The following is a 96,062-nucleotide window of genomic DNA, read 5'->3' as shown; positions in this document are numbered from 1 at the left end:
AGGCTAAGAGGCTAAGAGGCTAAGAGGCTAAGAGGCTAAGAGGCTAAGAGGCTAAGAGTGCTTCCTCATGAGGTTTTCTATTTAATTTCTAATTTGGTTTACATGCTACCCGTTCTGTATGTTTTTTTTATTTTTCTGAAGGGGGACAAGGCAAACTATGCAATTAAATGACGGCATATTAAAACAAATAATGACTTATTATATAATAAGCCTATTGTGCTTCTCTGCTAGGTCATGGTTTACTGCATTTGGATAAGATAAAGATTATTAAGTATTCATTGAATTCAGTCGAAAAGTTTATTTCTTTTATCGTTATTATTCTTTTGATTGTGACAAACTTTGTTATATAAATAAGTTGCTTACAATAGCTATGCGTTTGACTCGTGGTCGATGAGTAGCAAAACGTGGACTACCTCCATGGGATTAACTGAGTTAGCGGTTATAATTTTCATATACTCGTTATTCAGTGGGAATAATAAATTTTCATTTTTCCTATTCCTTACTATTTCTTCGAATTTATTGCACGGTACTAGGGTTTTTACGCTGATATGTATTTTTACTATTTTATTTTTTATGGAAAAATGTTTAGTAAGACTAAAATTATAATCTATGGCTTATTAAGCGGCTTTATTGTTTTACTTGCATTTCTTGCTGTCTTTGTACAAAGATCTGATGTTGCTATAAGTATGGATAACCTCAATTTGGATATAATATAAAGTCCGGTAGTTTATGAATCTATATCAATCAGATTTCATTTGTCAAAATGTTAACTTCCTTGAATGCACACATGGTACCTTTTGCACCGCAAAATCTTATTGTCGATACATTTATATTTTCATTGCCATCGTTTGATACGACAAACAAAGCACTACTTATGTCACCTTCAGCCTTTGGGAATTTAGGCCCCCCCTGGAGGACTGTCTGGGTATGCTAGTACTATTATATATTTTTCCTCATTTTATTTTGTCTGGTATTTCTTTTTGGGTGTTGTTTGTTCATACTGTGGAGAACTACAAGCCATAAAAAACTCCCGTTATTGAAGTTAATAACTTATGTTTATTTCATTTGTGATACTCTTTTCAGATTTAACAGGGATCCATGGTTTATTGCTCTAAAAATGTTGTTTAACAATTTAATTTTCGTGCTAGTAGTGTTTTTAATAATGGCAGTGTTATATTGGACTCAAGGGGAGCGGGTACAGCAATGATTGTAAATCTTTCACGCTTAGGAAAGCATGGCACAGGGATGTGGCAATATAGTCTAAAATTTCTGGATGCACTGGCTAGCAGGAAAAAAATATCAGCTATTATTTGCGCAGATTATCACCGGGCAGGGTTAGAGAAATATAATAGTGATTTTATAATTATACCTTCAATTGTCGGGAATACGTCTCGTATCTCCAGGTTGCGTCCTGTCTTTTGGTTGCTTTATAGCTATTGGCTGGGATGGAAAATAAAAAGAAAATACCCGGAAGAAGTTATTGTTTCAACAACTCATCATGCACTTCCACTCGTTCGAAACCAGGTTATCACTGTGCATGATTTGAGGCCTTGCAATTATCCTGATAGCATTATGCAAAAGATTTATTTTAATCATATACTTCCGCGAGAAGTTAAAAAATGCATTGGTATTTTGACCGTTTCTGAAACAGTCAAAAAAAGAATATGTTCAAATTTTGGCTTGCCATTGGAAAATGTATCGGTAATTTATAATGCTATAGATAAAAGTGAGTTCGAATATTCAGAAAAGAAAGATAATTTTCTTTTAGCAGTAGGAGCAAGCTGGTTCCACAAGAATATCCATACTTTGCTTAATGCGCATACTGTATGGAAGGATACATATAAGCTCAAAATTGTTTGTGGCCGGACGCAATATGTTGATTTTTTGAAGTCACTTGTGGCACAGCTAGGGCTTACTGATAACGTTGAATTTCTTCATGAGCTCCCCTTTGCAACACTTAAAAAGCTTTACAGCCAGGCGGCAGCATTGGTTTATCCTTCTTTAGATGAGGGATTTGGTATTCCTCCCGTTGAAGCGATGGCCTCTGGTACATTAGCTATTGTGGCGGATATCCCTGTTTTTAAAGAAATACTAGGGGAGTCTGCTATTTATGTTAATCCTCTGTCGCATCAATCTTGGAGTAAAGCTATTCAGGCCATCAATTATAACGAAAATGTGCAAAATAAAATGAAGGGTATCGCCGTAAAATATAGCGTTACGAATATGGATAAAATGGTTAACCATTGGTTGGAAGGAATCTGTAAATGAGATTTGCAGTTATTGTTCCAACTTACCAGGCTGGAAGTAACTGGTCTGCCTGGTGGGATGCTTTAAACTCCCAAACAGTTTATCCAGATGAGGTAATCATTATTGATTCAAGTTCCACGGATAATACGGTTGATATAGCAGTCGGACAGAAAAACACAAAAGTCCTATTTATTAAAAAAGAAAATTTTAACCATGGTGGAACCCGTAATTTAGCAGTAGCTGCGACTAACTCTGCAGAGATAATTGTTTTTCTGACACAAGATGCGATTCTTCATGAGTCGACCAGCCTGGAGCAACTCATAAAATGCTTCAATGATGAGACTATCGCTGCTGTTTGCGGACGTCAGTTACCGCACCTGGATGCAAATCCACTCGCAATACATGCACGTCAATTTAATTACAGTTCCGTTTCCAGAATTAAGCAACGGGAAGATATTCGTGATCTTGGGATAAAAGTTGCATTCATGTCGAATTCATTTGCGGCTTATCGCCGTGATATTTATGATGCGCTTGGTCGTTTTCCGGAACATACTATCCTGGCAGAGGATATGTTCCTCGCTGCAAAAATGGTTCTTTCTGGTTATAAAGTAGGGTATTGTGCTGAAGCAATAGTCCGACATTCGCATAATTATTCCACTCGAGAAGAATTTCAAAGATACTTCGATACCGGAGTTTTTCACGCTTGTAATAAATGGATACAACAGGATTTTGGCGGTGCGGCTGGTGAGGGAGCTCGTTTTGTGAAATCAGAATTGAATTTCCTTTTGCACAATCATCCACTTTGGCTTCCTCGTTCTATTTTGGCTACTGGTGCAAAGTACGTTGGCTATAAGCTCGGTTTGAACTGGCGAAAATTGCCCCTCACGTTATGTAAAAAACTGAGCATGTATAAAAGTTACTGGAACCGGGTAGGATACAAGAATGAAAACAAATAGTAATAACTTTATTTTACCTGTCATTATGGCGGGTGGGACAGGAAGTCGATTATGGCCTCTTTCGCGTGAACAACACCCTAAGCAGTTTTTGAAATTGCATGGAGATACGACCATGCTTCAAGAAACTATTTCACGCCTTGCAACACTAGATACGCAGGATCCCGTTATTATTTGTAACGACGATCATCGTTTTCTTGTCGCTGAACAATTAAGAGAGATTGGTAAACTTGCCAATAATATTATCCTTGAACCCGCAGCTCGTAATACCGCACCTGCTATTGCGCTTGCAGCATTTACGGCCTTAAAAAAAAATCCTGACAATGATCCGTTGCTGTTAGTGCTTGCGGCAGATCATGTTATTCAGCAAGAGACAAGCTTTGTCAGGGCTGTTAATAGTGCAGTCACTTTAGCTGAAGCAGGGAATCTCGTTACATTTGGTATCGTCCCAACTCATGCAGAGACAGGATATGGATATATCCTTCGAGGCGAAGAAGTTAGTGAAAATGCATTTAAAGTGGCACAGTTTGCCGAAAAACCGGATGCTAAAAACGCACAGCGCTATCTGGACAATGGTAACTATTATTGGAACAGCGGCATGTTTCTATTCCGGGCAACTCGCTTTCTTGCTGAGTTGAAAAAGTATCGCCTTGACATATATACTGCTTGCGAGCATTCAACTTCACGATTGACTGAAGATCTCGACTTTGTTCGAATAAATAAAGATGATTTTATTGAGTGCCCTGCCGAGTCGATAGATTATGCGGTCATGGAACAGACTCAACATGCTGTTGTTATAACAATGGAAGCGGGTTGGTCAGATGTTGGTTCATGGTCCTCGTTATGGGATATATCGGAAAAAGATACCGGTGGGAATGTTCTTAAAGGGGATGTCATTCAGCGTGACTGTGTAAACACCTATATACACTCTGAAGACGTTTTGGTTGCTGCAATCGGATTAAAAAATACAGTTATTGTTCAAACACCTGATGCTTTACTCATTGCAGACAAAAATTGCGTTCAAAATGTTAAAAATGTGGTTGAGGTTCTTAAGTCACATGAGCGTAAAGAATATAAAATGCATAAGATCACCTATCGCCCATGGGGAAGCATCGATACTTTAGCGCGTGGAAAGGATTATATTGTCAACCGTTTGACAATTCAGCCAAAGAAAACAATTTCCGCTCAAATACATCAGCATCGAACCGAGCACTGGATTGTGGTTTCCGGTACCGCACTGGTAAAACAGGAAGAAAGAGAGTTTCTGATTCATGAAAATGAGTCCACGTTCATTCCTGTCGGCACTGCTCACGCTTTATCTAACCCTGGAGTAATTCCGCTCGAGATCATTGAAATTCAGTCCGGTAATTTGTTATCCGAGGATGACATTCTTCGTGTTAGTGAGTTCAATTCAGGGAAATAGTTATGGAAAGTTTAATTAGCGCAGAGATCATTCGAACCAGCAATGTCGCTTTTGGCACCAGTGGCGCCAGAGGATTAGTCGTGGATTTCCGACCTGAAGTATGCGCGGCTTTTACTATTAATTTTCTCAATATTATTGGTTTTGCGAAAAGCGTAGCTATTGGAATTGATAACCGCCCCTCAAGCTATTCAATGGCACAAGCATGCGCGGCGGCGGCAGAATCCTTGGGCTTTAAGATTCTCTATTTCGGCGTAACGCCGACTCCTGCTTTAGCGTTTTATGCAATGGATCATCAAATTCCAGCCATCATGATCACTGGTAGCCACATCCCCTTTGATCGCAATGGGCTAAAATTTTATCGTCCGGATGGTGAAATTTCCAAGCAAGATGAGATGGCGATTCTGCAAGGAGAGTTGCCTGTGGCGCTGCCTGACGTTTTACCTTCGCTTGCCGCTTCTGATTATGCGAATACATTTTATGTCCAGCGTTACCTCTCAATTATCGAGCATAATGCTCTTGAAGGTATGCGCATTGGTATTTATGAGCATTCCAGTGCCGGACGGGATATTTATCCGCAAATTTTTGGTGGTCTGGGTGCCGAAGTTATCAGAATTGGTCGTAGCGACGAATTTGTGCCTATCGACACGGAAGCGGTAAGTGAAAATGATAAAAAACGTGCGCAAGAATGGGTCGCAGAATATAAACTAGATGCTTTATTTTCTACTGATGGTGATGGTGACCGTCCATTGCTCAGCGATGAGAACGGTATTTGGCTGAGAGGAGATATTCTGGGATTACTCTGCTCACAGCATTTACGCATTGATGCAGTTGCTGTACCCGTGAGCTGCAATAGCTCTATTGCCGAAGGTGGTTTTTTTGAGCATGTTGAGCTTACTAAAATAGGCTCGCCATATATTATTGAAACCTTTGAGAAATTGCGCAAAAAGTATAATAAAGTTGCGGGGTTTGAAGCGAATGGCGGCTATCTCCTGGGTAGCGATATTAACTATGGCTCTGCCAGTATAAAAGCCTTACCGACACGTGATGCTGTACTCCCGGCATTGGTACTGTTAATTTCCCGTAAACGTACCCCTATTTTTAAACAAGTTCAGGCACTTCCTGCTCGCTTTACAGCTTCAAATCGGTTGCAAAATTTCCCGACTGAGAAGAGCCGCTTACTCCTTGAAATGTTATCAACTCAGCCACAAACAGCATTAAACTCCCTCGGGATGGAGCAATCTGTCGTCGTCAGTACGAATATGCTCGATGGCGCGCGGATACTTTTGAATACAAAAGATATCATCCACTTACGCCCTTCAGGGAACGCACCAGAGCTTCGGTGTTATGCTGAGTCTGATTCAATGGTTAAAGCTGAGCAACTTGTTGATTTAGTTTTAAAAAGCATTCATGAAAAAATGTAATGTCGGTTTGGTATTTATTTTATCAGTGGGCAATGTGAGGGGATGATGGAACGCATTGATATAACAAACAAATATAAACCCCGGGTTTGCAAAATTGCTCTTGCGGCTTCGGACTTTTTATCGTTCAACGCTTCTTTATGGCTTTCATTGGGAGTTGTTTATTTTTTATTTAATGACTTATATCGTTTTATACCGGCTGAACAGTTTGAATATCGAGTCATTTCGCATGTCATTTTGTCCATAACCTGTGTAGGCTGGTTTCTCATTCGCTTACGTCATTACACTTATCGCAAACCTTTTTGGTATGAATTAAAGGAAATTCTCCGTACCATTGTCATTTTCGCTGTTTTCGATCTTGCCTTGGTGGCTTTTACAAAATGGCAGTTCTCGCGTTATTTGTGGGTATTTTGCTGGGCGTTTGCCATGATTCTGGTGCCAACACTTCGTTTCTTAGTTAAGAGCATGCTAAACAAGGCGGGAGTGTGGAAAAAGAAAACGTTTATTTTAGGCAGTGGAGTCAATGCGCGCGAGGCATACCATGCGATTCAAAGTGAGGAGATGCTTGGGTTTGAGGTTGCTCTTTTCTATGATGATGAAAATATAACTGATGAAACAGAAATATTAGGTTTGCCCCTTATCAACAATCCTGATGATATATGGCGTGTCGCTGATCTAAAAGAAGTGCATTTTATCGTCGCCTTCGATAATGAAAATCTCGATAAATCACTTGCATGGATTCGTGAACTTTCAAAACACCATTGTCGCTCTGTCACAGTTGTGCCCTCGTTGCGCGGGCTACCATTATATAACACAGAAATGTCATTTATATTTAGCCATGAGGTAATGCTATTACGCATTCATACCAATTTGGCTAAGCGTTCTTCTCGTTTTTTGAAACGAAGCTTTGATATTATCTGTTCAATGATAATTCTGATATTAGCCTCACCGCTCTTTATTTATCTTTGGTACAAAGTGACGCGTGATGGGGGACCTGCTATTTATGGACATCAGCGAGTAGGGCGACATGGAAAACTCTTTCCCTGTTATAAGTTTCGCTCAATGGTAATCAATTCGCAAGAGATTCTGGATGCGTTACTTAAAAGCAATCCAGAAGCAAAAGCCGAATGGGATAAAGATTTCAAACTTAAGAATGATCCGCGTATCACAAAGGTTGGTCGTTTTATTCGCAGAACCAGCCTTGATGAATTGCCACAGTTATTTAATGTCTTAAAGGGCGAAATGAGTCTTGTCGGTCCGCGTCCTGTTGTTCCTGATGAATTGACGAGATACCTCGAAAATGTTGATTATTATTTGATGGCAAAACCAGGAATGACGGGCTTGTGGCAAGTTAGTGGTCGCAATGATGTGGACTATGAAACGCGCGTTTATTTTGATTCATGGTACGTCAAGAACTGGTCATTATGGAACGATATTGCGATTTTGTTCAAAACCGTTAACGTCGTGCTACGTCGCGATGGCGCCTATTGATACATTTCTTCTCATTACGTCAATGACAAGGCTTGATGGCATCTTCCGCTATCCAGGCTCAACAAACTTGAGTTAACATCTAAGCCACATTTCAAGCCGTGCATATGTCGCGGTGACCAAACCTGACAGGAGTATGTAATGTCCAAGCAACAAATCGGCGTTGTTGGTATGGCGGTAATGGGGCGCAACCTGGCGCTCAACATTGAAAGCCGTGGCTACACCGTTTCAGTTTTCAACCGCTCGCGCGAAAAAACCGAAGAAGTCATTGCCGAAAACCCGGGCAAAAAGCTGGTTCCTTACTACACCGTACAAGAATTTGTCGAATCACTGGAAACCCCGCGCCGCATCCTGCTGATGGTGAAAGCCGGTGCAGGCACCGACGCCGCTATCGATTCCCTCAAGCCATATCTCGATAAAGGCGACATCATTATTGATGGCGGCAACACATTCTTCCAGGACACCATTCGTCGTAATCGCGAACTTTCGGAAGAAGGTTTCAACTTCATCGGCACAGGCGTTTCCGGTGGTGAAGAAGGCGCGCTGAAAGGTCCATCAATCATGCCTGGCGGTCAAAAAGAAGCCTACGATTTGGTTGCTCCGATCCTGACCAAAATTGCTGCAGTGGCGGAAGATGGCGAACCTTGCGTAACGTATATTGGTCCGGACGGTGCGGGTCACTACGTTAAAATGGTGCATAACGGTATCGAATATGGCGATATGCAGCTGATTGCCGAAGCTTACGCGTTGTTGAAAGGCGGCCTGAATCTCTCTAACGAAGAGCTGGCGAAAACCTTCAGCGAGTGGAACGCAGGTGAGCTGAGCAGCTATCTTATCGACATCACCAAAGATATCTTCACCAAAAAAGATGAAGAGGGTAAATATCTCGTTGATGTGATCCTCGACGAAGCGGCGAATAAAGGCACCGGCAAATGGACCAGCCAGAGCTCTCTGGACCTTGGCGAGCCGCTGTCGCTGATCACCGAATCCGTGTTTGCGCGCTATATCTCTTCTCTGAAAGAGCAGCGTGTTGCCGCGTCTAAAGTACTTTCCGGTCCGCAGGCGAAACCGGCGGGTGATAAAGCTGAATTTATCGAGAAAGTACGCCGTGCGCTGTACCTCGGTAAAATTGTTTCCTATGCACAGGGCTTCTCTCAGCTGCGTGCTGCTTCTGACGAGCACAACTGGAACCTGAATTACGGCGAAATAGCGAAGATCTTCCGCGCAGGGTGTATCATCCGTGCGCAGTTCCTGCAGAAAATCACCGATGCTTATGCCGAGACCCCGGCCATCGCAAACCTGTTGCTGGCACCGTACTTTCAGAAAATTGCCGACGATTACCAACAGGCGCTTCGTGATGTAGTGGCCTATGCCGTGCAGAATGGTATTCCGGTACCGACTTTCTCTGCGGCGGTGGCATACTACGACAGTTACCGTTCTGCGGTACTACCGGCGAACCTGATCCAGGCTCAGCGTGATTATTTCGGTGCGCACACATACAAGCGCACAGATAAAGATGGCGTGTTCCATACCGAATGGCTGGATTAATCTGATAATCACCCATCTGGTTTACCCAGGCTCGGTTGTTAAAACCGGGCCTTTTTTTCGTCTCAACCGCCGTTTTTTCGGGCAGTCATATTCATTTTGTCGATTATTTCCCGCTAAACCATACATAAACGCCGCTGTTGACGGCCGATTGTCGCCTTGACAGTCCCTCAACAGAAGAGGTAAAAACCCCAACAGTTATTGATATTAAGCGGGTGGCGACGGGATCGTCATCTCCGGTTTCATACACTCACAAAAGTTGCTTATCGAATGAAAATAACAATCTCCGGAACAGGTTACGTTGGGCTATCGAACGGGATTCTGATTGCGCAGAATCATGAAGTGGTGGCGCTGGATATCGTTCAGTCCAAAGTAGATATGCTTAATCAGAAGATCTCTCCCATCGTGGATAAGGAGATCCAGGAGTATTTGCAGAATAAGCCGCTGAACTTCCGTGCGACGACGGACAAACTCGACGCCTATCGCGGCGCGGATTTCGTCATCATTGCCACGCCGACGGATTACGATCCGAAAACGAACTACTTCAACACCAGCAGCGTGGAGTCTGTGATTCGTGACGTTCATGAGATCAACCCGCAAGCGGTGATGATCATTAAATCGACTATTCCCGTCGGTTTCACCCAGTCCATCCGTGAAAAATACGGCATTGATAACGTTATCTTCTCACCGGAATTCTTACGTGAAGGTAAGGCGCTGTACGATAACCTGCACCCATCGCGTATCGTTATCGGCGAACGCTCCGAACGTGCCGAGCGTTTTGCTGCGTTGCTACAGGAAGGCGCCATCAAAAAAGATATTCGCGTGCTGTTTACAGACTCAACTGAAGCCGAAGCGATTAAACTCTTCGCCAACACCTATCTGGCGATGCGCGTGGCGTACTTCAACGAACTGGATAGCTATGCAGAAAGCTTGGGGCTGAACAGCCGCCAGATTATCGAAGGCGTATGTCTGGATCCGCGTATCGGCAATCACTACAACAACCCGTCGTTTGGCTACGGCGGTTACTGCCTGCCGAAAGACACCAAACAGCTGCTGGCGAACTACCAGTCAGTACCGAATAATATTATTTCGGCTATCGTTGATGCTAACCGTACACGTAAAGACTTTATTGCGGATTCCATCCTGGCGCGTAAACCCAAGGTGGTGGGTGTTTATCGTCTAATCATGAAGAGTGGTTCCGATAACTTCCGCGCCTCTTCAATTCAGGGCATCATGAAGCGTATTAAAGCAAAGGGCGTGCAGGTCATCATTTATGAACCAGTAATGCAGGAAGATGAATTCTTCCACTCCCGCGTGGTACGCGATCTGGACGCGTTCAAGCAAGAAGCGGATGTCATTATCTCCAACCGCATGGCGCAAGAACTGGCCGATGTACAGGACAAAGTCTATACCCGCGATTTATTCGGTAACGACTAATTGTTATTGCTTAAAGTAAAACGGCCCGTCAGGGCCGTTTTTTTACACGTTATAAAACGCTCTGTACCAGTCAACAAAGCGCTTCACACCATCTTTGACTGAAGTCTGGGGCTTAAAGCCTGTCACCTCATACAGCGGCTGGGTGTCTGCGCTCGTTTCCAGCACATCACCTGGCTGAATCGGCATCATGTTTTTCTGCGCTTCAATACCCAATGCTTCTTCCAGTGCCGTGATGTAATCCATCAGCTCGACCGGAGAGCTATTGCCAATGTTATAAACATGGTAAGGCGCAGAGCTGGTTGCCGGTGACCCGCTTTCAACTGTCCAGTTTGCATCCGGCTGCGGGATAACATCCTGCATACGGATAATCGCTTCCACGATATCATCAATGTAGGTGAAGTCGCGCTTCATCTTGCCATAGTTGTAAACGTCAATGCTCTTGCCTTCCAGCATCGCTTTCGTGAACTTAAAGAGCGCCATGTCCGGGCGCCCCCAGGGGCCATAAACCGTAAAGAAACGCAGGCCGGTCGTTGGCAGACCATACAGATGCGAATAGGTATGCGACATCAGTTCATTGGCTTTTTTCGTTGCCGCGTAGAGTGATACCGGGTGGTCAACTGAATCATCAGTGGAGAACGGCATCTTACGGTTTAACCCGTAAACGGAGCTGGAGGAGGCATACAGCAGATGCTGCACTTTATGATGACGGCAGCCTTCAAGTACGTTCAGATGTCCAATCAGATTAGATTCTGCGTAAACGTGCGGGTTTTCGAGCGAGTAACGGACACCTGCTTGTGCAGCGAGATGAATAACGCGGTCGAATTTTTCACGCGCAAACAGCTGCGCCATCCCTTCGCGGTCAGCGAGATCGATTTTATGAAAGTGGAAATCGGGAGAGGCCAGTAAATCCAGGCGCGCTTGTTTCAGACTGACATCGTAGTAATCATTCAGGTTATCAATACCCACCACCTGGTGGCCCGCTTTCAGCAAACGTTCACTGACGTGATAGCCGATAAACCCGGCAGCGCCGGTGACCAGAAATTTCATAGCTAATCCTTTCTTACATCAAAAACGTACAATCCTTCTATTGTATGATCCCCGACAGGTAATCGCTATCAGTTATAAAAGCGTAAAAGCGGTTAAAAGAGTGTCTGGTAAAACTTATTTACACGTAGTCCTATAGAAAAAAAATAACGAACCGCTAAACTCGCGCTCTATGATTCTCTTTTGCGCTTCTCATTTAGGGTTGCTATGACACACGAAAAAAACAATCTGTCTGCCGGGCAGAGCATTGAGCCGGAACAGATCGATATAATTGTTCTTTTATCTCAAATTTGGCGCGGTAAATGGATCGTGTCGCTGTTCATCATTCTTTTTATTATTATTGCAGGGATTTATTTAAGTGTCGCAAAAGAGAAATGGACCTCCGTTGCGGTAATCAGTTCACCTGATGCCGGACAGATTGCCGGTTATTCCAATGCGATGAGCATATTAAGTAACGATGACAAGTATGACATCGCTGGTATCCAACAGCGCGTGATTGGCCGCTTTAATTCCGCATTCGCGGCATTATCTGAAACCCTTGACAACCAGGAAGAGCCCGAAAAACTGACCATCGATACTGCAGTTCAGGGACAATCACTACCGCTAAAAGTTACCTACCAGGGATCAACCGCTCAGGATGCGCAGAAAAAGCTGGCGCAATATATCGAGCAAATTGATCAACAAATCGCTAAAGAATTGATTGATGATTTACAGACCAGTGTGAAATCGCGTACTCGCGATTTAGTTGAGTTGCTGTCGACGCAGGAAAAAGTTGCACAGGAGCAAAAAGACCTTAGGATCAAACAGATCGCCCAGGCACTTTCTGTTGCAAAAGAGGCGGAAGTGCATTCACCGCAAGTGCGGCAAACGGAAAACGTATCTCAGGATACGCTGTTTCTGCTTGGCAGCGCGGCGCTGGAGTCGATGATCAAGAATGAGTCGTCCCGCCCGCTGGTATTTCCTGATGATTACTACAAAACACGCAAGAATCTTCTTAATATTCAGACGATTGTCGTGAAGCCACAAAATATACATGCTTATCGTTACGTGATGAAACCAACTTTGCCTATCCACCGCGATAGCCCGCGTAAGGTAATTACTCTTGTAGTGGCCATTTTACTCGGGGGCATCCTGGGTTCTGGTTTTGTGCTGATGCGTAACGAATTTCGGGAGCGTCAATCAAAAGCATAAGTACAAAAAAACCGGGCAACGCCCGGTTTTTTTACGCCCGTTATTTATGCCGCTTGCGTAAATTCTCAATCACGGTCGTTAAATCAAGCTGCTGATCCTGTAACAGTACCAGCAGGTGATACATCAGGTCAGAGGCTTCGTTAGTCAGCTCTTCGCGGTCGTTCACGGTTGCCGCCAGTGCCGTTTCTACTCCTTCTTCGCCCACTTTCTGCGCGATACGTTTAGTACCGCTGGCGTAAAGTTTGGCGGTGTAAGAACTTGCCGGGTCGGCCGTCTTACGCGCGGCGAGCAACTCTTCTAACTGGTAGAGGAACAACCACTGGTGACTGGTATCGCCAAAGCAGCTGGATGTTCCCGTGTGGCAGGTTGGGCCGATTGGGTTAACCAGGACCAGCAATGTGTCGTTGTCGCAATCAGGCGCTATCTTCACTACGTTAAGGAAATGACCCGAGGTTTCACCTTTGGTCCATAAACGCCCTTTAGTGCGGGAGAAAAAAGTCACTTTGCCGCTTTCCTGCGTTTTAGCCAGCGCCGCTTTGTTCATGTAACCCAGCATCAGCACTTCGCCGGAAACCGCATGTTGCACCACGGCGGGCAGCAGTCCGTCGGTTTTTTCCCAGTCCAGTTGGGCCAGTTGTTGCTCTGTTAACATACCCTGATCTCCACGCCCTGGTCTGCCAGGTACGTTTTTAATTCACCAATATTGATAATCTGCTTGTGAAACACAGAAGCTGCCAGCGCGCCGTCAACGTTCGCATCGCGGAAGGCTTCCAGAAAATGTTCCATGGTGCCCGCGCCACCAGAAGCAATCAGCGGCACGTGGCACACCGCGCGCACTTTCTTCAGTTGTTCAAGGTCGTAGCCATTGCGCACGCCATCCTGGTTCATCATGTTCAGCACGATCTCCCCGGCGCCGCGCTTTTGCACTTCCTGCACCCAGTCCAGCGTTTCCCATTGCGTGACCCGGGTCCGGCTCTCATCACCGGTGTACTGATTAACGTGATATTTGCCCGTTTCGGCGTCAAACCAGGTGTCGATACCGACCACAATGCACTGTACGCCAAAGCGATCGGCCAGCCGTGTGATTAATTCCGGATCGGCCAGTGCAGGGGAGTTAATCGAAATTTTATCTGCACCGAACGAGAGAATTTTCGCCGCATCGTCAGCAGACTTAATCCCACCTGCCACACAGAAAGGAATATCAATCACTTCCGCCACGCGTGTTACCCAGCTCTTATCCACTACGCGGCCATCGCTTGAGGCGGTGATATCGTAGAACACCAGCTCGTCCGCGCCTTCTTCGGCGTAGCGTTTTGCCAGCGGCACAATGTCGCCAATAATTTCGTGATTACGAAACTGTACGCCTTTCACCACCTGGCCATCACGCACGTCAAGACAAGGGATTATCCGTTTTGCCAGCATTGAATGGCCTCCTTCACCGTGAATTTACCTTCCAGCAGCGCCCGTCCGACAATCACGCCTCGCACGCCAGTACCGCGCAGGGCGGCAATATCATTTAAACCGCCAATACCGCCGGAAGACTGAAACGCTACCTGCGGCCAGCGAGCGCAAATCTCTTCATACAACGCAACGTTCGAGCCCGCGAGCGTGCCGTCTCGCGAGATGTCGGTGCACAATACATGCTTCAGGCCAACAGCAAGATAGGTTTCCACCAGCGCTTCCAGCGTCACACCGGAGTTCTCCTGCCAGCCGCTCACCGCGACCTGCTTAGTGCCCTGTTCATCGATGCGCACATCCAGCGCCAGCACCAGCTTGTCTGCGCCAAAACGTGCAAACCAGCCTTTCACTACCTCAGGCGATTTTACCGCCGTCGAGCCGATGACCACGCGGGCAACACCGGCCGAGAGCAGGGCGGCGACGTCCTCTTCCGTGCGTACACCGCCGCCCACCTGTACCGGAACGTTCACCCCGGCAACCAGCGTTTTCAGCAACGGGATCTGGCGTTTCGCCGGATCTTTCGCACCGGTTAAATCGACGAGGTGCAGCACCTGCGCGCCCTGAGCGGCGTAATCCTGCAAGCGTGGCAGCGGGTCGTTGCCATAATCGCGCTGCTGCGCGTAGTCGCCCTGATGAAGACGTACGACGGTGCCGTCAATTAAATCTAAAGCTGGAATAATCATCACATCTCCAGGAAGTTTTTCAGCAGTTGCGCACCTGCGCGGCCGGAACGTTCCGGGTGAAACTGCACACCGTAAAAATTGTCTTTCTGCACCGCAGCGGTAAACGGCTCGCCGTAATCGCAACGGGCAATGGTGTACGCATTCACCGGCATGGCGTAGCTGTGCACAAAGTAGAAATAAGCGCCATCCTCGATGCCCTGGAACAGACGGTTGCCGGCTTTTGCGTAAACCTGGTTCCAGCCCATATGCGGCAGCGGCAGGCCAGCGTCTTTCATCTTCGGCACATCCTGTTCAATGATGCCCAACAAATCGACGCCGTGGGTCTCTTCGCTAAAGCGCCCAAGCAGTTGCATTCCCAGGCAGATGCCGAGCACCGGCTGCGTACAGGCTTTCACCAGTTCGATCAGGTCTCGCTCGCGCAGCTGATCCATCGCCGCCTGCGCGGTTCCGACACCGGGTAAAAACAGTTTGTCTGCGCGCAGCACCACATCCGGGTCGCGGCTGACTTGCGGCTCGTAACCGTGGCGCGAGACGGCGGATTTCACCGAGTTCAGATTGGCGCAGCCGGTATCGAGGATCACCACATTCATCACAGCACTCCTTTTGATGAGGGGAGCGTATCGCCTTCCACGCGGATCGCCTGGCGCAGCGTGCGGCCAAATGCTTTAAATAAACTTTCCACGCGGTGGTGGTCGTTTTTGCCTTTGGTTTTGAGATGCAGCGTCACCGCCATGGTGTAAGAGAGCGAGCGGAAGAAGTGCTCGACCATTTCGGTGCTCAAATCGCCCACGCGCTGGTAGGCAAATTCCGCTTTATATTCGAGGTGCGGACGGCCGGAGATGTCCAGCGCACAGCGAGCCAGACATTCGTCCATCGGCAACACAAAGCCAAAACGGTTAATACCACGTTTGTCGCCGAGCGCCAGTTTTAGCGCTTCACCCAGCGCCAGTCCGGTATCTTCGACCGTGTGGTGATCGTCAATATAGAGATCGCCTTTCACCACAATTTCCATCCGAAAACCGCCATGTGTCGCAATCTGATCAAGCATATGGTCGAAGAAACCGACGCCGGTGTGGATCTTGCTACCGCCTTCGCGATCCAGCCACACTTTGACATCAATCTGTGTCTCACGGGTGTTGCGTTCAACGTGCGCATAACGGTCGCGGCGCGTCAGTTGCTCACCAATCATCGCCCAGTTCAGCGTTTCAGGGTTGTATCGCAAACCGCCAATCGACATGTTGTTCGCCAGCTCAATGTCAGTAGTGCGATCGCCAATCACATAGCTGTTCATGCGATCGAGCGCGTCTTCCGCCAGCCAGCGTTCCACCAGTTTCACTTTCGGCTTACGGCAGTCGCACTCATCATCTGCAAAATGCGGGCAAATCAGCACCTCTTCAAACGCAATACCCTGCGAAGTAAAGACCTGCATCATCAGGTTATGCGGGCCATCAAAATCCGCCTGCGGGAAACTGCTGGTGCCCAGACCGTCCTGGTTGGTGATCATCACCAGTTTGTAGCCCGCTTTTTGCAGTTTCAGCAGTACCGGGATCACATTTGGCTCAAAGGCCAGCTTGTCGAATTTATCCACCTGATAATCGGTAGGCGGCTCGGTAATCAGGGTTCCGTCACGGTCAATAAACAGGTACTTCTGGCTCATACTGGCTCCGCACGTAAGGCGTCAATGACGCGCTGGCTCTCTGCACGGGTGCCAATGGTGATACGCAGGCAGCCGCTTAAAGAAGGTTGTTTGTTCTGGTCTCTCAGGATAATGCCTTGATCCCACAAAGATTTAAACACTGCGCTGGAAGCGGTCAGGCGCACAAGAATATAGTTGGTCTCTGAGTCAAACACCTGCTCCACACAGGGAATATCCCGTAGTGCGGTAACCAGATACTGGCGTTCAACCAGAATCTGCGCCACCCGCTCGCGCATCGCGACAATCCCCTGCGGGCTGAGCGCTTGCGCGGCAATATCTGCCACCGGCGTGGAGAGCGGGTAGGGGGCAATCACTTTTAACAGCAGCGCGATAACCTCTTCATTAGCAAGGGTAAAACCGCAACGCAGGCCAGCCAGCGCAAACGCTTTAGAAAGCGTACGCAGTACCACCAGATTCGGGTATTCACTGAGCCAGCCCGCCAGCGTGGCCTGCGGGCAAAACTCAATATACGCTTCATCCGCCACAACAATGGCTTTGCCGCGCGTCATTTCGAGCAAGACGCGGAAATCTTGCGGATTGATAATCTGCCCGGTGGGGTTATTCGGGCTGCAAACATAAATAATTTTGACGCCATCCAGTTTGTCGGCGATGCCTTGCAGATCCAGTTGCCAGTCGGCAAGGGCCGGAACGGTACGGTATTCCACGCCCAGCGTTTCGGCGCTGACGCTGTACATGCCGTAGGTCGGCGGGCAGAACAGTACCGCGTCTTTACCCGGTTCACAAAACGCGCGGATTAGCAGTTCAATCCCTTCATCTGCGCCACGGCTGACCAGCACTTGCTCCGGTTTTACGCCCGCATACTGCGCATAACTTTCGATAACCGCTTTCGGCTGGCACTCCGGGTAACGATTTAATGTTTGCTGTGTCAGTTCAAAAGGAACCGCTGTCGGGAACTCATTGGCATTCAGCCAGACGTCACCTTTACCGCCAAGACGGCGAGCCGACTGATAGGGCGTCAGTTCGCGCACGTTTTTACGCGCCAGTTCTTCAATGCTCATGCTTGCTCCTTTAATGCGTTAATGCGCAACGTGACGGCGTTTTTGTGAGCGGTCAGGCGTTCTGCCGCCGCCAGCGTTTCAATGGTACTGGCAAGCTGCGCAAAACCTTCCCGGGAGAGTTCCTGCACCGTCATACGTTTCTGGAAATCGGCCAGACCCAGGCTGGAACAGGTGGCGGTATACCCATAAGTTGGCAGCACGTGGTTGGTGCCGGAGGCGTAATCGCCTGCGGATTCCGGCGACCAGTCACCGAGAAACACCGAGCCCGCGCTGGTGATGCTCTCCACCAGCGAACGGGCGTCGCGAGTCTGAATGATCAGGTGCTCCGGCCCGTATTGGTTGGAAATCGCCACGCACTGCGCTAAGTCGCGCGTCACAATCAGGCGGCTGGCAGAGAGTGCCTGGCGAGCGGTTTCGGCGCGAGGCAGCTCCGCAAGCTGGCGTTCAACCGCCTCGGCTACACGGGTGGCCATTTCGCTGTCCGGCGTCAGCAGGATCACCTGCGAGTCCGGGCCGTGTTCCGCCTGCGAAAGCAGATCGGAGGCGACAAAATCTGGCGTTGCGCCGCTGTCGGCAATCACCAGCACTTCAGAAGGACCGGCGGGCATGTCAATCGCCGCACCGTCCAGACGCTGGCTGACCTGGCGTTTGGCTTCGGTCACAAAGGCATTTCCTGGGCCAAAAATTTTATCGACCTTCGCGATCGATTCGGTGCCAAAGGCCAGCGCGGCAATCGCCTGCGCGCCACCCACTTTAAAGATCGCCTGCACGCCGCACAGCTTAGCGGCATAGAGAATTTCGTCGGCAATCGGCGGCGGTGAGCAGAGCACCACTTTCTGGCAACCGGCAATACGCGCCGGTGTGGCCAGCATTAATACGGTTGAAAACAGCGGCGCGGAGCCACCGGGAATATACAGGCCAACCGAGGCGATAGGGCGGGTAACCTGCTGGCAACGCACGCCTGGCAGGGTTTCAACATCCACCGTTTGCAGCTTCTGCGCGGTGTGGAAGGTATCGATATTTTTCACCGCCACGGCCATCGCTTGCTTGATATCGTCACCCAGGCGCGCGCTGGCATCAGCAATTTCCTGTTCGGTGACTTTCAGCGCGTCGACCTGAGTCTTGTCGAACCTGGCGCTGTATTCACGCAGGGCGTCATCCCCGCGCGCTTTCACGTTATCCAGAATCTCAACCACGGTACGCGTGATGCTATCAGAAGCAGAGATCGCCGGGCGCATCAGCAAGTCGCGTTGCTGCGCTTCACTACAGCTATTCCAGTCGATTACGGTATTGAAGCTCATGGCATTACTCCATCATCTTCTCAATCGGCAGCACCAGAATGGAACTTGCTCCCAGCGCCTTCAGTTTTTCCATGGTTTCCCAGAACAGGGTTTCGCTGCTGACCATGTGCATTGCCACACGCTGTTGATCGCCCGCCAGCGGCAGAATGGTGGGGCGTTCAGCGCCAGGCAGCAGGGCAACGACCTCTTCCAGACGCTCGCTTGGCGCGTGCATCATGATGTATTTCGATTCGCGCGCCTGGATAACACCCTGAATACGGGTCAGCAGTTTGTCGATAAGTTGCTGTTTGGCGTCGGTCATTTCACCGTCGCGCTGGATCAGGCAGGCTTTGGAGCGGTAAATCACTTCCACTTCGCGCAGGCCATTAGCTTCGAGTGTCGCGCCGGTCGAAACCAGATCGCAAATCGCATCCGCCAGACCTGCACGCGGGGCGACTTCAACAGAACCATTTAACAGACAAGATTTAAAAGAGACGCCTTTCTGATCGAGATAGCGTTTTAACAGGTGCGGATAAGAGGTGGCGATACGTTTACCATCCAGCGCTTGCGGCCCGCTCCAGCTTTCATCCACTGGCGTTGCCAGCGACAGGCGGCAGCCGCCGAAATCGAGGCGACGCAGGGTGAAATAGCGCGGATCTTCACCCTGCGCGCGGCGGGTCAGCAACTCTTCTTCCAGCACGTTTTCGCCGATGATGCCCAAATCAACGACACCGTCCATCACAAGGCCCGGAATGTCATCATCGCGTACGCGCAGAATATCAATCGGCATATTTTCCGCCAGGGCGATCAGGCGCTGGGTGTGCAGGTTAATTTTAATCCCGCAGCGGGCCAGTAGTTCGCGTGAATCATCGCTCAGGCGGCCGGATTTCTGAATAGCTATGCGTAAACGCGAGTTGTCTAACATTCTGTTGTCCTCTTTTATCCTGCTGAATTTGGTTCAAAAAAAAGCCCCCGGAAGAAGATCTTCCGGGGGCTTTCTCTGCGTTCATGCACCACTGGAAGATCCAAACGTCTTCCAGCACACATCGCCTGAAAGACTAGTCAGGATGATGGTGATGATGGTGGTGTTTAAATTGAACGCGGGTCATAAAATTCTCGATGAATGTTTATTCATAAGTTGTCAGTTAACGTAAACCACTTTGGTCGCCGAAGGCAAGGGCTTTTTTTTATCATTAAATCATTTCATATTCGTTGTATGAATTGTCAGTTATCACTGGCTGGCGTAGCCTTAAACAGGTGGAAGCGAGAGTGCAGGGGAGAGGCATGAAAAAGGTCGCGATTATCGGATTAGGATGGCTGGGAATGCCGCTGGCACTGTCATTAACAGCGCGAGGTTGGCAAGTTACCGGCAGTAAAACCAGCCAGGATGGCGTCGAGGCGGCGCGTATGTGCGGCATCGAAAGTTATGTGCTCAACCTTGAACCAGAATTAGTCTGCGAATCGGCGGATCTGGATGCGCTGATGCAGGTCGATGCGTTAGTTATCACCCTCCCGGCGCGCCGCAGCGGCCCCGGCGAAGAGTTCTATCTGCAAGCGATGCAGGAGATTGTCGACAGCGCGCTGGCTTATCGCATACCGCGTATTATTTTTACCAGTTCCACCTCTGTTTATGGCGATGCGCCCGGTGTCATCAAAGAAACCACGCCGCGCCAGCCTGTCACCGCAAGCGGACGGGTGCTGAAAGAGCTGGAAGATTGGCTGCATAATTTGCCTGGCACATCGGTGGATATTTTACGCCTGGCAGGGCTGGTGGGACCGGCGCGCCATCCGGGGCGCTTTCTGGCCGGAAAAACCGCGCCTAACGGCCAGCACGGCGTTAATCTGGTGCATCTCGAAGATGTTATCGCTGCAATTACTTTGTTGCTGCAGGCACCGAAAGGCGGACACATCTATAATCTTTGCGCGCCGGGACATCCGTCGCGCGAAAGTTTCTACACGGCAATGGCGCGACAGCTTGGCCTTACGCCGCCCACCTTCACTGCGTCGCGTAGCGATGATGAGAAGGGAAAAATCATAGACGGCAGCCGTATTTGCAATGAACTGGGCTTTGACTATCTTTATCCGGATCCGGCTCAGATGCCGCTGGCGTAATTTTTTTAGCAATTAGTGCTATTAAAATGTTTAATAATTCAGCGATAGCCTAAAATTCAAGCATTTAGATGCATAAACGGTGCAGGGTAGGCCTTACCGTATTGTCATCCTGCTTCAGGATGGTGCAAAATACGCCGCTGCAAAAAAATGAAGAGACTAGCCGACGTTAATCCGTCGGTTATTTTTTTTGCAGGCACAAACGTCATTCAATAAAAGAGGCCGGGCTTCGTACCGGATAGATACACATTTAAAAACCGACAGTCGTTGTCGCTGAGGAAATAACACAAATGGGGCAATTTTTTGCTTTTGCGCCGGCACTCGCCGTACAGGAGAATCGCCATGACGCATAACGTTACTCCAAAAACCTCTCGCGTGGAATTACGTAAAACGCTTACGTTGATTCCGGTTGTAATGATGGGCCTGGCCTATATGCAGCCAATGACGCTGTTCGATACGTTTGGTATCGTCTCTGGCCTGACCGATGGCCATGTGGCAACCGCGTATGCCTTTGCGTTGGTCGCTATCCTCTTTACTGCGCTGAGCTACGGTAAGCTGGTACGCCGCTTCCCGTCTGCTGGCTCTGCGTATACCTACGCTCAGAAATCCATCTCCCCGGCCGTCGGCTTTATGGTGGGCTGGTCGTCGCTGCTGGACTATCTGTTCATGCCGATGATCAACATTCTGCTGGCGAAAATTTACTTTGAAGCGCTGGTGCCTTCGGTGCCGTCGTGGATTTTCGTGGTGGCGCTGGTGGCCTTTATGACGGTCTCCAACCTGCGCAGCATCAAAACCGTGGCGAACTTCAACACCCTGATCGTTATCCTGCAAATGGGGATTGTCGCCGTCATCGTTGGTTTGATCATCTACGGCGTTTCCCACGGCGAAGGTGCTGGCACGCTGGTAAGTTCCCGCCCGTTCTGGTCTGAAGGCGCCCATGTCGTGCCGATGATCACTGGCGCGACTATCCTGTGCTTCTCGTTCCTCGGCTTTGACGGTATCTCTTCTCTTTCCGAAGAGACCAAAGATGCTGAGCGTGTGATCCCGCGCGCCATCTTCCTGACTGCGCTGATCGGCGGCATGGTATTTATCGGGGCCTCTTACTTCCTGCAACTTTACTTCCCGGACATCTCCCGCTTTAAAGAGCCGGATGCTTCTCAGCCGGAAATCATGCTGTACGTTGCGGGTAAAACATTCCAGTGGGGCGTGCTGATTTTCTCCAGCGTGACCGTGCTGGCGTCCGGTATGGCCGCGCATGCGGGCGTTTCCCGTCTGATGTACGTGATGGGACGCGATGGCGTATTCCCGACCCGTTTCTTCGGTTATATCCATCCGAAATGGCGCACTCCGGCGTGGAACGTGCTGTTGGTTGGCGCAATTGCGCTGCTGGCGATCCGTTTTGACCTGGTCACGGCCACGGCGCTGATCAACTTTGGTGCGCTGGTGGCGTTCACCTTCGTTAACTTGTCGGTGATCTCCCAGTTCTGGATCCGCGAAAAACGCAACAAGACGCTGAAAGACCATTTCAACTATCTGCTGCTGCCAGTGTGCGGTGCGCTGACGGTTGGCGCTCTGTGGATCAACCTTGAGCAAAGCTCGATGATCCTGGGGCTTATCTGGGGCGGTATCGGCCTGGTTTACCTGGCGTGCGTGACGCGCAGCTTCCGCAATCCAGTCCCGCAGTACGAAGATATCGCGCAGTAAATTTTCTTCTGCATATCTACTCAGCCGGAGCCTTGTCTCCGGCTTTTTTTATATCTGTTACCTCCCTATTAATAACCCGGCGAACTAAGTTAGATAATTTCGTTATTGGTTCCGTCCAAGCTGCGCGTGGAAAATTCACGATCTGGTTTTTCTGACGTAGCTACCGTTATGTTTTCAATGATATTGAGTGGATTGATTTGCGGCGCACTGCTGGGGTTTGTGATGCAGCGCGGGCGCTTCTGCCTGACCGGCGGATTTCGCGATATGTATATCGCCAAAAATAACCGGATGTTTTATGCCCTGTTGATTGCCATCGCCATTCAAAGCGTGGGTGTCTTTGCCTTAATCCAGAGCGGAGTGCTGCAATACAATGCCGGGACGTTCCCGTGGCTTGGCACTGTTGTTGGCGGGTACATTTTCGGACTGGGGATTGTCTATGCTGGCGGTTGCGCGACAGGCACCTGGTACCGTGCAGGGGAAGGGCTGATCGGGAGCTGGATTGCGCTGTTTACCTATATGGTAATGAGCGCGGTTATGCGTTCCCCACATGCAGACGGCATTAATGGGTTGCTGAAAACCTACAGCACCGAACATAACTCGATTGCCGAAACTTTCGGTGTCTCTGTCTGGCCCTTTATCGCCCTGCTGCTTGCCGTCACGCTGTGGGCAGTTGCCAGAGAGCTGCGTAAGCCGAAGCTGAAGATTGCGTCATTACCGCCGCGTCGCACCGGGCTTGCACATCTGTTGTTTGAAAAGCGCTGGCATCCTTTTGTCACTGCGGTACTTATCGGTCTTATCGCACTGCTGGCCTGGCCGCTTAGTGAAGCGACTGGCCGTATGTTTGGCCTCGGCATTACCTCACCCACCGCCAACATTTTGCAGTTTCTGGTGGCGGGGCAGAGTAAGTTCCTCAACTGGGGCGTCTTCCTGGTGCTGGGGATTTTCCTGGGGTCGTTTATTGCCGCGAAAGCCAGCCGCGAGTTTCGCGTACGCGCGGCGGATGCGCAAACCACGCTGCGTAGCGGGTTTGGTGGCCTGCTGATGGGTGTGGGAGCCAGTATGGCTGGCGGTTGTTCGATTGGTAATGGTCTGGTAATGACCGCGATGATGACCTGGCAGGGCTGGGTCGGGCTGGTATTTATGATCCTTGGCGTATGGACGGCGTCATGGTTTTTATATGTCCGTCCGCAGCGCAAAGCGAAACTGGCGGCGGCTGCGGCTTAACTTACAGGAGCTGTTATGGCTGTAAAAAAACTGGACGTGGTAACGCAGGTTTGCCCGTTTCCTCTGATAGAAGCAAAAGCGGCGCTGGCGGAGATGGCCCGCGGCGATGAATTGATTATTGAGTTCGACTGCACCCAGGCGACGGAAGCTATCCCACAATGGGCGGCGGAAGAGGGCCACACCATTACGGATTACCAACAGGTTGGCGACGCCGCCTGGAGTATTACCGTGCAGAAAGCGTAAAGCGTAAGCCGATGCCCTCCCGTTAGCGGGAGGGCTCTCTCAGACAATCTCTTCGGCGTACTGCCACAGCGCTTTCAACAGCGCCTGCTTTTCACTATCGCCTTCATATTGCTGGAACAGCGCCTGCAGCGTTTCGGCGTATTGCTGCAAAAACTCGGGAGTGAAGACATTGCGGCGATGCGTAAGCCAGCGCTGCTGTTCGTGCTCATCCAGCGTGCCGGGGAAGTTACGCGCCCGGTAGTTAAACAGCAGTTTTTCAATGCGCGCATCGGCAAAGGTGATGTCCAGCGCGGGCAGGTTGCGCGGCTCGGTTTCCAGCAAAATTTTCATCGCGGCGCGGTCGGCATCGCTGAAAAAGCCGTTGTAGATTTGTGCGTCCACGTTCTCAGAAGGGACAAACGGTTCCGCCTCGGCGAAAATCGCCAGCACTTTCTCGCGCACCTGCGGGTTATCGCGCAGAATTTGCAGATTATCCAGGCACTGCTGGCGGTTAATGCCCAGCCGCCCGGCGTCCTGCGGGCGCAGCGTATTGGCCTGCGCCAGGATCGGGCACTTATTCAGATGCACCAGTTTCACGGGCACCGCCGCGCTATCGCCGAGTTCCGCTTTCGGTGTATACAGCCTTTCGCGCAGCGCATCGGTATCCAGTTCCAGCAGCGGTGACATGTCTCCCGCCAGATCCACCATAATTACCGCGTTGCGGTTTTCCGGGTGCCAGGCCAGAGGTGCCACCCAACTGGTGTTACCGCGCCAGGCACCAAACATCCCGGAGACATGCACCAGCGGTTTCATTTGCGGCACATCGATCAGCGTCGCCAGCTTCTGCTTGTGACGATGGCTGAACAGGTAGTCGAACAGCTTCGGCTGCTTCGCTTTCACCAGTTGCGCCATGGCGATAGTGGCGTAAACATCCGCCATTGCATCGTGGGCGTTGGCGTGTTCAATGCCGTTGGCTTTTGTCAGGTGCTCAAGGCGGAAACTGGGCAGACCGTCTTCATTTTCCGGCCAGTTAATCCCGTCCGGGCGCAGGGCGTAGCAGGCGCGCATAACGTCCAGCAAATCCCAGCGTGAATTATGGTTCTGCCAGCTCCAGGCGTAAGGATCGTAGAAGTTGCGGTAGAAAATATTGCGCGTCACTTCGTCGTCAAAACGCACATTGTTGTAACCGAGCACACAAGTGTTCGGCACGGTGAACAGATCGTGAATACGTTTGGCGAAAGCTGCTTCGTTCTCGCCTTTAGCGCGGGCAATTTGCGGGGTGATACCGGTTATCAGCACCGCTTCCGGCTGCGGCAGATAGTCGTCCGCCGGTTTGCAATAGAAGACTTCCGGCTCGCCAATAATGTTGAAATCCGCGTCGGTGCGAATCGCGGCGAACTGCGCCGGGCGATCCAGCGCCGGGCTGGTACCGAAAGTTTCGTAATCGTGAAAGAGAAAAGTGGGCGTTGCGGCGGAATCAGACACCAGATGCTCATCCTGTCAGTAAATATGCGCTCTATGGTAAACCATCCTGTCGCGTGTGCCGAAGGAAAACCGGTCATTCTTCCGCAGACCTTCGCAAAAACAGACGCTTGAAATCGATCCATGTCACACTTTTTTGCAATTTAACCAGGTAACGACACACGAAGTTCCGTACAAAGAACGACGATTTTAGATGCCATTGAGGATATTTCATTGAAACGCCGTTTGTTTGCTGCTTCTTTGCTGGCGGTTTGCGTTAACCACGCTTACGCCGACGACTTACCTTTTGCCCCTCAGCCCCCGGTAATTCAGGCAGGCTCCTGGGTATTGATGGACTACACCACCGGGCAAATCTTAACGGCGGGCAATGAACATCAGCAACGTAACCCGGCGAGCCTGACCAAACTGATGACCGGCTACGTGGTTGACCGCGCCATCGATAGCCACCGCATCAGCGCTGATGATGTCGTCACTGTTGGAAAAGATGCCTGGGCAAAAGGAAACCCGGTGTTCGATGGTTCTTCACTGATGTTCCTCAAACCGGGCGATCGCCTGACGGTGCGTGATTTGAGCCGCGGTTTGATTGTTGATTCCGGTAACGATGCCTGCGTGGCGCTGGCGGATCACGTGGCGGGCGGGCAGCCGCAGTTTGTCGCCATGATGAATGATTACGTCCAGAAGCTAAATCTGCGTGATACCCATTTTGAAACCGTACACGGGCTGGATGCACCGGGTCAGCACAGCTCGGCGTATGACCTGGCGGTGCTCTCGCGCGCCATCATTCATGGCGAGCCGGATTTCTACCATATGTACAGTGAAAAAAGCCTGACGTGGAACGGCATTACCCAGCAAAACCGCAACGGTTTACTCTGGGATAAGACGCTGAATGTTGACGGGCTGAAAACCGGCCATACGTCTGGCGCAGGTTTTAACCTGATAGCCTCAAGCGTGGACGGAGAACGTCGCCTGATTGCGGTGGTAATGGGCGCCGACAGCCCGAAAGGGCGTGAAGAGCAGGCTCGTAAGCTGCTGCACTGGGGCCAGCAGAACTTTAATACCGTGGAAATTTTGCGTAACGGTAAAAAAGTCGGAAGTGAGCGCGTGTGGTACGGCGATAAAGAGCAGGTTGATGTTGGCACCGATCGGGATTACTGGCTGGTGCTGCCGAAAGCGGAACTGCAAAACGTAAAAGCCAAATATGTACTGGACAGCAAGGAGCTGGATGCGCCGCTGGCAGCACATCAGCGCGTGGGGGAAATCCAGCTTTATGACCGCGATAAAGTGATCGCGCACTGGCCGCTGGTCACGCTGGATAGCGTCTGCAAAGGCGGCTTGTTCTCGCGTCTTAGTGATTACTTCCACCACAAAGGCTGACACCGTCAGGCGTCGGCTGGAAGGCATGCGAAGTTGCTCGCATAATTGAGCGGTTGCAGATGGCAGGCGCAGGCCTGCCCGTTATACTGTATGTTCGAACAGTAACGCTAAGGGAGTTAGTATGAGCTACACAGTCAAGCAGTGTGAAAAACGCCGTATCGCCGGGTTTCATCTGGTCGGGCCGTGGGACGAGAAAGTTAAACAGGGATTTGCACAGCTGTCGATGTGGGTTGATAACAAGCAGATCCAGCCGCTGGAGTGGATTTGCGTTTATTACGACAACCCGGATGAAGTACCCGCAGAAAAATTGCGGGCGGATGTGGCAATCACCGTTGACGCTGCGTTTCAGGTGCCAGCCAACAGCGAAGGGGTGATGACCACTGAGGTTCCGGGCGGCCAGTACGCGGTGGCGCAGGCGCGGGTTTACAACGAAGAGTTTGCAGCAAACTGGGATCTCTTTTTCGATGAGTTGCTCGCCGATCAGGCATTACAAATTTCGTCCGGACCCTGTTTCGAAATCTATCGCAACGACGGGCAGCGCGACGGTTACTGGGAGATTGAGATGTATATTCCGGTGGAGTCGAAAGCGCTGTAAGCTGTAAACGCACGCAAAGGGACGTCAGGATCAAACTGGCGTCTCTTTTTTGTTTTAAAAGGTGATCTCTGCCACTGAAAAATCCTACAATTGCGCCTCTTTTTACTACTAGCCCGGAGAACGGCCGTGCGCCGCGACAAATCACTCAGCCCTTTTGAAATTCGTCTTTACCGCCATTATCGCGTCGTTCACGGCGTGCGCATTGCTCTGGCCTTTGTGCTGACTTTCCTGCTGATCCGCCTGCTGGATGTGCCGGAAGGCACCTGGCCATTAATAACGCTGGTGGTGCTGATGGGGCCAATTTCCTTTTGGGGGAATGTAGTACCGCGCGCTTTCGAACGTATCGGCGGCACTATCTTCGGGGCCGCACTGGGGCTGGTAGCGTTAAGGCTGGAGCTGATTTCTTTGTCGCTGATGCTGGTGTGGTGTGCCGTTGCGATGTTTATATGCGGCTGGCTGGCACTCGGTAAAAAACCTTATCAGGCGCTGATTATCGGCGTGACGCTCTCGGTGGTAGTTGGCGCGCCGACCGGGGATATGCATACGGCGCTGTGGCGCAGTGGCGATGTGATCATTGGCTCGCTGCTGGCCATGTTGTTCACCGGCATCTGGCCGCAGCGGGCGTTTTTGCACTGGCGCATTCAGATGGCGAATTATGTCACGGCGTTTAACCGGGTCTATCAGGCGGGTTTGTCCCGCAACCTGGTGGAGCGGCCGCGTCTGGAAAAGCACCTGCAAAAAATTCTTAATGACGTGGTAAAAATGCGCGGCTTAATCACGCCAGCCAGTAAAGAAACCCATATCCAGAAAGCGATTTTTGAAGCTATCCAGACCGTCAGCCGTAATTTGGTGTGCATGCTGGAGTTGCAGATCAACGCCCACTGGAGCTCGCGCGCCAGCCATTTTGTCATGATCAATGCGAATACTTTGCGTGAAACGCAGCAGATGACGCAGCAGACGTTGCTGACCATTGCCCACGCGTTGTATGAAGGCAACCCGCAGCCGATTCTGGCAAACACGGAAAAGCTCAATGAGATTGTCACCGAGTTACGCCAGTTAAGCCGCGCGCATCAGGGGGATGCACTGGCCGAAACCTCGATTCATGGTTATGTCTGGTTAAGCCTGGAGCTGGCGCGCCAGCTGGAATTGTTATCGCATTTGATCTGCCGGGCATTGCGCAAATAAGCGGCAAATAGCCGCTGTACACAGTCTGGTTGTTTCGATTCAGCTGGATTTGTGGTTATGATAGGGAAAAGGAAAAATTATTGTCATATGCAACCGCTTTGGGTAGGTTTGCCTCTAAGCTTGTTGCGTTAACGAATCCGAATCTCACATTATCAGGGGTGTAAAAATGGAAACAACCAAGCCTTCGTTCCAGGACGTTCTGGAGTTTGTGCGTCTGTTCCGCCGCAAAAACAAGTTGCAGCGTGAAATTCAGGACGTTGAGAAGAAGATCCGTGATAACCAGAAGCGCGTACTGCTGCTGGATAACCTCAGCGATTACATCAAACCGGGCATGAGCGTTGAAGCCATTCAGGGCATTATCGCCAGCATGAAAACCGACTACGAAGATCGCGTAGATGATTACATCATCAAAAACGCCGAGCTGTCGAAAGAGCGTCGCGACATCTCCAAAAAGCTGAAAACCATGGGCGAACTGAAGCCGGCTGAAACGAAAACCGAATAATGCCTCGCGGTGAGAGGTTCGCCTCTCACCCTTCTTTCACGCCGCCCGCCACCATCTTCAATAAATAATTTTTCGGCCAGTGCGCCGCCAGTTCTCTCTTCGCTAAAAACCGGCAAACCGCCTCCACATCGTGACGTGCCGAATCCAGAAACAAACCCACCACGCTCCCGCTGTGCGCCACGTTCAGACCGTATAAACCGAACTGCTCCACCAGGTTGAGCAGGGTAGTGAACGCAGGTTTCGGCAATAGCGCCTGGCTGGCTATCGCGCTGAGCGTTGCGGCTTCGCCGAGCAGTGCGGCATCTTTTTGCGCGCACGCGCGCTGTAGCATTTGCCACGCGCTGTCCAGGTTTTTCGCATTGTCCAGCAGCGCCTGCTGGCGCGCCATCCGGTGATAATCTGCGGTCGTCAGCGTCAGCGGGCTTTCCAGTAGCAGGATCTCGGTGGGCGGCAGCGCGCCACAGGGAATGCGCGTTGCCGCCGTGTTGTGGTCAAACAGCGTCAGGCCTGAAAACAGGGTGCTGTCGGTCGGCTCCAGCGCCACGCAAAGTTGCGCCAGCGTCTCTTCATCCAATGATTGATTGAGGTGCCGGGCCGCCGCCACGGCTGTCGCCGCAATATCGGCGGTGCTGCTGGCCATGCCTTTCGCCACCGGAATCGTCGAGTGGCAGTCGATACGCAGGGTCGATGAGAGGGATGCGGGGAGTTGCCAGTGCGCCAGCAGTTGCCTGAGCATCGCGCGGGTGAGCGGGCGTTCATTGGCAAGCGGCGTACCGGTGGTGACTTCGACGTGGCTGTACCACGCCACCGGGCAGGAGACCAGCTTTTCGCCGCCGAGGATCCAGCCCTGGATAATTTCGCCGCAGGATGCGGGACATGCTGCCTGCGCCACGGTGCTTCCCCTTAAAAATAAAACCGGATAGTGTCACTTCATCCGCGCGAATGCCAGCGTTAACCACTGCCGGTATATATCCATCAGGGCACGAAGCATACCCTGTTATTGCACTCGCAGATGGCTTTTACCTTCGGCAGGTAAGGATTTTCGCAGGATCGATAGTGCACAGCCTTTTCCGTCAGCGCTATCACCCGGCTGCGCCGGTATTTTTTTACCGCCTGAGACGGTGTTGAATTACGCATGAAGTTTCCAGCGCTAAAGATCGGTTGGCGAAAGCTGAATAAATCAGGTGTTGATAAAAACGGGCACGCAATACATTGTCATAGCGCAACAAACTCGTGTTTACGCGACGATAAACTGCTTCAGTTTTATTTCCCTGCGGCAATTCAGTGCGCTTTGGGGAAATGTCATGAGAGCGCGAACCCTGTTTTCGCGCCGTGACGCAATAAGCCAACAGGTTTTGCCGCCGCTTTTTGCGCGGCTGGGAAGGGGGTGAAAATCCCCCGCAGCCCCCGCTGCTGTGATGCTGACAACCCCGAAAACACCACTGATCGCCAGATCGGGAAGGACGGGTGAGGATGATGCTAAGCCAGAAGACCGACCTGATGGGCCATTATCAACAACTTCGGTGGGAAGTGGGTTGCTCAGAAGCGAACGGTCGCAAGACCGGGCAAACGCGCGCCTGACTTCAGCTTTCCGCCCGTAATGGGGTGTCAGGAATGTCAAACCGGCGCAGCGCCTTTCTCCTTGCCGGAACCGGCAGCGGCTGTGGAAAAACCACCGTCACGCTGGGGCTGCTCACTGTTTTTAAGCGCCGTGGCTTACGTGTTCAGCCATTCAAAGTTGGTCCGGATTATCTCGATACCGCCTGGCACAGCGCCGTTTCTGGCGTTGCCTCCCACAATCTCGACAGCTTTATGCTGCCGGAACCCACGCTAAACGCGCTCTTTAGCGATCATGCTGCCGCATGCGATGTCGCGGTTATTGAAGGGGTGATGGGATTGTACGACGGCTATGGCACCGACCCGGATTATTGCAGCAGCGCCGCGCTGGCAAAACAGCTCGGTGTTGCGGTGATTTTACTCGTTGATGGCAAAGCGGTGTCGACCTCCATTGCCGCCACGGTGATGGGTTTTCAGCACTTTGATCCGCAACTGCCGATTGCCGGCGTTATCGTGAACCGGGTCAACAGCGACAGCCATTTTCAGCTACTTAAACACGCCATTGAACGCTATTGCGCGCTCCCGGTGCTGGGCTATGTCCCGACCACGCCCGGCGTTGCGTTGCCGGAGCGCCATCTCGGGCTGGTGACCGCCCGTGAATCAGTGGAGGAAGCGCGGCCGTGGCACGATTTTGCCGGGCGTCTGGAGCAAACCCTTGATATCGACCAACTGCTGACGCTCAGCCAGGTCACGACCCTTCCCGCAGGGCAAATGCCGCCGTTGCCGAATGTCGTTGCAGGGCTGACGCTGGCATTAGCCTTTGATGAAGCCTTCAATTTTTACTACCCCGATAACCTCGATTTACTGGAGCGTGCAGGTGTGCGCATTGTGCGCTTTAGCCCGCTGCGGGATCGCCAGTTGCCGGAATGCCAGATGCTGTGGCTGGGCGGCGGTTACCCGGAGCTGCATGCGCGGGCGTTATCAGAAAATACCCCGATGCTGGAGGCTATCCGCGGGGCGCATCGGCGTGGTGTGGCGATCTACGCCGAGTGCGGCGGGCTGATGTATCTTGGCACCGCGCTGCGTGATGCGGACGGCGAGGAGTGGCCAATGGCGAATGTGATCCCCGGTCTTAGCGTGATGGGCAGCAAACTGACCCGCTTTGGCTACTGCGAAGCCCGCGCCACGCAGCAGACCTTACTGGCGGCGGCGGGTGAAACCCTGCGCGGTCATGAATTTCACTACTCGGATTTCACCGCGCAAACGGCGGCGGTGCTTGACTGCCATAAAACCCGCGACGGCGAAGTACTCAAACGCTGGCAGGGCGGCTGGCAGGTTGGCAACACGTTCGCCAGCTACCTGCATCTGCACTTCGCCCAACGCCCGCAAATGCTCAACCACTGGTTTGCCGCCGCATGGAGCGCGCAATGACGCTGCTTGCCTGGGCTGTGGCTTTTTTACTCGATCGGTTGCTGGGCGACCCGCCGCACTGGCCGCATCCGGTACGCTGGATTGGCGCGCTGATCAACCTGCTGCAAAGCATCGTGCGGCGCTGCTGCCATAGCGATAACGCGCTGCGCGTGGGCGGCGGTGTGATGTGGCTGGTGGTGGTCGGCGTGAGCTGGAGTCTGGCCTGGGGCGTGCTGGCGCTGGCGAACGCCATTCACCCGTGGCTCGGCTGGTGCGTTGAGGTGTGGATGATTTTCACCACGCTCGCCACCCGCTGTCTGGCGGACATGGCGCGGGAAGTGGAAAAACCGCTGCGCGAAGGGCTTCTGGCGCAAAGCCGCGAAAAACTCTCATGGATCGTCGGGCGCGATACCCGCCAGTTGCAGCCGCCGCAAATCACCCGCGCGGTGGTGGAAACGGTCGCCGAGAACACCGTCGATGGAGTGATTGCCCCGCTTTTCTTTTTACTGCTCGGCGGCGCGCCGCTGGCGATAGCCTATAAAGCGGTCAATACGCTGGATTCGATGGTCGGCTACAAACATGAAAAGTACCGCGCCATCGGCATGGTCAGCGCCCGGCTGGATGATGTCGCCAATTTTATCCCGGCACGCCTGAGCTGGCTGCTGCTGAGCGTCGCCGCCTGCTGCTGCCGCCAGAATGCCCGCGCCGCGTTGCGTATTGGTTTTCGTGATCGGAACAATCACAGCAGCCCGAACTGCGCCTGGCCAGAAGGCACCGTGGCGGGGGCGCTCGGCGTGCGCCTTGGCGGGCCAAATGACTACTTCGGCCAACGTGTCGACAAACCCTGGATTGGCGATGACACCCGCGCCATCGACGTGGATGACATCGGGCGAGCCATCCGGATGATGTGGCTGGCCTCGACGCTGGCGCTGGTGCTGTTTGCACTGGTGCGTTTTGTGTGGATGGGAGCCTGAGGATGGAAAAGATGGATTATTTACAGCAACCGCAGGCTATTGAAGCCAAAAGTTTTGTCATTATCGACGACATCATCAACGAGACGCGTCCCGATTACCGCTTTGCCAGCCCGCTGCATGAAGCGGTGATCAAACGGGTCATTCACACCACAGCAGATTTCGACTGGCTCGATATCTTATGGTTCTCCTCTGATGCGCTGGAAAGCCTGTGTACCGCGATTAAACAGGGCTGCACGCTCTACACCGATACCACCATGGCGCTTTCCGGCATTAACAAAACGCTGCTGGCGCAGTTCGGCGGCGAAGTGCGGTGCTATATCTCCGATCCGCGCGTGGTGCGCCGCGCCAAAGCCGACGGTATCACCCGTTCGATGGCGGCGGTTGATCTGGCGCTGGGCGAAGAGGGCGGCAAAGTGTTTGTCTTCGGCAATGCGCCCACCGCGCTGTTTCGCCTGCTGGAACATAACGCGCCGGTAAGCGGCGTGGTCGGTGTGCCGGTCGGGTTTGTCGGCGCGGCAGAATCGAAAGAGGCACTGGTGGCGAGCGGTTTACCGGGCATTGCCGCTCGCGGGCGCAAAGGCGGAAGCAACGTGGCGGCGGCGATCGTTAACGCATTGCTTTACAGCCTGCGGGAGGCGCAATGAGCGAACAGGCCTTCGACGATCCGGTGTGGCACAACGGAAAAGCGCTGCGCAAAGGCTATACCACCGGCTCCTGCGCGACGGCGGCAGCGAAAGTGGCAGCGCTGATGGTGCTGCGCCAGCACCTTATTCACCAGGTGTCGATTGTCACGCCATCGGGTGTCACGCTGCGCCTGAGCGTCGAATGTCCGCATGTGGAGGGGCTTCAGGCTGTCGCCGCGATCCGCAAAGACGGCGGCGATGACGTCGATGCCACGCACGGCATGCTGATTTTTGCCCGCGTCACGCTCAATGATGAGGGGGAGATCATCCTGCGCGGCGGCGAAGGCATCGGCACGGTGACCCGCAAAGGCATTGGCCTGGCGGTCGGAGAGGCGGCCATCAACCGCACGCCGCGCCAGACTATCGAAGCCGCTGTGCGTGAAGTGATTGGCCCGACGCGCGGCGCCGAGGTGGAAATTTTTGCCCCGGAAGGGGAAGCGCGGGCGAAGAAAACCTACAACGGCAGGCTCGGTATTCTTGGCGGCATTTCAATTATTGGCACCACCGGCATTGTCACGCCGATGTCAGAAGAGAGCTGGAAACGCGCGCTGGCGCTGGAGCTGGAGTTAAAACGCGCCGCCGGGATGGATCGGGTGATCCTGGTGCCCGGCAACCACGGCGAGCGTTTTGTGCGCGAACATCTGGGCGTATCGGGCGAACTTGTGGTCACCATGAGTAACTTTGTCGGCTACATGCTGGAAGAGGCGGTGCGCCTCGGTTTCCGGCATATCGTGCTGGTCGGTCACCCCGGCAAGCTGGTGAAAATCGCCGCCGGGATCTTTCACACCCACAGCCATATCGCGGATGCGCGCATGGAAACGCTGGTCGCACATCTGGCGCTGCTCGGTGCGCCGCACGCGCTGCTGCTGGCGGTGAGCGAGTGCGACACCACCGAAGCGGCAATGGAACACATCGACGCCGCCGGGTTCAGCCACCTTTACGATCACCTGGCAACCCGAATCTGTCAGCGTATCGCCCAGATGCTGCGCTTTACAAACAACCCGCCGCAGTGCGATGCCGTGATGTTCTCCTTTGATAACAACGTGCTGGGCGCGAACCGTCCGGTTGAAGAAATTGCGAGGGATCTCAGATGTTGACCGTTGCCGGAATGGGGCCGGGCAATCTGGCGCTGATGACGCCGCAGGCGCAGGAGGCGGTGGCGCAGGCTGAAGTGCTGGTTGGCGGTAACCGCCACCTGGCGCAGTTCCCCGATTTTGCCGGGCAACGGCGGGCGCTGGATGCCGATATCCCGGCTTTGCTGGCGTGGCTGGAAAAACACGCCGCGCGCAATGTCGTGGTGCTGGCCTCCGGCGACCCGTTGTTTTACGGCATCGGCACGCGGCTGGTGGCGCATTTTGGTATCGAACAGTTGCGCATTATTCCCGGCATCAGCGCCGCGCAGTACCTCTGCTCGCGCACCGGTATTGATATGAACGATATCTGGCTGACCAGCAGCCACGGGCGCGATGTCGATTTCGATGCCCTGGCGCGTGCCAGCAAGGTCGCGATGGTGACCGATGCCCGCTGCGGGCCAAAAGCCATTGCCGATGCGCTGATTTCGCGCGGGGCAGAAAAGCGCTGGCTGGTGATTGGCGAAAATCTCGGTATGGACAATGAACGTATCCACAGGCTGCGCCCTGCGGATGTGCAGGCGCATTACGAAATGAATGTGGTGGTGATCCTCGATGAAAGATGAGCGGTTTATTCGCGGTGAAAAGGTGCCGATGACCAAAGAGGCCGTGCGCGCAGTAGCGCTGTCAAAGCTGGCGCTGCACGATGCCCGCCACCTGATCGATATCGGCGCGGGCACCGGCAGTGTGAGCATCGAAGCGGCGCTGGCGCACCCGCAGTTGCAGGTCACGGCGATTGAACGCAACCCGGCAGCGCTCGGGCTGCTGGAAGAGAATTGTCAGCGCTTTGCTTGTCGCAATATCACCCTGATCCCCGGCGTTGCACCGCTATTCATTGAGCAGCCCGCGGACGCGGTGTTTATGGGCGGCAGTGGCGGCAATCTGACGCAACTTATCGACTGGTCGCTGGCGCAGCTTAGGCCCGGCGGGCGGCTGGTGATGACTTTTATTCTGCAGGAAAACCTCAGTACCGCCCTGGCGCACCTGGCCGATTGCCCCGTCACTGCGCTGGATTGCCAGCAACTTCAGGTTTCCCAACTGACCTCGCTTGGCAGCGGCCACTATTTCAAAGCGCATAATCCCGTTTTTTTAATTTCCTGTGAAAAGGAGCAACACCATGGCTGAGCACGCGGATGCACAAACTGTCTGGTTTGTGGGCGCAGGACCAGGCGATAAGGAGCTCATCACGCTGAAAGGGTATCGCCTGTTGCAGCAGGCGCAGGTGGTGATTTACGCCGGTTCGCTGATTAATACCGAACTGCTGGAATATTGCCCGCCAGACGCAGAGTGCCACGACAGCGCAGAACTGCACCTTGAGCAAATCATTGACCTGATGGAAGCCGGGGTGAAGGCCGGGAAAGTGGTGGTACGCCTGCAAACCGGCGATGTTTCTCTGTATGGCTCGGTGCGTGAACAGGGAGAAGTGTTAACCCGCCGTGGTATTCGCTGGCAGGTTGTACCCGGCGTCAGCGCGTTTCTCGGCGCGGCGGCGGAGCTGGGCGTGGAGTACACCGTGCCGGAGGTGTCGCAAAGCCTGATCATCACCCGCCTCGAAGGACGCACGCCGGTGCCGGAGCGCGAACAACTGGAGGCATTTGCCAGTCATCAGACCTCGATGGCGATCTACCTCTCGGTACAACGCATACACCGGGTGGCGGAACGTTTAATCGAAGGTGGTTACCCGCAGGCCACGCCAGTGGCGGTTATTTATAAAGCGACCTGGCCAGAAAGCCAGACGGTGCGCGGCACGCTGGCGGATATTGCTGACAAAGTACGCGATGCCGGGATCCGCAAAACCGCGCTGATCCTCGTGGGGGCATTCCTGGGCGAAGAGTTCCACTACTCGCGGCTTTACGCGGCGGATTTTAGCCATGAATACCGCAAAGCCTGAATCGATAGCGCTGTTTTGCCTGACGCCGGGCGGTGTGGCGCTGGCGGCGCGTCTGCAATCTGCGCTGCCGATGACCTGTTTTACCAGTGAGAAACTTCTCGCGGCGGGGTTTCAGTCTTTTGACGGCAGTTTTGCCCAGGCGTTGCGCGAGGCGTTTTGCCACTTTTCAGCGGTGATTTTTATCGGTGCAACAGGCATTGCCGTGCGCGTTATCGCCCCGCTGGTGAATGACAAGTTTAACGATCCGGCGGTGATCGTCATTGATGAACGCGGACAGCATGTTATCAGCCTGCTCTCCGGGCATTGCGGCGGTGCGAATGCGCTGGCGCGTTACCTCGCGGCTGTGCTGGACGCCGATCCGGTGATCACCACCGCGACAGACGTGAACGATGTGGCGGCGCTCGACACGCTGGCCATCCAGCTTGATGCGCGAATGCAGGATTTTCGCGCAGCGGTAAAGACCATCAATCAGATGCTGGTCAGCGGTAAACGCGTTGGCCTGTGGTGTGACGCGGCGATGCGTGAGGACGTGGCGCGTTGCGATACGCGCGGTTTTATCGCAGTGGATCGCCTCGATGCGTTACCGCAACTGGATGGCCTTGTGTGCGTGACCACACAAGCGGCGCTGCCGGTTCTCCCTGTGCCTGTTTTCAAACTGGTGCCGAAACGCATTGTGGCGGGGATGGGATGTCGGCGCGATACGCCCTTTACGCTGCTTTCGGCGCTGTTGCAACGCCAGTTGCAGACGAACGCCATTGACCCGCTGGCGCTGCGTGCGATTGGCAGCATCACCTTAAAGCAGAATGAAAAAGGGCTGATCCAACTGGCGCAAAGCCTGGGCGTGCCGTTTGACGTTTTCACGGCTGAGGCATTGCGGCAGCACGAACACCATTTTCCCGCTTCGGAATTTGTCCGTCACACCGCCGGAGTCGGAAGCGTCTCCGGCCCGGTGGCATGGCTGATGAGCGACGGGCAACTGACTGGCGAAACCCTGCGCGAGCAGGGCGTGACTATTACTTTGGGAGTTTCACACTGATGTTAACGGTAATCGGGATTGGCCCCGGCTCACAGGCAATGATGACCATGGAAGCCGTTGAAGCGCTGCAGGCGGCAGAAATTGTGGTCGGTTACAAAACCTATACCCATCTGGTGAAAGCCTTTACCGGCGATAAACAGGTGATCAAAACCGGCATGTGCAAAGAGATTGAGCGCTGCCAGGCGGCGATTGAGCTGGCGCAGGCAGGACATAACGTGGCGCTGATCAGCAGCGGTGACGCCGGGATCTACGGCATGGCCGGGCTGGTACTTGAGCTGGTGAACAAGCAGCAACTCGATGTGGAAGTCCGTCTGGTGCCGGGCATGACCGCCAGCATTGCCGCCGCCGCGCTGCTCGGTGCGCCACTGATGCATGACTTTTGCCATATCAGCTTAAGCGATCTGATGACGCCGTGGCCGGTGATTGAAAAACGCATTGTCGCGGCGGGTGAAGCGGATTTCGTTATTTGCTTCTACAACCCACGCAGTCGGGGCCGCGAAGGCCACCTGGCGCGCGCGTTTGAACTGCTTACGGCCAGCAAAAGCGCCGACACGCCGGTGGGCGTGGTGAAATCTGCCGGGCGCAAAAAAGAAGAGAAATGGCTGACCACGCTTGGCGAGATGGATTTTGAACCCGTTGATATGACCAGCCTGGTGATCGTCGGCAACCGCGCCACTTATGTGCAAAACGGCCTGATGATCACGCCCCGGGGCTACACCCTGTGAGCGCCGGGGAGGTGTTGGTTATCGGCGGCACCAGCGATGCACGGCAAATTTGCCAGCAACTGGATGCAGCCAATGTGTGCTACACGCTGTCGGTGGCGACACCGACCGGGCAGCAGTTGGCGGGAAATATTCGCGGTCAGGTGCGCTGCGGGCGGCTGGAGATGCGCGATATGGTCGCATGGCTGCAACACCACGGTACGCGCTGGGTCATTGATGCTTCGCACCCGTATGCCGATGTGGTGAGCCGCAATATTGCCGCGGCCTGCGAGCAGGCACAGGTGCTGCTCAGCCGTTATCAGCGCCCGGAGCAGTTAGCGGATTTAACCCATCCGTTGCTGTTTTATGTCGCCACGCTGGAAGAGGCCTGCGCCAAAGCCCGCGAACTGGGCGAGCGTATTTTGCTGACTACCGGCAGTAAAGATCTGGCGCGCTGGCGCGAAGGCTTGCCGGATAAAACCTTACTGGCACGGGTGCTTCCCGTGCCGGAAGTGGTGGCGCAGTGCGCGGAGCTGGGTTTTGGCGTTGGTGATATTTTCGCCCTCTGTGGCCCGTTCAGCGCCGGGTTTAACGCCGCGTTTTATCGCCAGTATCGTGTGGAAGTGCTGATCACCAAAGCCTCCGGGGCGGAAGGCGGTTATCTGGAAAAAGTACAGCCCGCGCTGGATGCCAGCATCCCGTGCATCGTCATTGCCCGCCCGCAACCTGCGGTGAGCGGGGAAGAGTTACTCAACAGTCAGGATGCCTTCGCCGGGCGGTTGCGGCGCTGGCTGGCGGCACAGTGAGGAGAACAGCATGAAAAAAGCCCTTCTGGTGGTGAGCTTCGGCACCAGCTATCACGACACCTGTGAGAAAAACATTGTTGCCTGCGAGCGCGAGCTGGCGGCCAGTTGCCCGGATCGCACCCTGTTTCGCGCGTTCACCTCCGGCATGATCATTCGCAAGCTCAGACAGCGCGACAACCTGCACATTGATACCCCGCTCGAAGCGCTGCAAAAGCTGGCGGAACAGGGTTATCAGGATGTGGCAATCCAGTCTTTGCACATTATCAACGGCGATGAGTACGAAAAAATTGCCCGTGAAGTGCAAACGATGCGTCCGCTGTTTAAACGGCTGGTGATTGGTGCGCCGCTGCTCAGCAGCCATGAAGATTACCTGCATCTGATGCAGGCGCTCTCGCGTCAGATGCCGATGGTCGCCGCGGACGAACGCGTGGTGTTTATGGGCCACGGTGCCAGCCACCATGCTTTTGCCGCGTATGCCTGCCTTGACCATATGATGGCGGCGCATCGCTTCCCGGCGCGCGTCGGCGCGGTGGAAAGCTATCCGGAAATCGATGTCATCATCGACAGCCTGCGCCGGGAAGATGTCAAAGCCGTTCATCTGATGCCGCTGATGCTGGTGGCAGGCGATCATGCGATTAATGATATGGCTTCCGATGATGACGATTCGTGGAAAACGCAGTTCGAACGCGTCGGTATCGCTGCCACGCCGTGGCTGCAAGGGTTGGGCGAAAACGCCGATATCCGCGCCATGTTTGTTCAGCATTTACACCAGGCGCTCGAACACGCGCTGGAGGTGGCGGCATGAGCGGAAAACTCTACGCCCTCAGCACCGGCCCGGGCGCGGCGGATCTTATCACTGTGCGCGGTGCGCGTATTCTCGGAAAGCTGGATGTGCTGTATGCGCCGGCCGGGCGCAAAGGCGGCGACAGCCTGGCGTTGTCGATTGTGCGCGAGTATCTCGGTGAGCAGACCGACGTGCGCTGTTGTCACTTCCCGATGAGCGCCGACAGCGCGGAAAAAGAGGCGGTGTGGGATGAGGTTGCCGCTGCGCTGGAGGCTGAAGTGCAGGCCGGTAAGCAGGTCGGTTTTATTACGCTTGGCGACGCCATGCTGTTCAGTACCTGGGTGTTTTTGCTGCAGCGCCTGCAACACCCGCAAAATCTGGAGATTGTTCCCGGCGTCACCTCGTTTGCCGCTATTGCCGCGCGGGCGCAAACACCGCTGGCGATGGAACAACAGTCGCTGGCGGTGGTCTCCTGCACCGCGCCGGAAAGCGACATCCGCCAGGCACTGGCGCAGCACGACAGCCTGGTGTTGATGAAAGTCTATGGCCGTTTCGCGCGGATCAAAGCGCTGCTTGCGCAAGCGGGGCTGCTCGACCATGCGCTGATGATGGCAGAAGCCACGCTGCCGGGAGAACAATGCTGGCGGCGGCTGGGCGAGGTGAGCGACGATCAGCCGCTGCCCTATTTTTCGACCATTCTGGTGAATAAACAGTGGGAGAAGGCATAACAGCGCCCTGATGTGCGAGGGCTACCGGTGTTCATCCGCGAGGTTAAGCGGAGCATGCCGATAATGGAGTAACCATCATATTATCGTCAGCCATGACATTGCTTTATTCTACATGGCTTGTGAGAAGTAAAACGGCACGGCGGGCAGCAGTGCCGCTGTGCAAACATGCCCGCATGCGGGCGACGCAGGTTAAGGAGGCGTCATGACGCAGGCCATTATGCTGCAGGGCACCGCATCGGACGTGGGCAAAAGCGTGCTGGTGGCGGGGCTGTGCCGTATTTTTCATCAGGACGGGTTAAAAACCGCGCCGTTTAAATCGCAGAATATGGCGCTCAACTCGGGTATCACTGCGAACGGCCAGGAGATGGGGCGCGCGCAGATATTTCAGGCCGAAGCGGCGGGTATCCAGCCGGATGTGCGCATGAACCCGGTGCTGCTCAAACCGACCAGCGATCGCAAAGCGCAAGTGGTGCTGATGGGCAAAGTCGCCACCGATATGGACGCCGTGAGTTATCACGACTATAAACCGCGGCTGCGCGAGCAGATTATCCAGGTTTACCAGAGCCTGGCGCAGGAGTATGACGCGCTGGTGCTGGAGGGCGCGGGCAGCCCGGCGGAGATCAACCTGCGCGACCGGGATATCGTCAATATGGGCATGGCAGAGATGGCCGCTTGCCCGGTCATTCTGGTGGCGGATATTGACAGAGGCGGCGTTTTTGCCGCGATTTACGGCACGCTGGCGCTATTACAGGAGCATGAACGCTGGCGGGTGAAAGGGGTGATCATCAATAAATTTCGCGGCGATGTCGCGCTGCTTATCCCGGGAATTAAGCAGATTGAAGAGTTGACCGGCGTACCGGTGATTGGCGTTATGCCGTGGCTGGAGGTCGACCTTGAAGATGAAGACGGCGTGGCGTTACAGCGCGGGAAATACTTGCGCACCGGCGAGCGGGCGCTGGATATCGCCGTGGTGCAACTCCCGCATATCTCTAATTTCACCGATTTCAATGCGCTCGCTGCTCAGCCCGACGTACGCGTTCACTACGTGCGCACGCCGGAGGAGCTGCATAGCGCCGATCTGCTAATCCTCCCTGGTAGTAAAAACACCCTTGGCGATCTCAACTGGCTGCGCGAAAGCGGGCTGGCGAAAGCAGTGCTGGAACGTCATCGTGCAGGTGTGCCGATTATTGGCGTCTGTGGCGGGTATCAAATGCTTGGCGAAACCATTATTGATGAGGTGGAGTCCGGACTGGGGCAACAGCCAGGGCTGGGGCTGCTGGAGACGGTGACGCGGTTTGCCCGCGACAAAACCACCACCCGAGTGGAAGCGAGTTTGCAGGAGACGCTCCCCGGCTGGCTGGCACCGTGCGCCGGGCTAACGGTGCGCGGGTATGAAATTCATCTGGGTGAAACCACGCGCAGCAATGGTTGCCAGCCGGCGTTGTGGCTACAAAAAGCGGGGCAGCGCGTGGCAGATGGCGCGGTCAGCCGTGACGGTCTGGTGTTTGGCACCTATCTGCATGGCTTGTTCGATAGCGACACGTTCACCCGCACACTGCTTAACGGGCTGCGTCAGCGCAAAGGGCTGCCGCCGCTGGATGCGCGCGTTGATTACGCGCAGTACAAAGCGCAGCAGTTTGATATCCTCGCCGACGCCATGCGTCAGCATGTGGACATTGATCGTATTTATCAAATTATGCAGCAACATCAGGAGCAAGCATGTTAACCCTTGTTACCGGCGGCGCGCGCAGCGGCAAAAGCCGTCATGCTGAATCGCTGGTCGCGGATGCAAAAACGGTGCTCTATATCGCCACTTCGCAAATCGTTGATGACGAAATGGCGACGCGGATTGAGCACCACCGGCAGGAACGCCCCCGACACTGGCGCACCGAAGAGCGCTGGCAACAGTTGTCAGCCGTCATTACCCCGCATAACGATCCTGACGAAGCGGTATTGCTGGAATGCATTACGACGCTTGTCACCAATCTGCTGTTTGCTTCTGGCGCGGGCGACGACCCGGATAACTGGGATTACGCCGCGCTGGAAGCGCAGGTTCAGCACGAGATTGAACACCTGATTGCCGCCTGTGCGGCGTGCCCGTCGCCGGTGGTGCTGGTGACCAATGAAGTAGGTATGGGCATTGTGCCGGAAAACCGGCTGGCGCGGCATTTTCGCGATATCGCCGGGCGCGTCAACCAGCGACTGGCGCAGGCGGCAGATCACGTCTGGCTGGTGGTGTCAGGGATTGGAGTCAAAATCAAATGATCAAATTATTTTTCGCCACGCTCTCTTTTATCAGCCGTTTGCCGGTGCCTGGCCGTTGTGTGCAGGGGCTGGATGTCGCGGAATATGTGCGCGGTGTTGTGACCTTTCCATTGGTCGGGCTGCTGCTCGGGGCGCTCAGCGGTGTTGTCGTACTGGCGTTACAACCCTGGTGCGGCGTGCCGCTGGCAGCGCTTTTTGGCGTGCTGGCGCTGGCCTTGCTAACCGGAGGCTTTCATCTGGATGGTCTGGCGGACACCTGCGACGGTATCTTTTCCGCGCGTCGACGCGAACGGATGCTGGAAATCATGCGTGACAGCCGACTTGGCACCCACGGTGGCCTGGCACTGGTGTTTGTGCTGGTCGCCAAAATCCTGGTTATCAGCGAGCTGCAACTGCGCGGTGTCAGCATCATTGCCGCACTGGCGATGGCCTGTGCCGCCGGGCGTGGTTGCTCGGTGTTACTGATGTTCGGCCATCGCTATGCGCGCGAAGAGGGGCTGGGCAACCTGTTTATCGGGAAAGTTTCCGGCAGAGACACGCTGGTTACGCTGACCATCACTGCGTTGCTGGCAATAGCCATATTGGGCTTGAAAGGGATTATTGCGCTGCTGGTGACGCTGGCGGCGATCTTCCTGCTGGGGCAGATGCTTAAACGCACCCTGGGTGGGCAAACCGGCGACACGCTGGGCGCCGCGATTGAACTTGGCGAAGTGGTATTTCTTCTGGCGCTACTCTGAACAGCCCGCAACATAACGAGAAACAACATGCAGACATTGACGACACTACTGGCAAGTATCCCGACTCCCAATGACGTAGCAATGGCGCAGGCACAGCGCCACCTGGATGGTTTACTGAAGCCGGTTGGCAGCCTCGGGCGACTGGAAGCATTAGCGGTACAACTGGCGGGAATGCCGGGATTAAACGGCACGCCGCGCAGCGGTGAGAAAGCCATTGTGGTGCTGTGCGCCGATCATGGTGTCTGGCATGAGGGCGTGGCGGTATCACCGCAGGTTGTCACTGCGATTCAGGCGGCGAACATGACGCAGGCGACGACGGGCGTTTGCGTACTGGCCGCGCAGGCCGGTGCGAAAGTACATGTGCTGGATGTTGGCATTGATGCCGATCCGATCCCCGGCCTGGTGAATATGAAAGTCGCGCGCGGCAGCGGCAATATCGCTACCGGCCCCGCAATGAGCCAGCAGCAAGCTGAAGCATTGCTGCTGGAAACGATGCGCTACACCCGAGAGCTGGCGGCGCAAGGCGTGAAGCTCTTTGGCGTCGGTGAACTCGGCATGGCCAACACCACACCAGCGGCGGCGATTGTCAGCGTGCTGACCGGCGAAGAACCTGAACATGTGGTCGGCATTGGCGCAAATTTGCCGGAAAACCTGCTCGGGCATAAAGCGCAGGTGGTGCGTAAAGCAATTGCCGTCAACCAGCCCAATCCCGCCGATGGCCTTGAGGTGCTGGCAAAAGTGGGGGGATACGATCTGCTGGGAATGACCGGCGTGATGCTCGGCGCGGCATCTTGTGGTCTGCCGGTGGTGCTGGACGGTTTCCTTTCTTATGCCTCGGCGCTGGCGGCGTGTCGCATGGCGCCACAGGTAAAACCGTATCTGATCCCTTCGCATCTGTCGGCGGAAAAAGGGGCGCGCCTGGCGCTGGAACATTTAGGGCTGGAGCCGTATCTCAATATGGGCATGCGTTTAGGCGAAGGGAGCGGGGCGGCGCTGGCGATGCAACTGGTTGATGCGGCCTGCGCGATCTACAACCATATGGGTACGCTGGCAGCGAGCAATATCGTGCTGCCGGAGACGAAATAACGATGTCCGTTGCCGGGGGAGTTTTGACTTGCCCGGCATTACCCCTCTTTTTGCATTGCCTGCAACAGCGTATCCAGCAAACCTGGATAGCAGGCGTCGAGATCTTCGCGGCGCAGGGAGATCATATTTTCCCGACCCTGCGGGCGCTGCCAGACCACGCCGCTATCGCGCAGGACGCGCCAGTGGTGCGTCATCGTGGATTTCGCCACATCTTCCGGGCGCAGGGCGTTACAACTTAATTCGCTGCCGTCGGCAAGCCGCTTGATCATCGCCAGGCGCAGGGGATTGCCAAGGGCAAAGAGCACATTTTCAAGGCGAAATTGCTCACGTTCGGGGTGGTTAGCGATCATAATCTTCCTGTGTCGGCGGTGGCTGTGCTGGAAAAGCAGCAGCCCGTATCGGCGGCTGGGCCGGTACTATACGCAAACTGCTTTGCGAAAGCCACGAGGTCAATCGCGGCTCAACCAATCGTAAGAATAGCAAAAATAGTTCGAATATACTCGTACAGTTGTACTATTATAGATGCCGTGAATGAATAGCGGCCAATTCCGGCCGCGAACTAACAGTCAAATGACTAAGGACGCATCATGCCCCGACCCATCCCCCTCGAACGTTATCGCAACATCGGTATCTCCGCGCATATCGATGCCGGTAAAACAACCACTACTGAGCGCATTCTGTTTTACACCGGGATGAGCCACAAACTGGGTGAAGTACACGATGGCGCGGCAACAACCGACTGGATGGCGCAGGAGCAAGAGCGCGGCATTACCATTACGTCTGCGGCGGTAAGCTGCTTCTGGCCTGGTATGGACAGAGGTTTTGAGCCGCACCGCATTAATATTATCGACACCCCCGGGCACGTGGATTTCACCATTGAAGTGGAACGTTCCATGCGTGTGCTCGACGGCGCGGTAATGGTGTATGACTCCGTGGGTGGCGTGCAGCCGCAGTCGGAAACCGTGTGGCGTCAGGCTAATAAATACCACGTGCCGCGTCTCGCGTTCGTCAACAAGATGGACAGACCCGGCGCGGATTTTTTCCGCGTGGTGCAGATGATGATCGACCGCCTGAAAGCCAACCCGGTGCCGATTGTGATCCCTATCGGCGCGGAAGAGCATTTCACCGGCGTGGTGGATTTGATCAAAATGCGCGAAATCATCTGGGATGACGCGACGCAGGGCATGACTTTCAGCTATGGCCCGGTGCCGGATGATCTCATGGCAACCGCGCTGGAGTGGCGTGAGAAGATGATCTCCGCGGCGGCGGAAGCCAGTGACGAGCTGATGGATAAATATCTGGAAACCGGCTCGCTCGACGAAGCGGAAATTATTGCCGGCCTGCGCAAACGCACGGTTGCCGGGGAAATTCAGCCGATGCTGTGCGGCAGCGCCTTTAAAAATAAAGGCGTCCAGCGCATGCTCGACGCGGTGGTGGAACTGATGCCGTCGCCGCTGGATATCCCTGCTATTCAGGGCGTGGATGAAAAAGGCCAACCGGCAGAGCGCCATGCGAATGACGACGAACCGTTCTCGGCGCTGGCGTTTAAACTGATGACCGACCCGTATGTTGGCCAGCTTACCTTTATCCGCGTCTATTCCGGCGTGCTGAAAAAAGGGGATGCAGTTTACAACCCGGTGAAAGGCAAGAAAGAGCGTATCGGACGTATCGTGCAGATGCATGCCAACGATCGCCACGAAGTGGATGAGCTGCGCGCCGGTGATATTGCCGCCTGCGTCGGCCTGAAAGATGTCACCACCGGTGACACGTTAAGCGACCCGGATAAAGTGATCACGCTGGAGCGCATGGAGTTTCCTGAGCCGGTGATTTCGCTCGCTATTGAGCCGAAAACCAAAGCGGATCAGGAGAAAATGGGCATCGCCTTGCAACGGTTGGCGTCGGAAGATCCGTCATTCCGCCTGCATACTGACGAGGAATCCGGACAGACGATTATTTCCGGGATGGGCGAGTTGCATCTGGAAATTATTGTTGACCGCATGAAACGTGAGTTTGGCGTGGAGGCGAATATCGGTCGCCCGCAGGTCACATACCGCGAAACCTTGCGTAAAACCGTGAAGGATATCGAAGGTAAATTTGTGCGCCAGTCCGGCGGTAAAGGTCAGTATGGTCATGTGGTTCTGACGCTTGAACCGCTGGAGCCGGGTAGCGGCTTTGTATTTGAAGACGCCACCAAAGGCGGCGTGGTGCCGCGCGAGTACATTCCTTCAGTGGAAAAAGGCCTGCGCGAAGCCATGAACAACGGCGTGCTGGCGGGTTACCCGGTGGTCGATGTGAAGGCAACCCTGACATTCGGTTCCTATCACGATGTCGACTCCTCGGAAATGGCCTTCCGCATGGCGGCGATCTTTGGCTTTAAAGAGGGCGCGCGCAAAGCCGATCCGGCAATCCTTGAGCCGATTATGCATGTGGAAGTGGAAACACCGGAAGAGTACGCCGGGAACATCATGGGCGATCTCTCTTCCCGTCGCGGGATGGTGCAGGGCATGGAAGAGCGGTTCGGTAGCCAGATTATCCGCGCCGATGTGCCGCTGGCTGAAATGTTCGGCTACTCCACCACGCTGCGATCCATGTCGCAAGGGCGCGCGACCTACAGCATGGAGTTCCACCACTATGCGGAAGCGCCGCGCAACGTGGCGGACGACATCATCGCCAGCCGTGCGAAAGCGTAACGTCTACGCTGTAACAGCAAACCCCGCTCCGGCGGGGTTTTTTTTGCGTGAAGCCGGGTCGCAAAATCAATGCAACATTGCATTTTGCTGCGGATATTCAGGAATCACGCTTCCATTGCTGTCCCTCTGTGCATGCATAAATCGCCCGAACACCGCATTATTAAAATATAGAATTTGATCTATATAGTTTTTGTTCTATATTAATGAGGTGTGCTGTGTGGCAGATAATGATGACGCAGACGTTTGAAAAGTGGTTTGATGCACTGGGTGACAACGATCGCGCCCGTGTGCTGGCGGCGCTGATGGTGCTACGGGTTAAAGGTCCGCAGCTACCAAGGCCTTACGCGGATACGGTAAAAGGCTCGCGTTATAACAATATGAAGGAGCTGCGCATACAAAGCCGGGGTGAGCCGTTTCGGGTCTTCTATGCCTTTGATCCGCAGCGCGTGGGCATATTGCTTTGTGCTGGCAACAAGGCGAGTCATGAAAAACGCTTTTACGATGTGATGATCCAGATTGCAGATCGGGAGCTAACGAGCCATCTGCACCAGCTTAAAATCAAGGAGTAATACGATGAGCAAAACACTGGAACAGCTAATTGCCGAACAAAAGGCTGATGTTGTCACCGCTGCGCAGTCACTCGCGCAAGAGATGCTGCTCAATATCCATCTTGCGGAGCTGCGTGAGCGGGTACAAAAAACGCAGATCGAAATGGCGCAGGCGCTGGGGCTGAAACAGCCCACGGTAGCGGTGATGGAAAAGCAGGGCCGGGATATTAAACTTTCCACGCTGAAGCGCTACGTGGAAGCGACAGGCAGCAAGCTACGCATTGATATTGAGCTGCCGGATGGCTCGCACTATGGCTTTGCGCTGTGAAGCGATAATGCGCTGTAAAAAAGAGAAAACCCACAAAGCAAACTATGATTAGCAAATACCCGTTGCGCCTGAGGATAAGATGATGCGCTGCGTTAAACTTTTTTGCTGTTGTGTTGCGTTACTCTGCGCCCAGGGCGCGCAGGCTGTGAGCTATCCGCTGCCGCCGGAAGGCAGCCGTCTGGTGGGCAGCCCGTTAACTATCACCATTCCTCATGACAACACCTTCCCGCTGGAAGCGTTTGCCGCGAAATACGGACAGGGGCTGAGTAATATGCTCGAAGCCAACCCGGATGCCGATCCCTTTTTACCGAAAGCCGGTTCACAACTGGTTATTCCGCAGCAGGTGATTCTGCCTGCGACTGTTCGCGAAGGCATTGTGATTAACGTTGCGGAAATGCGCCTCTACTATTACCCCAAACAGTCGAATACGGTCGAGATCTTACCGATTGGCATCGGCCAGGCCGGACGCGAAACGCCGCGCAATTGGGTGACTGCGGTGGAACGCAAGCAGGAAGGGCCGACCTGGACACCTACGGCGAATACGCGGAAAGCGTACGAGAAAGAGGGAAAAACCTTACCTGCGTTTGTGCCTGCCGGGCCGGATAACCCGATGGGGCTTTATGCTATTTATATTGGAAAGCTGTACGCTATTCACGGCACGAACGCTAATTTTGGCATTGGGTTGCGCGTCAGCCAGGGCTGTATCCGTTTACGCAGCGATGACATTAAATACCTCTTCGACAATGTGCCTGTGGGAACACGGGTACAGATTATCGACCAGCCGGTCAAAATCACCACCGAGCCGGATGGCAGCAGTTGGGTGGAAGTTCACGAACCGCTATCTCGCAATCGCGCTGAGTTTGAGTCCAGCAATAAAGTGCCGCTGCCTGCCACTCCGGTGCTACATGCGCTAATGAAAGACGAAGGCATCGATGCGAACCGCGCAAGCCAGGAACTGGAGCGCCGTTCCGGTATGCCGGTAAATATTAGTGCGCCTGCGGTGAATCATCCGATAGATAAACAACCGCTATAGAATGGTTTATCAATAAATTTGAACTCTAAGGTTAAACAATCGGTATTTATTCTTCTCATGGAGTGCGTAGAGTAAGGACAATCCTGGACGGGAAATTCCCCCGTCTGCTGATTACCTCCCTGAACAGAAGGACAACGACGCCATGAAGAAGATCGGATTTTTGTCATTTGGTCACTGGACACCTTCGCCGCAATCTGCGACGCGTTCGGCGGCTGATACGCTGCTGCAATCCATCGATCTGGCGGTTGCCGCTGAAGAACTTGGTGCGGACGGCGCGTATTTCCGAGTGCATCACTTTGCCCGTCAGCTCAGCTCACCTTTCCCGTTACTGGCCGCTATTGGCGCCAAAACCCACAAAATAGAGATTGGCACCGGCGTTATTGATATGCGCTATGAAAACCCGTTGTATATGGCGGAAGATGCCGGCGCGGCGGATTTGATTTCCGGCGGTCGTTTGCAGTTGGGTATCAGCCGGGGCTCACCGGAACAGGTTATTGATGGCTGGCGCTATTTTGGCTATCAGCCGGCGGAAGGCGAAACCGATGCGGATATGGCGCGCCATCATACGGAAACGTTTCTGGATGTGCTGCGCGGCGAAGGGTTTGCCAAACCGAACCCGCAGCCGATGTTCCCGAACCCACCAGGCTTGCTGCGCCCGGAACCCTGGTCTGAAGGTTTGCGCGAACGTATCTGGTGGGGCGCAGGCTCAAACGCGACAGCGGTTTGGGCGGCAAAACTGGGGATGAACCTGCAAAGCTCCACGCTGAAAGATGATGAAACCGGTGAACCGTTCCATATCCAGCAGGCGCAGCAGATTCGGGCCTACCGTGAAGCCTGGAAAGCAGCAGGGCACTCGCGCACACCGCGCGTCTCCGTTAGTCGCAGTATCTTCGCGCTCATGGACGATCGTGATCGGGCTTACTTTGGTGGCAGCCGTGATGACAGCGATAAAATCGGCTTTCTTGATGAGAAAACCCGCGCTGTTTTTGGCCGCAGCTACGCCGCAGAACCGGATAAATTGATCGAGCAGCTGAAAAAAGATGAGGCCATTGCTGAAGCAGATACGCTACTGCTGACCGTGCCGAATCAATTAGGCGTGGATTATAATGCGCACGTGATTGAGTCGATTCTCAAGCATGTCGCGCCGGGGATGGGCTGGCGTGATTGATGTGAAACTGCAGTTGAAAGCATAACTTCCTTTTCTTGCGGCGCTTTGTAAAGCGCCGCATTTCGTTTTGCAGTACAGAAATTTATCACCGACACTTGAGCCAAAGACGTAGTCGGCGCAGGCATTGTGCTTTACACTGCGCGCTGCAAAAAACAGAGCAAATGAACGATTAAGTAGGTGGTAAGGCGATGAACGGAAAGATCACAACCTGGTTTAAAGATAAAGGTTTTGGATTTATCAAAGATGAAAACGGCGAAAACCGTTACTTTCATGTGATTAAGGTCGCCAACCCTGAGTTGATTAAAAAAGATGCGGCGGTAACGTTCGAACCCACGACAAACAACAAAGGGTTGTCTGCTTATGCGGTGAAAGTTGTCCCGGAAAGCAAATACATCTATATCGCAGGTGAACGAATTAAGCTTACGTCGATCAAATCTTATCTGGTATACAGCGAAGAAGTTCCTGTCGATACCCGCATCGATAAAGACAATGCCGTGCTCTCCGTTGGCGCGCTGATGGGAAGTATCCGGCCGAAATCCGCGACTAAGCCTGGCGAAATGCGTTCGCTAAAAAAACTGGCAATCACCACTTTTCAGGGTACGACCCTGATTTTCTCCGAAGACGAGATAGACGTGGATGCGACGGTTAAGCTGCTTAACGTCTAAAACATCCAGATTGGTTTGCTGCCGAAACCGGCGTTTTTCTAAACCGCGTTTCGGCATCATTTACTGTTCGCTGTGGTTCCCGTTTTTCTGTTCAATCCGTCCCGCCAGAGCAATGCTTTCGCCCCGTGCGAGTGTGGAATGGCGAGCGCAATGTTTGCGCTTCGCGGGTAATGAGTCGATTCCACAATCTGGTCTCTTCGCAGCAATTACAGCTATAATCCGACCCAATGTTCAACCGGTTTACAGACGAAAATGACAAAACTCACTTTACAAGAGCAGATGCTCAAAGCGGGATTAGTAACCAGCAAGAAAATGGCTAAAGTCCAGCGCACTGCCAAAAAATCACGTGTTCAGGCGCGTGAGGCAAGAGAAGCCGTGGAAGAGAATAAAAAAGCACAGCTTGAGCGCGATAAGCAATTAAGCGAGCAACAAAAACAAGCGGCGTTATCAAAAGAATATAAAGCGCAGGTTAAGCAACTTATTGAAATGAACAGGATCACTATTGCCAAAGGCAATATTGATTTTAATTTCACAGATAATAAGTTAATTAAAAAAATAGTGGTGGATAAAAATACGCAGGCACAATTGATTAGCGGTCGTCTCGCCATTGCTCGTCTGGTTGTTGATGGCAAGGATGAGAGTGAATATGCGATTATTCCCGCAATCGTAGCCGATAAAATCGCTCAGCGGGATGCGAACAGTATTGTGTTAAACAGCGCGCTTAGTCAGGAAGATCAAGATGAAGATGATCCGTACGCTGATTTTAAAGTGCCCGATGATTTGATGTGGTAATAACCATTGCAAACGATTTTAACCTCCGGGGGAATGTATGAGTAACGAAATACCGCTTAAATTTTATGACATCGTTGATGAGTATTCGACGGAAACCGAAAAAACGGTAAAAGAATCAGAACGCGATGCGCTGGCGCACTATTTCCAGCTACTGATCACCCGTTTGATGAATAACGAAGAAATCAGTGAAGAGGCGCAGCAGGAAATGGCCAATGAAGCGGGTATTGACGCGCTGCGTATTGACGAGATTGCGACGTTTCTGAATCAGTGGGGCAACGAGTAGTTCTGTTGCCGTGATTTTCAAAAGCGCGAAAGTGCATTTTTTATGTCCGCTCGCCGCCGGAAGCGGACATCGCAAACATCCCCGAACGTGCAAAACATCAGTAGAGGATATTTGCCATCGCTTTGTACCGTTCGGGTAACGCGCTGTTCAGCGCCAGGACTTTTTCAACAGTAGAAAATGTCGGCGCCCCTTTAGCGCGTTCGCCATCAACAATCGCGGAACGTATTGTCGCCGCCGCCGTAGAAATAGTGTTGAAATACTCTTCTGATTCCGCAGTTTGTAATTCTCCTGAAACGGCGTAACGGACAATTGGCCAGTCTGTAAAATCAATTAACGGGAACGCTTCTTTATCAGATGATATGTTGGCTAATAACAACTCTTCTGCTTTTTTATGATCTCTTTGTGCAGTTGAAAGTAGCTGTAAGCGATATTTCATTCTTGACAAAATATCGCTATTCGTCTTTTCTGACGAGAGTGCCGCAATAAAGGCGGATAGCTCATCAGGCGGGCTGTGATCATAATGCGTCTTCCGCTGGGCTTCAGAAGAAGGTTGGGTGCTATTTGATGCAATTTCAATTAAATAATTTAAAATTTCTAAAGTCATTTAATGTGCCTTATGAATTTCATTGTGCGGTATTAACTGGCGATACTGAAAATAGTGCTGGCAGCTTTGTGTCATTGTTAATAAATCCCGTGTCGAAAATAACGCATGGCCTGCCAGTATATGACAGGTGCTTTAAATGAACGTTTTTAAAACGTCACGCAGATCCTGTTTCATATTTAAATAGCAGCGCGCTGCCAGGCTTACGCGATGAGTATTATTGATAATGTGCGGTTTGAAAAACGAATAATTGTGCGGTCTGCTGTGAGTTCAACTCAACATGGTTAATAACGATGGGGGCTACTGACGTGGGGCGGCCTGCGAGAAGCGGTATCGCCGGTGTTGGATTTGCTTCGAACAGGTTCCGGTATTTTGCAAACCGCCAGCGTTTTGTGGCTTAACGGTTAGCGAGGCACAAGCCCCGCAAAAGAGGGCCTGGTTCAACAGAAAAGTTTCGCAGACTTGCCTCTGACATGAGGCATTTTGCGATGAAGGCTGTTAATCACAGCGATGCTATGCTTTTTCCTGCGGTTGCAGTTGATAAATCCATGCCGTCACATGCTTGCCGTCGAGCGTGGTCACATCCACCCGAACACGATCGTAGCCCTCTTCGAATTCGTCCAGCATCGTCCAGTGCGCCGCGAGATTAGCGGATACAAACAGGTAACCATCAACCCGGGAACCGTCTTTATCCAGCACAATGCCGGGGAATTCGGCGGCGGCTCCCCAGCCAAATTCATAAAATGTTCCCGTAACGTAACCAGGCAGCCACTCTCCACCGATATTTTCCAGAATATGTGCATTCGAATGACCGGGGCGAAGCGTCCCGTAAACAAACAGTGATTCCATTTTTCCTCATTATCTAACGCAATGAATAACCAGCAGAATGATCACCAACATACGTTTAAGCGCTGTAGTTCGCAACTGGCTGGAATCGGGTAAGTGGTTGTGACATCCCGGGGAAGTGCTCAGGGTTATTACCGGCATTGAGAATGTACTTACTGATATGGGGCTTATTCCCGATCTCGTTGCAGAAGGGAAAGTGACGCAAGCTATATCGCACCGCTCGACCATTAATTCCTTTATTATGTTGATAGGGCCGGTGATTGCGGCCTCGCTTATTTCACTTTTTTCCGCTGGTGTTGCGTTGTATATTTCTGCGCTAGTTTATGCATCATCTTGTATCGCATTTATTATTTTATGGTTTAAATATGATGTGGAAGCCGTTTCAACTGGCGAAAAGGAGAGCTGGTTTTATAAAACTAAGGGAGCATTTAAAGCAATTTACCATGTTAAATCTGAGCTTCATATTGCGCTGGTCTCCTCTGTTATTAACTTTACGATGTTCCCTTTCTTTTCCGTGACGATACCCTACTGGATCAGCACTGAATTAAAGCTTCCCGCCACCTATCTTGGCGCGTTTGAATTTTCATTTGCTCTGGGACTCATTGCCAGTAGTCTTTATATAAACGCTTTTGTAAGAGCGTGGGCGGGACGGCTCAAGAATGTTTTATTTGGCTTTGTCCTGTTGGGCAGCAGCGTCATGGCAATTGTCCTGATGGGAAATATCTATATGTCTATTTTGCTGGCGTTCTTTTGCGGTATGGCGTTTATTTTTATTAACGTCAACCTCAGTACGCTGCGCTCAACGGCAACTCCCCGTAATTACCGAACGAGAATGAGCGCCATGGCAGGCTTTTTATCCAGCCTGGCCAACCCTTTTGGCGTGGCCATTGCTGGCTGGTATATCAGTTTATTAGGCGTGGTTCCGTTTACCGTTATTTCCGGTGCCGTTGTGGTGTTAATTACTCCCGTTATTTTATGTTCGCTTCATTTGCGTCGGGCACTTTCACTTGATGAAGTTGAAATGAAAGGGTATTACGAAAAAACCTATCCGGCCGCATTTTATAAACCTCGGCAACGTAAACAGGATACATGAATGATATCCAATAGAAGCGCTTTGACGTTATGACCAGACTCAGCATGGGTTGCCATTCTGGCAACCCATGCTGAGTGTGTTTTCTCTGTGACTGGTTTCTGTGGGGGCTAAGGCGTGTTTGCGGTTACGAGATGGTTATTAATGGCGTACACCGTACAGTTGCCCGCGCCCGGACGCTGCTCCTGTTGACAGATGCTTAGCGCCGTTTCTGCGGCTTGACGGCTGTTTCTGGCCCAGTACGCCGCGCCCCAGTCGCCGTCCTCGTCCGTGGCAAAGGCTTTTTCATAGCGTTGTGTTGCTGCATATTCTGAGAACGCCTTTTTCCCGGCGGCATTAAGCGCGGGCGGTGCAGGCAGGTGCGTTTCGGGCAGAGGCACAGCTTCGCTGGTCGGTAAATGCTGCTGTTTTAGAAATGTGGCCACCGTCTGCCACCAGAAACTTTCCGGCGCTGAATCCATAAAGACATGGCCATTATTACCGAAGGCAGGCATCGTGATGAATTGCGCCGTGTGGCTTCCCTGCTGATAGGCATCAAACATCTCTTTGCCCATCGACGGCGGGAAGGATTTATCATTTTTCGCATACAGCCACAGGGACGGGATATTAGCTGTTTTCCCGTAACGTGCGTAGGCTTGCAGCAGACCGGCTTTATCGCAGAGTGATTTCCCGTCAATCGCGCCCCTTCCGCCGTCGAAATTGATCACCGCCTTAACGCCTGGTGGATTAGCCGCACCAGCAGCAAGCACCGCAAAACCGCCTGCGGACATCCCGGCCAGGATCGCGTTATCGGCTGCGGCCCACGGCTGGTGGCGCACGGCTTCGAGGGCCGCGAGCAGGTTACGGGTATCCTGCTCCCCGGCCCGCAGATGTAAAGGTTGCGCGCAGGAACCATCGGCATACTCCGCCGCACCGCTTGATTGCCCGTAGCCCTGGCGCAGGACCACCACCGCCGCATAACCGTGGCGCGCAAAAGCGATAGCCGCTGAGGCATAACGGTTCGGGTTGATTATCCAGCGATCAAATTCAGCACTGCCAACGGTTCCATTAGTGATTAACACCACGGGTAAAGGCGTTTGGCTGTCCATGCGTGTCACAAAGGCATCCAGCACGGCCGGCTGACCATTATCTAAGGTGACCGCCAGCAAAAGCGGCTCTCTTATCAACCCGTTAATCTGTTGATATTCCGGGGCTTGCTCTACAACATCTGCATGGCCTGCAACAGTAAAAAGAAGGAGGGCGGTGGTGAAAAGGCGTTTTGCTGTACGAGTCGTAAAACGGTTGCGCATGGTGGTTAACCCTGAAATGTTTGGCCTTAAAAGGCGCGGCGTGACTGGAGAGCTGGTCACTTGTTTTTCTATTTCCTGTCGCGCGGTATTGATCACGCATGTCGGTACTTTCTGCAAGCCGTGAGCATAGCATTAAGGTAAGCAAACATTTTCAATGGATTACGTTACAGGTTCAGCTTGATGCTCAAGAAGCGGAAAGGGCGGTTTCTGAAGGGGAAAAACTTATCGCTATGTTTAGCGGAGCGATAAAAAGCAAAAAGCCTGCTTGAAAGCAGGCTTTTTTTGAATCTGGCTCCTCTGACTGGACTCGAACCAGTGACATACGGATTAACAGTCCGCCGTTCTACCGACTGAACTACAGAGGAATCGTTGTGGAGGCTTATCTTAGCGGCGAAAAATCTTTTGTCAAACCTCATTTCTCGCAGGGTGTGCTGACTGCCGAATCCATCGACAATTTGAGTTCATTATCATCGTTTTCTGTGGAAATGCTTTGCAGGATCACGGTTTCTCCCCCATCATTTGAAATGTGATTTCACCTTTTGCGGCTAAGGACCAATTTGAACGTCGTTACTCCTCTTCGCCAGGCTGTCATGCGCACGCCGTGGTACAGAAAGCGTAAAAGCTACCGTGTTTTATTCTGGCGAGAAATCACCCCCCTTGCCGTACCTATCTTCCTCGAAAACACCTGCGTCCTGATGATGGGCGTGCTCAGCACCTTCCTCGTAAGCTGGCTGGGCAAAGAGGCGATGGCGGGGGTAGGTCTTGCCGATAGTTTTAACATGGTGGTAATGTCATTTTTTGCGGCAATCGACCTGGGAACCACGGTGGTGGTGGCCTTCAGCCTCGGTAAGCTGGATGGCGAGCGGGCGAGGGCGGCGACGCGCCAGTCGCTGGTGATCATGACGCTGTTTTCGATTGTGCTGGCGGCGGTGATCCACTACTACGGTACGGAAATTATCGATTTTATCGCCGGGGCGGCAACGGCGGAGGTCAAGGCGCTGGCGCTGACCTACCTTGAACTGACGGTTCTCAGCTACCCGGCTGCGGCCATTGCGCTGATTGGCAGCGGTGCGCTGCGCGGCGCGGGCAATACCAAAATCCCGCTGCTGATTAACGGCGGCATGAATATCCTCAATATTCTTATCAGCAGCGTGCTGATCTATGGTCTCTTCGGCTGGAAAGGGATGGGCTTCGCCGGGGCAGGGCTGGGGCTGACCATTTCCCGCTATATTGGCGCGGTGGCGATTATCTGGGTACTGATGATTGGCTTTAACCCGGCGCTGCGTATTCCGCTAAAAAGTTACTTCGAAAAGCTCAACTTCAGCATTATCTGGGAAGTGATGGGTATCGGCATCCCCGCCAGTATCGAATCGGTGCTGTTTAACGGCGGCAAGCTGCTGACGCAAATGTTCGTTGCCGGTATGGGCACCAACGTTATCGCCGGTAACTTTATTGCTTTCTCCGTTGCGGCGCTAATTAACCTGCCGGGCAACGCGCTGGGTTCCGCCTCCACAATTATTACCGGTAAACGACTGGGCAAAGGACAGATAAGCCAGGCTGAGCGCCAGTTGCGGCATGTATTCTGGCTCTCGACGCTGTTACTGACGATGCTTGCCTGGGGAACCGCGCCGTTTGCCGGGCTTTTCGCCTCGTTTTACACCCAGGAAGAGGATGTAAAAGAGGTGGTTAAAGTGCTTCTCTGGCTTAACGCGGCATTTATGCCCATCTGGGCGGCATCCTGGGTGCTACCCGCCGGACTGAAAGGCGCGCGCGACGCCCGTTTCGCCATGTGGGTGTCCATGCTTGGAATGTGGGGTTGTCGCGTCGTCGCCGGTTATACCCTCGGGATTATGCTCGGTATGGGCGTGGTTGGGGTCTGGCTCGGGATGTTCCTTGACTGGGCGGTGCGCGGCGCGCTCTTTTACTGGCGTATGGTCAGCGGACGCTGGCTGTGGAAGTATCCAAAGCCGCAAAAAAGCGCCATTTCTGCACAGAATGGAGAATAATTCGGCAAACGCACCAAAATGTGAAAATCAGGCTTTGACAAGGGCCTGGGGCATCGCTAATATTCGCCCCGTTCACACGATTCCTCTGTAGTTCAGTCGGTAGAACGGCGGACTGTTAATCCGTATGTCACTGGTTCGAGTCCAGTCAGAGGAGCCAGATTTAAAAAAGCCTGCTTTTAAGCAGGCTTTTTGCTTTTCTGCGTTCTCACATCCCGCAACTTAGCGTTTTCCCTGCGGGAATTTCTCGTTGAAGCAGCAATGCATCGCGATGACAAAGGCTATCGACATCGTCAGTTCGGGCGGCGATACGCTGGTAAAGAAGCGCTGAAAAGCCATTATGCCTGCACGGAGTAAAATAAAACCCGCCGCAGCGGGTTTGTGAATGAACCGAACGCTTAGCTTGCCTGCACGCGCAGCGGTGCAGTGGCTGCATTAAGCCACGCGCGGGCATCGTCATCAACCAGTGGCGACAGGGTGTCGCGCACCTGCTGGTGATAATCATCCAGCCACTGCTGCTCCTGTTCGCTCAACAGGCTCCATTCCACCTGGCTTAAATCGATGGGAATAAGCGTCAGCGAAGCAAAGCGGCAGAATCCCGGCTGGCTTTCCACCACTTCCACCTGGTTTTCGATACGAATGCCATAGTTGTCCGCTAAATAGTAACCCGGCTCAATAGTCATAATGTTGCCCGCCGACAGCGGCCAGGGGTTGACCTTTTTCGCAATGCGTTGCGGCTGCTCATGGATCAGCAACTGATGACCAACGCCATGACCGGTGCCGTGATCGAAATCCAGCCCTAAATCCCACAGCGCGCGGCGGGCAAACGCATCCAGTTGGTGGCCGTGCGTACCTGCAGGAAATTGCAGGGTGAACATCGATAAAAAGCCTTTCAGCACGGCGGTGTAGTGCAGCCGTTGCTGAGCATTGAGTGCGCCAAACGACAGGGTACGCGTCGCGTCAGTGGTGCCGTTTTGGTACTGGCCGCCGGAATCATTCAAATAGAAATTGGCGCTGGTGATGGCTTTATTGGTTTTTTCGCTGCTGTGGTAATGGCACATCGCCGCATTGCTGGCAGAGGCTGAAATGGTGCTGAAACTCTGTTCAATAAAGCCGGGTTGCCGCTGGCGGAATGCCAGCTGTTTTTGCTGCGCTTCCAGTTCGGTTACCGGGTTACCCGCCGCTTCCCGGGCGGGCACTTCGCGCGCCAGCCAGGCGAGGAAATTGACCCACGCCACGCCATCCTGCTGGTGGCTTTCGCGGTAGCCTGCCAATTCGGTCGCGTTTTTATGCGCTTTGATAAAGGTAATAGGATCGGCGCTCCACAGCACTTCGCCCCCCTGCTGTTCAATAGCGAAACGCAGCGCTACCGGCGCGAAATCACCGTCGAGCAGGATGCGTTTTCCGGCAGCGATCTGCTGGCAACGCGGCAGGAAATCCCCGACATCATGCAGCGTCAGCGTGGAGGTGAGCTGCGCAGATAAACCGGCGGTTTTCTGTGGATTGACAAACCATTCGACGGCACCTTCGCGGCTGAGCAGGGCGAAGGAGTGCGCCACCGGGTTCATCGCAATGTCCGAACCGCGAATATTCAGCAGCCAGGCGATATTATCCGGCAGCGTAATCGCGAGGTAATCCGCCCCTTTTTCCGCCAGCACCCGCGCGATGCGTGCGCGTTTATCGGCACTGCTTTCACCGCTTATCGCCAGCGGCATTTCACGGATCGCGCCGTACGGTGCCGCCGGGCGATCGGTCCAGATGACGTCGAATGGATCGCTGTCCAGCGCCACCAGTTCACAGTGCGTGGCGTTCAGCGCCTGAAACTGGCTGTTGACCATCAGCAGCGGCTCAAAGCCGATGCGGCTGCCCGCAGGCAAGGAAGCGTTTAACCACTGATCCAGCGGTTCGTTGTGCAAATGGTGGATCGCAAAATCATGGAGATCGACTTCGCTGCGCACCTGCACCTGGTAGCGACCATCCACAAACAGCAGCGCTTTGTCACGCAGCACCAGCGCCAGCCCGGCAGAACCGGTAAAGCCGGTGAGCCACTGGAGTTTATTGTCATGTGGCGCGCAGTCTTCGCTCTGGTGCGCATCGGCACGCGGAACAATCATGCCGTCAAGCTCCAGGGCGACCAGCCGATCGCGTAACGCTTGTAACGGTGTCGGGGTTTGCATGGTTAATCCTTTTTAATTGTTATCGGAATGGCGGTTCGTTAAAGGTGCGCAATTTACGCGAGTGCAGGCGATCGCCCTCTGCGCGGAGCAGGTCGATGGCGCGGATGCCAATTTGCAAATGCTCGGAAATCGCCCCTTCGTAAAAACGGTTGGCCTGGCCGGGAAGTTTGATCTCGCCGTGCAGCGGTTTGTCAGAAACGCAGAGCAGGGTGCCATACGGCACGCGGAAGCGATAACCCTGCGCGGCAATGGTGGCACTTTCCATATCTATCGCCACCGCGCGGCTCAGGTTAAAGCGTAGGGAGGAAGCGGAATAACGCAGCTCCCAGTTGCGATCGTCGGTGGTGACCACCGTGCCGGTACGCAGCCGCTGTTTAACCTCCTCACCCGGCATGTCGCTGACCTCTTTGGTCGCGTCGTATAGCGCACGTTGCACTTCAGCGATGCTCGGGATCGGAATATCCGGCGGCAGCACGGCATCCAGCACGTGGTCATCGCGCAGGTAGGCATGCGCCAGTACGTAATCGCCAATCGACTGGCTTTCACGCAGGCCGCCGCAGTGGCCAATCATCAGCCAGACATCCGGGCGCAGCACGGCCAGATGATCGCAAATGGTTTTCGCGTTCGACGGGCCAACGCCAATATTTATCAGCGTAATGCCCTGACCGTCAGCGGTGACGAGGTGCCAGGCCGGCATCTGGTGTTTTTTCCACGCCAGATCAGAAATGGCCTGCTCCGGCGCTTCCGTATCGGCAGTGATCCAGTTGCCGCCCGCGCAGGAGAGCGCGACGTAAGGGCTATCGGGATTGAGGATCTCGTTACAGCCCCAGCGCACGAACTCATCGACATAACGCGTGTAGTTGGTAAACAACACAAACGGCTGGAAATGTTCAACCGGCGTGCCGGTGTAGTGGCGCAGTCGCGCCAGCGAGAAATCGACACGGCGCGCATCAAAATGGGAAAGCGGGTAAAGCTCGGTCGGGTGGAACAGGCCATCGGCGGTCTCGTCGCCAATCTGCGCCAGTTCGGTAGTGGGAAAATGGCGCGTTAAGCCCGCGCTCATTGACCTGTCCAGCGTCAGCTCCGAACCGTCAATCACGTAAGGGTACGGGATTTCATGCGCGGATAACCCCACCTCGATATGAGCGCCATAGTCCTGACACAGCAGGGTTAATTGTTCGAGTAAATAGGGACGAAACAGCGAAGGGCGGGTGATGGTGGTGGTGTAACAGCCCGAATGGGTGAAGCGGGCGTAGGCGCGGGTTTTCGGTGGGTTCGTCGCGCTGCCATTCCAGCTTACGGATAACTGCGGATAGACGAATAACCCTTGTGAGCGGGCTTCGGTATCGGGAAGCTGACCGTCGTCAATATAGCGAGCGATCGCCTGACGAAGGGCCTCGACGGAACGGTCATACAGCGCTTCAAGTTGATCCAGCGCTTGTTCCGGGGTCAGAGTTGCACCCTTATTATTCATCTTTATCTCCTTATCTGCTCTACGGCTGTAGCCGATAGTATGTCACAGGAATGTGAAACGAAAGCAGCGCGCAACGGGATTCAGAGGAAACGGATGAGGGAACAATCCGGCGCGACAGCGCGCGCCGGAAGGCGGATTAGCCGCTGATTTTCACCAGTGTACGGCCCTGGATTTTATTATTGAGGAAATCGGCAGCGGTTGCCGGAGCCTGTTCCAGCGTAATTTCGGTTGCCGCCTGCTGGTAGTAACTTTCTGGCAACGTACGTGCGAGATTTTCCCACACCGCGCCGCGCTGTGCGGTTGGCACCATCACGGAATCCACGCCCTGTAAACGCACGTTTCGCAGAATAAACGGCATCACGGTGGTCGGCAGTTCGAAACCGCCTGCCAGACCGCATGCGGCAACGCATCCGCCGTAGTTCGTCTGCGCCAGCACTTTTGCTAACACGTGGTTGCCAACCATATCAATCGCACCGGCCCACAGCTGTTTTTCCAGCGGACGGGTCTGTTCAAAATCGCTGCGCGGCAGGATCTCATCGGCGCCCAGCTTACGCAGAAAATCATGGGTAGATTCGCGACCGGTTACGGTGGCAACGGTGTAGCCCAGCGCTTTCAGCAGCACGACAGCGGTGCTGCCAACGCCGCCACTGGCACCGGTGACCAACACGGTACCATCCTGCGGTTTAATCCCGGCATCCTGCAGCGCCATGACGCACAGCATGGCGGTAAAACCAGCGGTGCCAATGATCATCGCATTGCGCGCACGTAAACTTTCCGGCAGCGCCACCAGCCAGTCCCCTTTTACGCAGGCCTGCTCGGCAAGTCCACCCCAGTGGTTTTCGCCCACGCCCCAGCCGGTGAGGATCACGGCCTGGCCGGGAGTAAAGCGCGCATCGCGGCTTTCGCTCACGCGACCGCAAAAATCAATGCCTGGCACCATCGGGAACTGGCGAATGATTTTACCTTTACCGGTGATAGCCAGCGCGTCTTTGTAGTTAAGGCTGGACCAGTCAATATCGACCCGAACGTCGCCTTCACCCAATGCGGGCTGGTCGACCTCTTTCACTTCCGCCAGGGTTTTATTCTCATTCTGTTCCAGAACTAATGCTTTCATGACTGCGTTTTCCTCGTCGGATGAGGTGTATTTTTCGGCGTTTTCGCCGTCCTGTGCAGATGCTCCATCCCCCGTCATGCTTCACGCAGCAGGGGCGGTTGTTATGCTGTGGTGGAAAAATTTCCAGTACTGATCCAGCGGCTCGACGGAGCGGAACAGTTTGGCGCGCATTACTGCGCCTTCCCAGCCGGACCAGAACACCCTGGCCAGTTCGCGGCTCGCGGCATCTGGCGGCAGTTCGCCGCAGACTTTTGCTTCATCCAGACACGTTGCGACGCGCGTTTCCCAGTCGGTGAGGATGGCTTTCAGGCGCGCCGGGAAGGCTTCCGGTAACAGTGGCGTTTCCTGCAACAGGTTGCCCACCAGGCAACCACGGCGGAAATCGTATTTCGCCATTCCCTGGCCCGCGTGGTGCACAAAGGCGGCCATGCGTTGCAGCGGGGAGTGCTGGGTATCGGTTAAAAATTTATCCAGTTTATGCGCGAAAAAGTCGCCGTAAGCGGCCAGCACTGCCATGCCAAATTCCTGCTTGCTTTTAAAGCAGTGATAAAACGAGCCTTTAGGAACCGCGATATTTTTGATCACCGCATCAATGCCCGCCGACAGATAGCCGGTTTCGGTTAGCACTTCCAGGCCGGAGCGAATCAGCTCCTGGCGGGTATCGGTAAAGTCGCGCTCGACTTTTGGCGGCCGTCCGCGGCGGGGTTTTTGCCGTGCTGCTGTTTCGCCATTCATAATTTAGACCGATCGGTTTTAATTCGGCAGAGGCTACGCCGATTTACCATTCCAGGCAAGCGAAGAAACAAAAAAGCCCGCACGAGGCGGGCTTGCAAACTTGCCGGTTGACGCTGTTACCGCAAACGCCAGCGGGCAAACCGGGTTAGGCGGTGGTATTGATATTACGACCGATTGCCGGGTTGGAAGGTAACTGCGGGATCTGCTGAATCAAGTCGCTGGCGATCGTTTTCTGGGTATCGAGCGCTTTTTTCAGCACCAGCGTGTTGACTTGGTTATCAAGCTGATAAGAGTCAAGGCTGCTGGCTAATGATGCAATTTGTATCGGATCCATGCTGTAAATCCTTTATTGTAGAAAAAACAACCAGAGAACAGCTATGAGTATAGCTGCACAATTTTTATCGGCAGTAAGCGCGGGATCTTTAAGCGAGGCGTGAGACGAACCCGATGATGAATAAGCGAAAACCCGCCGTGGCGGGTTAATGGAGAAAGATTAAGCGCCGGGGCTTTCGGCGAATTTCAGCAGGGCATCGCCATCCAGCCGGTAACGCACCCATTCACTTTGCGCCCGCGCGCCAATGCTCTGGTAAAAATCAATGGCCGGCTGGTTCCAGTCGAGCACGCTCCACTCCAGACGACCGCAGCGGCGCTCAACGGCATACTGCGCAATCTTTTGCAGCATCGCTTTTCCGGCACCGTTACCGCGAAAATCGGGCGAAACGTAGAGATCTTCCATGTAAATGCCGTTGCGGCCAAGCCAGGTCGAATAACTGGTGAAGAAAACCGCATAACCCACGGCTTTGCCTTCGATTTCACAGATTAAGGCTTCCGTTTTGCTCTCAGGGCCAAACAGGGTTTCGCGGATCTCATCTGCTGTGGTGATCACTTCTTCAGGCGCTTTTTCATACACCGCCAGTTCATAAATCATCGCAAAAATAGCGCTTGCGTCAGTCGGGCGGGCCGGGCGGATGGTGATGCTCATTGCGTTTCCTGTTGTTGTTACCGGGAGTTCAAAATTGATGGCCGCCAGCATAAGCGGTATTGTGCAAAGAATTAAGTGCAATGAAATCACTACTCGATGAATATTATGCATCCCACGTTACGGCGTCTTGATCTCAACCTGTTACCCGTTTTCGACGCGGTCTACCGCCACCGTTCTGTGCGCCAGGCGGCAGAAGAACTGGCGATGAGCACATCGGCACTCAGCCACGCGCTCTCAAGACTACGTGTGACGCTCAACGACCCGTTATTTTACCGGGAAGGGCACGTAATGTGCCCAAGCGTTTATGCCAGCCAGCTTGCGCCCGCCATTGCGTCGGCATTAGCGCATCTCAACCATGAACTCACCCCGCACGCGGAGTTTAATCCCGCAACGACCACAGACTGTTTGCAGGTCGCGATCACTGATTTCACCGTGTTTAGCATTTTCCCCGCGCTGATGGCCGCATTACAGCATACAGCGCCCGGCCTGCGTTTTGAGTTTCGCTATTTGCCTCATAGCCCGGCGCTTAATGAGCTGCTGGCAGGAGAAGTGGATTTCGCGCTGGGGTTTAGCGCGCCGCAGGATATTCATTACGCAGAGCTGGATGAGATCGGCTTGTTTGCAGATGAATATGTCGTTATCAGCAATCAACACAGGCAACAGTTAACGCTGGACGATTACCTTGCCGCGCGCCACCTGGTGGTAACGCCGTGGAATGAAAGCAAAGGTGTGCTGGATTGTGAACTCGAACGTCTGGGTTATACGCGACAGGTGGCGATAAAAACCCCCTCGATGCTCAGCGCGCCTTTTATTATCGCCGACAGCGATCTGCTGATGGCGCTTCCGCGTTCGGCAGCGGAAAAGTTAAAACAGGCGGCAAGGATTACCATTTTTGCGCTGCCTTTTGCGGTTCCGCCGTTCGAGGTGAAGATTTATTCCCATAAACGCAGCGGCAAGCGCGGGGCGGCGCAGTGGTTGCAGAAAATGTTGAAAGAACTGTCGCACCCGCAAACTACGCGCAACACGTAAACAACCTGACCGTAGGCCAGACGTTGCGCAGTACGCGCAAAAACGGCGAGGACTCCTTAGCGAATGCGGCGGGAGTGCTGTTACCTCTCGGAGACGCCTTCGCGCATGAATGTGACGGCGTTCTTATTTATTAATAAGACTTTCGCTGGCTGCATTAACCCGCCAAAAATAACACTCTATTTATTAATCAGTTACTTTTTCATAACCTCAAAACGGTTAAGTTGTGAAAGATATACAACTTCTATCGATTAACTCGTTTTTTTTTATTTCCGATATAGAGATAAGGCGCGGTTCGAATGCCCGAAGCCGATGCTGTACCCGCCATATAAAACAACAATAGGTACTCATGCCATGAAACTATCCCTCGCGCAAAAACTTTGGCTCCCTCTCATCGTGGCGCTGGTGTGCCTTGCCGGGACACTGCTCTACAGCTCTTTTACGGTCAAAGAAGACCAACTGTCACTGCGCAAAAACGAGTTGCGGCATGTTTCGCAACTGGCGCTGAGTATCGTCAAAACACAGGCCGCGCTGGTTGATAAAGGGGCGATCACGCAACAGGAAGCGCAGCAGCGTGCAACCCAGTTAATTAAGGATTTACGCTATGGAGAAACGGGATACTTCACGATTCTCAATACCCAGGCTGAAGTGATTATGCATCCGATCAACGCCAAGCTGATTGGTCAGGGGCCACAGGTTGCGGATGCCAATGGTGCCTACATCTTCAGAGATATGGTTGCGGTTACCCGTGATAATCAGGCCGGGTTTACCGCTTATGTTTTTCCGCGCCCCGGCGAGACGGAAGCTCAGCCGAAAATCGCTTACAGCATTCCGTGGACGCCCTGGGGCTGGATCATCACCACCGGTCTGTATGTGGATGATATCGACGCGGCGTTTCGGGTTTCGCTGTATCAGAACCTGATTGAATTTGTGGCTATCAGTATTTTGCTGTCGGTGATCGTCTATCTCATCAACCGGGGAACGTTGCTGGCACTTGGGGGCGAACCTCGTTATGCCGTTGATGTCGCCGCGCGGATTGCCGCGGGGGATCTTTCGCAGACGGTGGATAAAAAATCCGGGGACAACTCAAGCCTGATCCACGAAATGGGCGTGATGCGTGAGCAACTGACCGCCGTGATCAATGATATCCGTGAAGGGGCGGAGATCATTAACACCAGCACCCATGATATTGTTGGCGGAAATCAACAAATTGCCTCACATTCCGAGCAGCAGGCGATGTCGCTGGAGCGCACCTCGTCCAGCATGGAAGAGATCACCGCCGCCGTGAAACAAAACGCGGAGAACGCCGGGCAGGCGCGTCATCTGGCGAGTGAAGCTGTGGATATTGCTTCGCGCGGCGGTGTGGTAATGCAGAGTATGAATGAAACCATGAACGGTATCTCCGAGAGCGCCGGGAAAATAGCGAGCATTATCGAGGTGGTCAATGGCATCGCGTTTCAGACCAATATTCTGGCGCTGAACGCGGCGGTTGAAGCAGCCAGAGCGGGTGAACAGGGCAGAGGCTTCGCGGTGGTCGCCGGTGAAGTGCGCAGTTTGTCATTGCGCAGTTCGCAGGCAGCGCAGGAGATTAAAGGGCTGGTGGAAGAGTCTGTCACGCGCGTCAATAACGGCTCGTCACAAATCAAAATTGCCGGCAGCAGTATCGACGACATGATTGTGGCGGTACGGCGCGTCTCGGACATCATGTCGGAAATCTCCGTCGCGACCGAGGAGCAGAGTAAAGGCATCAGCCATGTTAACGAAGCGATTGTGCAAATTGATGCGGTCACGCAGCAGAACACCGCTCTGGTTCAGCATGCGGTATCGGCGGCCAGTGCGCTGGAAGAGCAGACCCGTCGACTGACGCAGACGGTGGCCTTTTTTAATACCGGCAGATAATCACCGCGACATCACGTTCCTGGGCCTGCGAAGGCAGGCCCGTTAAGCCTTATCCCAGTCAGCCTCGCCATTACAGGCAAACCAGAAATCGCAACAACGGGAGTTCATCTTCACTTTTACGGTGGACTGCCTTTATTGCTCAATCGGCAAGCGTAAGACCTGAGCACAACAATGCTGCTGGTCAGGAATACCTGAAAAAACGCGAGGTTGAAAACCGCGACTGGTGCAGGGGACGCACGCGCTCGGCTCGCAAAGCAACGTTTTGCCTGGATGAAAGGTGAGTGATTTATCGCGTGTGGTTGGCAGAAAAGCAAAAAGCCTGCTTAAAAGCAGGCTTTTTTAAATCTGGCTCCTCTGACTGGACTCGAACCAGTGACATACGGATTAACAGTCCGCCGTTCTACCGACTGAACTACAGAGGAATTGTGTGAACGGGGCGAATATTAGCGATGCCCCAGAGCCTTGTCAAAGGATGGATCGTGCCGTCGCGATCGTTTGCTGACTATTTCAGCAATCTGCTGCCGGGATAAGCACTTAAGCGCGCATTTGCACCAAAATTGTGCAATGCATCCGCCATGGGGCATCATACAAACCACTGTTTCAGTAATAATTCCCCCGCTCGTAATTAGAATCTCTTATTATCCAGCCTGTTAGCGCCTTTCATTTTGCCTAACTAAAACTGGCAAGCATATTGCAACTCCTCTGGCTACATCACATCCGGCGTTGGCACTGGTACCCGTACAGGAGGCAAAATGAACTTAAGACGACTGAAATACTTCGTAAAAATCGTCGATATTGGAAGCCTGACTCAGGCAGCCGAAGTATTACACATTGCGCAGCCCGCGCTGAGCCAGCAGGTTGCCACTCTGGAAGGCGAGCTGGATCAGCAATTGCTTATTCGCACCAAACGCGGTGTGACGCCGACCGAAGCGGGCAAAATCCTCTACACCCATGCACGGACGATTTTGCGCCAATGCGAACAGGCGCAACTGGCGGTAAACAATGTCGGTCAGTGCCTGCGGGGACAAGTCTCCATCGGCCTGGCACCGGGCACTGCTGCGTCTTCCGTCACCATGCCGTTGTTGCAGGCGGTGCGGACCGAGTTGCCGGAAGTTATGGTTTATCTGCATGAAAATAGCGGCTCAACGCTGAACGATAAATTGCTCAGCGGGCAACTGGATATGGCGGTGCTGTATGAACGCGCGCCTGGCGCGGGGATCAACAGCCTGCCGCTGCTGAAAGAAGATCTGTATCTGGTGGGCACGCGTGACTGCCCAGGCCAGAGCGTCGATCTGACGGCGGTTGCCGATATGAATCTTTTCCTGCCGCGCGATTACAGCGCTGTCCGTTTGCGTGTTGATGAAGCCTTTTCGCTGCGTCGACTGACCGCGAAGATCATTGGCGAAATTGAGTCGATCGCCACGCTGACGGCGGCGATTGCCAGCGGAATGGGCGTGACGGTACTGCCGGAGTCTGCCGCGCGTTCGCTGTGCGCTGCGACCAACGGCTGGATGGCGCGTATCACCACGCCGTCGATGAACCTGCCGTTGTCGTTAAACGTTTCCGCGCGCGGCACGCTCTCGCCGCAGGCGCAAGCGGTGAAAGATATTTTAATGTCATTAGTCAGCCGCCCGGCAATGGAAAGCCACGAGTTGCAGCTGGTGAGCTAAGCATTATTCCTTAATGGAATAAGATGCTGGTTTTTATTATTTGTTCTGCCTGGCCGCAGACTTTAACAATATCGTCATGTCTGACAGGCCAGGAGCAGCGAAGGGTGAATTTCCAGCAACTCAAAATTATCCGCGAGGCGGCGCGGCGGGATTACAACCTGACCGAAGTCGCCAACATGCTTTACACATCACAATCCGGCGTGAGCCGCCATATTCGTGAGCTTGAAGAAGAGCTGGGGATTGAGATTTTTATCCGTCGCGGCAAACGTTTGTTGGGCATGACGGAACCCGGTAAAGCGCTACTGGTGATTGCCGAGCGCATTCTTAACGAAGCGAGCAATGTGCGCAGGCTCGCCGATCTCTTTACCAATGACACTTCTGGCGTGCTGACTATTGCGACGACGCATACCCAGGCACGTTACAGCTTGCCATCGGTGATTAAAGCTTTTCGCGCGCTGTTCCCGGAAGTGCGGCTGGAGTTGATTCAGGGCACCCCACAAGAGATTGAATCTCTGCTGCATAACGGTGGCGCAGACATCGGCATTGCCAGCGAACGCTTAAGCAATGACAGCTCACTCGTGGCGTTCCCCTGGTTTCGCTGGCACCACAGTTTGCTGGTACCGGCGGATCACCCGCTGGCGCAATCCTCACCGTTAACGCTCGAAGATATCAGCCGCTGGCCGCTTATCACTTATCGCCAGGGGATAACCGGACGTTCGCGTATTGATGAAGCGTTTGGTCGCAAGGGGTTAATCCCGGATGTGGTGCTGAGCGCGCAGGATTCCGATGTTATCAAAACCTATGTCGAGCTGGGGCTGGGCGTCGGGCTGGTGGCGGAGCAATCGAGCGGCGAAAACGAAGAGGGCAAACTAGTGCGGCTGGATACGCAACACCTGTTTGATGCCAATACTGTCTGGTTAGGGTTAAAACGCGGCCAGTTACAACGAAATTATGTCTGGCGCTTTATTGAACTGTGTAACGCCGGGCTGTCGGTAGACGATATCAAACGCCAGGTGATGGAGCCGGACGAAGCGGCGATCGATTACCAGATTTAACAAGGGTCACAAGAAACAGAGCCTCCGCATGCGGAGGCTTTTTTTATTGATGCGCGTGCGGCGGTGTTTTCATCAGCATCGCTGTCAGAGCGGAGAGCAGACAGCCTGCCAGCAGATAAATGGCGACGGAATGCCACTCACCGCCGGAAAAGTTCAGCAGCGCGGCGGCAATAAAGGGCGTAAACCCGCCGCCAACCACGCTGGCGACCTGGTAACCAACACCCGCGCCGCTGTAGCGATAACCCGCGCCGAACATTTCGGTGAACATCGGCTGCTGTACGCAAACCACCATATCGTGAGCGATATTGGCCAGCAGTAACGAGAAGATCACCACGCCGAAAATGGAGCGCATTTCCAGCGCCATAAAGAACGGGAAGGCGCTCAGCGCGCCGATCAATGCGCCGGTGATATAGATGCGCCGCCGTCCAAAACGATCCGCCAGCCAGGCGAATAACGGAATGGTCAGGCAACTTATCCCGCCGACCAGCAAGCCGATATTAAGGAACAGCTCACGCGGTAAACCCAGATTTTGCGTCGAGTAGTTCAGCGCAAAAGCGGTGACGATATACATGGTCAGCAGTTCGCACAGGCGCAGGGCGATAATTTTCAAAAACGCCCCCGGATGGCGAAACAGCGCTTCAAATACGGGCGGGCGTTTTTTTATTTGCGTCGGTTGTTGCGTCTGCGCCCGTTCAAACTCGGCTGATTCCGCCATGCCGTTACGCACCCACAGCGCACCGAGCACCAGTACAATGCTGAACAAGAAAGGCAGACGCCAGCCCCAGCTCAGAAACTGTTCGTTGGTGGTCAGGCTGCTGATGAGCGACACAAGCCCCGTGGAGAGCAATAACCCGACGCCATATCCGACCTGAACGCCGCTGCTATAGAAGGCTTTTTTGCCGGAGGGCGCACTTTCGACTGCCAGCAGCGCCGCGCCGCCCCATTCGCCGCCAACGGCGAAACCCTGAATGGCGCGCAGGATGACCAATAACGCCGGTGCCCACCAGCCGATGGTGGCAAAAGAGGGCAGAATACCAATACAGGCGGTGGCGATCCCCATCATCCAGACCGTCATCATCAGCATTCGCTTGCGACCGAGACGATCGCCGAAATGACCAAAGACAATGCCGCCGAGCGGGCGGAATAAAAATCCGACGCCAAACGTGGCGAAAGCGGCAAGCGTGCCCATCGCCGGATCTATCTGCGGGAAAAATTCGCTGTTAAACACCAGCGCGGCGGTGATGCCATACAGTAAAAAATCGAACCAGTCGACCACTGCGCCAGCGAAGCTGCCCCAGGCTGCACGGCGGGCGCGATTTAGTGGCGGTACCTCTTCATCGGGGCGGGTTGTGATGAGCGTGGAGTCCATAGTTGTTCTGTCCGTTCCTCAAAATTGCAAAATTTTCTAGTTTTAATAGGAGAAAAGGTTACTCACATCGTACGCAGCTAAAAAAGTCGCTATTGAGACTACAGCGACAGCGGACAGGTGAAAACTCTTTTGCAGAGCGGGCGGCATGAAAGGGGGAATTTAACTCAGGGGGCGTTAATGCGCAGAAGATTATTCGGTTGTCGAATGATTCGCATGTGTGGTATTCGGGCGATTGATGTTACACCGCAGGCGCCGACCATAAGCCGTTAATCTTCTTATCGGATGCCCGACCTGTCATGCGCCTGGCAGGCCGGGTATCCATGTTATTCATTGCATACGGCATTGATGGCTAACGTACGCGATGAATACGGCGTAAAGCGGCAAGCAGGTTGTTTTTATCCGCCTCGCTGAGATTGGGCGCCATAATTTGTGCCGACAGCCATGTGGTGTCTGCTTCAGTAAAGGCACCGGTGAGCAGCCGCTGGCTGATGGCAGTGAGCAACTGGCTATCGAGTTGATTTATCTGTTGCCGGGTTGCGTCCAGGCTTCTGACCGAGTGGCTGGTATCCGGTGTGGCTAACCAGTCGGCCAGATAGCGATACTGAACGGCCTTGCTGGCGTTCATTAATGCGCGGAAAAAAGGCTCCACGGAACCGGGATCCAGACCCGCGTCCTGGGCATTTTTCACTGCTTCTGCCAGTACTTTTTGTTCCCGCCCGACATCTTCCACGGGGGAGTGGTGCTGTGCCTTGTAACTGGCGACGTCTTTCATGATCAGCATGCGTTCATTGAGTGCTGATGAAAGTGTGCTGAGCGACACCGAGGCGACGGAGCCTGCAAACACATTGCCGCACATGAACAGTGACGAAAGGAAAACAACCGCAGACTGGAACATCAACTTACCCTCCTGTCAAAACCCAAAAAAAAGCCGTTCTCGGGGAAGAACGGCGAATCGACCATCACGGCTAAAATCACTAACACGATTCATATTCTATTAGTTACGTGAATGGATTATTTCCTGGTGAGCGTTTTATGTAAGTAAATGAAACGATGTAAATAAGCGACAAAGAGTAAGGGCGCAGCACGAAAATTGTGCTGGCGCATGCGGGATGTACAATACCAGGCGCGAGACGGTGCGGGAACGCCTGATGCTCTCGTGTCGCTCAGGCTTAACGCTTGTTACCTTTGGGAACATTCAGATGACAGATATCACAATCAGACCAGCGCGAAGCGAGCATTTTGCGGCGTTAAGAGCCATCGAACTTGCATCGTTTGAAACCTTGCGCGAGGCGGGTGCAGTGAGCGGAACGCCTGTTGCTAACAGCCTGGAAGCGTTGCACCAACTGTGCAGGGAAGGGGTATTGCTCGTCGCGTTTGCACCGAACGATATTCCCGTCGGGTTCGCCGGTGCCGTGATTAGGGAAGACTGGCTGCACATTGCCGAAGCGGATGTTCACCCGGACTGGCAGCGGCAGGGCATTGGCCGGCGCCTGATGCACGCGCTTTTGTCGGAAGGCAAAGCGCGCGGTTTAAACGGTGCCTCGTTGACGACCGATCGTAATGCGCCCTTCAACGCGCCTTTTTACGCTTCGCTGGGTTTTGACATCGTTGAAGGCAACGCCATTTCACCCCGGCTGAAAGCGGTGCTAACAGAGGAAATCCTCGCCGGGCTGGATCCGAAACGCCGGGTTGCCATGCAATTAGTATATTGAAATCAAGGGTCGCAGTGCTTTATGTGCAAGCGCGCACGGACGGATAGATAAACAATCGCTTAGCGCAGGCAAGCGATATATTTCTCACCTGAACGGCGCACCATTTCCGCAGCATCGTGCGCGATCTCCCGCCCTTCAAACGCGCCGTAGAGTTTCGCGAATTTCACCGCATCCAGCCGGCGCGTTATTTCACGAACCGTCTCTGCCGGCAGCGGCAGCATATTCGGATAGCTCCACATAAAGGAGACGGCATTAGCGCCTGGCGTGACCTGAACGATATCGCCGGATAGCAGCACACCGTCATCCCGCGCCCAGTGAAGGACGCAGCCGCCGGCAAAATGACCGCCAAGGCGCATGATACTTACGTCTGATGTCAGTTGCAGGGTATCGCCATCCCAGAGGGTAATGTGCGGGCTGTCGCGCATGATCCATTCGCGATCGCGTTCATGCAGATAAATCGGGGCGTCAAATGCGTCAGCCCAGTCTTGCATGGTGGTATAGAAATGAGGATGCGAAATAGCAATAGCCCTGAGCCCGCCCAGAGAGGCGATCAGCGTTTTTGTGGCGTCGTCGAGGGTGGAAATGCAGTCCCACAGGATATTGCCCTGCGCTGTTCGCAGCAGAAAAGCGCGCTGCGCAATCGCGAAATCAGGCACGGTTTTAATGCTGAAGAGATCGCTTTCGTGTTGTTGCCATTTATTGACATGCGAGGCCAGAAGGGTGGGGAAATCAACCCACTTCTGCCCGGTTACCGGCACGAACTGGCGCTCATCTTCGCAGATAGTGCACCGGTGTGGTGGAGTGTCAGTTATTTCATACGATGTGCCGCACGCGTTGCATAAGGTGATCATTATCGTCCTCTTTGTTGCGGATACGTCAGTGCTAAAGGGTTTTGCAGCGAATGGCCTCTTTTTTGCGCGCCATTATTTGAGTAATAACCTCTTTAGCATGGCACATGAAGGCCGCGGTATGTGCTGGAGAGTGCGGCCAAAAAAAAGAAGAAATGCCCGCTGCGCGACAGAACGGTTCAGCGCGCAGCAGGCTGGGGCAGAACGAAGGAAAAGGTGATTGCCGGATTTAAGGCTCGTTCGGTGGGAAGGTGTCGCGTTTTTCTGCCCATTTCAGCATGGCATCCAGCGCCGGGCACAGGGCCTGGCCCCACTCCGTCAGCCGGTATTCCACCTTCGGCGGGATCTGCGGATAGACCTTGCGCGACACGATGCCATCCGCTTCAAGCTGCCTTAGTTGCTGGCTTAACATCTTTTGCGAAATGCCCGGAATAAGCCTGCTGAAATCGGAGTAGCGCTGCACTTTTCCATCAAATAAATGAAACAGGATGACCAGCTTCCAGCGGCCTTCCAGTAATCGCAGCACCTGTTCGACGCCAAGTGCGGCGGTATCGGGGGTATAAATCTTACTCATAAGCCTGTTACTAACTTTTTTGTGCGTTCTTGATGATTTGACACTATATGGTGAAAATGAGAGCACCGCAAACCACAGGAGCCTCTCATCATGTCTTTGTCACTACCCGACGCTGTTGCTACCTACTTCGCCATCAGCAATGGCGCAGATATCGCCAACGTTAACCTCTGTTTTACGCCTGATGCCGTGGTTATCGATGAACATAAGACCCATCGTGGCCTTGACGCTATCCAGGCCTGGCAACGCGACGTGCAGAGTGCGTTTGAGTACACCGTTGAACCGATCCGGGTTGCTGATGAGGGAACACGGTTAACGGTGACCTCGCATGTGGCGGGCAATTTTCCCGGCAGCCCGGTGCAACTTAGCCATGCGTTCACTTTGCTGGACGGGAAGATTGCCGCACTGGAGATCGTCTGATGAGCATAAATCTGAACTTACAAGGAAAACGCGTTCTGGTCACGGCGGGCACTAAAGGTGTCGGAAAGGCGGTTGTTGGCCTGTTTCATGAACAGGGGGCGAAAGTGTTAACCACCGCGCGGATCCAGCCTGATGAATCGTTAGCGGATCACTTTGTGGCGGCCGATCTGACAACGGTTGAAGGTTGTCAGCGCGTCGCGCAGGCGGTGCAGAGCCGCTTTGGCGGTGTTGATATTATTGTTCATGTGGTTGGCGGCTCGACAGCGCCCGCGGGTGGTTTTGCGGCGTTAGGCGAAGAGGAATGGCAGCAGGAACTGAATCTCAATCTGCTGCCTGCGGTCCGCCTCGACAGAGCACTTTTACCCGGCATGCTCGCGCAGGGAGCGGGGGTTATTATTCATGTCACCTCCATCCAGCGCGAACTGCCGTTGCCGGAATCGACAACAGCGTATGCCGCGGCAAAGGCTGCACTCTCGACCTACAGTAAAAGCCTGTCGAAAGAGGTCTCACCAAAAGGGATCCGCGTGCTGCGTGTCGCACCCGGCTGGATTGAAACGGAAGCCTCTGTCGCGCTGGCTGAACGGCTCGCGCATCAGGCAGGAACGGATTACGAAGGCGGCAAGAAAATCATCATGGATTCGCTCGGTGGCATTCCGCTGGGGCGTCCATCAAAACCGGTGGAAGTCGCGAATCTCATTGTGTTCCTCGCTTCATCCTGCGCGGCGGCAATCACGGGTACGGAGTACGTTATCGATGGCGGCACAGTACCCACCGCGTAATCGCGACGATGATTGCGCGTGACCTCCGTGTGCCGGTGGCTGTTTATTCTCTCGCGCGAGCTGGAATGTGTGTAAATCAGGCCGCTCGCTGTACGGAAAAAGAGAAGTAACGGCTGAAGGGAAGGGGACAACACGTTGCCAGGCCTGAAAAGCAAAAAGCCTGCTTAAAAGCAGGCTTTTTTGAATCTGGCTCCTCTGACTGGACTCGAACCAGTGACATACGGATTAACAGTCCGCCGTTCTACCGACTGAACTACAGAGGAATCGTGTGAACGGGGCGCATACTACTGGCCCCGTACTTGAGTGTCAACACTAAATTTAACACACTGATTCAATTGGCGAATTAAAACACAGGCGGCGTTTTAATGTACCTGCCTTGCGCTTTCGTTATCGCAGCCCGCCTGCCCGCGCAGACGGCTTAGCGGATCCTGGCCATAAAAATGGCAGAAGCGCTGCCACAGCGCCGGGAAGCGGGGAGCAAACAGCTCTGGCGCGCTAAAGAAATACTCGGAAAGCACGGCAAAACATTCTGCCGGATCGGTTGCCGCGTAGGCGTCGATGCTGGCCGCGCTTTCGCCAACCAGGTCAATCTCATCCTGAATATTGTCCATCGCGGCGCGCAGATCGTGTTCCCAGCCGGCCACTTCACGCAGCGGAATCAGCGGAATGCCGCTGGCGCGATCGCCGTTGCGCGTATCCAGTTTATGCGCCACTTCATGAATAATGAGATTGAAGCCGGAAGCGTCGAACGAGTCCTGAATATCCAGCCAGTTAAGGATGATAGGGCCTTGTTGCCAGCTCTGCCCGGACTGAACCACACGCTGATTGTGCACCAGGCCAATGTCGTCTTCCCACTCGTCATCAACAACAAACGGCGCCGGGTAGATCAGCACTTCGTGGAAGCCATCGAGCCATTCAAGGCCAAGCTCCAGCACCGGCAGGCAAAACAGTAAGCCGATGCGCGCGCTTTTCAGCGCATCCAGATCGAATCCTTGCAACGGAACCAGGCGTTTTTGCTGCAAAAAGCGGTCAGCCAGATGAACAAGTTTCTCCTGTTCCTCCGGCGACAAATTTGCTAACACAGGGGCATTTAACGCTTCTTCCCAGGGGTATTCTGCGCCTTCGGCAGATTCCCTTGTCTTCCAGGGCCACTTAATCATCGTTTTGCTCGCAAACTCGCCACTTGAACCAAATTAACGGGACAGGGTCTGTTAAAATGCCAAATTACCTGGCATCATGGCAACCATCTGAACGGAGAGATGCCGGAGCGGCTGAACGGGACGGTCTCGAAAACCGTAGTTGGGGCAACTCAACCGGGGGTTCAAATCCCCCTCTCTCCGCCATTATTCAAACAGTTACGCGCTTCGCTTTCAACGACTCCCGTCACAGTTGCTTTTCCACTCTTGCATTTGCACATTTTATAACCTTTTCTTAACATAATTGATAGAAATGATTGCCGCTTTTACCATTAATTTTTGTAGCGTTTTTCCGCGGCCTGGAAATGTCACAGCATGCACGTTAATTACACTTTTTCTTATTAATTTTTATCCCGTTACGTCTGTTTGTCATTTACGTGTTGCACACTCTTTGGCGGTCTGCGGCCGTTGCAGGTGAGGGGATTCATCAGTCTCGCTGATATATCTTTAAAATTCATCAACTGGCGATATGATGAGAGAGTTGTCACATTTATGTCGGAACCATTTCCTTTCTTTCATCCCTTAACCCATGCGGAAAAAACCATTATGGACGATAAAGCGGTGCGCAGCCTTGGTGGCAAACTGGCACTCTGGGTGTTCTGGATTTTCTGCGTCTATTTTGTCTGGTCGGTGCTTAATGATATCTGGCCAGTCAGCCAGACAAATTTGCCGGCCGGGTTTAATACTGGCACTGTGGGAACCGCGACCGGGAGCTGGCTGAATTCGTTTTTTGGCGTGCTGGTGTTAGCCGTCGTGGGTGCGATACTTGGCGCTATTGCCTGGTACACACGTCCGCAGGATCCGGATGGCTGAAACAGCAGGTAAGGGCTTTCATTGACGGGAACAAGCATGAATGTAATCGACTGGCAGTACCGTTTTGACCAATGGATTTCTCAGCATTTCAACCACGGCGACGCCGCGCATGATGTCTCACACTTTCGTCGGGTCTGGAAAACAGCACAAACGCTCATGCAGGGCCAGCAGGTCGATGCGCTGGTGGTGCTGACCGCCTGTTATTTTCATGACATTGTGAGCTTTGCCAAAAATCACCCCCAGCGTCATCAGTCCTCGGTCATGGCCGCAGAAAAAACGGCGGCTATTCTTGCAAGCGAGTTTCCTGATTTCCCGCAACACGCCGTGGCTGGCGTGCGCCATGCCATTGAAGCGCACAGCTTCAGCGCCGGCATCGCCCCGCAAACGCTGGAAGCGAAAATTGTTCAGGATGCCGATCGGCTGGAATCGCTGGGGGCGATTGGCCTGGCACGCGTTTTTGCCGTTTCCGGCTCAATGGGAGCGGCCTTATTCGATGGCGAAGATCCGTTTGCCGCCGAACGTGAACTGGATGATAAAGCCTTCGCTCTCGATCATTTTCGTTGCAAGTTGCTGAAACTACCCGCCACCATGCAGACTGAACAAGGGCGCAAACTCGCCGAACACAACGCGGATTTTTTAGTGCACTTTATGGCGAAACTCAGCGCCGAACTGCAAGGCGATCACCAGCGCGTTGATGAAGAGGTGCTACGCCGCTTTTGTTTTCATCTGGCCTGACGGAGACGCGTGATGGCGGATGTGCATGATAAAGCGACGCGCAGTAAAAATATGCGCGCCATCGGCACAAAGGATACGGCGATTGAAAAGCGGCTTGCCGCGTGTCTTGCTTCACTGGAACTCGATTTTCGTGTCCAGGACGCCGCCTTGCCGGGGCGGCCTGATTTTGTGCTCGACGATTATCGCTGCGTTATCTTTACCCACGGTTGCTTCTGGCATCACCACACCTGTTATCTGTTCAAAGTGCCTGCCACGCGCACGGATTTCTGGCTGGAAAAGATTGGTAAAAACGTTGAACGCGATGCACGCGACACGGCGTTATTGCTGGAGCAGGGCTGGCGAGTGCTGGTGGTCTGGGAGTGTGCGCTGCGGGGGCGGTTAAAACTTAGCGACGAGGCGCTAAGTGAACGGCTGGAGGAGTGGATCTGCGAAGGTCAACAGACCGCGCAGATCGACACTCAGGGGATCCATGCGACGACGGTTACTTCTCTGCCTCGCAAGGCGTAACGATCGGGCGCGCCGGAATGAGATATTTACCCAGCGTCACCAGTACCACCGCCATAATAATAATGCCCAACGCCAGCCATTCCACGGATGAGAGATGTTCCCCGCCAAAACTTGTGCCGAGCAGCACGGCGACAACCGGATTGACATACGCATAGCTGGTGGCAACGGCAGGCGAGACGTTGCGGATCAGATATATATAGGCGTTGATGGCGATAATGGAGCCAAAGAGCGCCAGATAACCGACGGCAAAGAAACCGGAAAGTGGCGGTACTGCGCTAAGGCGCTCGCCACTTAATGCCGAAGCCGCTAACAACACAATGCCTGCGGCCAGCATTTCGATTGCGCCCGCCATCATTCCGCCCGGCAGTTCAATGCGCGAACCGTATACCGAGCCAAATGCCCAGCTTAGCGAACCGACCAGAATCAACACGGCCCCCCACGGATTACCGCTTAAATTCCCGCCGCTATTAAGTAAAACAATGCCTGCCAGACCAATGGCTATGCCAAACCATTCAAGTTTTCGCGTCTTAATGCCGAAAAAGTGACTGAAACACAAGGTAAATAACGGAACGGTCGCCACAACAACAGCGGCAATTCCCGATGGCACATTTTGGTGTTCGGCGACGGTCACAAACCCGTTGCCCACCGCCAGCAGCAGCACGCCAATCAGTGCGGCATTAAGCATCGGGCGCAGCGGCGGCAATTTATGGCCGGTCAGTAATAAGACGCTGGTCAGAATGACGCCCGCAGATAAAAAGCGTGTACCGGCCAGCATAAACGGCGGCCAGCTTTCAACACCAATGCGAATAACAAAGTACGTGGAACCCCAAATAATATAGAGCGCGAAAAGCGCGCCAATAAGCGGTAAAACCTGCCTGAAACGCATAACCCACCACGGCAAAAGATAAGAGGCTTATAGTAAACGTTAAAACTATCGGCCTGGCGAGTGGTTAATTGCGAAAGAAGTGTTAAATTTTTGTTGACTCAAGGCGGTGATTTTCGTCCCGGACTTTTTCCATCATACTGAGAAGCGTGACATCATAAATTCAAAAGGAAGACATTTTGGCAGGAAGTAGTTTATTAACATTACTCGATGATATTGCGACGTTGCTGGATGATATTTCAGTGATGGGCAAACTGGCGGCGAAAAAGACCGCCGGTGTGCTGGGCGACGATCTTTCGCTTAACGCGCAGCAAGTCACCGGCGTGCGCGCCAATCGTGAATTGCCGGTGGTGTGGAGCGTCGCGCGTGGGTCATTGCTGAATAAGGTGATTCTCGTCCCGCTGGCGTTACTGATTAGCGCCTTCATCCCCTGGGCTATTACACCTTTGTTGATGCTTGGCGGCGCATTTTTATGCTTTGAAGGTGTGGAAAAAGTGTTGCACACGTTTGAAGCGCGTAAACATAAAGAGAGCCCGGAGGCGCGCCAGCAGCGTCTGGAGGCCCTGGCAGCGCAGGATCCGCAGCAGTTCGAGAAAGATAAAATCAAAGGCGCGGTGCGCACCGATTTTATTCTCTCTGCCGAGATTGTTGCCATCACGCTTGGCATCGTTGCCGACGCGCCTTTGCTGAATCAGGTGCTGATCCTGTCGGGCATCGCGGTGCTGGTTACCATTGGTGTATACGGGCTGGTGGGTATCATCGTGAAGCTCGATGATATGGGCTACTGGCTGGTAGAGAAACCGGGCGTTCTGACGCAAGGGCTGGGGAAAGGGTTGTTATTCACCGCGCCCTGGCTTATGAAGATCCTGTCTGTCGTCGGTACGCTGGCAATGTTTCTGGTCGGCGGCGGGATTGTGGTACATGGTATTGCGCCGTTACATCACGCTATCGAACATTTTGCCGCGAGCCAGCCCGCACTGCTACAGGCGCTGACACCGATGGCGGCCAACCTGGTGCTGGGCTTTGTGATTGGTGCCGTGGTGGTCGCGGTTTTGAAAGGTGTGGAACGTTTACGTGGCGGTGAAAAATAAAATCTCGCGGCAGGGATTATGCAAATTTAAGTAACTTCGTCTAAGGTGAAAAAGTTTCGCCCTGATACCGGAGGCAAGAATGGTCTTTTTGGTCAGCGATGAAGTGCAGAGTAAAAAGGGTGGTCCGCTCATGATTGTTACCGGTTATGCCAGCGGTATGGTTGAGTGCCGCTGGTATGACGGCTACGGCGTCAAACGGGAAGCCTTTCGTGAAGATGAGCTGATGCCTGGCGACAGGCGGCGGATCCACGAAGAAGCATAACCACTAAAACGCCCGGCATTGCTGGGCGTTTTTATTGCCGGATAAAATACGAGCGGGGCGAAAGAGCACTCACAGAGATTTCAGGGAGCCCGTGTGCGGCAGAACCGTGTCGTAAAACAGCCCAGGTCGTTTAAACAACTGCAGCGCTATTTTGTTCCGGCTCAGGTGGTCAACCTTTGCTTTGTGATCGTGATGGTGTGCTCGACGATCCTGACGTGGCGTGAAGTCATTGTGCTGCAGGGGGCTTATGTCGCCAGTCAGCGTAGCGCGCTGGAAAACGTCAGTAATGCGCTGGATATGCAGTTTCAGGTCGGTGTGGACCGGTTGCTCTTTTTCCGAAATGGGATGCAGGCCGCCCTGCAAACGCCGTTGGGATTTGAAGCGTTAAATTCCGTGCAGGGCGAGTTTGATCGTAAACGTGCCTTACCGTACTGGCAGATTGGGCTGGATAACAGCCGGACGCTGCCCATTTACGGCGTTTCCGATGCTTTGGTTGAACAGAGCGAGCTGCTGCGTCGCGACGAGGAGCTGTTGCACAACGAACTCACGGCGGCAATGGAACTTGGCTACCTGTTTCGCCTCTCCTCTGAGGCCTCTATGTTGCCGCGTCAGGCTTATTATTTCTCACGTGCGGGCTTTTTCCTCTCCACGCGCGCTGTTGAGCATGAGCAGGACATTATTTCTACCTATTACCGCTTATTAACGCGCCCCTGGTTTAGCAGCCAACAGCTGCAGAAAAACCGCGCGCGTGGGGTTCGCTGGTTCACTTTTTTTACCAACTCAGAAAGCAACAGCTTTGTTGCCGCCAGTGTGCCGCTTGATTATGAATACTATTGGTACGGTGTACTGGTCATGAGTTTCCCGTTGAGTGCGATTAAGCCGTTACTGGTTGGCGTACAACTCCAGCAGGATGGCGGGGAGTATCAGCTTTACGATAACCATTTCCGGCTGCTGACCAGTACGCAACCGCAACAAAATGCCAGCGGCGAGTTTAATCAGGATGAGATCGCTAGGCTACAAGCAGACATGACACGCGATACCGTCGGTGGCCTGCATCTGGGCACCCGTTATGTGAGCTGGCAAAAACTTAAACATTTTGGCGGCGTGCTGGTGCGCATTCACTCTTTGCAGGAAGGCCTCGCCGGGGATTTCGGGCGTATCAGCATTGCGCTCTCGCTGTTGTGGGTGTTGTTTACCGGCATGCTGCTTTTTTCCTGGGTGGTCATCCGCAGAATGGTGACCAACTTGTATAGCATGCAACACACGCTGCAATGGCAGGCGTGGTTCGACCCGCTGACGCGCCTTTATAATCGGGGCTCGTTTTTTGAGCAGGCGAAAGTGTTATCTGAAGAAGCGCGGGTTCAGCGACGGCCTTTCTCGATCATTCAGCTTGATATTGACCATTTTAAGGGCGTCAATGACCAGTTCGGTCATCAGGCTGGTGATTTGGTACTATCCCACGCCGCCGGGCTTATCAGCAGTTCCCTCAGAGAGCAGGATGTTGCCGGGCGCGTCGGCGGCGAGGAGTTCTGTATTTTATTACCGGACAGCACACTTGAGCAGGCGGTACAGGTTGCCGAGCACATCCGTTCGCGCATTGAAAGTAAAGAGATCCTGATCCACAAGCGTACGACATTGCGCATCACGGTTTCCCTCGGCGTCTGCGATGCGCAGGAAAACGGCAATTACGATTTTGAATATCTGCAATCCGTCGCCGATAGCCGCTTATACCGGGCGAAAAACAGTGGTCGCAATCAGGTCTGTTCAGTGGATGTGATGCCAAAGAGGTGATCCAGACCTTCACGCCAGCCCGCAGCTCCCTCTTGTTGCGTGTGATAAACCCGTGGCGGGCTATCCTGACGCAGCGTTACTCCCTGACGATTAAGGCCTTTTACCACCACGGCGTAGTCAACGTTATCAAGTAGCGGCGCATCGTTTGGCCCGTCACCCAGCCCGACCGTGACAGCGCGTTTACCCCGGTAATGGCGATATTGCCGGGTCAGCCAGTTTACGGCCTGATCTTTTCCGCCGCGCTCATCCAGCACATGCCAGAAACGGGCTCCCTGAACAACACGTAAGCCCAGTTGCGCCAGCGCATCATCAAAGGCGGCCATGTGTTCATCGCTGTCGCGCCAGATCAGGGTTTCAGAGGCTTCCTGCAACTTAGCGAGAGTAGCCTGCGCAGGCGTAAGGCCTGTTAACTCTGCCAGCACATGTTCATCCAGCTCTGTAAAGGTTGTGAATTTCCAGCCATTGCTCAGGCGTAATTGAGTCAGCACACGGGCGATTTCCGCATGGGGGGAACCCGTAATAATCCTTGGGTAGTCGTCATGATCTTGCCAGTGTTCATCTAACTGAATCACCGCGCCGTTTTCGGCAATAAAAGGCAGACCTTGCAGTTGCAGCATGTTTTGCACAGCGATCATTTCTGCCGCGGTTTTGCTGCTACAGAGGATCACTGGTATCTGGCGCTGGCGCAGGCGCGCAAGCCACCCGGCAGCGGGTTGCCATTCACCGGTGTGGCTATCCAGCAGCGTTCCTTCTATGTCAGAAAAGATCAGTAACGGGTCGTCCAGGCTCGGCATAGTGAGCTCCTTTGGCAGTATGAGTCGGGAGACTTTTGTCGCGCATTGTATGCAGTAGAATACAGATGTATCTGCTAATTCATTGATTTATAGTTATTTCTTGTCATGTGGACGTTTTATCTATAAAGTTGTCCCCACATCAGATTCCCTGGTGTACGAATTTTAAGTGCTTCTTGCGAGAGCAAGTTTGTCCCGGCCGTTTCGGCGGCCGGGATGTTTTCTTCAGCGATTCGCCTCCGTAATACTGAAGTCATGCACGTCCAGTTCAAATGCTTCCGCCAGTTCCCGCCAGGTATGATATTCCCGACCATCCACGCTCACGCGCTGGCCATCTTCGTCGTCGACACGATGCACTTCGCTTTCGCTGATTTCGTTAATCGCAGCCAGCAGGGCATCAACATCGATATGCACGTCCCGCTTTGCGGTCTCGCTGTACTCTTTGACTGTTTTCACGCCGTCACCTCCTTCATAAATGCAGTGTTAAGTATAGTCGGTAGAAAAAATCGCCAGCTAAACGCAGGCACGCTGTCAGGGCTGCGGTTTTGTTCTACACTGGCGTAAATGCGAGAGGAGGGTACTTATGAAAGTTAACGATCGGGTTACGGTCAAAACGGACGGGGGTCCACGCCGTCCGGGGGTGGTATTGGCTGTCGAAGCGTTTAATGAAGGTACGATGTACCTGGTCTCACTGGAAGATTACCCGCTCGGGATTTGGTTCTTTAATGAAAAAGACCACCCGGACGGCGTATTTGTAGAACGTGCAGATTAATATTTCGCCCTCCGCCTGGAGGGTGAATAAATAAAAAATATCCTCAACGCATATTAACAAATATACCGGTGGTAACATTATCTGTTAGCCGCACTACATGATATATAACCTGCTTATTATGCGTTTTAATTTTTCTTTTAATATTACCCTTATGTGATGATACCGTTTTCGCTTTAATATTCATCTGATCGGAGATTTGAATCGTATCCTGCCCGGACATCCACATTCTCAACATGCTTGACTCGGTACGACTTAGTGAAAGTGTTGGTAAGTTAATGGTCCCAACGCTTTTTTTCTCTTTGTTGAGACAATCTCCCAGAATATTATCCAGCGACTCAGGCTTGATTGATTTAGAACTAATCAATAAGTTTTTTCGAACCAAAAGATATTCATCAAAGTGGATATTGGCGATAGCCATAAACACAATAAAAAGTGTACGGGGATGCTGATTAATGACTTGCTTAATGTGTTGACTGCTGCTTGGGTCATGAATAAAGCAGTCCTCATTAATAAACACCACGGTTGGCTGGAGTGTGGCGCAAGCTGATTCGAGTTCATCAACAGTCTGGATGTCGTTGATATCTCGCTTTTTAACCCCCCGGCTTGTCAGATACCCTGTTAATCCCAACCGGGTATAACTGCATAAATCCATAATAATCGTTGACATGGCATACCCTCACTCAATGCGTAACGATAATTCACCACCCGCCAGAAGCTTCAGAAGCCATACAGGAAAAACTTATATTACTGAAGTACGACGCGAAACTTCAGGCGAACCCACTATCCCGTAAAGTTAGGTATAATTTGCCAGGAATCATCTTAAAGTAAAGTAAATGTTGCGTTATGTGAGAAGGCTAAAAACAAATAAGCCGCGCCAGATATATGGTGGGGGATGTTTTTCAAATTTAACTTTAGGAATATCCTCAGAAAGGCATTACTAAAGTCAGGGATTACTATTCTGTGGAAGTTCGCTAACAATATCAGCTAACAGATTGAAAATCTCACTGAATAATCGCTCACAATAAGGGGCGATTAACGGCATCATTGCTGCCATCAGTAAAATCCCAACGCTTAACGTAACGGGAAAACCAATCACGAACACCGACAATTGCGGTGCCATGCGGTTCAGTAAACCAAGGGAAAGGTTAATGGTCAGCAGCAATGTGATAACCGGTAACGCCAGCATCAACCCATTGAGGAAGATCATGCCTGCTGCACGCGTCAGCGCCAGATACGCATTGCTGTTTACCGGGTTACCGCCAATCGGCAGGGTGTGGAAGGTATCGACCAGCATTGAGATTAACCACAAATGCCCGTTAAACGTGAGGAACAGCAGCAGGGCCAGCATATCGAGGATGCGCGCCAGCACCGGCATGTTTAAGTGGCTGGTGGGGTCGACAAAGGTGGCGAAGGAGAGGCCCATTTGCAGGCCAATCAGCTCACCGGCGGTACGAATAGTCGCAAAGGCGAACTGCATCGTAAAACCGAGCGCGACGCCAATCAGGATCTGCTGTAGCGCCAGCCAAAGCGCCGCCGGGGCGAATACCGGTACATCCGGCGTTGGCGGCAAGGTGGGGGCGATAACGATGGTAATCACAATCCCCAGCCCCACTTTTATCCGGCGCGGAATACGCGATTCGCTGAGGATCGGCGCGGTCATAATTAACGCCATCACGCGCAGCAGTGGCCAGAAATACATACTGATCCAATGCAGCCACTGATCGCTGGTGACGTTCAACATAAGTCGGCTTACCCGATGATATAAGGAATGTTGTTGAACAGGGTGCGCATGTAATCAAGCAGTAAATTCAGCATCCACGGCCCGGCAACCACAATCGTGACAAACACGGCGATGATTTTCGGGATAAAGGAGAGCGTCATTTCGTTGATCTGTGTCGCCGCCTGCAAAATACTGATAACCAGGCCCGTGACCAGCGCAACCAGCAGCAGTGGGGCAGCGAGCGCGAGTGCGACTTTCATCGCCTCGGTGCCCATCATCATGACCGATTCTGGTGTCATGGCTTACTCCTAACTGTAAAAGCTCTGGGCGAGCGAGCTGACCAGTAACTGCCAGCCATCCACCAGCACGAACAGCATCAATTTGAACGGCAGGGCAATGGTTGCGGGCGGTACCATCATCATCCCGAGCGCCATCAGGACGCTGGCGATCACCAGATCGATAATCAGGAACGGAATAAAGATTGTAAAACCAATCTGAAACGCGGTTTTCAGCTCGCTGGTGACATAAGCGGGCAACAGAATACGCATTGATACGGCTTCCGGCCCCTGAATCGGCGGGCTATTAGAGAGACGGGCAAACAGCGCCAAATCGGCTTCGCGCGTCTGGCGCAGCATAAATTCGCGCAGCGGTTGCGCGCCGCGTTCCAGCGCCACATCGACGGAGATTTTATTCTCGCTAAACGGCTGATAGGCGTCGGTATAAATCTTGTCGATCACCGGCGACATAATAAAAAAGGTCAAAAACAGCGCCAGCCCAAGCAGCACCTGGTTCGGCGGCGCAGACGGTGTTCCCAGCGCGTTTCGCAGCAGGCCGAACACAATGATGATGCGGGTAAAGCTGGTCATCATCAGCAAAATGGCGGGCAGGAAGGTGAGCGAGGTAATAAATACCAGCGTCTGCACAGGCAGCGACCAGCTCTGGCCGCCACCGGCTATCGGCTGGCTAATCAAACCCGGAAGTTGTGCAAATGCCGCAGGGGCAACCAGCCATAATCCGGCCAGTGCAAAAGAAAACAAACGGCGCATCAGGATCTCCCGGAACGCTTAAGCAAATTCTTCATCACGGTCTGGAAATCCACATTTTTCACGTTCACGTCTTCACTTTCTGCGGGTGCGGGAGGAAGTTTGTGCAACAGATTGATGTTGGTGGGCGTAACGCCCAGCACCAGACGTGCATCCTCAACATCCACGATCACCACGCGTTCACGCGGGCCAACCGTGGTGCTGGCGGTCACTTTTAAACCCCGGCCGCTGGCGGTTTTGCCACCGAGGCCAAGGCGTTTGGCGAGCCACGCGATAATCAGAATTAACGCGATCATGCCAAACAGCGCGCCACTGACCTGCAACAGTGGCGAACCGGAAAGGGCAGACGGTTGGGAAACCGTGGCCTGTGTTTTCATGCTCGACTCAGCGGCTCAAACGACGCATACGCTCGGAAGGGGTGATGATATCGGTGATACGTACGCCGTATTTATCCGCAACGACCACCACTTCACCCTGAGCAATCAGATAACCGTTGATCAGGATATCCAGCGGTTCGCCCGCCAGCCCGTCAAGTGCCACCACGGAACCCTGCGTCAAACGCAGCAGCTCTTTAATTGTCATACGCGTACGACCCAGTTCCACGGTCAGTTTGACCGGGATATCCATAATCAGGTCGATATCCTGGAGAGTGCCGCCAACATCACCACCGCCGAGCTGCTGAAACACGGCATCGGCCGCGCTTTTCGTCGCGGGAGTGGTTTTTTGTTCGTTCAACGCGTCAGCCCACAGATCGTCCAGTGCTCCGCTGTTCTCATCGGACGGATTGTTCATATCACTCATTTGGGCTGTTCCTCATTCAGCGAATTCAAAATCGGGTTTATCAAGTGCTCTACACGTAACGCATATTGTCCGTTGACCGTACCATACTGGCTCGTTAGCACCGGTACGCCGTCCACATGAGCGATAATGCGATCGGGTTTATCAATCGGCAGCACATCGCCGGGTTGGAGCTTAAGTATCTGCGACAGGCGCAGGGGAATATCCGCGAAATTGGCAATCAAATTCAGTTCAGAGTGCTGAACCTGACGCACCAGGTTGTCACGCCAGTTCTGGTCTTCACTGCGTGAGTTTTCCAGCGGCGGGTTGACCAGCATTTCGCGCAGCGGTTCTATCATGCTGAAAGGCAGACAGATATTGAACTCACCCGTCAGGTTGCCGATCTCAACATGGAACGGCGTATTGACGACGATATCGTTCGGCGATGTCGTAATGTTAGTAAATTTGACCTGCATTTCCGAACGCACATACTCCACGTCCAGCGGGTTAATCGCCTTCCACGCATCGCTATAGGCTTCGAGCGCCAGCTTCAGCATGCGGTTAATGACGCGCTGTTCAGTGTGCGTAAATTCACGGCCTTCCACTTTCGTTGGAAAACGCCCGTCGCCACCGAACAAGTTATCCACGGCGATAAACACCAGGCTTGGCGAGAAAACAAACAGGCCGGTGCCGCGCAGGGGTTTCAGGTGGATCAAGTTAAGGTTGGTCGGAACGGGTAAGTTACGCGCAAACTCGTGATAGGGCTGAATGCGGATCGCGCCAACGGTGATATCCGGGCTACGACGCAGCAAGTTAAACAACCCCATACGGAACTGACGCGCAAAACGCTCGTTGATGATCTCCAGCGCTTGCAGACGCTCACGCACCACGCGGCGCTGGGTATTGGGGTCATAGGGGCGAATATCGCTATCGCCACCCATACCCGGTTGCGGATCATCGCTCTTATCGCTGTCTCCGTTGAGCAGCGCATCGATTTCGGCCTGAGAAAGAATGCTATCGCCCATGTCTTTACCGCAAAATGAAAGCTGTATAAAGAACGTCAGTGACTTCCTGCTTCGGCTGTCCTGGCACTAACGGCGTTGCGATCGTCTCTTTAATCGCGGTAGCAAGGTTCTGCTTGCCTTCGTTGGTTGCAAGCTGTGCTGCGTCCTGACGTGAGAACAACATCAACAAGCGGCTGCGTACTTCCGGCAGATATTCGCTAAGTCTGGCGCGCGTAGCGTCATCTTTCAGACGCAGTGTGATACCGACATACAACACACGGTCAGCATCGCCCAGATTCACTGTGAAGGTGTCGAGAGCGAAGAAAACCGGCGCTGGCGGAGGAGGCGCTTCCACTTTTGCGCTAGCCGCAGGTTTCTGTTGCATACGCCAGTAACTATAGCCAGCGGTGGCGCAAGCTGCGAGTGTGATTAACACCAGCAGCGGGATCCAGATAGAGCGCTTACGTTTTTTGTTAATAGCGGAGTCAGTCATCTGTTACGGGCTTCCTGTTAGTACTGCTTATGAGCTGATTATCCCGTGTCCTGCTCCCGTCAAAGCGCGGAAAAGACGGGGATAATCATGCTACCTCTGGCGTTTAGGCAAAGATGTCGACTGCGCCGTTACCGCGAGCCGCAGATTGCAGGCTTGCCGGGGCGACTAACGCGTCGCCATCATCCGCGCCAAACAGATCGCCTGCGCCCGAACGTGAAGCCTGTTGCTGCTGTTGAGAGGCCTGCTGTTGCTGCTGCTGACCGGCAAAAGACTCGCTGCTGATATTGCTCTGACCCAGCTGAATGCCGTTTTCTGCAAGCGAGGTACGCAACATCGGCAGCGCCGCTTCCAGTGCCTGGCGAACATGGCTGTGCGCTGAAACCATCTGCAGCTGCGCCTGGTTATCTTCAAGCTTAATAGAAATCTGAACCTGACCCAGATCTTCCGGATGCAGACGCAGCTCCGCGCTCTGCTGGCCCTGGCGGGTAAAGAGCGTGACATGCTGGCTGATATTCTGCTGCCACTCATGGCTGCCCAGCGGTGCGCTGATCACCGGTGCGGCGACAGGCGTGCTGGCCTGGGCGGCACTGGCGGTAGTCGTCACCGGTGCGATGCTGGCCGTGGTATTGGTGGTTTGCAGCGCGTTGTCATTATCTTTCTTCACCGCCGCAGAAGAAGAGGCGAGCACCGCCGTCTGCTGGGCATCATCCGCTACATGGAACGGCGTGGTGCTGGCAGGGCTGTCATTTTTCGCGCTGCCGCGCGGTAAATCGGTATCTGTCGTCAGTGAACTGGTATTCAGTGCGCGGTTTGCTGCTTTGGCCACATCAATACCGTTTGTCGCGGTAGCCGGTTGGGCGCTGGCGTTGTTTAACTGCGCAGCTTGTTGATGCGGCAGCATCGCCATCAGCGCGCTTAAACCAGCCAGCTCTTCATCATTTAAATCGGTTTTGTTTTCGCTGTCAGTGGCTTTAGCCGTTTTGCTTAACGCGGCCAGCACATCGGTTTTCGCCGCAGGTGTAAGGCCAGAAAACAGTTTTTGCACGTCAGCGTCGCTTGCCGCTGAAGCAATCACATCGCTTTTCGCGCTCTGGCGCGCCAGCAGTTCCGCCAGTTTTTGCGCCGGTGTTTGTGCCTGCGTCTCTTCGCCGGTAGCTGCGGTTGCCGCCAGGTTGCCTTTCGCCAGCTTGCCGCTCAGGGCGGCTGCCTGCAGATCGGCAAGCGTAATCGGCGCATCGCTCTCCTGTCCCTGGCCGCCGGTCATTGCACCCGTCAGCAGAGCGAGGAAGTCTTGTGCAGAATCGCCGCCGCTTTTGCCGGCTTGTACACCGGTGGTGGCATCGGATTCTGTCATTAACAGTTTTGACAAGTTGATCATTCTATTTTCCTCAGGGACGCGCGCTGTGCAAATTCATCCATTTTTTTCTGATCGAGACGGTTTTCCGCCAGTAACGCCGCGGCGCTTTGTCGGTCCTGCAAGGTTTGCCAGGCTTGTAAACGTTGTTTCTTTTCACGCCAGCTACCCAGGGCACTATCGACTTTTTCATTCCACTGCGCTAACTGCTGACGGTGCTGCTCAATCGCTTTTTCCAGCGTCTGAATAAATTGCTGATAATTCTGCCAGCGTTGGTTATCAATCCCCTGGCTCATGTTGTTATTCAGACTGCTGCGATACTCATGCTGATATTCAATCAGCATTTTTAATTGCTCTTCCGCTTGCTGGCAGCCGCGACGCATCTCACCCAGTTTCAATGCGGCGTCGTCAACTTCTTTCTCTGCCAAATCCTTTAGCGTCGTTAATGCGCTGTTTTGCGTCATAAGTCAGCTCTCCACTACCTTAGACTGTCGGGAAGATCAGCTCTAATGCCTGCATTGAATCTTCCCACCCGGCACGTTCAAAAATGCCCTGCTGCAGGAAGGCTTCCAGGTGTGGCCACAATGCGATGGCTTTATCCAGCATTGGGTCGCTACCGCGCGCATACGCGCCAACGCTAACCAGATCGCGGTTACGCTGGAAGCTCGACAGCAACTGCTTAAAGTTCCGGACTCTGGCGTAATGTTGTTCCGTAATTAACGCTGTCATCGCACGGCTGATAGAGGCTTCAATGTCAATGGCCGGGTAGTGACCGGCTTCCGCCAGGCGGCGGGACAAGACAATGTGCCCATCAAGAATGGCTCGTGCGGAGTCAGCGATCGGATCCTGCTGGTCATCCCCTTCGGTCAGAACGGTATAAAACGCGGTGATCGAACCACCGCCGTGAATACCGTTCCCCGCGCGTTCCACCAGCGCCGGTAATTTGGCGAAGACAGAAGGGGGATAACCTTTCGTCGCTGGCGGTTCGCCAATTGCCAGCGCGATTTCACGCTGCGCCATGGCATAACGCGTCAGGGAGTCCATGATCAGAAGCACATGCTGACCGCGGTCGCGGAAATCTTCAGCAATGCGCGTCGCGTACGCAGCGCCCTGCATACGCAATAAAGGAGAAACGTCTGCCGGGGCGGCAATCACCACCGAACGTGCGCGGCCTTCTGCGCCAAGGATGTTCTCGATAAAATCTTTTACTTCGCGGCCACGTTCACCAATCAGCCCGACGACAATAACGTCGGCCTGGGTATAACGGGCCATCATGCCTAACAGCACGCTTTTACCGACGCCGGAACCGGCGAACAGCCCCATACGCTGACCACGACCGACGGTCAGCAGGGCGTTAATGGCGCGTACGCCGGTATCCAGCACATGCTCAATCGGCGTACGTTGTAAGGGGTTAAACGGCTGCGTGACCAGTGCGCCGGTCTCACCGGTTTCCGGTGCAGGCAGACCGTCGAGCGGCTTGCCGCCGCCATCCAGCACGCGGCCAAGCAGGGCAGGGCCGAGCGGCAGCTGTTTACCGCTTTGCAAACCATCACCTAACACGCTGCGGGCATAAACGCGCGCGCCAGGCAAAATACCTTCAACTTCTTCCAGCGGCATTAAAAACAGGCGCTGGCCGTTGAAGCCAACCACTTCGCATTCGACTTCGCGCGTTTCGACACCGTCCTGACGCTCAATAATGCAGGTCGCGCCCAGCGGCAGCTGCAGACCGGTGGCTTCCAGCACCAGCCCGGTCGCGCGGGTCAGCCGACCATAACGGCGCACAGCGGGCAGCTGCGCCATTTTGACTTCAAAGTTATCCAGCGTCGTTAGCCAGCGGGTCAAACGTGCGGTCATTAAACTACTCCCGGCGCCGCCAGACGGCACAGTTCCTGCCAGCGTGTTGCTACGCTGGCGTCGAGATCGCCTTCATCGGCGGACACTTTGCACCCGCCCGGATGCAGGGTCGGGTCGCCACGCAAACGCCAGCCGTGCAGGCTGAGGGTTGCGCCAAGCATCTCTTCCACGCGCTGCAAATCGTCCGGATGCACGCGCAATTGCGGTTTCCCGCTGAACAGCGGCTCCTGCTGGATTAAATGCTGGATCTGCTTGATCAGCGCGCTGTTATCAACAACCGGCACCTGGCCTAACACCTGGCGCGCGGCTTCCAGCGCCATCTGCATCAGACGAGAGGCGATAACACTGTCCAGCGCATCCAGCGTGTACTGGAATTCGCTGACCAGCTGCTGCATACGCGCATGGATTGGCGCCTGTTGCTGGCGCGCCTGGTTGAGACCATCTTCGCGCCCCTGCGCCAGACCTTCCTGGTAGCCGACGTCGTGACCCGCTTTGCGGCCTTCCGCCAGACCGGCGTTATACCCGGCGTCGTGCGCCTGCATCTGGATCTGCGCTAACTGCTGCTGCAGCTTTTGCTCTTCTGATATCTCATCTTCTTCGCCGTCCGCTTCAGCGGTTGGCGACGACTCTTTCGTCAGCAGGGGAGCGAACTCGGCGGCCAGCGGGAGGGCCAGATCGTCCGGCTTCCAGACTTTCCACGGCAATTCATTAGACATAGGTATCCTCGCCGCTGCCAATTACCATCTCGCCGGTCTCCGCCAGACGGCGAACGATGAGCAGGATGGCTTTCTGTTCGTTTTCCACCTGAGACAGACGCACCGGCCCACGGTTGGCCAGGTCGTCGCGCAGAATATCTGCCGCACGTTGCGACATGTTGCGCAGGAACTTCTCGCGCAGCGGTTGCTCGGCGCCTTTGAGGGCAACCAGCAGGGATTCGGAATCCACTTCCTGCAGCAGGCGCTGGATGCTGCGGTCGTCCACATCCACCAGGTTTTCGAACAGGAACATCTCGTCGATAATTTTCTGCGCCAGCTCGCCGTCGAACTCGCGAACGGCGGTAATAACGGCTTCTTCCTGCTGCGTTTTCATCAGGTTGATGATTTCCGCCGCGGTTCTCACGCCGCCCATTTTGCTGCGCTTGAGGTTCTGGCCGTCGAGCAGGTTGTTCAGCACTTCGGTCAGTTCCGCCAGTGCGGCAGGCTGTACGCCGCCGAAGGTGGCGATACGCAGCATCACATCGTGGCGCATACGCTCATCAAACAGCGCAAGGATATCCGCCGCCTGAGAACGTTTAAGGTGCACAAGGATAGTGGCGATGATCTGCGGGTGTTCGTCGCGGATAAGGTCGGCGGCGCTCTGCGGCTCCATAAAGTTGAGCGTTTCGATGCCGCTGGTGGTATCGCGCGTTTCGAGGATATCTTCCAGCAGGCTGGAGGCACGCTCTTCGCCGAGGGCTTTGACCAGTACCGAACGCAGGTAATCGTTGGCGTTGATGTTCAGCGCCGCGAATTGTTCCGCTTCGTTCTCGAACTCCTGCAATACGTCCATCAGCTGTTTGTTGGAGATCTGACGTACGCTGGCCATCGCGGTACTCAAGTGCTGGACTTCGCGGGCGGAGAGGTGTTTGAACACCTCAGCCGCGCGATCTTCGCCAATGGTCATCAGCAGGATGACGCTTTTGTCCGTTCCGGAAAGATTATTGCTCATGTTCGTTACTCATCCACTGGCGAATGACCAGCGCCACGACGCGCGGATCGTTATCTGACATTTCGCGAATACGCTGGCTCATCACCTCGGCGCTCAGGCGCTGGTTAGAGCGACGCTGCTGGTTCTGTTCGTCTTTGCTGAGGCGAACTTCCACCGATTCTTCGATTTCCGCTTTGGCTTGTTGCGCTTCCTGCAAGGCTTTCGCCTCTTCCTGGCGGCGTACCAGCTGCGGACGTACGGCTTTACGCCACAGCAGCCACGCCACGATGAGCACCAGCAACCAGCGACCTGCGGACATCAGCTGATCGATAAACGACTGCTGTTGCCAGAACGGGAGCTGACCACCAACATCATCCGTTGCGTTGAACGGCGAGTTGACGACGTTCAGGGTGTCACCGCGTTTCTCGGTGTAACCCATCGCTTCGCGAGTCAAATCTTCAATCTGTTTAATCTGGTCGGCTGTCAGCGCGGCGGTTTTGCCACCCGGCAGCGAACGATAGTTGACCACCACCGCAACAGAGAGGCGCTCGATATCGCCGACATTCATTTTGGTGTGGCGGATCGTACGGTCGACTTCGTAGTTATTGGTTTCGTTATGCGTGGTGTTACGCGGCCCGGTGGTGGTGGTGTTAGCCGTGCTCGTGCCTTGCTGGCCCTGCGCATTTTGATTCTGCTGACCGTTCTGCTGATTAGCCGGTGTGGTAATCGGCGCGGTATTCGCCGGAGCAGGCTGGTTCGACAGCGCACCCGGAACGCCGCCAGGATACTGGCCGCCAATCTGCTCGCTGCTATTTACCTGACGTGAACGCAGCACAGCCTGTGACGGATCGCCGCCGTTTGGCGTGTATTGCTCTTCCGTCTGCTCTTTATTCGCAAAATCGAGTTTCGCCGTTACCTGCGCGTGAACGTTGCCGTTACCCACGATAGGGCCAAGGATCGCTTCGATACGGCGCTGGATACGGCCTTCAACGTCGGCGGTGTATTTCAGTTGTGCATCATTCAGGTCACGACCGGCAACGCCGGATTGGGTCAGCA

The 96,062-nt window shown here is 53.7% G+C and carries 102 protein-coding genes, 5 tRNA genes, 1 riboswitch and 1 other annotated feature (1 of these 109 running past the window's edge); of the genes, 60 read left to right on the top strand and 47 right to left on the bottom strand.

The features are described from left to right. The first annotated feature begins 1,203 nt into the window (after window positions 1–1,203). From RT644_RS07555 to ugd, 7 genes are all read left to right on the top strand, one after another. Window positions 1,204–2,268: a glycosyltransferase family 1 protein gene (locus RT644_RS07555; RefSeq protein ID WP_313626291.1), complete on the top strand. Its 1,065-nt coding sequence runs from the start codon at window positions 1,204–1,206 to the stop codon at window positions 2,266–2,268. Beyond that, on the top strand, window positions 2,265–3,203 hold the full coding sequence (locus RT644_RS07550; RefSeq protein WP_313626290.1) for a glycosyltransferase: 939 nt from the start codon (window positions 2,265–2,267) through the stop codon (window positions 3,201–3,203). Before RT644_RS07555 ends, RT644_RS07550 begins: the two co-directional genes overlap by 4 nt. Next, window positions 3,190–4,623 (top strand): mannose-1-phosphate guanylyltransferase/mannose-6-phosphate isomerase, encoded by a 1,434-nt coding sequence (locus RT644_RS07545; protein WP_313626289.1) that lies wholly within the window; start codon window positions 3,190–3,192, stop codon window positions 4,621–4,623. The genes RT644_RS07550 and RT644_RS07545 overlap by 14 nt, the downstream gene beginning before the upstream one ends. 2 nt (window positions 4,624–4,625) lie before the next feature. Continuing rightward, window positions 4,626–6,044 (top strand): phosphomannomutase, encoded by a 1,419-nt coding sequence (locus RT644_RS07540; protein WP_313626288.1) that lies wholly within the window; start codon window positions 4,626–4,628, stop codon window positions 6,042–6,044. A 45-nt stretch (window positions 6,045–6,089) separates the two neighbouring features. After that, complete coding sequence (gene wbaP / locus RT644_RS07535; protein WP_313626431.1) at window positions 6,090–7,532, top strand: undecaprenyl-phosphate galactose phosphotransferase WbaP; 1,443 nt, start codon at window positions 6,090–6,092, stop codon at window positions 7,530–7,532. A 138-nt stretch (window positions 7,533–7,670) separates the two neighbouring features. Beyond that, a complete protein-coding gene (gene gndA / locus RT644_RS07530; protein ID WP_313626287.1) occupies window positions 7,671–9,077 on the top strand; it encodes an NADP-dependent phosphogluconate dehydrogenase in 1,407 nt (468 codons plus the stop codon). A gap of 267 nt (window positions 9,078–9,344) precedes the next feature. Continuing rightward, window positions 9,345–10,511: a UDP-glucose 6-dehydrogenase gene (ugd, locus tag RT644_RS07525; RefSeq protein ID WP_045510666.1), complete on the top strand. Its 1,167-nt coding sequence runs from the start codon at window positions 9,345–9,347 to the stop codon at window positions 10,509–10,511. Window positions 10,512–10,553: 42 nt separating this feature from the next. On the opposite strand, the gene RT644_RS07520 is transcribed toward ugd, so the two are convergent. After that, window positions 10,554–11,558 carry an NAD-dependent epimerase gene (locus RT644_RS07520; protein WP_097405683.1) on the bottom strand — a complete coding sequence of 335 codons (1,005 nt, stop codon included), beginning with the start codon at window positions 11,556–11,558 and terminating at the stop codon, window positions 10,554–10,556. Window positions 11,559–11,762: 204 nt separating this feature from the next. Here RT644_RS07520 and wzzB point away from each other — a divergent pair, with 204 nt between their 5' ends. Then, window positions 11,763–12,746, top strand: coding sequence for an LPS O-antigen chain length determinant protein WzzB (gene wzzB / locus RT644_RS07515; protein WP_313626286.1), 984 nt, complete (start codon window positions 11,763–11,765; stop codon window positions 12,744–12,746). A gap of 40 nt (window positions 12,747–12,786) precedes the next feature. Here the strand turns inward: wzzB and hisIE are convergent, their stop codons facing one another. From hisIE to hisL, 9 genes are all read right to left on the bottom strand, one after another. After that, window positions 12,787–13,398: a bifunctional phosphoribosyl-AMP cyclohydrolase/phosphoribosyl-ATP diphosphatase HisIE gene (gene hisIE, locus RT644_RS07510; RefSeq protein ID WP_097405685.1), complete on the bottom strand. Its 612-nt coding sequence runs from the start codon at window positions 13,396–13,398 to the stop codon at window positions 12,787–12,789. Continuing rightward, window positions 13,392–14,168: an imidazole glycerol phosphate synthase subunit HisF gene (gene hisF / locus RT644_RS07505; protein ID WP_313626285.1), complete on the bottom strand. Its 777-nt coding sequence runs from the start codon at window positions 14,166–14,168 to the stop codon at window positions 13,392–13,394. Before hisF ends, hisIE begins: the two co-directional genes overlap by 7 nt. Next, complete coding sequence (gene hisA / locus RT644_RS07500) at window positions 14,150–14,887, bottom strand: 1-(5-phosphoribosyl)-5-[(5-phosphoribosylamino)methylideneamino]imidazole-4-carboxamide isomerase (RefSeq protein ID WP_249881379.1); 738 nt, start codon at window positions 14,885–14,887, stop codon at window positions 14,150–14,152. Before hisA ends, hisF begins: the two co-directional genes overlap by 19 nt. After that, window positions 14,887–15,477, bottom strand: a complete 591-nt coding sequence (gene hisH, locus RT644_RS07495) for an imidazole glycerol phosphate synthase subunit HisH (protein ID WP_269230725.1) — start codon at window positions 15,475–15,477, stop codon at window positions 14,887–14,889. Before hisH ends, hisA begins: the two co-directional genes overlap by 1 nt. After that, window positions 15,477–16,544 (bottom strand): bifunctional histidinol-phosphatase/imidazoleglycerol-phosphate dehydratase HisB, encoded by a 1,068-nt coding sequence (gene hisB, locus RT644_RS07490; RefSeq protein WP_313626284.1) that lies wholly within the window; start codon window positions 16,542–16,544, stop codon window positions 15,477–15,479. The genes hisH and hisB overlap by 1 nt, the downstream gene beginning before the upstream one ends. Next, window positions 16,541–17,602, bottom strand: coding sequence for a histidinol-phosphate transaminase (gene hisC / locus RT644_RS07485; protein ID WP_097405689.1), 1,062 nt, complete (start codon window positions 17,600–17,602; stop codon window positions 16,541–16,543). Before hisC ends, hisB begins: the two co-directional genes overlap by 4 nt. Further along, entirely contained in the window at window positions 17,599–18,903 is a 1,305-nt protein-coding gene (hisD, locus tag RT644_RS07480) for a histidinol dehydrogenase (protein ID WP_313626283.1), read from the bottom strand. The genes hisC and hisD overlap by 4 nt, the downstream gene beginning before the upstream one ends. A gap of 4 nt (window positions 18,904–18,907) precedes the next feature. Then, window positions 18,908–19,807: an ATP phosphoribosyltransferase gene (gene hisG, locus RT644_RS07475; RefSeq protein ID WP_020454271.1), complete on the bottom strand. Its 900-nt coding sequence runs from the start codon at window positions 19,805–19,807 to the stop codon at window positions 18,908–18,910. Between the two features lie 35 nt (window positions 19,808–19,842). Beyond that, window positions 19,843–19,965 (bottom strand) — a sequence feature (His leader region). Continuing rightward, window positions 19,941–19,991, bottom strand: a complete 51-nt coding sequence (hisL, locus tag RT644_RS07470) for a his operon leader peptide (protein WP_001364200.1) — start codon at window positions 19,989–19,991, stop codon at window positions 19,941–19,943. Its footprint overlaps the feature before it by 25 nt. A gap of 175 nt (window positions 19,992–20,166) precedes the next feature. On the opposite strand from hisL, the gene RT644_RS07465 reads away from it, so the two are divergent. The 4 genes from RT644_RS07465 to tsuB all read left to right on the top strand — a co-directional run bounded on the left by RT644_RS07465 (window position 20,167) and on the right by tsuB (window position 24,162). Continuing rightward, window positions 20,167–20,994 carry an SDR family oxidoreductase gene (locus RT644_RS07465; RefSeq protein ID WP_045510635.1) on the top strand — a complete coding sequence of 276 codons (828 nt, stop codon included), beginning with the start codon at window positions 20,167–20,169 and terminating at the stop codon, window positions 20,992–20,994. A gap of 339 nt (window positions 20,995–21,333) precedes the next feature. Then, window positions 21,334–22,695: an APC family permease gene (locus RT644_RS07460; RefSeq protein ID WP_045510632.1), complete on the top strand. Its 1,362-nt coding sequence runs from the start codon at window positions 21,334–21,336 to the stop codon at window positions 22,693–22,695. 168 nt (window positions 22,696–22,863) lie between these two features. Then, window positions 22,864–23,919 carry a thiosulfate utilization transporter TsuA/YeeE gene (gene tsuA / locus RT644_RS07455; protein ID WP_045510820.1) on the top strand — a complete coding sequence of 352 codons (1,056 nt, stop codon included), beginning with the start codon at window positions 22,864–22,866 and terminating at the stop codon, window positions 23,917–23,919. Between the two features lie 15 nt (window positions 23,920–23,934). Next, window positions 23,935–24,162 carry a thiosulfate utilization sulfurtransferase TsuB/YeeD gene (tsuB, locus tag RT644_RS07450; protein ID WP_020454267.1) on the top strand — a complete coding sequence of 76 codons (228 nt, stop codon included), beginning with the start codon at window positions 23,935–23,937 and terminating at the stop codon, window positions 24,160–24,162. Between the two features lie 39 nt (window positions 24,163–24,201). On the opposite strand, the gene sbcB is transcribed toward tsuB, so the two are convergent. Next, the gene (gene sbcB / locus RT644_RS07445; RefSeq protein WP_097405691.1) at window positions 24,202–25,626 is read right to left on the bottom strand and encodes an exodeoxyribonuclease I; all 1,425 of its coding nucleotides are present in this window, start codon (window positions 25,624–25,626) and stop codon (window positions 24,202–24,204) included. A gap of 210 nt (window positions 25,627–25,836) precedes the next feature. Between sbcB and dacD the strand changes: the two genes are divergently transcribed. From dacD to RT644_RS07425, 4 genes are all read left to right on the top strand, one after another. Further along, the gene (gene dacD, locus RT644_RS07440) at window positions 25,837–26,997 is read left to right on the top strand and encodes a serine-type D-Ala-D-Ala carboxypeptidase DacD (RefSeq protein ID WP_313626282.1); all 1,161 of its coding nucleotides are present in this window, start codon (window positions 25,837–25,839) and stop codon (window positions 26,995–26,997) included. Window positions 26,998–27,118: 121 nt separating this feature from the next. Further along, the gene (gene sbmC, locus RT644_RS07435) at window positions 27,119–27,592 is read left to right on the top strand and encodes a DNA gyrase inhibitor SbmC (RefSeq protein WP_313626281.1); all 474 of its coding nucleotides are present in this window, start codon (window positions 27,119–27,121) and stop codon (window positions 27,590–27,592) included. Window positions 27,593–27,718: 126 nt separating this feature from the next. Next, window positions 27,719–28,777, top strand: a complete 1,059-nt coding sequence (locus RT644_RS07430) for an FUSC family protein (protein ID WP_045510623.1) — start codon at window positions 27,719–27,721, stop codon at window positions 28,775–28,777. Window positions 28,778–28,943: 166 nt separating this feature from the next. Further along, complete coding sequence (locus RT644_RS07425; protein WP_020454262.1) at window positions 28,944–29,279, top strand: DUF496 family protein; 336 nt, start codon at window positions 28,944–28,946, stop codon at window positions 29,277–29,279. Window positions 29,280–29,304: 25 nt separating this feature from the next. Here the strand turns inward: RT644_RS07425 and RT644_RS07420 are convergent, their stop codons facing one another. Next, window positions 29,305–30,171: a GHMP kinase gene (locus tag RT644_RS07420; protein ID WP_045510620.1), complete on the bottom strand. Its 867-nt coding sequence runs from the start codon at window positions 30,169–30,171 to the stop codon at window positions 29,305–29,307. Between the two features lie 441 nt (window positions 30,172–30,612). Then, a riboswitch (cobalamin riboswitch) is annotated at window positions 30,613–30,795 on the top strand. A gap of 98 nt (window positions 30,796–30,893) precedes the next feature. Here RT644_RS07420 and RT644_RS07415 point away from each other — a divergent pair. From RT644_RS07415 to cobT, 16 genes are all read left to right on the top strand, one after another. Continuing rightward, complete coding sequence (locus tag RT644_RS07415; protein WP_313626280.1) at window positions 30,894–32,267, top strand: cobyrinate a,c-diamide synthase; 1,374 nt, start codon at window positions 30,894–30,896, stop codon at window positions 32,265–32,267. Then, window positions 32,264–33,220, top strand: a complete 957-nt coding sequence (cbiB, locus tag RT644_RS07410; protein ID WP_313626279.1) for an adenosylcobinamide-phosphate synthase CbiB — start codon at window positions 32,264–32,266, stop codon at window positions 33,218–33,220. Before RT644_RS07415 ends, cbiB begins: the two co-directional genes overlap by 4 nt. Window positions 33,221–33,231: 11 nt before the next feature. Further along, window positions 33,232–33,864 (top strand): cobalt-precorrin-8 methylmutase, encoded by a 633-nt coding sequence (locus RT644_RS07405; RefSeq protein ID WP_045510819.1) that lies wholly within the window; start codon window positions 33,232–33,234, stop codon window positions 33,862–33,864. Further along, a complete protein-coding gene (gene cbiD, locus RT644_RS07400; protein ID WP_313626278.1) occupies window positions 33,861–35,000 on the top strand; it encodes a cobalt-precorrin-5B (C(1))-methyltransferase CbiD in 1,140 nt (379 codons plus the stop codon). The genes RT644_RS07405 and cbiD overlap by 4 nt, the downstream gene beginning before the upstream one ends. Beyond that, entirely contained in the window at window positions 34,994–35,599 is a 606-nt protein-coding gene (locus RT644_RS07395) for a cobalt-precorrin-7 (C(5))-methyltransferase (protein WP_313626277.1), read from the top strand. The genes cbiD and RT644_RS07395 overlap by 7 nt, the downstream gene beginning before the upstream one ends. Next, a complete protein-coding gene (locus RT644_RS07390; protein WP_020454255.1) occupies window positions 35,589–36,158 on the top strand; it encodes a decarboxylating cobalt-precorrin-6B (C(15))-methyltransferase in 570 nt (189 codons plus the stop codon). Before RT644_RS07395 ends, RT644_RS07390 begins: the two co-directional genes overlap by 11 nt. Beyond that, complete coding sequence (locus RT644_RS07385) at window positions 36,151–36,924, top strand: cobalt-precorrin-4 methyltransferase (RefSeq protein WP_160269573.1); 774 nt, start codon at window positions 36,151–36,153, stop codon at window positions 36,922–36,924. Before RT644_RS07390 ends, RT644_RS07385 begins: the two co-directional genes overlap by 8 nt. Further along, complete coding sequence (gene cbiG, locus RT644_RS07380; protein WP_313626276.1) at window positions 36,905–37,960, top strand: cobalt-precorrin 5A hydrolase; 1,056 nt, start codon at window positions 36,905–36,907, stop codon at window positions 37,958–37,960. Before RT644_RS07385 ends, cbiG begins: the two co-directional genes overlap by 20 nt. Beyond that, complete coding sequence (locus tag RT644_RS07375; RefSeq protein ID WP_045510598.1) at window positions 37,960–38,685, top strand: precorrin-3B C(17)-methyltransferase; 726 nt, start codon at window positions 37,960–37,962, stop codon at window positions 38,683–38,685. Before cbiG ends, RT644_RS07375 begins: the two co-directional genes overlap by 1 nt. Continuing rightward, on the top strand, window positions 38,682–39,467 hold the full coding sequence (locus tag RT644_RS07370; protein ID WP_313626275.1) for a cobalt-precorrin-6A reductase: 786 nt from the start codon (window positions 38,682–38,684) through the stop codon (window positions 39,465–39,467). The genes RT644_RS07375 and RT644_RS07370 overlap by 4 nt, the downstream gene beginning before the upstream one ends. A 10-nt stretch (window positions 39,468–39,477) precedes the next feature. Then, on the top strand, window positions 39,478–40,272 hold the full coding sequence (gene cbiK / locus RT644_RS07365; RefSeq protein ID WP_020454250.1) for a sirohydrochlorin cobaltochelatase: 795 nt from the start codon (window positions 39,478–39,480) through the stop codon (window positions 40,270–40,272). Next, a complete protein-coding gene (locus RT644_RS07360; RefSeq protein WP_269230739.1) occupies window positions 40,269–40,979 on the top strand; it encodes a cobalt-factor II C(20)-methyltransferase in 711 nt (236 codons plus the stop codon). Before cbiK ends, RT644_RS07360 begins: the two co-directional genes overlap by 4 nt. Before the next feature lie 202 nt (window positions 40,980–41,181). Further along, on the top strand, window positions 41,182–42,705 hold the full coding sequence (locus tag RT644_RS07355; protein ID WP_313626274.1) for a cobyric acid synthase: 1,524 nt from the start codon (window positions 41,182–41,184) through the stop codon (window positions 42,703–42,705). Continuing rightward, window positions 42,699–43,244, top strand: coding sequence for a bifunctional adenosylcobinamide kinase/adenosylcobinamide-phosphate guanylyltransferase (gene cobU, locus RT644_RS07350; RefSeq protein ID WP_020454247.1), 546 nt, complete (start codon window positions 42,699–42,701; stop codon window positions 43,242–43,244). The genes RT644_RS07355 and cobU overlap by 7 nt, the downstream gene beginning before the upstream one ends. Then, entirely contained in the window at window positions 43,241–43,981 is a 741-nt protein-coding gene (gene cobS, locus RT644_RS07345) for an adenosylcobinamide-GDP ribazoletransferase (RefSeq protein ID WP_313626273.1), read from the top strand. Before cobU ends, cobS begins: the two co-directional genes overlap by 4 nt. A gap of 27 nt (window positions 43,982–44,008) precedes the next feature. After that, window positions 44,009–45,067 carry a nicotinate-nucleotide--dimethylbenzimidazole phosphoribosyltransferase gene (gene cobT / locus RT644_RS07340; RefSeq protein ID WP_313626272.1) on the top strand — a complete coding sequence of 353 codons (1,059 nt, stop codon included), beginning with the start codon at window positions 44,009–44,011 and terminating at the stop codon, window positions 45,065–45,067. Window positions 45,068–45,105: 38 nt separating this feature from the next. Here the strand turns inward: cobT and RT644_RS07335 are convergent, their stop codons facing one another. After that, window positions 45,106–45,417, bottom strand: coding sequence for an ArsR/SmtB family transcription factor (locus RT644_RS07335; RefSeq protein ID WP_020454244.1), 312 nt, complete (start codon window positions 45,415–45,417; stop codon window positions 45,106–45,108). A 237-nt stretch (window positions 45,418–45,654) separates the two neighbouring features. Here RT644_RS07335 and fusA point away from each other — a divergent pair, with 237 nt between their 5' ends. The 8 genes from fusA to RT644_RS07295 all read left to right on the top strand — a co-directional run bounded on the left by fusA (window position 45,655) and on the right by RT644_RS07295 (window position 52,574). Then, complete coding sequence (fusA, locus tag RT644_RS07330) at window positions 45,655–47,757, top strand: elongation factor G (RefSeq protein ID WP_045510577.1); 2,103 nt, start codon at window positions 45,655–45,657, stop codon at window positions 47,755–47,757. Window positions 47,758–47,972: 215 nt separating this feature from the next. Then, complete coding sequence (locus tag RT644_RS07325) at window positions 47,973–48,326, top strand: type II toxin-antitoxin system RelE/ParE family toxin (protein ID WP_174240571.1); 354 nt, start codon at window positions 47,973–47,975, stop codon at window positions 48,324–48,326. A gap of 4 nt (window positions 48,327–48,330) precedes the next feature. Then, complete coding sequence (locus tag RT644_RS07320; protein ID WP_045510571.1) at window positions 48,331–48,633, top strand: helix-turn-helix domain-containing protein; 303 nt, start codon at window positions 48,331–48,333, stop codon at window positions 48,631–48,633. 82 nt (window positions 48,634–48,715) lie between these two features. Continuing rightward, the gene (gene ldtA, locus RT644_RS07315) at window positions 48,716–49,666 is read left to right on the top strand and encodes a L,D-transpeptidase (RefSeq protein ID WP_313626430.1); all 951 of its coding nucleotides are present in this window, start codon (window positions 48,716–48,718) and stop codon (window positions 49,664–49,666) included. Window positions 49,667–49,808: 142 nt separating this feature from the next. Then, window positions 49,809–50,834 carry an LLM class flavin-dependent oxidoreductase gene (locus RT644_RS07310; RefSeq protein WP_045510566.1) on the top strand — a complete coding sequence of 342 codons (1,026 nt, stop codon included), beginning with the start codon at window positions 49,809–49,811 and terminating at the stop codon, window positions 50,832–50,834. Between the two features lie 188 nt (window positions 50,835–51,022). Then, window positions 51,023–51,499 (top strand): cold-shock protein, encoded by a 477-nt coding sequence (locus tag RT644_RS07305; protein ID WP_020454238.1) that lies wholly within the window; start codon window positions 51,023–51,025, stop codon window positions 51,497–51,499. Window positions 51,500–51,751: 252 nt separating this feature from the next. Then, entirely contained in the window at window positions 51,752–52,291 is a 540-nt protein-coding gene (locus RT644_RS07300; RefSeq protein ID WP_044489404.1) for a DUF2058 domain-containing protein, read from the top strand. Window positions 52,292–52,328: 37 nt separating this feature from the next. Next, window positions 52,329–52,574 carry a DUF2543 family protein gene (locus RT644_RS07295; protein WP_097405711.1) on the top strand — a complete coding sequence of 82 codons (246 nt, stop codon included), beginning with the start codon at window positions 52,329–52,331 and terminating at the stop codon, window positions 52,572–52,574. 97 nt (window positions 52,575–52,671) lie between these two features. On the opposite strand, the gene RT644_RS07290 is transcribed toward RT644_RS07295, so the two are convergent. Both RT644_RS07290 and RT644_RS07285 read right to left on the bottom strand, forming a co-directional pair. After that, a complete protein-coding gene (locus RT644_RS07290) occupies window positions 52,672–53,178 on the bottom strand; it encodes a hypothetical protein (RefSeq protein WP_313626271.1) in 507 nt (168 codons plus the stop codon). A 510-nt stretch (window positions 53,179–53,688) separates the two neighbouring features. Continuing rightward, entirely contained in the window at window positions 53,689–54,024 is a 336-nt protein-coding gene (locus RT644_RS07285; RefSeq protein WP_045510554.1) for a gamma-glutamylcyclotransferase family protein, read from the bottom strand. 115 nt (window positions 54,025–54,139) lie between these two features. On the opposite strand from RT644_RS07285, the gene RT644_RS07280 reads away from it, so the two are divergent. Beyond that, window positions 54,140–55,114 (top strand): MFS transporter, encoded by a 975-nt coding sequence (locus RT644_RS07280; RefSeq protein WP_313626270.1) that lies wholly within the window; start codon window positions 54,140–54,142, stop codon window positions 55,112–55,114. A gap of 107 nt (window positions 55,115–55,221) precedes the next feature. On the opposite strand, the gene RT644_RS07275 is transcribed toward RT644_RS07280, so the two are convergent. Further along, window positions 55,222–56,400, bottom strand: coding sequence for a CocE/NonD family hydrolase (locus RT644_RS07275; protein WP_313626269.1), 1,179 nt, complete (start codon window positions 56,398–56,400; stop codon window positions 55,222–55,224). 98 nt (window positions 56,401–56,498) lie between these two features. Here RT644_RS07275 and RT644_RS07270 point away from each other — a divergent pair, with 98 nt between their 5' ends. Further along, window positions 56,499–56,669: a hypothetical protein gene (locus RT644_RS07270; protein ID WP_160269596.1), complete on the top strand. Its 171-nt coding sequence runs from the start codon at window positions 56,499–56,501 to the stop codon at window positions 56,667–56,669. Window positions 56,670–56,689: 20 nt separating this feature from the next. Here the strand turns inward: RT644_RS07270 and RT644_RS07265 are convergent. Further along, window positions 56,690–56,765, bottom strand: a tRNA-Asn gene (locus RT644_RS07265). A 6-nt stretch (window positions 56,766–56,771) separates the two neighbouring features. Between RT644_RS07265 and RT644_RS23625 the strand changes: the two genes are divergently transcribed. The 3 genes from RT644_RS23625 (at window position 56,772) to RT644_RS07255 (ending at window position 58,563) form a co-directional block, all read left to right on the top strand. Beyond that, complete coding sequence (locus RT644_RS23625) at window positions 56,772–56,930, top strand: DUF5951 family protein (RefSeq protein WP_353609784.1); 159 nt, start codon at window positions 56,772–56,774, stop codon at window positions 56,928–56,930. 9 nt (window positions 56,931–56,939) lie between these two features. Then, window positions 56,940–58,406: an EmmdR/YeeO family multidrug/toxin efflux MATE transporter gene (locus RT644_RS07260; RefSeq protein WP_409521837.1), complete on the top strand. Its 1,467-nt coding sequence runs from the start codon at window positions 56,940–56,942 to the stop codon at window positions 58,404–58,406. Between the two features lie 81 nt (window positions 58,407–58,487). Beyond that, window positions 58,488–58,563 (top strand) — tRNA-Asn (locus tag RT644_RS07255). A 238-nt stretch (window positions 58,564–58,801) separates the two neighbouring features. On the opposite strand, the gene RT644_RS07250 is transcribed toward RT644_RS07255, so the two are convergent. The 6 genes from RT644_RS07250 to RT644_RS07225 form a co-directional block, all read right to left on the bottom strand. Continuing rightward, on the bottom strand, window positions 58,802–60,580 hold the full coding sequence (locus tag RT644_RS07250) for an aminopeptidase P family protein (RefSeq protein WP_313626268.1): 1,779 nt from the start codon (window positions 60,578–60,580) through the stop codon (window positions 58,802–58,804). A gap of 19 nt (window positions 60,581–60,599) precedes the next feature. Then, window positions 60,600–62,054 carry an AMP nucleosidase gene (locus RT644_RS07245; protein ID WP_313626267.1) on the bottom strand — a complete coding sequence of 485 codons (1,455 nt, stop codon included), beginning with the start codon at window positions 62,052–62,054 and terminating at the stop codon, window positions 60,600–60,602. A gap of 136 nt (window positions 62,055–62,190) precedes the next feature. Continuing rightward, entirely contained in the window at window positions 62,191–63,168 is a 978-nt protein-coding gene (locus RT644_RS07240; protein ID WP_313626266.1) for an MDR family oxidoreductase, read from the bottom strand. 81 nt (window positions 63,169–63,249) lie between these two features. Then, entirely contained in the window at window positions 63,250–63,903 is a 654-nt protein-coding gene (locus RT644_RS07235; RefSeq protein WP_409521836.1) for a TetR family transcriptional regulator C-terminal domain-containing protein, read from the bottom strand. 145 nt (window positions 63,904–64,048) lie between these two features. Beyond that, window positions 64,049–64,237: a YjfB family protein gene (locus RT644_RS07230; protein ID WP_017458405.1), complete on the bottom strand. Its 189-nt coding sequence runs from the start codon at window positions 64,235–64,237 to the stop codon at window positions 64,049–64,051. A gap of 159 nt (window positions 64,238–64,396) precedes the next feature. Beyond that, window positions 64,397–64,885 (bottom strand): GNAT family N-acetyltransferase, encoded by a 489-nt coding sequence (locus tag RT644_RS07225; protein ID WP_313626265.1) that lies wholly within the window; start codon window positions 64,883–64,885, stop codon window positions 64,397–64,399. Between the two features lie 96 nt (window positions 64,886–64,981). Between RT644_RS07225 and RT644_RS07220 the strand changes: the two genes are divergently transcribed. Beyond that, a complete protein-coding gene (locus RT644_RS07220) occupies window positions 64,982–65,914 on the top strand; it encodes a LysR family transcriptional regulator (RefSeq protein WP_269230753.1) in 933 nt (310 codons plus the stop codon). A 351-nt stretch (window positions 65,915–66,265) separates the two neighbouring features. Further along, on the top strand, window positions 66,266–67,810 hold the full coding sequence (locus RT644_RS07215; RefSeq protein ID WP_313626264.1) for a methyl-accepting chemotaxis protein: 1,545 nt from the start codon (window positions 66,266–66,268) through the stop codon (window positions 67,808–67,810). Between the two features lie 346 nt (window positions 67,811–68,156). Here the strand turns inward: RT644_RS07215 and RT644_RS07210 are convergent. Further along, window positions 68,157–68,232, bottom strand: a tRNA-Asn gene (locus RT644_RS07210). 330 nt (window positions 68,233–68,562) lie between these two features. On the opposite strand from RT644_RS07210, the gene nac reads away from it, so the two are divergent. Together nac and cbl are read left to right on the top strand one after the other, a co-directional pair. Then, entirely contained in the window at window positions 68,563–69,480 is a 918-nt protein-coding gene (gene nac, locus RT644_RS07205; protein ID WP_086873058.1) for a nitrogen assimilation transcriptional regulator NAC, read from the top strand. A gap of 104 nt (window positions 69,481–69,584) precedes the next feature. Then, window positions 69,585–70,535, top strand: a complete 951-nt coding sequence (cbl, locus tag RT644_RS07200; RefSeq protein WP_020454221.1) for an HTH-type transcriptional regulator Cbl — start codon at window positions 69,585–69,587, stop codon at window positions 70,533–70,535. 43 nt (window positions 70,536–70,578) lie between these two features. On the opposite strand, the gene shiA is transcribed toward cbl, so the two are convergent. Together shiA and RT644_RS07190 are read right to left on the bottom strand one after the other, a co-directional pair. Continuing rightward, window positions 70,579–71,904, bottom strand: a complete 1,326-nt coding sequence (shiA, locus tag RT644_RS07195; protein WP_020454220.1) for a shikimate transporter — start codon at window positions 71,902–71,904, stop codon at window positions 70,579–70,581. 349 nt (window positions 71,905–72,253) lie between these two features. Further along, a complete protein-coding gene (locus RT644_RS07190; protein ID WP_045511181.1) occupies window positions 72,254–72,799 on the bottom strand; it encodes a chorismate mutase in 546 nt (181 codons plus the stop codon). A 304-nt stretch (window positions 72,800–73,103) separates the two neighbouring features. On the opposite strand from RT644_RS07190, the gene RT644_RS07185 reads away from it, so the two are divergent. Then, entirely contained in the window at window positions 73,104–73,616 is a 513-nt protein-coding gene (locus tag RT644_RS07185; RefSeq protein ID WP_313626263.1) for a GNAT family N-acetyltransferase, read from the top strand. Window positions 73,617–73,675: 59 nt separating this feature from the next. Here RT644_RS07185 and RT644_RS07180 read toward each other — a convergent pair whose 3' ends face one another. After that, window positions 73,676–74,467, bottom strand: coding sequence for an MBL fold metallo-hydrolase (locus tag RT644_RS07180; protein WP_313626262.1), 792 nt, complete (start codon window positions 74,465–74,467; stop codon window positions 73,676–73,678). 226 nt (window positions 74,468–74,693) lie between these two features. Next, the gene (locus RT644_RS07175) at window positions 74,694–75,038 is read right to left on the bottom strand and encodes a winged helix-turn-helix transcriptional regulator (RefSeq protein ID WP_020454215.1); all 345 of its coding nucleotides are present in this window, start codon (window positions 75,036–75,038) and stop codon (window positions 74,694–74,696) included. Window positions 75,039–75,128: 90 nt separating this feature from the next. Between RT644_RS07175 and RT644_RS07170 the strand changes: the two genes are divergently transcribed. Beyond that, the gene (locus tag RT644_RS07170) at window positions 75,129–75,455 is read left to right on the top strand and encodes a nuclear transport factor 2 family protein (protein ID WP_020454214.1); all 327 of its coding nucleotides are present in this window, start codon (window positions 75,129–75,131) and stop codon (window positions 75,453–75,455) included. Continuing rightward, window positions 75,455–76,234 carry an SDR family oxidoreductase gene (locus RT644_RS07165; RefSeq protein ID WP_020454213.1) on the top strand — a complete coding sequence of 260 codons (780 nt, stop codon included), beginning with the start codon at window positions 75,455–75,457 and terminating at the stop codon, window positions 76,232–76,234. Before RT644_RS07170 ends, RT644_RS07165 begins: the two co-directional genes overlap by 1 nt. 187 nt (window positions 76,235–76,421) lie before the next feature. On the opposite strand, the gene RT644_RS07160 is transcribed toward RT644_RS07165, so the two are convergent. Together RT644_RS07160 and mtfA are read right to left on the bottom strand one after the other, a co-directional pair. Continuing rightward, window positions 76,422–76,497: transfer RNA gene (locus RT644_RS07160), tRNA-Asn, on the bottom strand. 99 nt (window positions 76,498–76,596) lie between these two features. Further along, window positions 76,597–77,394 carry a DgsA anti-repressor MtfA gene (mtfA, locus tag RT644_RS07155; protein ID WP_020454212.1) on the bottom strand — a complete coding sequence of 266 codons (798 nt, stop codon included), beginning with the start codon at window positions 77,392–77,394 and terminating at the stop codon, window positions 76,597–76,599. Between the two features lie 93 nt (window positions 77,395–77,487). Here mtfA and RT644_RS07150 point away from each other — a divergent pair. The 4 genes from RT644_RS07150 to RT644_RS07135 all read left to right on the top strand — a co-directional run bounded on the left by RT644_RS07150 (window position 77,488) and on the right by RT644_RS07135 (window position 79,485). Beyond that, window positions 77,488–77,577: transfer RNA gene (locus RT644_RS07150), tRNA-Ser, on the top strand. A 399-nt stretch (window positions 77,578–77,976) separates the two neighbouring features. Next, window positions 77,977–78,243, top strand: coding sequence for a cell division protein DrpB (gene drpB / locus RT644_RS07145; RefSeq protein ID WP_020454211.1), 267 nt, complete (start codon window positions 77,977–77,979; stop codon window positions 78,241–78,243). 36 nt (window positions 78,244–78,279) lie between these two features. Then, the gene (locus tag RT644_RS07140; protein WP_313626261.1) at window positions 78,280–78,978 is read left to right on the top strand and encodes a phosphohydrolase; all 699 of its coding nucleotides are present in this window, start codon (window positions 78,280–78,282) and stop codon (window positions 78,976–78,978) included. Between the two features lie 12 nt (window positions 78,979–78,990). Next, window positions 78,991–79,485: a very short patch repair endonuclease gene (locus RT644_RS07135; RefSeq protein ID WP_020454209.1), complete on the top strand. Its 495-nt coding sequence runs from the start codon at window positions 78,991–78,993 to the stop codon at window positions 79,483–79,485. Here the strand turns inward: RT644_RS07135 and yedA are convergent. Further along, entirely contained in the window at window positions 79,460–80,371 is a 912-nt protein-coding gene (gene yedA / locus RT644_RS07130; protein WP_313626260.1) for a drug/metabolite exporter YedA, read from the bottom strand. The genes RT644_RS07135 and yedA overlap by 26 nt on opposite strands. A gap of 176 nt (window positions 80,372–80,547) precedes the next feature. Here yedA and RT644_RS07125 point away from each other — a divergent pair, with 176 nt between their 5' ends. The 3 genes from RT644_RS07125 (at window position 80,548) to dgcQ (ending at window position 83,512) form a co-directional block, all read left to right on the top strand. Next, entirely contained in the window at window positions 80,548–81,459 is a 912-nt protein-coding gene (locus tag RT644_RS07125) for a DUF808 domain-containing protein (RefSeq protein WP_020454207.1), read from the top strand. A gap of 79 nt (window positions 81,460–81,538) precedes the next feature. After that, window positions 81,539–81,721 carry a YodC family protein gene (locus RT644_RS07120; RefSeq protein WP_020454206.1) on the top strand — a complete coding sequence of 61 codons (183 nt, stop codon included), beginning with the start codon at window positions 81,539–81,541 and terminating at the stop codon, window positions 81,719–81,721. A gap of 93 nt (window positions 81,722–81,814) precedes the next feature. Next, a complete protein-coding gene (gene dgcQ / locus RT644_RS07115) occupies window positions 81,815–83,512 on the top strand; it encodes a cellulose biosynthesis regulator diguanylate cyclase DgcQ (RefSeq protein ID WP_313626259.1) in 1,698 nt (565 codons plus the stop codon). Here the strand turns inward: dgcQ and RT644_RS07110 are convergent. Further along, window positions 83,476–84,306, bottom strand: a complete 831-nt coding sequence (locus RT644_RS07110; protein ID WP_020454204.1) for a mannosyl-3-phosphoglycerate phosphatase-related protein — start codon at window positions 84,304–84,306, stop codon at window positions 83,476–83,478. The genes dgcQ and RT644_RS07110 overlap by 37 nt on opposite strands. A gap of 222 nt (window positions 84,307–84,528) precedes the next feature. After that, entirely contained in the window at window positions 84,529–84,759 is a 231-nt protein-coding gene (gene yodD, locus RT644_RS07105; protein WP_017458383.1) for a YodD family peroxide/acid resistance protein, read from the bottom strand. Between the two features lie 127 nt (window positions 84,760–84,886). Between yodD and dsrB the strand changes: the two genes are divergently transcribed. After that, the gene (gene dsrB, locus RT644_RS07100; protein WP_017458382.1) at window positions 84,887–85,075 is read left to right on the top strand and encodes a protein DsrB; all 189 of its coding nucleotides are present in this window, start codon (window positions 84,887–84,889) and stop codon (window positions 85,073–85,075) included. Between the two features lie 43 nt (window positions 85,076–85,118). Here dsrB and rcsA read toward each other — a convergent pair whose 3' ends face one another. The 14 genes from rcsA to fliF all read right to left on the bottom strand — a co-directional run. Then, window positions 85,119–85,742, bottom strand: coding sequence for a transcriptional regulator RcsA (gene rcsA, locus RT644_RS07095; RefSeq protein ID WP_020454203.1), 624 nt, complete (start codon window positions 85,740–85,742; stop codon window positions 85,119–85,121). 276 nt (window positions 85,743–86,018) lie between these two features. Next, window positions 86,019–86,816 (bottom strand): flagellar biosynthetic protein FliR, encoded by a 798-nt coding sequence (gene fliR, locus RT644_RS07090; protein ID WP_017458380.1) that lies wholly within the window; start codon window positions 86,814–86,816, stop codon window positions 86,019–86,021. 8 nt (window positions 86,817–86,824) lie between these two features. Continuing rightward, entirely contained in the window at window positions 86,825–87,094 is a 270-nt protein-coding gene (gene fliQ / locus RT644_RS07085; protein WP_017458379.1) for a flagellar biosynthesis protein FliQ, read from the bottom strand. Window positions 87,095–87,103: 9 nt separating this feature from the next. Next, on the bottom strand, window positions 87,104–87,841 hold the full coding sequence (gene fliP, locus RT644_RS07080; protein ID WP_017458378.1) for a flagellar type III secretion system pore protein FliP: 738 nt from the start codon (window positions 87,839–87,841) through the stop codon (window positions 87,104–87,106). Beyond that, on the bottom strand, window positions 87,841–88,215 hold the full coding sequence (gene fliO, locus RT644_RS07075) for a flagellar biosynthetic protein FliO (protein WP_017458377.1): 375 nt from the start codon (window positions 88,213–88,215) through the stop codon (window positions 87,841–87,843). The genes fliP and fliO overlap by 1 nt, the downstream gene beginning before the upstream one ends. A 7-nt stretch (window positions 88,216–88,222) precedes the next feature. Next, entirely contained in the window at window positions 88,223–88,639 is a 417-nt protein-coding gene (gene fliN, locus RT644_RS07070) for a flagellar motor switch protein FliN (protein WP_020454200.1), read from the bottom strand. Continuing rightward, window positions 88,636–89,640 (bottom strand): flagellar motor switch protein FliM, encoded by a 1,005-nt coding sequence (gene fliM, locus RT644_RS07065; protein WP_020454199.1) that lies wholly within the window; start codon window positions 89,638–89,640, stop codon window positions 88,636–88,638. The genes fliN and fliM overlap by 4 nt, the downstream gene beginning before the upstream one ends. Window positions 89,641–89,644: 4 nt before the next feature. Further along, window positions 89,645–90,112, bottom strand: a complete 468-nt coding sequence (gene fliL / locus RT644_RS07060; protein ID WP_020454198.1) for a flagellar basal body-associated protein FliL — start codon at window positions 90,110–90,112, stop codon at window positions 89,645–89,647. A gap of 103 nt (window positions 90,113–90,215) precedes the next feature. Beyond that, the gene (gene fliK, locus RT644_RS07055) at window positions 90,216–91,490 is read right to left on the bottom strand and encodes a flagellar hook length control protein FliK (RefSeq protein WP_313626258.1); all 1,275 of its coding nucleotides are present in this window, start codon (window positions 91,488–91,490) and stop codon (window positions 90,216–90,218) included. Then, complete coding sequence (fliJ, locus tag RT644_RS07050) at window positions 91,487–91,930, bottom strand: flagellar export protein FliJ (RefSeq protein ID WP_017458372.1); 444 nt, start codon at window positions 91,928–91,930, stop codon at window positions 91,487–91,489. The genes fliK and fliJ overlap by 4 nt, the downstream gene beginning before the upstream one ends. A gap of 19 nt (window positions 91,931–91,949) precedes the next feature. Then, entirely contained in the window at window positions 91,950–93,320 is a 1,371-nt protein-coding gene (fliI, locus tag RT644_RS07045) for a flagellar protein export ATPase FliI (protein WP_020454196.1), read from the bottom strand. Beyond that, window positions 93,320–94,036: a flagellar assembly protein FliH gene (gene fliH / locus RT644_RS07040; protein ID WP_313626257.1), complete on the bottom strand. Its 717-nt coding sequence runs from the start codon at window positions 94,034–94,036 to the stop codon at window positions 93,320–93,322. Before fliH ends, fliI begins: the two co-directional genes overlap by 1 nt. Beyond that, window positions 94,029–95,027, bottom strand: a complete 999-nt coding sequence (fliG, locus tag RT644_RS07035) for a flagellar motor switch protein FliG (protein WP_020454194.1) — start codon at window positions 95,025–95,027, stop codon at window positions 94,029–94,031. The genes fliH and fliG overlap by 8 nt, the downstream gene beginning before the upstream one ends. Continuing rightward, window positions 95,017–96,062 carry the 3' portion of a flagellar basal-body MS-ring/collar protein FliF gene (fliF, locus tag RT644_RS07030; RefSeq protein ID WP_020454193.1) on the bottom strand. The gene runs 655 nt beyond the window's last position, so the window shows 1,046 of its 1,701 coding nt (coding positions 656–1,701); its start codon lies beyond the right edge, outside the window; its stop codon occupies window positions 95,017–95,019. Before fliF ends, fliG begins: the two co-directional genes overlap by 11 nt.

The organism is Kosakonia sp. (assembly GCF_032104925.1).
Lineage (GTDB): Bacteria > Pseudomonadota > Gammaproteobacteria > Enterobacterales > Enterobacteriaceae > Kosakonia.
The sequence above is the reverse complement of the archived record's forward strand: the minus strand, read 5'-3'. Positions and strand labels throughout refer to the sequence as shown.

Bases quoted from the DNA above. Each gene is read 5' to 3' on its own strand.
- RT644_RS07555 (WP_313626291.1), top strand. From the start codon at position 1,204: ATGATTGTAAATCTTTCACGCTTAGGAAAGCATGGCACAGGGATGTGG.
- RT644_RS07550 (WP_313626290.1), top strand. From the start codon at position 2,265: ATGAGATTTGCAGTTATTGTTCCAACTTACCAGGCTGGAAGTAACTGG.
- RT644_RS07545 (WP_313626289.1), top strand. From the start codon at position 3,190: ATGAAAACAAATAGTAATAACTTTATTTTACCTGTCATTATGGCGGGT.
- RT644_RS07540 (WP_313626288.1), top strand. From the start codon at position 4,626: ATGGAAAGTTTAATTAGCGCAGAGATCATTCGAACCAGCAATGTCGCT.
- wbaP (WP_313626431.1), top strand. From the start codon at position 6,090: ATGGAACGCATTGATATAACAAACAAATATAAACCCCGGGTTTGCAAA.
- gndA (WP_313626287.1), top strand. From the start codon at position 7,671: ATGTCCAAGCAACAAATCGGCGTTGTTGGTATGGCGGTAATGGGGCGC.
- ugd (WP_045510666.1), top strand. From the start codon at position 9,345: ATGAAAATAACAATCTCCGGAACAGGTTACGTTGGGCTATCGAACGGG.
- RT644_RS07520 (WP_097405683.1), bottom strand. From the start codon at position 11,558: ATGAAATTTCTGGTCACCGGCGCTGCCGGGTTTATCGGCTATCACGTC.
- wzzB (WP_313626286.1), top strand. From the start codon at position 11,763: ATGACACACGAAAAAAACAATCTGTCTGCCGGGCAGAGCATTGAGCCG.
- hisIE (WP_097405685.1), bottom strand. From the start codon at position 13,398: ATGTTAACAGAGCAACAACTGGCCCAACTGGACTGGGAAAAAACCGAC.
- hisF (WP_313626285.1), bottom strand. From the start codon at position 14,168: ATGCTGGCAAAACGGATAATCCCTTGTCTTGACGTGCGTGATGGCCAG.
- hisA (WP_249881379.1), bottom strand. From the start codon at position 14,887: ATGATTATTCCAGCTTTAGATTTAATTGACGGCACCGTCGTACGTCTT.
- hisH (WP_269230725.1), bottom strand. From the start codon at position 15,477: ATGAATGTGGTGATCCTCGATACCGGCTGCGCCAATCTGAACTCGGTG.
- hisB (WP_313626284.1), bottom strand. From the start codon at position 16,544: ATGAGCCAGAAGTACCTGTTTATTGACCGTGACGGAACCCTGATTACC.
- hisC (WP_097405689.1), bottom strand. From the start codon at position 17,602: ATGAGCATTGAAGAACTGGCGCGTAAAAACGTGCGCGAACTGACGCCC.
- hisD (WP_313626283.1), bottom strand. From the start codon at position 18,903: ATGAGCTTCAATACCGTAATCGACTGGAATAGCTGTAGTGAAGCGCAG.
- hisG (WP_020454271.1), bottom strand. From the start codon at position 19,807: ATGTTAGACAACTCGCGTTTACGCATAGCTATTCAGAAATCCGGCCGC.
- RT644_RS07465 (WP_045510635.1), top strand. From the start codon at position 20,167: ATGAAAAAGGTCGCGATTATCGGATTAGGATGGCTGGGAATGCCGCTG.
- RT644_RS07460 (WP_045510632.1), top strand. From the start codon at position 21,334: ATGACGCATAACGTTACTCCAAAAACCTCTCGCGTGGAATTACGTAAA.
- tsuA (WP_045510820.1), top strand. From the start codon at position 22,864: ATGTTTTCAATGATATTGAGTGGATTGATTTGCGGCGCACTGCTGGGG.
- tsuB (WP_020454267.1), top strand. From the start codon at position 23,935: ATGGCTGTAAAAAAACTGGACGTGGTAACGCAGGTTTGCCCGTTTCCT.
- sbmC (WP_313626281.1), top strand. From the start codon at position 27,119: ATGAGCTACACAGTCAAGCAGTGTGAAAAACGCCGTATCGCCGGGTTT.
- RT644_RS07425 (WP_020454262.1), top strand. From the start codon at position 28,944: ATGGAAACAACCAAGCCTTCGTTCCAGGACGTTCTGGAGTTTGTGCGT.
- RT644_RS07415 (WP_313626280.1), top strand. From the start codon at position 30,894: ATGTCAAACCGGCGCAGCGCCTTTCTCCTTGCCGGAACCGGCAGCGGC.
- cbiB (WP_313626279.1), top strand. From the start codon at position 32,264: ATGACGCTGCTTGCCTGGGCTGTGGCTTTTTTACTCGATCGGTTGCTG.
- RT644_RS07405 (WP_045510819.1), top strand. From the start codon at position 33,232: ATGGATTATTTACAGCAACCGCAGGCTATTGAAGCCAAAAGTTTTGTC.
- cbiD (WP_313626278.1), top strand. From the start codon at position 33,861: ATGAGCGAACAGGCCTTCGACGATCCGGTGTGGCACAACGGAAAAGCG.
- RT644_RS07395 (WP_313626277.1), top strand. From the start codon at position 34,994: ATGTTGACCGTTGCCGGAATGGGGCCGGGCAATCTGGCGCTGATGACG.
- RT644_RS07390 (WP_020454255.1), top strand. From the start codon at position 35,589: ATGAAAGATGAGCGGTTTATTCGCGGTGAAAAGGTGCCGATGACCAAA.
- RT644_RS07385 (WP_160269573.1), top strand. From the start codon at position 36,151: ATGGCTGAGCACGCGGATGCACAAACTGTCTGGTTTGTGGGCGCAGGA.
- cbiG (WP_313626276.1), top strand. From the start codon at position 36,905: ATGAATACCGCAAAGCCTGAATCGATAGCGCTGTTTTGCCTGACGCCG.
- RT644_RS07375 (WP_045510598.1), top strand. From the start codon at position 37,960: ATGTTAACGGTAATCGGGATTGGCCCCGGCTCACAGGCAATGATGACC.
- cbiK (WP_020454250.1), top strand. From the start codon at position 39,478: ATGAAAAAAGCCCTTCTGGTGGTGAGCTTCGGCACCAGCTATCACGAC.
- RT644_RS07360 (WP_269230739.1), top strand. From the start codon at position 40,269: ATGAGCGGAAAACTCTACGCCCTCAGCACCGGCCCGGGCGCGGCGGAT.
- RT644_RS07355 (WP_313626274.1), top strand. From the start codon at position 41,182: ATGACGCAGGCCATTATGCTGCAGGGCACCGCATCGGACGTGGGCAAA.
- cobU (WP_020454247.1), top strand. From the start codon at position 42,699: ATGTTAACCCTTGTTACCGGCGGCGCGCGCAGCGGCAAAAGCCGTCAT.
- cobS (WP_313626273.1), top strand. From the start codon at position 43,241: ATGATCAAATTATTTTTCGCCACGCTCTCTTTTATCAGCCGTTTGCCG.
- cobT (WP_313626272.1), top strand. From the start codon at position 44,009: ATGCAGACATTGACGACACTACTGGCAAGTATCCCGACTCCCAATGAC.
- RT644_RS07335 (WP_020454244.1), bottom strand. From the start codon at position 45,417: ATGATCGCTAACCACCCCGAACGTGAGCAATTTCGCCTTGAAAATGTG.
- fusA (WP_045510577.1), top strand. From the start codon at position 45,655: ATGCCCCGACCCATCCCCCTCGAACGTTATCGCAACATCGGTATCTCC.
- RT644_RS07320 (WP_045510571.1), top strand. From the start codon at position 48,331: ATGAGCAAAACACTGGAACAGCTAATTGCCGAACAAAAGGCTGATGTT.
- ldtA (WP_313626430.1), top strand. From the start codon at position 48,716: ATGCGCTGCGTTAAACTTTTTTGCTGTTGTGTTGCGTTACTCTGCGCC.
- RT644_RS07310 (WP_045510566.1), top strand. From the start codon at position 49,809: ATGAAGAAGATCGGATTTTTGTCATTTGGTCACTGGACACCTTCGCCG.
- RT644_RS07305 (WP_020454238.1), top strand. From the start codon at position 51,023: ATGAACGGAAAGATCACAACCTGGTTTAAAGATAAAGGTTTTGGATTT.
- RT644_RS07300 (WP_044489404.1), top strand. From the start codon at position 51,752: ATGACAAAACTCACTTTACAAGAGCAGATGCTCAAAGCGGGATTAGTA.
- RT644_RS07295 (WP_097405711.1), top strand. From the start codon at position 52,329: ATGAGTAACGAAATACCGCTTAAATTTTATGACATCGTTGATGAGTAT.
- RT644_RS07290 (WP_313626271.1), bottom strand. From the start codon at position 53,178: ATGACTTTAGAAATTTTAAATTATTTAATTGAAATTGCATCAAATAGC.
- RT644_RS07285 (WP_045510554.1), bottom strand. From the start codon at position 54,024: ATGGAATCACTGTTTGTTTACGGGACGCTTCGCCCCGGTCATTCGAAT.
- RT644_RS07275 (WP_313626269.1), bottom strand. From the start codon at position 56,400: ATGCGCAACCGTTTTACGACTCGTACAGCAAAACGCCTTTTCACCACC.
- RT644_RS07270 (WP_160269596.1), top strand. From the start codon at position 56,499: ATGTCGGTACTTTCTGCAAGCCGTGAGCATAGCATTAAGGTAAGCAAA.
- RT644_RS07250 (WP_313626268.1), bottom strand. From the start codon at position 60,580: ATGCAAACCCCGACACCGTTACAAGCGTTACGCGATCGGCTGGTCGCC.
- RT644_RS07245 (WP_313626267.1), bottom strand. From the start codon at position 62,054: ATGAATAATAAGGGTGCAACTCTGACCCCGGAACAAGCGCTGGATCAA.
- RT644_RS07240 (WP_313626266.1), bottom strand. From the start codon at position 63,168: ATGAAAGCATTAGTTCTGGAACAGAATGAGAATAAAACCCTGGCGGAA.
- RT644_RS07235 (WP_409521836.1), bottom strand. From the start codon at position 63,903: ATGAATGGCGAAACAGCAGCACGGCAAAAACCCCGCCGCGGACGGCCG.
- RT644_RS07230 (WP_017458405.1), bottom strand. From the start codon at position 64,237: ATGGATCCGATACAAATTGCATCATTAGCCAGCAGCCTTGACTCTTAT.
- RT644_RS07225 (WP_313626265.1), bottom strand. From the start codon at position 64,885: ATGAGCATCACCATCCGCCCGGCCCGCCCGACTGACGCAAGCGCTATT.
- RT644_RS07220 (WP_269230753.1), top strand. From the start codon at position 64,982: ATGAATATTATGCATCCCACGTTACGGCGTCTTGATCTCAACCTGTTA.
- RT644_RS07215 (WP_313626264.1), top strand. From the start codon at position 66,266: ATGAAACTATCCCTCGCGCAAAAACTTTGGCTCCCTCTCATCGTGGCG.
- nac (WP_086873058.1), top strand. From the start codon at position 68,563: ATGAACTTAAGACGACTGAAATACTTCGTAAAAATCGTCGATATTGGA.
- shiA (WP_020454220.1), bottom strand. From the start codon at position 71,904: ATGGACTCCACGCTCATCACAACCCGCCCCGATGAAGAGGTACCGCCA.
- RT644_RS07190 (WP_045511181.1), bottom strand. From the start codon at position 72,799: ATGTTCCAGTCTGCGGTTGTTTTCCTTTCGTCACTGTTCATGTGCGGC.
- RT644_RS07185 (WP_313626263.1), top strand. From the start codon at position 73,104: ATGACAGATATCACAATCAGACCAGCGCGAAGCGAGCATTTTGCGGCG.
- RT644_RS07180 (WP_313626262.1), bottom strand. From the start codon at position 74,467: ATGATCACCTTATGCAACGCGTGCGGCACATCGTATGAAATAACTGAC.
- RT644_RS07175 (WP_020454215.1), bottom strand. From the start codon at position 75,038: ATGAGTAAGATTTATACCCCCGATACCGCCGCACTTGGCGTCGAACAG.
- RT644_RS07170 (WP_020454214.1), top strand. From the start codon at position 75,129: ATGTCTTTGTCACTACCCGACGCTGTTGCTACCTACTTCGCCATCAGC.
- RT644_RS07165 (WP_020454213.1), top strand. From the start codon at position 75,455: ATGAGCATAAATCTGAACTTACAAGGAAAACGCGTTCTGGTCACGGCG.
- mtfA (WP_020454212.1), bottom strand. From the start codon at position 77,394: ATGATTAAGTGGCCCTGGAAGACAAGGGAATCTGCCGAAGGCGCAGAA.
- drpB (WP_020454211.1), top strand. From the start codon at position 77,977: ATGGACGATAAAGCGGTGCGCAGCCTTGGTGGCAAACTGGCACTCTGG.
- RT644_RS07140 (WP_313626261.1), top strand. From the start codon at position 78,280: ATGAATGTAATCGACTGGCAGTACCGTTTTGACCAATGGATTTCTCAG.
- RT644_RS07135 (WP_020454209.1), top strand. From the start codon at position 78,991: ATGGCGGATGTGCATGATAAAGCGACGCGCAGTAAAAATATGCGCGCC.
- yedA (WP_313626260.1), bottom strand. From the start codon at position 80,371: ATGCGTTTCAGGCAGGTTTTACCGCTTATTGGCGCGCTTTTCGCGCTC.
- RT644_RS07120 (WP_020454206.1), top strand. From the start codon at position 81,539: ATGGTCTTTTTGGTCAGCGATGAAGTGCAGAGTAAAAAGGGTGGTCCG.
- RT644_RS07110 (WP_020454204.1), bottom strand. From the start codon at position 84,306: ATGCCGAGCCTGGACGACCCGTTACTGATCTTTTCTGACATAGAAGGA.
- dsrB (WP_017458382.1), top strand. From the start codon at position 84,887: ATGAAAGTTAACGATCGGGTTACGGTCAAAACGGACGGGGGTCCACGC.
- rcsA (WP_020454203.1), bottom strand. From the start codon at position 85,742: ATGTCAACGATTATTATGGATTTATGCAGTTATACCCGGTTGGGATTA.
- fliR (WP_017458380.1), bottom strand. From the start codon at position 86,816: ATGTTGAACGTCACCAGCGATCAGTGGCTGCATTGGATCAGTATGTAT.
- fliQ (WP_017458379.1), bottom strand. From the start codon at position 87,094: ATGACACCAGAATCGGTCATGATGATGGGCACCGAGGCGATGAAAGTC.
- fliP (WP_017458378.1), bottom strand. From the start codon at position 87,841: ATGCGCCGTTTGTTTTCTTTTGCACTGGCCGGATTATGGCTGGTTGCC.
- fliO (WP_017458377.1), bottom strand. From the start codon at position 88,215: ATGAAAACACAGGCCACGGTTTCCCAACCGTCTGCCCTTTCCGGTTCG.
- fliN (WP_020454200.1), bottom strand. From the start codon at position 88,639: ATGAGTGATATGAACAATCCGTCCGATGAGAACAGCGGAGCACTGGAC.
- fliM (WP_020454199.1), bottom strand. From the start codon at position 89,640: ATGGGCGATAGCATTCTTTCTCAGGCCGAAATCGATGCGCTGCTCAAC.
- fliL (WP_020454198.1), bottom strand. From the start codon at position 90,112: ATGACTGACTCCGCTATTAACAAAAAACGTAAGCGCTCTATCTGGATC.
- fliK (WP_313626258.1), bottom strand. From the start codon at position 91,490: ATGATCAACTTGTCAAAACTGTTAATGACAGAATCCGATGCCACCACC.
- fliJ (WP_017458372.1), bottom strand. From the start codon at position 91,930: ATGACGCAAAACAGCGCATTAACGACGCTAAAGGATTTGGCAGAGAAA.
- fliI (WP_020454196.1), bottom strand. From the start codon at position 93,320: ATGACCGCACGTTTGACCCGCTGGCTAACGACGCTGGATAACTTTGAA.
- fliH (WP_313626257.1), bottom strand. From the start codon at position 94,036: ATGTCTAATGAATTGCCGTGGAAAGTCTGGAAGCCGGACGATCTGGCC.
- fliG (WP_020454194.1), bottom strand. From the start codon at position 95,027: ATGAGCAATAATCTTTCCGGAACGGACAAAAGCGTCATCCTGCTGATG.